This window comes from Micromonospora sp. NPDC005413 (assembly GCF_040606435.1).
Lineage (GTDB): Bacteria > Actinomycetota > Actinomycetes > Mycobacteriales > Micromonosporaceae > Micromonospora.
This window is the reverse complement of sequence record NZ_JBEXEV010000002.1, coordinates 1-110898: the sequence shown is the minus strand read 5'-3', so window position 1 is coordinate 110898 and position 110898 is coordinate 1. Positions and strand designations below refer to the sequence as shown.

Annotated in this window: 113 protein-coding genes, 3 tRNA genes and 3 pseudogenes (1 of these 119 only partly in view); 73 read left to right on the top strand and 46 right to left on the bottom strand. The window is 71.6% G+C overall.

What is annotated here, in order from left to right:
* Positions 1 to 480: the 5' portion of an ABC transporter substrate-binding protein gene (locus ABZS37_RS03300; protein ID WP_355165174.1), read on the bottom strand. It extends 864 nt beyond the left edge of the window; only the first 480 of its 1344 coding nucleotides appear in the window; it begins with the start codon at positions 478 to 480; the stop codon falls past the left edge of the window.
* A 249-nt stretch (positions 481 to 729) separates the two neighbouring features.
* On the opposite strand from ABZS37_RS03300, the gene ABZS37_RS03295 reads away from it, so the two are divergent.
* Positions 730 to 1503 (top strand): peptidoglycan DD-metalloendopeptidase family protein, encoded by a 774-nt coding sequence (locus ABZS37_RS03295; RefSeq protein WP_355165173.1) that lies wholly within the window; start codon positions 730 to 732, stop codon positions 1501 to 1503.
* A 236-nt stretch (positions 1504 to 1739) separates the two neighbouring features.
* On the opposite strand, the gene ABZS37_RS03290 is transcribed toward ABZS37_RS03295, so the two are convergent.
* Genes ABZS37_RS03290 through ABZS37_RS03275 form a run of 4 tightly spaced genes read right to left on the bottom strand, consistent with a single transcriptional unit; the run spans position 1740 to position 3580 of the window.
* A complete protein-coding gene (locus tag ABZS37_RS03290; protein WP_165947907.1) occupies positions 1740 to 1883 on the bottom strand; it encodes a GPGG-motif small membrane protein in 144 nt (47 codons plus the stop codon).
* Positions 1874 to 2650, bottom strand: a complete 777-nt coding sequence (locus ABZS37_RS03285) for a metallophosphoesterase (RefSeq protein WP_355165172.1) — start codon at positions 2648 to 2650, stop codon at positions 1874 to 1876. The genes ABZS37_RS03290 and ABZS37_RS03285 overlap by 10 nt, the downstream gene beginning before the upstream one ends.
* 10 nt (positions 2651 to 2660) lie before the next feature.
* Entirely contained in the window at positions 2661 to 2936 is a 276-nt protein-coding gene (locus ABZS37_RS03280; protein WP_354996199.1) for a hypothetical protein, read from the bottom strand.
* Entirely contained in the window at positions 2933 to 3580 is a 648-nt protein-coding gene (locus ABZS37_RS03275) for a nucleotidyltransferase (protein WP_354996198.1), read from the bottom strand. Before ABZS37_RS03275 ends, ABZS37_RS03280 begins: the two co-directional genes overlap by 4 nt.
* 101 nt (positions 3581 to 3681) lie before the next feature.
* On the opposite strand from ABZS37_RS03275, the gene ABZS37_RS03270 reads away from it, so the two are divergent.
* Complete coding sequence (locus ABZS37_RS03270) at positions 3682 to 4371, top strand: thymidylate kinase (RefSeq protein ID WP_355165171.1); 690 nt, start codon at positions 3682 to 3684, stop codon at positions 4369 to 4371.
* Here the strand turns inward: ABZS37_RS03270 and ABZS37_RS03265 are convergent.
* The gene (locus ABZS37_RS03265; RefSeq protein ID WP_355165170.1) at positions 4356 to 5048 is read right to left on the bottom strand and encodes an SDR family NAD(P)-dependent oxidoreductase; all 693 of its coding nucleotides are present in this window, start codon (positions 5046 to 5048) and stop codon (positions 4356 to 4358) included. The genes ABZS37_RS03270 and ABZS37_RS03265 overlap by 16 nt on opposite strands.
* Positions 5049 to 5162: 114 nt before the next feature.
* On the opposite strand from ABZS37_RS03265, the gene ABZS37_RS03260 reads away from it, so the two are divergent.
* The 4 genes from ABZS37_RS03260 (at position 5163) to ABZS37_RS03245 (ending at position 9490) form a co-directional block, all read left to right on the top strand.
* Entirely contained in the window at positions 5163 to 6179 is a 1017-nt protein-coding gene (locus ABZS37_RS03260; protein WP_355165169.1) for an NAD-dependent epimerase/dehydratase family protein, read from the top strand.
* A gap of 76 nt (positions 6180 to 6255) precedes the next feature.
* On the top strand, positions 6256 to 7170 hold the full coding sequence (locus ABZS37_RS03255; RefSeq protein ID WP_355165168.1) for a MurR/RpiR family transcriptional regulator: 915 nt from the start codon (positions 6256 to 6258) through the stop codon (positions 7168 to 7170).
* A complete protein-coding gene (locus ABZS37_RS03250) occupies positions 7167 to 8123 on the top strand; it encodes an N-acetylmuramic acid 6-phosphate etherase (protein WP_355165167.1) in 957 nt (318 codons plus the stop codon). The genes ABZS37_RS03255 and ABZS37_RS03250 overlap by 4 nt, the downstream gene beginning before the upstream one ends.
* A gap of 377 nt (positions 8124 to 8500) precedes the next feature.
* Entirely contained in the window at positions 8501 to 9490 is a 990-nt protein-coding gene (locus ABZS37_RS03245) for a sigma-70 family RNA polymerase sigma factor (RefSeq protein ID WP_355165865.1), read from the top strand.
* A 72-nt stretch (positions 9491 to 9562) separates the two neighbouring features.
* Here ABZS37_RS03245 and ABZS37_RS03240 read toward each other — a convergent pair whose 3' ends face one another.
* The gene (locus ABZS37_RS03240) at positions 9563 to 10540 is read right to left on the bottom strand and encodes an NlpC/P60 family protein (RefSeq protein WP_355165166.1); all 978 of its coding nucleotides are present in this window, start codon (positions 10538 to 10540) and stop codon (positions 9563 to 9565) included.
* Positions 10541 to 11061: 521 nt separating this feature from the next.
* Between ABZS37_RS03240 and ABZS37_RS03235 the strand changes: the two genes are divergently transcribed.
* Positions 11062 to 11562: a DUF6232 family protein gene (locus ABZS37_RS03235; RefSeq protein WP_354996190.1), complete on the top strand. Its 501-nt coding sequence runs from the start codon at positions 11062 to 11064 to the stop codon at positions 11560 to 11562.
* 48 nt (positions 11563 to 11610) lie between these two features.
* Here ABZS37_RS03235 and ABZS37_RS03230 read toward each other — a convergent pair whose 3' ends face one another.
* Positions 11611 to 11940 (bottom strand): DUF3817 domain-containing protein, encoded by a 330-nt coding sequence (locus tag ABZS37_RS03230; protein ID WP_355165165.1) that lies wholly within the window; start codon positions 11938 to 11940, stop codon positions 11611 to 11613.
* 25 nt (positions 11941 to 11965) lie between these two features.
* A complete protein-coding gene (locus ABZS37_RS03225; RefSeq protein ID WP_355165164.1) occupies positions 11966 to 12394 on the bottom strand; it encodes a hypothetical protein in 429 nt (142 codons plus the stop codon).
* Between the two features lie 130 nt (positions 12395 to 12524).
* Between ABZS37_RS03225 and ABZS37_RS03220 the strand changes: the two genes are divergently transcribed.
* From ABZS37_RS03220 to ABZS37_RS03210, 3 genes are all read left to right on the top strand, one after another.
* The gene (locus ABZS37_RS03220) at positions 12525 to 12866 is read left to right on the top strand and encodes a DUF6158 family protein (RefSeq protein WP_355165163.1); all 342 of its coding nucleotides are present in this window, start codon (positions 12525 to 12527) and stop codon (positions 12864 to 12866) included.
* Positions 12866 to 13204 carry an SRPBCC family protein gene (locus ABZS37_RS03215; RefSeq protein ID WP_355165162.1) on the top strand — a complete coding sequence of 113 codons (339 nt, stop codon included), beginning with the start codon at positions 12866 to 12868 and terminating at the stop codon, positions 13202 to 13204. The genes ABZS37_RS03220 and ABZS37_RS03215 overlap by 1 nt, the downstream gene beginning before the upstream one ends.
* Positions 13205 to 13283: 79 nt before the next feature.
* Positions 13284 to 13823: a DUF1360 domain-containing protein gene (locus ABZS37_RS03210; RefSeq protein ID WP_355165161.1), complete on the top strand. Its 540-nt coding sequence runs from the start codon at positions 13284 to 13286 to the stop codon at positions 13821 to 13823.
* Between the two features lie 65 nt (positions 13824 to 13888).
* Here ABZS37_RS03210 and ABZS37_RS03205 read toward each other — a convergent pair whose 3' ends face one another.
* The 3 genes from ABZS37_RS03205 to ABZS37_RS03195 form a co-directional block, all read right to left on the bottom strand.
* Complete coding sequence (locus ABZS37_RS03205; protein ID WP_355165160.1) at positions 13889 to 14083, bottom strand: hypothetical protein; 195 nt, start codon at positions 14081 to 14083, stop codon at positions 13889 to 13891.
* Positions 14084 to 14106: 23 nt separating this feature from the next.
* Positions 14107 to 14331: a hypothetical protein gene (locus tag ABZS37_RS03200; RefSeq protein WP_355165159.1), complete on the bottom strand. Its 225-nt coding sequence runs from the start codon at positions 14329 to 14331 to the stop codon at positions 14107 to 14109.
* A 401-nt stretch (positions 14332 to 14732) separates the two neighbouring features.
* The gene (locus ABZS37_RS03195) at positions 14733 to 15827 is read right to left on the bottom strand and encodes a 3-deoxy-7-phosphoheptulonate synthase (protein WP_355165158.1); all 1095 of its coding nucleotides are present in this window, start codon (positions 15825 to 15827) and stop codon (positions 14733 to 14735) included.
* 271 nt (positions 15828 to 16098) lie between these two features.
* On the opposite strand from ABZS37_RS03195, the gene ABZS37_RS03190 reads away from it, so the two are divergent.
* Positions 16099 to 16314 (top strand): hypothetical protein, encoded by a 216-nt coding sequence (locus ABZS37_RS03190; RefSeq protein ID WP_355165157.1) that lies wholly within the window; start codon positions 16099 to 16101, stop codon positions 16312 to 16314.
* On the opposite strand, the gene ABZS37_RS03185 is transcribed toward ABZS37_RS03190, so the two are convergent.
* Positions 16281 to 16808: a hypothetical protein gene (locus ABZS37_RS03185; RefSeq protein WP_355165156.1), complete on the bottom strand. Its 528-nt coding sequence runs from the start codon at positions 16806 to 16808 to the stop codon at positions 16281 to 16283. The genes ABZS37_RS03190 and ABZS37_RS03185 overlap by 34 nt on opposite strands.
* Positions 16809 to 16909: 101 nt before the next feature.
* On the opposite strand from ABZS37_RS03185, the gene ABZS37_RS03180 reads away from it, so the two are divergent.
* The 4 genes from ABZS37_RS03180 to ABZS37_RS03165 all read left to right on the top strand — a co-directional run bounded on the left by ABZS37_RS03180 (position 16910) and on the right by ABZS37_RS03165 (position 21507).
* Complete coding sequence (locus ABZS37_RS03180) at positions 16910 to 18199, top strand: pitrilysin family protein (RefSeq protein ID WP_355165155.1); 1290 nt, start codon at positions 16910 to 16912, stop codon at positions 18197 to 18199.
* Positions 18196 to 19539, top strand: a complete 1344-nt coding sequence (locus ABZS37_RS03175; RefSeq protein WP_355165154.1) for a pitrilysin family protein — start codon at positions 18196 to 18198, stop codon at positions 19537 to 19539. The genes ABZS37_RS03180 and ABZS37_RS03175 overlap by 4 nt, the downstream gene beginning before the upstream one ends.
* Positions 19540 to 19828: 289 nt before the next feature.
* On the top strand, positions 19829 to 20854 hold the full coding sequence (locus ABZS37_RS03170) for an aspartate-semialdehyde dehydrogenase (protein ID WP_355165153.1): 1026 nt from the start codon (positions 19829 to 19831) through the stop codon (positions 20852 to 20854).
* A 176-nt stretch (positions 20855 to 21030) separates the two neighbouring features.
* The gene (locus ABZS37_RS03165) at positions 21031 to 21507 is read left to right on the top strand and encodes a PPOX class F420-dependent oxidoreductase (protein ID WP_355165152.1); all 477 of its coding nucleotides are present in this window, start codon (positions 21031 to 21033) and stop codon (positions 21505 to 21507) included.
* A gap of 18 nt (positions 21508 to 21525) precedes the next feature.
* Here ABZS37_RS03165 and ABZS37_RS03160 read toward each other — a convergent pair whose 3' ends face one another.
* Positions 21526 to 22107, bottom strand: coding sequence for a nucleotidyltransferase family protein (locus ABZS37_RS03160; RefSeq protein ID WP_355165151.1), 582 nt, complete (start codon positions 22105 to 22107; stop codon positions 21526 to 21528).
* Between the two features lie 105 nt (positions 22108 to 22212).
* Between ABZS37_RS03160 and ABZS37_RS03155 the strand changes: the two genes are divergently transcribed.
* Positions 22213 to 22629: a CBS domain-containing protein gene (locus ABZS37_RS03155; protein WP_354996174.1), complete on the top strand. Its 417-nt coding sequence runs from the start codon at positions 22213 to 22215 to the stop codon at positions 22627 to 22629.
* A gap of 75 nt (positions 22630 to 22704) precedes the next feature.
* Here the strand turns inward: ABZS37_RS03155 and ABZS37_RS03150 are convergent, their stop codons facing one another.
* Positions 22705 to 23811 (bottom strand): crosslink repair DNA glycosylase YcaQ family protein, encoded by a 1107-nt coding sequence (locus tag ABZS37_RS03150; RefSeq protein WP_355165150.1) that lies wholly within the window; start codon positions 23809 to 23811, stop codon positions 22705 to 22707.
* 199 nt (positions 23812 to 24010) lie between these two features.
* Here ABZS37_RS03150 and ABZS37_RS03145 point away from each other — a divergent pair, with 199 nt between their 5' ends.
* From ABZS37_RS03145 to ABZS37_RS03125, 5 genes are all read left to right on the top strand, one after another.
* Positions 24011 to 24382 (top strand): SCP2 sterol-binding domain-containing protein, encoded by a 372-nt coding sequence (locus ABZS37_RS03145; RefSeq protein ID WP_355165149.1) that lies wholly within the window; start codon positions 24011 to 24013, stop codon positions 24380 to 24382.
* Positions 24382 to 26442 (top strand): glycogen debranching N-terminal domain-containing protein, encoded by a 2061-nt coding sequence (locus ABZS37_RS03140; RefSeq protein WP_355165148.1) that lies wholly within the window; start codon positions 24382 to 24384, stop codon positions 26440 to 26442. Before ABZS37_RS03145 ends, ABZS37_RS03140 begins: the two co-directional genes overlap by 1 nt.
* A gap of 95 nt (positions 26443 to 26537) precedes the next feature.
* Entirely contained in the window at positions 26538 to 27290 is a 753-nt protein-coding gene (locus tag ABZS37_RS03135; RefSeq protein WP_355165147.1) for a lysophospholipid acyltransferase family protein, read from the top strand.
* Positions 27291 to 27371: 81 nt separating this feature from the next.
* Entirely contained in the window at positions 27372 to 27980 is a 609-nt protein-coding gene (locus tag ABZS37_RS03130; protein ID WP_355165146.1) for an isochorismatase family protein, read from the top strand.
* 4 nt (positions 27981 to 27984) lie between these two features.
* Positions 27985 to 28965: a DJ-1/PfpI family protein gene (locus ABZS37_RS03125; protein WP_355165145.1), complete on the top strand. Its 981-nt coding sequence runs from the start codon at positions 27985 to 27987 to the stop codon at positions 28963 to 28965.
* On the opposite strand, the gene ABZS37_RS03120 is transcribed toward ABZS37_RS03125, so the two are convergent.
* The 5 genes from ABZS37_RS03120 to ABZS37_RS03100 form a co-directional block, all read right to left on the bottom strand.
* Complete coding sequence (locus tag ABZS37_RS03120) at positions 28847 to 29569, bottom strand: hypothetical protein (RefSeq protein ID WP_355165144.1); 723 nt, start codon at positions 29567 to 29569, stop codon at positions 28847 to 28849. The genes ABZS37_RS03125 and ABZS37_RS03120 overlap by 119 nt on opposite strands.
* Before the next feature lie 72 nt (positions 29570 to 29641).
* The gene (locus ABZS37_RS03115) at positions 29642 to 30355 is read right to left on the bottom strand and encodes a response regulator transcription factor (RefSeq protein ID WP_355165143.1); all 714 of its coding nucleotides are present in this window, start codon (positions 30353 to 30355) and stop codon (positions 29642 to 29644) included.
* Positions 30328 to 31470 carry a hypothetical protein gene (locus ABZS37_RS03110; RefSeq protein WP_355165863.1) on the bottom strand — a complete coding sequence of 381 codons (1143 nt, stop codon included), beginning with the start codon at positions 31468 to 31470 and terminating at the stop codon, positions 30328 to 30330. Before ABZS37_RS03110 ends, ABZS37_RS03115 begins: the two co-directional genes overlap by 28 nt.
* 61 nt (positions 31471 to 31531) lie before the next feature.
* Complete coding sequence (locus ABZS37_RS03105; protein ID WP_355165861.1) at positions 31532 to 32710, bottom strand: ATP-binding protein; 1179 nt, start codon at positions 32708 to 32710, stop codon at positions 31532 to 31534.
* A 118-nt stretch (positions 32711 to 32828) separates the two neighbouring features.
* On the bottom strand, positions 32829 to 33224 hold the full coding sequence (locus ABZS37_RS03100; RefSeq protein WP_355165142.1) for a VOC family protein: 396 nt from the start codon (positions 33222 to 33224) through the stop codon (positions 32829 to 32831).
* 137 nt (positions 33225 to 33361) lie between these two features.
* Here ABZS37_RS03100 and ABZS37_RS03095 point away from each other — a divergent pair, with 137 nt between their 5' ends.
* The 3 genes from ABZS37_RS03095 (at position 33362) to ABZS37_RS03085 (ending at position 36296) form a co-directional block, all read left to right on the top strand.
* On the top strand, positions 33362 to 34363 hold the full coding sequence (locus tag ABZS37_RS03095) for a hypothetical protein (protein ID WP_355165141.1): 1002 nt from the start codon (positions 33362 to 33364) through the stop codon (positions 34361 to 34363).
* A 50-nt stretch (positions 34364 to 34413) separates the two neighbouring features.
* On the top strand, positions 34414 to 34848 hold the full coding sequence (locus ABZS37_RS03090) for a VOC family protein (RefSeq protein WP_355165140.1): 435 nt from the start codon (positions 34414 to 34416) through the stop codon (positions 34846 to 34848).
* A 1145-nt stretch (positions 34849 to 35993) separates the two neighbouring features.
* Positions 35994 to 36296, top strand: coding sequence for a MerR family transcriptional regulator (locus ABZS37_RS03085; RefSeq protein ID WP_355165139.1), 303 nt, complete (start codon positions 35994 to 35996; stop codon positions 36294 to 36296).
* A 233-nt stretch (positions 36297 to 36529) separates the two neighbouring features.
* Here ABZS37_RS03085 and ABZS37_RS03080 read toward each other — a convergent pair.
* Positions 36530 to 36602 (bottom strand) — tRNA-Arg (locus ABZS37_RS03080).
* A 160-nt stretch (positions 36603 to 36762) separates the two neighbouring features.
* Here ABZS37_RS03080 and ABZS37_RS03075 point away from each other — a divergent pair.
* Positions 36763 to 37467, top strand: a complete 705-nt coding sequence (locus ABZS37_RS03075) for a hypothetical protein (protein WP_355165138.1) — start codon at positions 36763 to 36765, stop codon at positions 37465 to 37467.
* 263 nt (positions 37468 to 37730) lie between these two features.
* On the opposite strand, the pseudogene ABZS37_RS03070 reads toward ABZS37_RS03075, so the two are convergent.
* Together ABZS37_RS03070 and ABZS37_RS03065 are read right to left on the bottom strand one after the other, a co-directional pair.
* Positions 37731 to 38669: pseudogene (locus ABZS37_RS03070) on the bottom strand (alpha/beta hydrolase); the annotation flags it as partial.
* Positions 38670 to 38845: 176 nt separating this feature from the next.
* Entirely contained in the window at positions 38846 to 39286 is a 441-nt protein-coding gene (locus tag ABZS37_RS03065; protein WP_355165137.1) for an HPF/RaiA family ribosome-associated protein, read from the bottom strand.
* Between the two features lie 304 nt (positions 39287 to 39590).
* On the opposite strand from ABZS37_RS03065, the gene ABZS37_RS03060 reads away from it, so the two are divergent.
* From ABZS37_RS03060 to ABZS37_RS03050, 3 genes and pseudogenes are all read left to right on the top strand, one after another.
* Entirely contained in the window at positions 39591 to 40343 is a 753-nt protein-coding gene (locus ABZS37_RS03060) for a single-stranded DNA-binding protein (RefSeq protein WP_355165136.1), read from the top strand.
* Between the two features lie 261 nt (positions 40344 to 40604).
* Positions 40605 to 41570, top strand: a pseudogene (locus tag ABZS37_RS03055) (cobalamin biosynthesis protein); the annotation flags it as partial.
* A gap of 113 nt (positions 41571 to 41683) precedes the next feature.
* Positions 41684 to 43225 (top strand): cobyric acid synthase, encoded by a 1542-nt coding sequence (locus ABZS37_RS03050; protein WP_355165135.1) that lies wholly within the window; start codon positions 41684 to 41686, stop codon positions 43223 to 43225.
* Between the two features lie 88 nt (positions 43226 to 43313).
* On the opposite strand, the gene ABZS37_RS03045 is transcribed toward ABZS37_RS03050, so the two are convergent.
* Both ABZS37_RS03045 and ABZS37_RS03040 read right to left on the bottom strand, forming a co-directional pair.
* Positions 43314 to 43715, bottom strand: a complete 402-nt coding sequence (locus ABZS37_RS03045) for a rhodanese-like domain-containing protein (protein WP_355165859.1) — start codon at positions 43713 to 43715, stop codon at positions 43314 to 43316.
* Positions 43716 to 43899: 184 nt separating this feature from the next.
* The gene (locus ABZS37_RS03040) at positions 43900 to 44673 is read right to left on the bottom strand and encodes an alpha/beta hydrolase (protein ID WP_355165134.1); all 774 of its coding nucleotides are present in this window, start codon (positions 44671 to 44673) and stop codon (positions 43900 to 43902) included.
* A gap of 54 nt (positions 44674 to 44727) precedes the next feature.
* On the opposite strand from ABZS37_RS03040, the gene ABZS37_RS03035 reads away from it, so the two are divergent.
* The 6 genes from ABZS37_RS03035 (at position 44728) to ABZS37_RS03010 (ending at position 50515) form a co-directional block, all read left to right on the top strand.
* Positions 44728 to 45249 carry a PadR family transcriptional regulator gene (locus ABZS37_RS03035; protein WP_355165133.1) on the top strand — a complete coding sequence of 174 codons (522 nt, stop codon included), beginning with the start codon at positions 44728 to 44730 and terminating at the stop codon, positions 45247 to 45249.
* Positions 45246 to 45914 carry a hypothetical protein gene (locus tag ABZS37_RS03030; protein ID WP_355165132.1) on the top strand — a complete coding sequence of 223 codons (669 nt, stop codon included), beginning with the start codon at positions 45246 to 45248 and terminating at the stop codon, positions 45912 to 45914. The genes ABZS37_RS03035 and ABZS37_RS03030 overlap by 4 nt, the downstream gene beginning before the upstream one ends.
* 104 nt (positions 45915 to 46018) lie before the next feature.
* Positions 46019 to 47164, top strand: coding sequence for a M48 family metallopeptidase (locus tag ABZS37_RS03025; protein ID WP_355165131.1), 1146 nt, complete (start codon positions 46019 to 46021; stop codon positions 47162 to 47164).
* A gap of 36 nt (positions 47165 to 47200) precedes the next feature.
* Positions 47201 to 48553, top strand: a complete 1353-nt coding sequence (locus ABZS37_RS03020; protein WP_355165857.1) for a dipeptidase — start codon at positions 47201 to 47203, stop codon at positions 48551 to 48553.
* Positions 48554 to 48630: 77 nt separating this feature from the next.
* Positions 48631 to 48837: a hypothetical protein gene (locus ABZS37_RS03015; RefSeq protein WP_354996148.1), complete on the top strand. Its 207-nt coding sequence runs from the start codon at positions 48631 to 48633 to the stop codon at positions 48835 to 48837.
* A gap of 85 nt (positions 48838 to 48922) precedes the next feature.
* Positions 48923 to 50515 carry an ATP-dependent DNA ligase gene (locus tag ABZS37_RS03010; RefSeq protein ID WP_355165855.1) on the top strand — a complete coding sequence of 531 codons (1593 nt, stop codon included), beginning with the start codon at positions 48923 to 48925 and terminating at the stop codon, positions 50513 to 50515.
* 19 nt (positions 50516 to 50534) lie between these two features.
* Here the strand turns inward: ABZS37_RS03010 and ABZS37_RS03005 are convergent, their stop codons facing one another.
* Entirely contained in the window at positions 50535 to 51263 is a 729-nt protein-coding gene (locus ABZS37_RS03005; RefSeq protein WP_355165130.1) for a hypothetical protein, read from the bottom strand.
* A gap of 103 nt (positions 51264 to 51366) precedes the next feature.
* Positions 51367 to 52188: an SURF1 family protein gene (locus ABZS37_RS03000; protein WP_355165129.1), complete on the bottom strand. Its 822-nt coding sequence runs from the start codon at positions 52186 to 52188 to the stop codon at positions 51367 to 51369.
* Between the two features lie 182 nt (positions 52189 to 52370).
* Between ABZS37_RS03000 and ABZS37_RS02995 the strand changes: the two genes are divergently transcribed.
* Together ABZS37_RS02995 and ABZS37_RS02990 are read left to right on the top strand one after the other, a co-directional pair.
* Positions 52371 to 53774, top strand: a complete 1404-nt coding sequence (locus ABZS37_RS02995) for a cobyrinate a,c-diamide synthase (RefSeq protein ID WP_355165128.1) — start codon at positions 52371 to 52373, stop codon at positions 53772 to 53774.
* On the top strand, positions 53771 to 54340 hold the full coding sequence (locus ABZS37_RS02990; protein ID WP_355165127.1) for a GNAT family protein: 570 nt from the start codon (positions 53771 to 53773) through the stop codon (positions 54338 to 54340). The genes ABZS37_RS02995 and ABZS37_RS02990 overlap by 4 nt, the downstream gene beginning before the upstream one ends.
* 11 nt (positions 54341 to 54351) lie before the next feature.
* Here ABZS37_RS02990 and ABZS37_RS02985 read toward each other — a convergent pair whose 3' ends face one another.
* Positions 54352 to 56481, bottom strand: a complete 2130-nt coding sequence (locus ABZS37_RS02985) for a transglycosylase domain-containing protein (protein ID WP_355165126.1) — start codon at positions 56479 to 56481, stop codon at positions 54352 to 54354.
* 121 nt (positions 56482 to 56602) lie between these two features.
* Here ABZS37_RS02985 and cobC point away from each other — a divergent pair, with 121 nt between their 5' ends.
* Genes cobC through cobA form a run of 3 tightly spaced genes read left to right on the top strand, consistent with a single transcriptional unit; the run spans position 56603 to position 60049 of the window.
* Complete coding sequence (cobC, locus tag ABZS37_RS02980; protein WP_355165125.1) at positions 56603 to 57706, top strand: Rv2231c family pyridoxal phosphate-dependent protein CobC; 1104 nt, start codon at positions 56603 to 56605, stop codon at positions 57704 to 57706.
* Positions 57706 to 58791 carry a nicotinate-nucleotide--dimethylbenzimidazole phosphoribosyltransferase gene (gene cobT, locus ABZS37_RS02975; RefSeq protein WP_355165853.1) on the top strand — a complete coding sequence of 362 codons (1086 nt, stop codon included), beginning with the start codon at positions 57706 to 57708 and terminating at the stop codon, positions 58789 to 58791. The genes cobC and cobT overlap by 1 nt, the downstream gene beginning before the upstream one ends.
* A 40-nt stretch (positions 58792 to 58831) precedes the next feature.
* On the top strand, positions 58832 to 60049 hold the full coding sequence (cobA, locus tag ABZS37_RS02970; protein ID WP_355165124.1) for a uroporphyrinogen-III C-methyltransferase: 1218 nt from the start codon (positions 58832 to 58834) through the stop codon (positions 60047 to 60049).
* A 274-nt stretch (positions 60050 to 60323) separates the two neighbouring features.
* Here the strand turns inward: cobA and otsB are convergent, their stop codons facing one another.
* On the bottom strand, positions 60324 to 62885 hold the full coding sequence (gene otsB, locus ABZS37_RS02965) for a trehalose-phosphatase (protein WP_355165851.1): 2562 nt from the start codon (positions 62883 to 62885) through the stop codon (positions 60324 to 60326).
* A 41-nt stretch (positions 62886 to 62926) separates the two neighbouring features.
* Positions 62927 to 64327 carry a trehalose-6-phosphate synthase gene (locus tag ABZS37_RS02960; protein WP_355165123.1) on the bottom strand — a complete coding sequence of 467 codons (1401 nt, stop codon included), beginning with the start codon at positions 64325 to 64327 and terminating at the stop codon, positions 62927 to 62929.
* Positions 64328 to 64700: 373 nt separating this feature from the next.
* Between ABZS37_RS02960 and ettA the strand changes: the two genes are divergently transcribed.
* The 4 genes from ettA (at position 64701) to ABZS37_RS02940 (ending at position 68289) form a co-directional block, all read left to right on the top strand.
* Complete coding sequence (ettA, locus tag ABZS37_RS02955) at positions 64701 to 66377, top strand: energy-dependent translational throttle protein EttA (protein ID WP_355165849.1); 1677 nt, start codon at positions 64701 to 64703, stop codon at positions 66375 to 66377.
* A 12-nt stretch (positions 66378 to 66389) separates the two neighbouring features.
* The gene (locus ABZS37_RS02950; protein WP_354996138.1) at positions 66390 to 66836 is read left to right on the top strand and encodes a thioesterase family protein; all 447 of its coding nucleotides are present in this window, start codon (positions 66390 to 66392) and stop codon (positions 66834 to 66836) included.
* The gene (locus tag ABZS37_RS02945) at positions 66833 to 67570 is read left to right on the top strand and encodes a hypothetical protein (RefSeq protein WP_355165122.1); all 738 of its coding nucleotides are present in this window, start codon (positions 66833 to 66835) and stop codon (positions 67568 to 67570) included. The genes ABZS37_RS02950 and ABZS37_RS02945 overlap by 4 nt, the downstream gene beginning before the upstream one ends.
* Positions 67571 to 67701: 131 nt before the next feature.
* Entirely contained in the window at positions 67702 to 68289 is a 588-nt protein-coding gene (locus ABZS37_RS02940) for a YbjN domain-containing protein (protein WP_354996136.1), read from the top strand.
* Between the two features lie 22 nt (positions 68290 to 68311).
* Here ABZS37_RS02940 and ABZS37_RS02935 read toward each other — a convergent pair whose 3' ends face one another.
* The 3 genes from ABZS37_RS02935 to ABZS37_RS02925 form a co-directional block, all read right to left on the bottom strand.
* Complete coding sequence (locus ABZS37_RS02935; RefSeq protein ID WP_355165121.1) at positions 68312 to 68692, bottom strand: globin; 381 nt, start codon at positions 68690 to 68692, stop codon at positions 68312 to 68314.
* Positions 68693 to 68840: 148 nt separating this feature from the next.
* Positions 68841 to 70223, bottom strand: coding sequence for an MFS transporter (locus ABZS37_RS02930; protein ID WP_355165120.1), 1383 nt, complete (start codon positions 70221 to 70223; stop codon positions 68841 to 68843).
* A gap of 234 nt (positions 70224 to 70457) precedes the next feature.
* Complete coding sequence (locus ABZS37_RS02925) at positions 70458 to 71516, bottom strand: mechanosensitive ion channel family protein (protein WP_355165119.1); 1059 nt, start codon at positions 71514 to 71516, stop codon at positions 70458 to 70460.
* Between the two features lie 265 nt (positions 71517 to 71781).
* On the opposite strand from ABZS37_RS02925, the gene ABZS37_RS02920 reads away from it, so the two are divergent.
* Positions 71782 to 72318: an HNH endonuclease gene (locus ABZS37_RS02920; protein WP_355165118.1), complete on the top strand. Its 537-nt coding sequence runs from the start codon at positions 71782 to 71784 to the stop codon at positions 72316 to 72318.
* 42 nt (positions 72319 to 72360) lie between these two features.
* Here ABZS37_RS02920 and ABZS37_RS02915 read toward each other — a convergent pair whose 3' ends face one another.
* The gene (locus ABZS37_RS02915) at positions 72361 to 73950 is read right to left on the bottom strand and encodes a DUF6194 family protein (protein ID WP_355165117.1); all 1590 of its coding nucleotides are present in this window, start codon (positions 73948 to 73950) and stop codon (positions 72361 to 72363) included.
* Positions 73951 to 74034: 84 nt separating this feature from the next.
* On the opposite strand from ABZS37_RS02915, the gene ABZS37_RS02910 reads away from it, so the two are divergent.
* Positions 74035 to 74784: a MerR family transcriptional regulator gene (locus tag ABZS37_RS02910; protein ID WP_355165116.1), complete on the top strand. Its 750-nt coding sequence runs from the start codon at positions 74035 to 74037 to the stop codon at positions 74782 to 74784.
* On the opposite strand, the gene ABZS37_RS02905 is transcribed toward ABZS37_RS02910, so the two are convergent.
* The 3 genes from ABZS37_RS02905 to ABZS37_RS02895 form a co-directional block, all read right to left on the bottom strand.
* On the bottom strand, positions 74730 to 75503 hold the full coding sequence (locus ABZS37_RS02905; protein ID WP_355165847.1) for a class F sortase: 774 nt from the start codon (positions 75501 to 75503) through the stop codon (positions 74730 to 74732). The two genes, ABZS37_RS02910 and ABZS37_RS02905, sit on opposite strands and share 55 nt — an antisense overlap.
* A 75-nt stretch (positions 75504 to 75578) precedes the next feature.
* Positions 75579 to 76103, bottom strand: a complete 525-nt coding sequence (locus ABZS37_RS02900) for a hypothetical protein (protein WP_355165115.1) — start codon at positions 76101 to 76103, stop codon at positions 75579 to 75581.
* A 105-nt stretch (positions 76104 to 76208) separates the two neighbouring features.
* Complete coding sequence (locus ABZS37_RS02895) at positions 76209 to 76673, bottom strand: Lrp/AsnC family transcriptional regulator (RefSeq protein ID WP_355165114.1); 465 nt, start codon at positions 76671 to 76673, stop codon at positions 76209 to 76211.
* A 146-nt stretch (positions 76674 to 76819) separates the two neighbouring features.
* On the opposite strand from ABZS37_RS02895, the gene ABZS37_RS02890 reads away from it, so the two are divergent.
* The 14 genes from ABZS37_RS02890 to ABZS37_RS02825 all read left to right on the top strand — a co-directional run bounded on the left by ABZS37_RS02890 (position 76820) and on the right by ABZS37_RS02825 (position 90070).
* On the top strand, positions 76820 to 77722 hold the full coding sequence (locus ABZS37_RS02890) for a tryptophan 2,3-dioxygenase family protein (RefSeq protein ID WP_355165113.1): 903 nt from the start codon (positions 76820 to 76822) through the stop codon (positions 77720 to 77722).
* Positions 77723 to 77796: 74 nt separating this feature from the next.
* Positions 77797 to 79137: a kynureninase gene (kynU, locus tag ABZS37_RS02885; RefSeq protein WP_355165845.1), complete on the top strand. Its 1341-nt coding sequence runs from the start codon at positions 77797 to 77799 to the stop codon at positions 79135 to 79137.
* On the top strand, positions 79134 to 80462 hold the full coding sequence (locus tag ABZS37_RS02880) for an NAD(P)/FAD-dependent oxidoreductase (RefSeq protein ID WP_355165112.1): 1329 nt from the start codon (positions 79134 to 79136) through the stop codon (positions 80460 to 80462). The genes kynU and ABZS37_RS02880 overlap by 4 nt, the downstream gene beginning before the upstream one ends.
* A gap of 23 nt (positions 80463 to 80485) precedes the next feature.
* The gene (locus tag ABZS37_RS02875; protein ID WP_355165843.1) at positions 80486 to 81967 is read left to right on the top strand and encodes a 2-hydroxymuconic semialdehyde dehydrogenase; all 1482 of its coding nucleotides are present in this window, start codon (positions 80486 to 80488) and stop codon (positions 81965 to 81967) included.
* A gap of 23 nt (positions 81968 to 81990) precedes the next feature.
* Positions 81991 to 82785, top strand: a complete 795-nt coding sequence (locus ABZS37_RS02870) for a fumarylacetoacetate hydrolase family protein (RefSeq protein ID WP_355165111.1) — start codon at positions 81991 to 81993, stop codon at positions 82783 to 82785.
* A 46-nt stretch (positions 82786 to 82831) separates the two neighbouring features.
* On the top strand, positions 82832 to 83767 hold the full coding sequence (locus ABZS37_RS02865; protein WP_355165110.1) for an acetaldehyde dehydrogenase (acetylating): 936 nt from the start codon (positions 82832 to 82834) through the stop codon (positions 83765 to 83767).
* Entirely contained in the window at positions 83764 to 84879 is a 1116-nt protein-coding gene (gene dmpG / locus ABZS37_RS02860) for a 4-hydroxy-2-oxovalerate aldolase (protein WP_355165109.1), read from the top strand. The genes ABZS37_RS02865 and dmpG overlap by 4 nt, the downstream gene beginning before the upstream one ends.
* A complete protein-coding gene (locus ABZS37_RS02855; protein ID WP_355165108.1) occupies positions 84876 to 85649 on the top strand; it encodes a fumarylacetoacetate hydrolase family protein in 774 nt (257 codons plus the stop codon). Before dmpG ends, ABZS37_RS02855 begins: the two co-directional genes overlap by 4 nt.
* A 121-nt stretch (positions 85650 to 85770) precedes the next feature.
* A complete protein-coding gene (locus ABZS37_RS02850; protein ID WP_355165107.1) occupies positions 85771 to 86205 on the top strand; it encodes a RidA family protein in 435 nt (144 codons plus the stop codon).
* Entirely contained in the window at positions 86202 to 86726 is a 525-nt protein-coding gene (locus ABZS37_RS02845) for a 3-hydroxyanthranilate 3,4-dioxygenase (RefSeq protein ID WP_355165106.1), read from the top strand. The genes ABZS37_RS02850 and ABZS37_RS02845 overlap by 4 nt, the downstream gene beginning before the upstream one ends.
* On the top strand, positions 86726 to 87727 hold the full coding sequence (locus ABZS37_RS02840) for an amidohydrolase family protein (protein WP_355165105.1): 1002 nt from the start codon (positions 86726 to 86728) through the stop codon (positions 87725 to 87727). The genes ABZS37_RS02845 and ABZS37_RS02840 overlap by 1 nt, the downstream gene beginning before the upstream one ends.
* A gap of 113 nt (positions 87728 to 87840) precedes the next feature.
* Positions 87841 to 89304, top strand: a complete 1464-nt coding sequence (locus ABZS37_RS02835) for an amidase (protein ID WP_355165104.1) — start codon at positions 87841 to 87843, stop codon at positions 89302 to 89304.
* A gap of 75 nt (positions 89305 to 89379) precedes the next feature.
* A complete protein-coding gene (locus tag ABZS37_RS02830) occupies positions 89380 to 89676 on the top strand; it encodes a hypothetical protein (RefSeq protein ID WP_354996233.1) in 297 nt (98 codons plus the stop codon).
* The gene (locus ABZS37_RS02825) at positions 89663 to 90070 is read left to right on the top strand and encodes a DUF5130 family protein (protein WP_354996120.1); all 408 of its coding nucleotides are present in this window, start codon (positions 89663 to 89665) and stop codon (positions 90068 to 90070) included. The genes ABZS37_RS02830 and ABZS37_RS02825 overlap by 14 nt, the downstream gene beginning before the upstream one ends.
* A gap of 68 nt (positions 90071 to 90138) precedes the next feature.
* Here ABZS37_RS02825 and ABZS37_RS02820 read toward each other — a convergent pair whose 3' ends face one another.
* Positions 90139 to 90702, bottom strand: coding sequence for a Uma2 family endonuclease (locus ABZS37_RS02820; protein WP_355165103.1), 564 nt, complete (start codon positions 90700 to 90702; stop codon positions 90139 to 90141).
* Between the two features lie 85 nt (positions 90703 to 90787).
* Positions 90788 to 93337 carry an aminopeptidase N gene (pepN, locus tag ABZS37_RS02815; protein ID WP_355165102.1) on the bottom strand — a complete coding sequence of 850 codons (2550 nt, stop codon included), beginning with the start codon at positions 93335 to 93337 and terminating at the stop codon, positions 90788 to 90790.
* A gap of 221 nt (positions 93338 to 93558) precedes the next feature.
* Between pepN and ABZS37_RS02810 the strand changes: the two genes are divergently transcribed.
* The 4 genes from ABZS37_RS02810 (at position 93559) to ABZS37_RS02795 (ending at position 96850) form a co-directional block, all read left to right on the top strand.
* Positions 93559 to 94185 (top strand): disulfide bond formation protein DsbA, encoded by a 627-nt coding sequence (locus ABZS37_RS02810; RefSeq protein ID WP_355165101.1) that lies wholly within the window; start codon positions 93559 to 93561, stop codon positions 94183 to 94185.
* 193 nt (positions 94186 to 94378) lie between these two features.
* Positions 94379 to 95002 carry a hypothetical protein gene (locus tag ABZS37_RS02805; RefSeq protein ID WP_355165100.1) on the top strand — a complete coding sequence of 208 codons (624 nt, stop codon included), beginning with the start codon at positions 94379 to 94381 and terminating at the stop codon, positions 95000 to 95002.
* A 92-nt stretch (positions 95003 to 95094) separates the two neighbouring features.
* Positions 95095 to 96294: a DUF1015 family protein gene (locus tag ABZS37_RS02800; protein ID WP_355165099.1), complete on the top strand. Its 1200-nt coding sequence runs from the start codon at positions 95095 to 95097 to the stop codon at positions 96292 to 96294.
* Positions 96295 to 96382: 88 nt separating this feature from the next.
* Positions 96383 to 96850: a ribose-5-phosphate isomerase gene (locus tag ABZS37_RS02795; protein ID WP_355165098.1), complete on the top strand. Its 468-nt coding sequence runs from the start codon at positions 96383 to 96385 to the stop codon at positions 96848 to 96850.
* 11 nt (positions 96851 to 96861) lie between these two features.
* On the opposite strand, the gene ABZS37_RS02790 is transcribed toward ABZS37_RS02795, so the two are convergent.
* Positions 96862 to 97203, bottom strand: a complete 342-nt coding sequence (locus ABZS37_RS02790; RefSeq protein ID WP_355165097.1) for a hypothetical protein — start codon at positions 97201 to 97203, stop codon at positions 96862 to 96864.
* A gap of 140 nt (positions 97204 to 97343) precedes the next feature.
* Between ABZS37_RS02790 and ABZS37_RS02785 the strand changes: the two genes are divergently transcribed.
* Positions 97344 to 97889, top strand: coding sequence for a hypothetical protein (locus ABZS37_RS02785; RefSeq protein ID WP_354996113.1), 546 nt, complete (start codon positions 97344 to 97346; stop codon positions 97887 to 97889).
* Positions 97890 to 98143: 254 nt separating this feature from the next.
* Here ABZS37_RS02785 and ABZS37_RS02780 read toward each other — a convergent pair whose 3' ends face one another.
* On the bottom strand, positions 98144 to 100288 hold the full coding sequence (locus tag ABZS37_RS02780; protein WP_355165096.1) for a M14 family zinc carboxypeptidase: 2145 nt from the start codon (positions 100286 to 100288) through the stop codon (positions 98144 to 98146).
* A 228-nt stretch (positions 100289 to 100516) separates the two neighbouring features.
* On the opposite strand from ABZS37_RS02780, the gene ABZS37_RS02775 reads away from it, so the two are divergent.
* Positions 100517 to 101026, top strand: a complete 510-nt coding sequence (locus ABZS37_RS02775; RefSeq protein ID WP_355165095.1) for a SigE family RNA polymerase sigma factor — start codon at positions 100517 to 100519, stop codon at positions 101024 to 101026.
* Positions 101023 to 101865 carry a hypothetical protein gene (locus ABZS37_RS02770; protein WP_355165094.1) on the top strand — a complete coding sequence of 281 codons (843 nt, stop codon included), beginning with the start codon at positions 101023 to 101025 and terminating at the stop codon, positions 101863 to 101865. The genes ABZS37_RS02775 and ABZS37_RS02770 overlap by 4 nt, the downstream gene beginning before the upstream one ends.
* Positions 101866 to 102110: 245 nt before the next feature.
* On the opposite strand, the gene ABZS37_RS02765 is transcribed toward ABZS37_RS02770, so the two are convergent.
* From ABZS37_RS02765 to ABZS37_RS02755, 3 genes and pseudogenes are all read right to left on the bottom strand, one after another.
* The gene (locus tag ABZS37_RS02765; RefSeq protein WP_355165093.1) at positions 102111 to 102434 is read right to left on the bottom strand and encodes a hypothetical protein; all 324 of its coding nucleotides are present in this window, start codon (positions 102432 to 102434) and stop codon (positions 102111 to 102113) included.
* Positions 102406 to 102693 (bottom strand): annotated as a pseudogene (locus ABZS37_RS02760) (putative immunity protein); the annotation flags it as partial. The gene ABZS37_RS02765 and the pseudogene ABZS37_RS02760, both read right to left, overlap by 29 nt.
* Before the next feature lie 19 nt (positions 102694 to 102712).
* A tRNA-Gly gene (locus ABZS37_RS02755) sits at positions 102713 to 102786 on the bottom strand.
* A gap of 327 nt (positions 102787 to 103113) precedes the next feature.
* Between ABZS37_RS02755 and ABZS37_RS02750 the strand changes: the two genes are divergently transcribed.
* The 5 genes from ABZS37_RS02750 to clpX all read left to right on the top strand — a co-directional run bounded on the left by ABZS37_RS02750 (position 103114) and on the right by clpX (position 107734).
* Positions 103114 to 103187 (top strand) — tRNA-Pro (locus ABZS37_RS02750).
* A 138-nt stretch (positions 103188 to 103325) separates the two neighbouring features.
* Complete coding sequence (tig, locus tag ABZS37_RS02745) at positions 103326 to 104666, top strand: trigger factor (protein WP_355165092.1); 1341 nt, start codon at positions 103326 to 103328, stop codon at positions 104664 to 104666.
* Positions 104667 to 104913: 247 nt separating this feature from the next.
* Entirely contained in the window at positions 104914 to 105555 is a 642-nt protein-coding gene (locus ABZS37_RS02740; protein ID WP_354996104.1) for an ATP-dependent Clp protease proteolytic subunit, read from the top strand.
* 10 nt (positions 105556 to 105565) lie between these two features.
* A complete protein-coding gene (locus ABZS37_RS02735) occupies positions 105566 to 106228 on the top strand; it encodes an ATP-dependent Clp protease proteolytic subunit (protein WP_354996103.1) in 663 nt (220 codons plus the stop codon).
* Between the two features lie 210 nt (positions 106229 to 106438).
* Positions 106439 to 107734: an ATP-dependent Clp protease ATP-binding subunit ClpX gene (gene clpX / locus ABZS37_RS02730; protein WP_088949750.1), complete on the top strand. Its 1296-nt coding sequence runs from the start codon at positions 106439 to 106441 to the stop codon at positions 107732 to 107734.
* Between the two features lie 24 nt (positions 107735 to 107758).
* On the opposite strand, the gene ABZS37_RS02725 is transcribed toward clpX, so the two are convergent.
* Positions 107759 to 108385: an XRE family transcriptional regulator gene (locus ABZS37_RS02725; RefSeq protein WP_355165091.1), complete on the bottom strand. Its 627-nt coding sequence runs from the start codon at positions 108383 to 108385 to the stop codon at positions 107759 to 107761.
* 41 nt (positions 108386 to 108426) lie between these two features.
* Between ABZS37_RS02725 and ABZS37_RS02720 the strand changes: the two genes are divergently transcribed.
* Entirely contained in the window at positions 108427 to 109260 is an 834-nt protein-coding gene (locus ABZS37_RS02720) for a DMT family transporter (protein ID WP_355165090.1), read from the top strand.
* Positions 109261 to 109299: 39 nt separating this feature from the next.
* On the top strand, positions 109300 to 110097 hold the full coding sequence (locus tag ABZS37_RS02715) for a carbon-nitrogen hydrolase family protein (protein WP_355165089.1): 798 nt from the start codon (positions 109300 to 109302) through the stop codon (positions 110095 to 110097).
* A gap of 3 nt (positions 110098 to 110100) precedes the next feature.
* Here ABZS37_RS02715 and ABZS37_RS02710 read toward each other — a convergent pair whose 3' ends face one another.
* On the bottom strand, positions 110101 to 110325 hold the full coding sequence (locus ABZS37_RS02710) for a hypothetical protein (protein WP_354996099.1): 225 nt from the start codon (positions 110323 to 110325) through the stop codon (positions 110101 to 110103).
* Positions 110326 to 110898 lie beyond the last annotated feature (573 nt).

Sequence of the window (110898 nt, the reverse complement as noted above, 5' to 3'; positions counted from 1 at the left end):
CGGCACACCGTAGAGGGTGCCGTTGACGGTGCCGTACTTCAGCCAGTCGGCCGGCATGTTCTGCTCGGCCATCGTCTTGGTGTCGGCACCGAGCGACTTCAGCTTGCTGGCGTCGGCGAACCGCTTGACCAGGCCCGGCTGGGGCACGAAGGCCAGGTCGGGCGCGTTGCCGCCGTCGACCCGGACCGGGAGCTGCGCCTCGAACTCGGCGTTGCCCTCGTAGTCGATCTCGATGCCGGTGCAGTCCTCGAACGTCTTCCAGGAGTTCCTGAGCAGGTCGGCCTCGGCGTCACGGATGGACGCGTAGATGGAGACCTTCTTGCCGTCGTGGCCGTCGTACTTGTCGTATGCGGCACACTCCGCGGAGCCCGCGTTGTTGCTCTTCTTGTCATCGCCGGTACCGCAAGCCGTGGCGCTGAGCGCCAGCCCGAGTACACCGGCGATCACGAAGGCCTGGCGTGGTCTGGTAAAGACCGCCATGCCGTCCTCCTTCCTAGCCGGCGCGGTCGTGCTGGAGACCCGTCGCCGGTCCGATTGGGCGTGCACACATGTAAGCGCTTGCATCCGGTCCGGTCCACCCCCAGTCAGACACGAGCGAGTAACAATCCGGAAACCTCCGAGCCGCCTCGTGGGCGCGCTCCCGGCCAGATCCCCGACTCTTTCGAAGATTGGCGATATCTGTCAGGCTGAGTGCATCGCATCGAAGGTTTTCAACATAGGAGGCGCTGTATGCGAAAGCGATGGATCAGCCTGCTGGTGACCGGTCTGCTCGTCGGGGGAGTGCTGACGCCGGCGAGTCCGGCGCTGGCCGCCCCAACCTTCAAGGTGCCGTTCCCGTGCGGCCAGTCCTGGTCCGGGCAGACCCGGTCCGATCACAGCCCGGCGTACGCCGTCGACTTCAACCGCACCGACGACCTCGGCGACCCGGTGGTGGCCAGCGCCCCCGGCACGGTCGACCGGGTGACCGACCTCGGCGGCACCAGCTATGGCAAATACGTCCGGATCAACCACGGTGGCGGTTACAGCACGTACTACGCCCACCTCAACGGCTTCAACGTCTCGGTGGGGCAGACGGTCGGCTACGGCAAGGTGCTCGGCTGGGTGGGCAGCACCGGTGGCTCGACCGGCCCGCACCTGCACTATGAGCAGCGCCTCAACGGCAGCGACGTCCAGGTCCGCTTCAACGGCACTCTCGGCCTGTACTGGGGCAGCAGGACCTACACCAGCGACAACGGGTGCTCCTCGGGCAGCGGCAACGGCACGGTCGACACCAGCGGCACTGCGCTGACCGTCCGCTCCGGCCCCGGCACCGGATACGCCTCGGTGGGCACCGTCGCCGACGGCACCCGGGTGACCATCGCCTGCCAGACCAGCGGCACCACGGTCACCGGCACGTACGGCACCAGCTCGATCTGGGACCGGATCGGCGCCGGCCGCTACATCGCCGACGCGTACGTGTACACCGGGCACGACGGCTACATCCCGAACGTCCCCCGCTGCTGACCGCGAAGCGACGACGGTCTCCGGCGGGCGACGCTCGCCGGGGATCCGTGGGTCAGGAGTTGAGCCGCCAGTCGGACAGGTTCAGCGAGGCGGCGAAGGTGACCCAGGCCACATCACCACGATCCCGGCGCCACGGACATGCAGCGCCGGGGCCGCTGCGGCCGATGCTTCTGTCGGGAGGACGAAGCTCCGGTCGCGGCGACCCCGGCGGGTCCCGGTGTTGCGAGGTACGGACGTCAATTGAAGATGCTGACACCACCCGGGCCGACCAACAGCCCGACGACGATGAGGACGACGCCCCACAGGATCTGCCGGCGGAACAGCGCGAGGATGCCGGCGACCACGAGTACGACTGCGAGAATCCAGAGAATCAGCTCCATGGCTGCTGAATACCCGACCCGCCGATCCGGGAAACCTGGTCCGTGTCGAGTTGATCGCCCAAATGGAAGACGCTGTAGGCCTGCTTGATCACCGGGTGCGCGACGTTGCGGACGCGTACCCCGCCGGGGGTCGTGCCGCGCTCGGTGCCGGCATGCGCGTGCCCGTGCAGGGCCAGCGCTGTGGGTGCCGAGTCGATGGCCTGCCCCAACTGGTACGACCCGAGGAACGGGTAGATCTCCAACGGTTCGCCGGCCAGAGTGTCCGGCACCGGTGCGTAGTGGGTGAGCGCGACCAGCATGTCGCATTCCAGTGAGCGCAGCGCCGTGCCGAGGCGGTCCGCGCTGTCGGTGGTGGTCCGGACGAACGCCTTCATCTCCGGCTCGCCGAAGTCACTCGCGCACCGCCCGGCGAACCCACCGCCGAAGCCCTTGACGCCCGCAATGCCGAGCCGGCCGCCCGCGCAGTCCAGCACCACACCGTTGCCCTCCAGCACGGTGATGCCCGCGTCCTCGAGCACCTTGACCACCTGTGGCACCTGGTCACACTGGTGGTCGTGGTTGCCCAGCACGGTCACCACCGGCACGGCCAACCCACCGAACTCCTCTGCCACACAGCGCGCCTCGGCCTCGGTGCCGTGCCGGGTCAGGTCCCCGGCCAACAGCAGCACGTCCGCGCACTCCGGCAGCTCCTCCAACGCCGGTCGGAACCGGCCGACCACGTCCTCGTCCAGATGCACGTCGCCCACGGCGGCGATCCGGATCACCATGAAACCTCCCTCAGGGCAGTTGCTCGATCTCCGTGGGCGCCTGGACGCGGATCACCCCGATGTCACTGGTGATCGGCACGTCCGGGAAGCGCTCGGACACCCGGCGCAGGATCTCCTCACGCCGGTGCGGGCTCTCCACCTCGCCGTAGAGCACGAGGGCGCGTTCCCTTCGGACCACGGTGATTCCCTGTTCGGCGACGGCGGGGTCCTCGGCCAGCAGCCGGTGGATCTCCGCTTCGACGTACTCGTCCGGTGGCCCGGCGCCGATGTCGCGATGGTGGGTCACGATGTCCCCTCTCCTGGCTGGGTGCCGGCGGCCGGCACCACCTCCAACCGGTCCAACAGCACGAGGAACGCCTCGGCGTACGGCGAGTGCTGCGTCTCCTTGCGTACCCGCTCCCAGTCGATCTGCTCCCTCAGCGACCGGGCCAACGGCAGGCCCCGGGCGAAGTCGCAGTAGTGCTGGGAGAAGCTGAGCAGCTTGTGCACCATCAGCTGGGTGGCGGACAGGACCGGCATGTGAATCGCGTCCACCGGCCGGATGACCGTGTCGGCGAACGTCTCCTCGGTCACCGGCGTCTCGATCGGCCGGTGGATCAGATCCACCATCCGCCCGTCGTCGAAGACCTTCACCAGCCAGTCCTCCGGTGGGCGCTCGGCGACGAAGCCGGCGGCCACCAGGGCCTCGAGGGACCGTTCCACGTCGGCCTCCCGGATCAGGAAGTCGACGTCGTGCTCGCTGGAGTGGCCCCCGTGGGCGTAGACGGCGAAGCTGCCGCCCAGGGCGAACGGGATCTCGGACTGCTTGAGCACGGCGGCGACCTTCTTGAGGGTGTGCACCAGACTCTCGTCCCCGCGCTCAGCCATCTGGTTCTCCCGTCGGTCATGTTGGTGGACAGGCGGTTGGATTCGAACTCCGGTACCCGGCATTCCGGTCGGCCACACCTGCTGGCGTCGCGCTCGGGGTCGAACAGGGATAAAGCACCACAAACCTCGCGGGGTCGGTGCGCGGGTCGGATAACCTGTCGAGGGTGGCCAGATCATCGGGGATGCGACGACGCAAGGCCCGGTTGCGCACCGTCGCCCTGATCGGCATCGACGGTTCGGGTAAGACCACTCAGGCACACCGGCTGGCCGACGCGCTGACCGCCGCCGGCCGCCCCGCCAAATACCGCCGCAACGCCAGCGGGCGTCGTTGGCTCGGCCGCCTCGCTCACCGGCTCGGTCGACCGGATGCGCAGCGGCTCGTCGGGCGCGACGGCGTGCTGGCGGTGGAGTCCGTGCTCCGCTGGCTCGCCATCGCCATAGCCCTGCTCAGCTGCCTGCTCACCGGCCGTACGGCAGTGATGGATCGCTACTCGGCCTGTCAGTACGCGAGCATCCGGGCGCACGGTGGGCACCGCTGGGAGCGGTTGGCCCGGGCCGGCTACCGGCTGTTTCCGACGCCGCAGGTGACCTTCCTGCTCGCCGTCGACCCGGAGGAGGCGTACCGGCGCATCGAGAAGCGCGGCACCGACCACGAGACGATGGGCTGGCTGACCGCGGCGGACACCGCCTACCGGGCCCTGCCCGAGTACCCGAGCTTCGTGCTGGTGGACGCGGGCCGCCCGGCCGAGGAGGTGACCGAGCAGATCCAGGCGCACCTGGAGCCCTGGCTGCCGCCTCCCCCCGCGTCGGGGCGGGGTGACGTCGGCCCGTTGATGACTCAGGCCCGCCCGTAGACCGGGACGGTGGCGCCGCTGGTCGGGGCGGACTCCGCTGACGCGAGGAACCGGATCACCGGCGCGATCTCGTTCGGGGCCACCCAGCGGGAGTGGTCGGCGTCGGGCTGCGCGGCCCGGTTCGCCGGGGTGTCGATGACGCTGGGCAGCACGGTGTTGCAGCGCACGTTGCGGGACCGGTACTCCACCGCGACCGCGTTGGCGAACGCCAGCACCGCCGCCTTGGCCGTCACGTAGCCGGCCGCGCCAGGAAACGGGGCGACCGCGGCGCGGGCCGAGACGCAGACCACCGCGCCGCCGCCGGCCGCCACCAGGTGCGGCAGCGCGGCCTGGGTGACCAGGTAGGTCGGCCGCAGGTTGACGGTGAGCATCCGCTCGAAATCCTCGACCGGCGTCTCGTGCACCAGACCCGCGCTGGCGTACCCGCCGACGAGGTTGACCACTGCCCGCAGCGGCGCCACCGGGTCACCGGCGGCGGCCTCGACCGCCCGCGCCGCCCCCGCCGGATCGCTCAGGTCCGCGACCAGCCGGACCAGCCCGTCCGCCGTCGGCTCCGGACCGGGCCGGGCTTTCCGCTCGGGTACGACCACCCGCCAGCCCGCCTCGACGAACGCGGCGACGACCGCCCCGCCGAGCCCGCCGGCACCTCCGGTCACCAACACGCTGCGCTCCGCCATGTACCTCACGCTATCGTCCGCCCCGGCCGGCACCTCCCGGTGGCCCGCTGCCCGGCGCTCTGCCGAGAGCAGAGCGGGTGGGCGAACCGCCCGCCGGCAGCGCAGGATCAACGGATGCGGATCCTCATTCTCGGTGGCACCCGGTTCCTCGGCCGGGCGCTGGCCCGGCTCGCCGTCGATCAGGGCCACGACGTGACCTGTGCGGCCCGGGGCGTCTCCGGCGTCGCGCCGGCCGGGGTCCGGTTCGCGCCGGTCGACCGGGACGATCCCGACGCGCTGGTGTCGCTCGCCGGCGAGGGCTTCGACGCGGTGCTGGACGTGACCCGCCAGGTCAGTCACGCCCGCCACGCGCTCACCGCACTGGCCGACCACGTCGGCCACTGGTCGTTCGTGTCGACGATCTCGGTGTACGCGGACGACACCACCCCGGGTCAGACCGCGACGGACGCGCCGGTGCTGGCACCGGCCCCGCCGGACGTGGACGGTCCGATCGGCCCGGACCACCGCTGGTACGGCGAGTGCAAGGTGAGCATCGAGCAGTTGGTCCGGGAGCGGATGGGCGTAGCCCGTTCGTTCATCTGCCGGGCGGGGCTGATCGTCGGTGTGGAGGACCCGAGCGACCGCTTCCCGTACTGGGTGCGGCGGCTGGCGGCCGGTGGGGAGGTTCTCGCGCCCGGACGGCCGACCGACCGGGTGCAGTTCGTGGATGTCGTGGACCTGGCGGCTTGGTTGCTGCACGCCGCGGGCACCCGCCTCAGCGGCACGTACGACGGCATCGGCCCGGCGATGTCCCGGGCTGACCTGCTGGCCGGGGTCGCCGCTGGGCTGGGCGTCGCCGATCCCGCCCTCACCTGGGTCGATCAGGAGTTCCTGCTGTCCCGCGACGTACGCGAGTGGTCCGGCGAGCGGGCTCTGCCGCTCTGGGTGCGACTGCCGGAGTCCGGCGGCCTGATGGACCGGGATGCCCGACCGGCTCTGAATGCCGGGCTGGCGCTCCGTCCGCTGCCCGACACCGTTCGGGCGACCGCGTCCTGGATGACAGCACACCCGGCCGCCGTACGGCAGGGTGGACTCGACCCGGCGGATGAGGCGGCGGTGCTGCGGGAGTGGCAGGCTGTGCGGAACAGGTGATCCCGGCCGACGACACTTTTCCCCGCCCCGGACAGTCGTAGTTGACGCTCACGCCTGGTGAAAGTAAGTTTCACCCGTGGCGAAGAGTCCGAAGATTTCTGCGAGTCACGAGCCCGGTGGGCTGATCGTCCACATCAGCGGGCTGTTGCCGTCGCTGTCGCCCGCCGAGCAGCGGGTTGCCCGGCTGGTGGTGTCCGACCCGGCCGCCGCCGCCCGGCGAACAATCACCGACCTCGCCACCGCAGCGGAGACGTCGGAGGCGACCGTCATCCGGTTCTGCCGTTCGGTGGGCATGGACGGTTACCCCCAGCTGCGCATCCGGCTCGCCGCCGAGGCCGCGCGCCGGATCGAGCCGCCGGACGCCCGGGTGGTCGGCGGTGACATCCCGCCCGGCGCCGACCTCGCCCAGATCATCGCCACCATCGCGTTCAACGACGCCCGCGCGGTCGAGGAGACTGCCGAGCAACTCGACCCTGCCGTCTGCGAGCAGGTGGTCGAAGCGATCAATGGTGCCGGTCGGATCGACATCTACGGCGCCGGCGCCAGTGGGTTCGTCGCCTCCGACTTCCAGCAGAAGCTGCACCGCATCGGCCGGATCGCCTTCTACTTCCCGGACGTGCACACCGCGCTGACCTCGGCCGCCCTCCTCGGCCGGGGTGACGTGGCGATCGGCATCTCGCACACCGGCACCACCTCAGATGTGATCGAGGTGCTGGAGCAGGCCCGTACGCGGGGCGCCGTCACCGTGGCGCTGACCAACTTCCCGCGCTCGCCGATCACCGAGGTGGCGGACTTCGTGTTGACCACGGCGGCCCGGGAGACCACCTACCGCTCCGGCGCGACGGCCAGCCGGCTGGCCCAGCTCACCGTGGTCGACTGCCTCTTCGTCGGGGTGGCCGCCCGCAACCGGTCCAAGGCCCGCAAGGCCCTCGAGGCGACCGCCGAGGCGGTCCAGTCGCACCGGGTGGGTGCCAACCGGAGGCGGGCATGACGGCCGGTGCGGTGGAGCCGGACGAGGACATGCCAGCACCGCCCGCCCGCCCGATGGTCCGGGTGGGCGCCCCCACCGAACGGCGCAACCCGCTCAGCGCCGATCTTGACCTGATGTCGACACGGGACGTGCTCACCGTGATCAACGATGCCGACCGGCGAGTGCCGGCGGCGGTCGCCGCGGTGCTCGACGAGATCGCCACCACCGTCGACCTGGCGGTCGCGGCGCTGCGCGGTGGCCACCGGGTGCACTACTTCGGTGCCGGCACCTCCGGTCGGCTCGGTGTGCTCGACGCGGCCGAACTCGCCCCCACCTTCAACTCGCCCCGGCACTGGTTCTGCGCCCACCTCGCCGGCTTCCCGGACGCCATGTGGCGCGCTGTCGAGGACGCCGAGGACGACGACCGGGGCGGCGCGGTCGAGGCGGCCAGTTGTGTGCGTGCCGGTGACGTGGTGGTCGGTCTGGCGGCCAGCGGACGCACCCCGTACGTCCTCGGGGCGCTCGCCGCGGGTGGCGCCAAGGGCGCCTCGACGGTGCTCCTCTGCGCCAATCCGGAGGCGGAGGCCGCCCGGTCGGTCGACGTGTTCATCGGGGTCGACACCGGACCCGAGGTGGTCACCGGGTCGACCCGGATGAAGGCGGGCACGGCGCAGAAGTTGGTGCTCAACACGTTCTCGACAGCCGTCATGGTGCGCCTGGGGCGGGTCTACTCGAACCTCATGATCGATATGGTCGCCACCAACGCGAAGCTCCGCGGACGAATGATCTCAATTCTGGTCGAGGCCACCGGCTGTTCGGAGCAGGTCTCCCAGCGGGCCCTCGCCGAGGCCGACGGTGACCTGAAGACGGCGCTCGTCTCCCTGGTCTCCGGTGCCGAGGTCGACGCCGCCCGGGCAGCGCTGGCCCGCTCCGCCGACCAGGTGCGCGGCGCCCTCGCCCTGCTCGCCTCCTAGCCCCACGAGCCTGGGGAAGCGAACGCGGCTCCGGATTGTTCATCTGGGCGGGGGGTAATAACACCCCCGTGGATGAACCGACCGGTCCACCGGTGCGTATCTGGCAGTGACCAGGATCGCAGCGTGGTGGTGACCCGGGTCGCTGTGCCCCCGCGGCGGGCGGTGTTGCCATGGTGCGGTAACCCGTACGTGGTGCCCAGTGGTGAGCCACCCGGCGGGGTGCTGACAGCAAACATGGACCGTGCTCTCAGCTACTACTCAGGCATTCGTGACACTTTCGACTCACGACATGGAATCCCCGAGACGTCTCATCTGTTGTGTAGGTGTCAGCACCGATGGGCACAGCAGAAGTTACCAGGGGCTGATGGACGTGGGGAATTGCAAGGAACCGGGCAACCGGCGCGAGCGAGGGGACCGTGGGCAACGTGGACAAGAACATCGGCATGCGAACCGACGAGGTTGCCGAGGAGCGCGACCTGGTCGGCGTCTACCTGCACGAGATCTCCCGGACGCCACTGCTGGACGCCGCCAAGGAAGTCGATCTCTCCAAGGCGATCGAGGCCGGCCTCTACGCCGAGCACCTGCTCGGTGAAGACGCCGTCCCCTCCGGTGTCGACCGGGCCGACCTGGAGTGGCTGGTCGTCGAGGGGGAGCGCGCGAAGGACCTCTTCATCCGCGCCAACCTCCGACTGGTCGTGTCGATCGCCCGCCGCTACGTACGTTCGGGCATGCCCATGCTGGACCTGATCCAGGAGGGCAACACCGGCCTGGTCCGGGCGGTCGAGAAGTTCGACTACGAGCGCGGCTACAAGTTCTCCACCTACGCCACCTGGTGGATCCGCCAGGCGATCAGCCGGGCGATCGCTCAGCAGGAGCGCACCGTCCGTCTGCCGGTGCACCTCGTGGAGGACGTCAACCGGATGCGCAACGTGGCCCGGCAGCTGACCCGTGAGCTGGGCAGCGACCCGGAGCCGGAGCAGATCGCCGCCGCCCTCGGCGTCACCGTCGAGCGGGTCAACGAGCTGCGCCGCTGGTCGCAGGACACGGTCTCGCTGGACACCCCGGTGGGCGACGACGGCGACACGAAACTCGGCGACCTGGTCGCCGACAGTGACGCGCCGTCGCCGGAGGACATCGTTCTCAGCGGCCTGGAGCGGCAGCGCATCGAAGGGCTGCTCAACCACCTTGACGACCGGTCCGCCGGCATCATGCGGGCCCGCTACGGGCTGGAGGACGGCCGCGAGCACTCGCTCACCGAGGTCGCGTCCCGGTTCTCGCTGTCCCGCGAGCGGATCCGGCAGCTGGAGATCCAGGCCCTCGGCCGGCTGCGTGAGCTGGCCCGGGCGGAGGGGCTGCAGGCAGCCTGACCTGGTAGTAATGACGGCGAACGGCCGGCGTCCGATAGGGGGACGCCGGCCGTTCGCCGTAGCCGGTCGTAACTAGCGAACCCGGCCGTAGCCCTGAATGGGCATCATGTTCATGCCCCGCTTGAGCACGTTGCGGCCGGCGCTCGGTGCGTCGATCACCTGACCGTCGCCGACGTAGAGAGCGACGTGCCCGAGCCCGTTGTAGAAGATCAGGTCGCCTGGGCGCAGGTCGCCCCGGCCGATGTGGGCGACCGCGCTCCACTGCATGCGGGTGTTGTGCGGCAGCGACTTTCCGGCCGCCCGCCAGGCCGCTGAGGTCAGCCCGGAACAGTCGTAGCCGTTCGGCCCGTCGGCCGCCCAGACGTACGGCTTGCCCAGCGCGCCGAACGCGTAGCGCACCGCTGCGCCGGCATCACCAGCCACCGCGGGCACATTCCTGGCCTCGGCCGCCGCTGCCTTGGGTTCGGGTCGCTCGGTGGCCGCCCCGTACGCCTGCCTGCGTAGCTCGTACAGCTTGGCCAGGTCTTCCTCGATCTGCTTCTTACCCGCCGAGAGCTGACGGGCCTGTGCGGCCTGCCGGGTCAGCGTGGCGTCCAGGCGGGACTTCTCGTCGAGCAGTCGCTGCTGGTCGGCGGTGAAGCCGGAGATGCTCGCCTGCCGCTGGCGGGTCAGCTGGTCGAGTGTGCCGAGTCGATCCAGCAGCGCGGCGGAGCCGCCGGAATGCAGCAGGGCGTCCGCGGTGCGCAGGGCGCCGCTCTTGTACGCGGTGGTGGCCAGCTGGGCCACGTCGGCCCGGCTCTGCTCGGCTTGCTGTTCCAGCGGGCCGATGCCGGCCTGTAATCGGGCCACCGCGGTCTCGTTGGTCTTGATCTCCTCACGGAGCTTGTTGTACGACTCGACGACCCGCTCCAACTCGGCCGAGGACGTCTCGATCCGGCGGGTCAGGTCGGCGGGGGACGGCTCGGCGCGGGCCACCGCCGTCGGGGCGATCAGCGCGGCCGACATGCCGGCGAGCGCCATGGTGCGCAGCAGGTTTCTCAGGGATGACAAGAGCGGAAGGCCCCTCTCCCACGGCCGTCGGGGCTGCTGATGCCCTCGGCGACACCGGCCGGGGCCATCCGGGCGGACGGCACTGGGCCGGACCGGCCTACCCAACCTAACCCGGGACGGATGTCGCTCGCAGTGGAAGCAGGGGCGAATGTTGGTGTTGTGGCCGGTAGTGCCCCTGCGCTGGCTGGCGCCATCGTGGCGGATGACACCTGTGGCGGACGGTGTACCGCCCCTTTTGGTGGCCCAGTGACGGATATACGACTTTCGTCGTTCCGGACATATGCCGCCGGATTCCTGCGGGCCATAACCGATAAAACCTGAAATGGATGCTGTTTCTCGGCGATGTCCCCGGTTGGGTGAGCTGTCGGGAGCCCGCAAATGCCCAGGCCGGCTGGCGGTGTCCCAACACAATGAAGACCGGAGCCGGGATTCCCGTCGACAAGTAGCGATGCCTGTCAACGACGGGCCAACTCGGCCAACCGTCCCCCGCGGGAGGAACCGTGAATCGTGAAGGCGCAAGGATGCGACCGCCGCGAACGGTGCCGGGCGCCCGGTCGACCCTGCTGTACGCGCGGCCCGGCATCATCGTGACCGTCGACCGGTTCACCGTCGGTCGAACCACTTACCGCGTCGCTGACCTGACCCATCTGCGTACCACCCGGGGCCCGCACGACCGGATCGCCGTCCGGGCCGTCGTCATCACCGCCACCATGCTCGCCGGTGTCGGGCTGCTGCTCGGCTTCACCGGAGGTCTGCAACGGCTGACCGCCGGGGCGTACCTCATCCTCGGTGCGGTGTTCCTGCTTCCGGCCGCGCTCGCCCTGGTCGGCGACCGCTGGCGGCCCCCGTCGTACGAGCTGTGGGGGTGGTACCGGGGAGCGGAGGCGCTGCTGTTCAGCGCCGACGACGAGCGGCAGTTCGGCCAGGTCACCCGGGCGCTGTTGCGGGCCCGGGAAGTCAACCGGTACGGCGGCTGGGTCGACCCGCTCGCTTCGGCCGACCCGTGGCGGCCCAGTCGCTGATCCGACGACCGTGCGCCGGCGCCGAACTGGCGTCGGCGCACCGGCCGCTCAGGGGGCGACCGGCTCCGGAGTCCGCTCCTCCTGCGGCGCGGCCACCCAGGCGCTGACCCGGCGCTCGGCGTAGAACGAGACGAACGGCACGGTGCCGGCCAACATCACCAGCAGCATCCGCTTCAGCGGCCAGTCGGCTCGGCGGCTCAGGTCGAACGCGGCCAGCAGGTAGATCATGTAGAGGAAGCCGTGGGCCTGCCCCACCGTCTCCACCACGACCGGGTTGTCGAACCCGTACTTCAGTGGCATGCCGATCACGACCAGCAGGATCAGCGCCACGCCCACGATCCAGGCGATCACGCGGTACCGGGTAAGGGCAGCGCCCACCTTCGTCCGTCCTTCCGAGCCCGGCTCAGCCGGGGTAGTCACCGGGCCGGGCGCCCGGATTGGCGTTCAACCATGACAGGTAGTGGTTGTAGGCGGCCAGGTCCGCGTCCTCGACGGCGTCACCGGTGGCCGGCGCCCGGGACACCCGCACCGGTCGGCGTACCCCCGGTCGGGACCCGGTGGTGACCGCCAGCTCGGCGGCCGGGACATCGGCCGGGTCAGCCGGCGGCGCGTCGGCCTCCGCCGTGTTTCGGCGGGCCAGCTTCACCTCGCGCCACCAGACGTAGACCACGAAGCCGGCGAAGATCGGCCACTCGACCGCGTACCCCCAGCTGATGCTGTTGCCGGCGGTGGCCCGGCTGACCTGCCACCAGCCCAGCCCGAGGAAACCCACGACCAGCACGACCATGGCCACGTGACGCGCGATCCACGCCGGGGTCCAGAGCCACCTCATGGCATCGAGGGTACCGGGAGCGCGGCCGGTCTCCGACACCGTGTCGTAGCTGTCGCGTGGTCGGGATGGTTTGGCGTCACCACGTCTGGGCATTCGTCTAGACGCCAGCCCAAACGAGATCAGGGGGGCGATGATGACCGGATCGGTACGTGAGGACGGCTTTGCGTCCAGCGGCAGCGCGGACATGAGCCCGGAGCAGCGGGTGCCCGAGTGGGGCGGCGATGAGCTCGCTGACCCGACGGGCACCACGGGTCTCGATGGCGACCTGCTCGGCATCGACCCGACGGAGTTGACCGACGAGGATCTGATCCGCGAGGTGCACAGCCTGCACCGGACCCGCCTGGACACGCTGCGGCATGCGGCGGACTCGGCGCTCGCCAACCACCTGCGGCGCACCGCGGAGCTTGAGACCGAGTACCTGGCCCGCCACCCGGGCCGGGAGGTCGACCCGAGCCGCCTGCGGGACGCCTGATGCCGGCGCGTGCCGTGCGGGGCATGTCCGCGCCACCTGAGGTGGTCTTCAACACGGCCACCGACCCCGCCCGCGCCTCGGCCTGGCTGCCGGAGCCGCTGCGCGGCGATGGCAGCCCCGCCGCGGAGATCAGCGGTGAGGAGTTGCGGGCCCGATGGGGTGCTGGCGACACGGATGACTGGTCCGCCGAGATCCGGGTGGAGCCGGCGGATTCTGGCGGTGCCCGGATCCAGCTCGACCTGGCCGACGGGTCGGACGGGCCGGGTCCGGATCAGCTGGCCGACGAGGCGCTGACCAACCTGGTACGCGAGGTCGCCGACAACCTCCAGGCCGGCTGAAGCCCACCGCTAGCCGCGCGGGACGCCACTCCCGCGCCACGACGAGATGTCACCACGAGATGAGATGTGAGGAGACCGGGTGACCGACACTGGCCTGCGACAGAAGGTAACGCGGCTGCGCCGGGCGTACGCGCCGCACGAGCATCGCCCGCTCGGCGGCTACCTGGTCGCGATGGGCACCTATGCCGGGGTGGCCGGGGCGCTTGCTGGCCTGGTCAAGGCGACCGGGCGGCCGGTGCCGGAGCGGCCGGCCCCGGCCGACGTGGTGCTGCTCTCCATCGCCACGCACAAGCTGAGCCGGCTGCTGTCCAAGGACGCGGTGACCAGCCCGCTGCGGGCGCCGTTCACCCGGTACGACCGCCCGATCGGCAGCGGCGAGGTGATGGAGCAGGTCCGCGACTCGGGCAGCTCCACCCGGCACGCCATCGGCGAGTTGCTGAGCTGCCCGTTCTGCCTGGCGGTCTGGGTGGCCACCGGGCTGACCGGGGGCTTGGTGCTCGCGCCCCGACTGACCCGGCTCGTGGCCACCGCCCTGACGGCGGTCGCCGCGTCCGACTTCCTCCAGATGGCGTACGCGGCGGCGCAGCAGGCCGCCGAGGGTGGGCACAAGGACGACTGACGCGAAGACACGAGCAGACACAGCAGCGGGGGCCGGCAGACACCGGCCCCCGCTGCACGTACGCGTCAGCGCTGCATACCGGACCAGCCGTGCGGCGACTCCGGCTCCCGTTCGTCCTCGTCCGCCCCGGTGATGATGTCCCGGTCCACCGCCGTCTTGTCGTGTTCGTTGGCGAAGTCCGGCTCGGGCGTGGTGTCCCTGCCCTTCGGCGGTTGACCCAGCGCCGGCACCCTCTCGTCATGGTCCTCGTGGTGCGTCATGTCGATGTCCCTTCTGCGGTCACTCACGCGATGGAGCCGCCCAGCAGGTCGCTGGCCTCGTCCACCGCGTACTCGCCCTCGGGCAGCGCGTCGATGCGGGCGAGCAGGTCCGGCGGGAGCTCGGCGGCCACCGCGTGGCGGTAGATATCCGCCTGGGTGACCCGTTCCTGCGCCCGGTAGATGTCGTCGAGCAGGTCATCGATGGCCCGGGTGTCCGGCTCGCCGGCCACGGATGCGTCGTCGGTCACCCCGATCAGCTACCCGGGCCGGAATCGGTCAAACGTCACGCCAGCGGCGCGTGCCGGACCGTGGCGTCTCCCTTTGCTCTGCTTCAACCCACGCAACGTTTTCCGGGCCTGACTGTTGCTTCGGTTGAAGCAGAGCAAAGGCGGCGTTGGAGGGGGTGCCGGGCGCGGGGACACAGCGTCCGTCGGGAAAGACAGCGCCGCCCCCGGCCGGTGGGCCGGGGGCGGCGCTGGTGTCGGTGTGCAGGTCGCCTCTCGGCGAGTGGCACTACGCGGCTCCAGCCGAACGGTATTCCGCGAAGGCTAATTAGGTGAGGCCCGGGGACACTGGACACACCGACACCCCAGTCAACGAGCCGACCCCCGCCCGTGTTCCGCGCACTGCGGTGACGGCCGTCACGCGATCAGGCCATCGTCGGCAGGGTGGCTCGGCGGGCCTGCACGGCGGAGGCCAGGTGGTCGAGCACCTCGGCCGTGTCGTCCCAGCCGAGGCAGGCATCGGTGACCGAGCGGCCGTACTCCAGCTCCCGGGTCGGGTCGAGTTCCTGCCGGCCGGGCAGCAGGAACGACTCCAGCATCACGCCGGTGATCCCGCGCTGACCGGCGGCGAGCTGGGCGGCCACGTCCGCGGCGACCAGCGGCTGGTTCCGGTGGTCCTTGCCGCTGTTTGCGTGACTGGCGTCGATCACCAGCCGCTCCGGCAACCCGGCTGCGCGGAGCAGGTCGAGCGCGCCGGCGACCGACTCAGCGTCGTAGTTGGGCCGGCCGCCCCCGCCGCGCAGAACCAGGTGACCGTCGGTGTTACCCCGGGTGTGCATGATCGCCGGGGTACCGGAGAAGTCGATGCCGGGGAAGACGTGCGGCACCCCGGCGGCGCGGATCGCGTCCACGGCGGTGCCGATGCTGCCGTCCGGGCGGTTCTTCATGCCGATCGGCATGGACAGGCCGGAGGCGAGCTGCCGGTGCACCTGGCTCTCGACGGTGCGGGCGCCGATCGCGCCCCAGGCCACGGTGTCCGCGATGTACTGCGGCGTGATCGGGTCGAGGAACTCGCAGCCCACGGGCAGGCCGAGACGCACCACGTCGAGCAGCAGCGCCCGGGCCAGCCGCAGGCCGGTGTTGACGTCGCCGCTGCCGTCCAGGCCAGGGTCGTTGATCAGGCCCTTCCAGCCAACCGTGGAGCGCGGCTTCTCGAAGTAGACCCGCATGACGATCAGCAGATCGTCGGCCAGCCGGTCGGCGGCGGTGCGCAGACGCTGGGCGTAGTCGAGTGCGGCGGCCGGATCGTGCACCGAGCAGGGGCCGACAACGACCAGCAGGCGGTCGTCCTCGCCGTCCAACACCCGACCCACCTCGCGGCGGCCACTCAACACGGCCGAGGCGAGCGGGGCGTCCAGGGGTAACTCGTGGTGCAGCAGGGCGGGCGTGGTCAGCGGCACGACACGGTCGATCCGCTGATCACTGACCCGATTGGTCTCCGGGGTCGTCACGGTGGGCATCCTCTCGCCGACCATGCCCGGGGCCGGTGCCCGGGACGAGCCGGCTGCTCGTACGCAAAAGGGCAGGAACGACAGCTCCTGCCCAGCCGGCTCGGTCCGTGGTGACGTCAGCTCATGGAGAAGTCACCGGCCTGCGAGCCGGCTGCCTAAACCATCGATACGACCACGTCACGAGCCCAGCCTACCCGACGCCGCCGGAACTCAGCGGGTCGTCCCAAGACGCTGGACGATCACCGCGTGGCAGGGCCGGGGCGGGGGTAACAGGGGTGCCATGACAGACGAGCAGAGCGATCAGGACCGGGTGGAATCCCGGGCGCACCTCCTACCCGAGGAGGCGGCGGTGGGCAGCGACGACCCGGAGGCGCAGGCGGAGGCCATCCTCGCCGACTCGGACATCCGTGAGGAGGACCAGAACGTGGCCCCGGACACGGTGCTGGAACGCCGTACCTCGGATCAGACGGTGGTCGCCGTCGAGCCGCCCGACTGAGCGGTCGCCCCGCGTGCCCGGCGTGACCCCCGGTAGGTCTGCTCCCGCAGCCAGGCCAGCGGGCCGGTCGCCCGCAGTTCGGGTGGCAGATTGCGCACCGGGTCGAAAGCCAGCGCGGCGTCCTCCTCGGCGCTGAGCTGGGCGCCGATGCTGACCCGCCCCACCGGCCGCCACGGCCCCACGGCGGACGCGACCGCGAGCACCAGGCGCGGCGTGTCCGTCCGGGTCGCGGCGGCCACCGTGGTCAGGCTGCGGCCGAGGCTGACCGAGAGCCGGACAGTGGCCCGGTACCGGCCGGGGTCGTCGAGCAGAGCGACTCCGGTGGGTGGTCCGGGCGTACCCCAGATCAACACCTCGCCGGCGAACGAGCGACCGGCCGGATGCAGCAGCCGGCCGCGGCGCATCCGGCTGAGCGCGGCCGTGGCGCGTTCGACGGCGGTGGCGACCGGCCCGGCGGTCCGGGACGCGGGCGGGATGGCGGTCGGCGGGGTCATTCCCCTCCGGTACCCCGACCGGCGGCCTCGATGCCCGGGAGTCGGCTCGCCGACCGACCGCACGTCACCTTTCCGCCCGCTAGATCGGATAGCGTCGGGGCATGCCCGACAGTGGTTACCCCTGGCCCATCGAGACGTCCCGACTGGACAACGGCCTGCGCGTGGTGGTGAGTGAGGACCGCACCGCCCCCGCCGTGGCCGTCAATCTCTGGTACGACGTCGGCTCCCGGCACGAGCCGGCCGGGCAGACCGGCTTCGCCCACCTCTTCGAGCATCTGATGTTCGAGGGCTCGGTGAACGTGGCGAAGACCGAGCACATGAAGCTGATCCAGGGCTCCGGCGGCTCGCTCAACGCCACCACCAACCCGGACCGGACCAACTACTTCGAGACGGTCCCGGCCGAGCACCTGGAGTTGGCACTCTGGCTGGAGGCCGACCGGATGGGCGGTCTGGTCCCCGCGCTGACCCAGGAGACGCTGGACAACCAGCGGGACGTGGTCAAGAACGAGCGCCGGCAGCGCTATGAGAACGTCCCGTACGGGGACGCCTGGCTGCGGTTGTTGCCGTTGCTCTACCCGCCGGGGCACCCGTACCATCACGCGACGATCGGCTCGATGGCCGACCTGAACGCCGCCGACCTCGCCACCTTCCAGGCGTTCCACCAGACGTACTACGCGCCCAACAACGCGGTGCTCACCGTGGTTGGCGACGCCACCGCCTCCGACGTGTTCGCGCTCGCCGACAAGTACTTCGGCGCGCTGCCCGCACGCGACGACATCCCGCCGGCCCCGGACGGCCGTAGCGTCCCGGCGACCGGGCAGGCGGCCGTCGAGTCGGTGAGCGCCGACGTGCCAGCGCCACGGGTGTACATCGCCCACCGCACCCACCCGTTCGGCAGTTCGGGATACAACGTGATCACCGTGCTCGCCACCGTTCTCGGCAGCGGTCGGGGCAGCCGGCTCTACCAGCGGCTCGCCGACGGCGAGAGGATCGCCCAGCCGGACCTGGTCGGGGCGTACGGGGTGGACCTCGCGCACGCGCCAGCGCCGCTGATCGCCACCGCCACCGCCCGCCCCGGGGTGAGCGCCGAGCGGCTGGCCGAAGGGCTGGCCGAGGTCGTCGACGAGTTGGCCACCGTGCCGGTCACCGCCGCGGAGCTGGACCGGGCAAAGGCGTTGCTCAGCACCGGGTGGTGGCGTCAGCTGTCCACGGTGGACGGCCGTGCGGACCTGCTCGGGCGGTACGCCACGCAGTTCGGTGACCCGGCCCGCATCGCCGACCAGCTGCCGGGCCTGCTCGCGGTCACCGCCGAGCAGATCGCCGAGGCCGCCGCCGAGGTGCTCGCCACCGACCGGGTGACCCTGACCTACCTGCCCGAGGAGACCTCATGACGCTGATCGCCGACCGTCCCGGCCCGGGCGCCGCCCGCCCGTACCGGTTCCCGCCGGTGGTCCGTCGCGCCGTGGCCGGTGGCCACGTTGTCGCCGCGCACCTGCCCGGGCAGAACCTCGCCGTGGCTCTGCTGCTGCTCGACGTGGGCGCCGGCCAGGAGCCCGTCGGCAAGGAGGGCCTGTCCGGGGTGCTGGCCAAGGCGCTGGAGGAGGGGACCGCGCAGCGGGACGCCGCCGCGTACGCGCTCGCCGTCGAAGGGCTCGGCACGGCGTTGGTGACCGGGCTGGACTGGGACTCGTTCCAGGCCAGCGTGGTGATCCCGGTGGACCGGCTCAGCGCCGCCGTGGAGTTGCTCGCCGAGGCGGTCCGGACGCCCAGGCTGGATCCCGCCGACGTGCGCCGGGTCCGCGACGACGAGGCCACCGCGCTGCGGATGGACTGGGCCAACCCGGGCCCGCGAGCCGACGCCGCGCTGCGCGCGGACCTCTTCGGTGCGGAGAACCGCTGGGGGCGTCCGATGCACGGCGACCCGGAGTCGGTCGCCGGGTTGGACGTGGACGACGTGACGGTCTTCCACTCCGAGTGGTTCCTGCGCCCCGGCACTCTCATCGTCGCCGGTGACCTGGACCGGATCGACCTGGACGCGCTGGCCGCCGCGGCCTTCGCCGGCACCGGTGGCGGCCCGGCCGAACGGGGCGGCCCGATCGAGGTGCCGCTGCACACCGGCCGGCGGATCATCCTGGTGGACCGGCCCGGCTCGGTGCAGTCCACGCTGCGGCTGGGCCACCCGGCGCCACACCGCGCGCACCCCGACCATGTGCCGATGGCGCTCGCCGGCACGGTGCTCGGCGGGGCGTTCACCTCCCGGCTCAACCACCTGCTCCGCGAGGTGCACGGCTACACCTATGGCATCCGGGGTGACTTCGCCTCGTCCCGACGGTTCGGGCGGTTCGCGGTCAGCTCCGGTGTACAGACGGCGGTCACCGCGCCGGCCCTGGTCGAGGCGGTGGGCGAGATCACCCGTACCCAGGTCAGCGGGGTGACCGAGGACGAGCTGGAGGTCGCCCGATCCTGGCGCGCCGGGCAGCTCTCGGTCGAGTTGCAGAGCCCACGGGCGATCGCGTCCGCGCTGACCACGCTGGTGGTGCACGACCTGCCGGACGACTACCACGCTCGGCTGCGAGAGTCGCTGCTCGCCGCCACCGTGGACGAGGTCTCCGCAGCGGCGGCCACCCACCTGCACCCCGAAGCGCTGACCCTGGTCATCGAGGGCGACGCCGCCACCATCCGCGACGACCTAACGGCAGCCGCCCTAGGCGACCTGATCACCAACCCCTAACCACCCGCCTTCCCACCCCTTCCCACCCCTCCCCACCCCACCCGCCTTCCCACCCCTTCCCACCCCACCCGCCTTCCCACCCCTTCCCACCCCACCCCACCCCTCGATCTCCTCGTTGATCAAGAGGTTTGCGTCAAACGGAGCCCGATTTCTGACGCAAATCTCTTGATCAACCCCAGAGTTCAGGGGTGGGGTGGGGTGGTGAGGGCGGGGAGGGCGGGGAGGTGTGACGTGGGAGTGGTGGGAAAGGGCTCCCGGTTGTGGGGGTGGGCTGGGTAGCCTCGCGGGCATGAGGATCGGCATTGTGGGGGCCACCGGCCAGGTCGGTGGCGTGATGCGGCAGGTGCTGGCGGAACGGGAGTTCCCGGCTGAGCAGGTGCGGTTGTTCGCCTCGGCGCGGTCAGCAGGGCGGACGCTGCCCTGGCGGGACGGCGAGGTGACCGTCGAGGACGCCGCGACCGCGGACTACTCCGAGCTGGACATCGTGCTCTTCTCGGCCGGTAAGGGCACCGCCCAGGAGTTGGCCCCCCGGGTGGCCGAGGCCGGCGCCGTGGTGATCGACAACTCCTCGGCGTTCCGGATGGACCCGCTGGTGCCGCTGGTGGTCGCCGAGGTCAACCCGCACGCGTCCCTCGACCGCCCGAAGGGCATCATCGCCAACCCCAACTGCACCACGATGGCCGCGATGCCGGTGCTGCGCCCGCTACACGCCGAGGCCGGCCTGGTCAGCCTGGTCGTCTCGACGTACCAGGCGGTCTCCGGTGCCGGACTGGCCGGCGTCGCCGAGCTGGACGAGCAGGTCCGCAAGGTCGCCGAGCACGCCGCCGGGCTGGCCTTCGACGGCTCGGCCGTGGAATTCCCCGCGCCGCGTTCGTTCGCCGAGCCGATCGCCTTCAACGTCCTCCCGCTGGCCGGCTCGATCGTCGACGACGGCTCGTTCGAGACCGACGAGGAACAGAAGCTGCGCAACGAGAGCCGCAAGATCCTGGAGATCCCCGATCTGTTGGTCTCCGGCACCTGCGTCCGGGTGCCGGTCTTCACCGGCCACTCGCTCCAGATCAACGCCCGGTTCGCCCGGCCGATCACCCCGCAGCGCGCCCACGAACTGCTCGCCAACGCTCCCGGGGTCGCGCTGACCGCCGTACCGACGCCGTTGCAGGCCGCCGGGCAGGACCCGACCTACGTGGGACGGATCCGCGCCGACGAGACCGTCGAGTACGGGCTGGCGCTGTTCTGCTCCAACGACAACCTCCGCAAGGGTGCCGCGCTCAACGCGGTGCAGATCGCCGAGTTGGTCGCCGCCGAGCGTCGCTGACCGTCGCCGTCACTCCGAGGCCCCTGCCGGCAACCCGGCGGGGGCCTCGGCCTGTTCCGGCGAGGCGCACACTGATCGCCGTACGCAGCTTGGGGGGATGCGGGTCGGCGAGTGCGGCAGGGGCGGGGTGCGGGCGCCGGGCAAGCCCTGCGCGGCGGCCGGCCGGTCGTGCTTGGATGGACGAACCGACCCCGTGTCACCTGGAGGAAGCCGTGCCGGACGACCGTACCCAGCAGGCGTTGACCGAACTGATCGCCGGCCGTTCGATGGGCGTGCTCGCGACACTCAAGCGCGACGGTCGGCCCCAGATGTCCACAGTGGTCTACTCGTTCGACCGCGAGGCGGGGCTGATCCGGGTCTCGGTCACCGACGACCGCGCCAAGACCGCCAATCTGCGCCGGGACCCGCGGGCCAGCTTCCACGTCAGCAGTGCGGACGGCTGGGCGTACGCGGTGGTCGAAGGGCGTGCCGAGCTGACCGCGACGGCCATGGAGCCCGGCGACGAGACCGTTGAGGAGCTGGTGGGGCTCTACCGGTCGCTGAGCGGCGAACACCCGGACTGGGACGACTACCGGCAGGCCATGGTCGCCGAGCGGCGACTGGTGCTGCGCCTGCACGTGGAGCGCGTCTACGGCATGCCGCCCCGAGGCTGACGCGCACGACCGTGCCGGTCAGCCAGGCTCGATCACGGTCACACCGGGCCAACGCCGCGCCGGGCGGTGCCGGGCCAGCCGTTGCCGGGACCGGGCGACATCCACCCGGGCGGGGTTGTGCCGCCACACTCCGCCCAGCAGATCCGTCAGGCCGTACGGGGCGCAGACCGCCAGCCGGTCGGCCTGGTCCAGCCGGACCGCCACGGCGGTGGCGTACTCCGGCCAGGTGGCGACCGCCTCGGCAACGCTGCGGTACGGGGCGATCGGGTCGCCGCCGAACTTCGCCGCGTACCACGTGTGCACGGCCGCCTGGTTGCGCGCCTGCCACGGCGGCTCCGGCCAGGCCGCCGTCAGGCGGGCGGTGGCCCGGAGGTCGTCCTCGCGGCTCAGCGCCGTCGGGTCGAAGAAGACCACATCCACGTCCCGGACCGTCGCCGGGTCGAACCCGTCGCCGTACCGCTCGCCCCAGACCAGGTCGCGCAGGGCGCCCGCGCCGATCCAGGCGTCCGGCAGGCCGGAATCGCGCACCACGGTCAGTGCCCGGGTCAGCCAGCCGCTGCCGGCGACCAGCTCCCGCAGCTCGTGTTCACCGTTCATCATCCGCCCACCGTAGGCAGCGGAGCGCCGGCCGTTCGGCCGGCCACCCGCGTTACCCCGCCCCTGGCGGCGGGTAGACGGGCGTGCCGACACCGAGAGGGGAGCACCATGACAACGGTCGGAGAGTTCATGACGACCCGGTTGGTGACGATGGACGGCAACGACACGCTCATCGCAGCGGCGCAGGAGATGCGTGACAGCGCGATTGGCGACGTGGTGGTGACCGACGGCGACAGCGTGGTCGGCATCGTCACGGACCGGGACATCACAGTCCGGGGTGTCGCCGAGAACATGGACCCGGGCTCGACCCGGTTGAGCCAGATCACCACCCGAGATGTGGTGACCGTGAGTCAGTACGACGACGCGGTGGCCGCCGCGGACCTGATGCGCACCTACGCCGTACGCCGGCTGCCGGTGATCGACGACGGGCGCCTGGTCGGTCTGGTCTCGATGGGTGACCTCGCGGTCGAGCGCGAACCGCAGTCGGTGCTGGCGGACATCAGCGCCGACGAACCGAACAACTGACCCGTCCGCCGCGGGCGCGCCGGTTCTCCCCTCGGGGGAGGGCCGGCGCTGCGGCGTCCGGATCCGGCTGAGGGGTCAGGACTGGTCGAACTGGACACGGACGTCGGTGGCGGCGCGAGCGGCGGCCACCGTCGCGGCCTCGGCGTCGACCTCCTGCCGGACCCGGGCCGACAGCACCGACCACGGGCTGACCGTCAGCTCCAGTCGCCCCTTTCCGGCCTGCCGCGCCCGCCAGGTGCCGACCACCTCGCCGTCCACCAGCAGGGCGCCGGGATTGCCGATCACCCGCCACATCTGGCGCTGGTGCTCCCGCTCCGGCACGAGCAGGTCACGGTCACGGCCGGCGAGGAAGGGGTCGCCCGGCGGCAGCAGCCGCACCAGCCGTGGCGCGGGCGCGCCGGTCAACGCGTCGAGCGCGTCGGCCGGCAGCCAGGCGGCCCGCCCGTCGACCCGCACCTCGGCCAGGCCCGCCGGCCAGACCCGACGCAGCTCCGTCGCCGAGGTGCCGAGGAAGCCGGCGGCGTCGGCCGGGGTGGCCGGGCCGAGCAGCCGCAGGTACGTCGTGACCAGCTCACCGGTGTGCGCCGCCGCGATGGGCGGACCTGGCCAGTCGGGCAGCGGCGCGAGCCGGGCGGCCCGGCCGGACACCACCAGACGCACCCCGCCGGCGAGACCGGCCTGTTGGAAGACCGCTCCGGAGATGTGCCGGGCCTCGCACGCCCGGCAGTCGTAGGTCAGCTCGACGGGAACCCGGTCGGAGACGGCCCGGCTGACCACGCCGCGCTCCAACTCCGTGGTGACCACCGACTGGAACGCTTCGGCCGTGGCCCGGAACGCGGCCAGCCCGAGCCGCGATCCCGCGCCGATCTGGCCCGGGATCCGCCGGGTGGCGTCGGTGTCGTTGAGCGGCCAGAGCGCCGCGGCCAGCGCCGGCAGTTCGGCCCGATGGTGCAGGTGTGGGGCGCCGCGCATCGACCAGACCAGCTCCAGACGTGCGTCCGGCCCGGTCGCGCCGCGCGCCGCCAGCGCTTGCCGGGCCGTGCCGTAAGGCGTGTCCTGAACGCCGAGCGTCAGCACCGCCAGATCGCCCGGTCGCCGATCGGCGGAGCGGTCGAGCTGTTGGGCCGCCACCCGGTAGGCGAGCACCTGCCGCCGGTCGACCTCGGGCATCTGCCTGGTCATGTGCCTCCCGTCCTGGTCGTCCCGTCTGGCCCGGCACGCTACCCGGCTCGTCCGACACCACCCGGCCATTCACCCGATCCGGGCGAGGTTGACCGCGGAACCGGCGGGGACCCGTGCGGGGACGTGCAAGCCGGCCGTCCGCCCGACGCGAGCGCGGTGGGTCGGATCCCGGGCCCGGCAACTGGGAGGAGTGGACCCGATGGTGGACGCGACCACGAGGTTCTTCGAGGACCTGGACCGACGGGGGTACGAACCCCTGCTGGCGAAGACCTCCGGGACACTGCGCATCGACCTGCACGAGGGGGCGCAGACCCGGCACTGGCTGCTGAGAATCGACCACGGCCAGCTGAACGTGAGTCAGGAGGACCAGGAGGCCGATTCGGTGATCGGGGCCAGCCCGGCGCTCTTCGACGACATCGCCTCGGGCCGCGAGCACGGCCTGGCCGCCCTGTTTCGCGGGGACATGACGGTGACGGGCGACGCCCGGCTGGTGGTGCAGGTGGAACGGATCTTCCCGGGGTCTCCGGATGCCCGTGGACCTCGTCGCCGCTTCGTGGGTGAGGTGCACTGATGGGCCAGAGCAACACGGTCCGGATCCTCGACGGAAACACGTTCGTCGTCTGCGAGGACACCGGTGACATCGAGGCGACGCCGAGCGAGCCGACCGGGCTCTTCTCCATCGATACCCGATTCCTGTCGACCTGGGTGCTGACCGTCAACGGTGAGCGGCTCAACTCGCTCTCCTTCGACGACCTGCAGTACTTCGAGTCGCGGTTCTTCCTTGTCCCCGGGATGGCCACCCACTACGTCGACGCGAAGCTGTCGATCATCCGGGAGCGCGCGGTGGGTGGCAGCTTTCGGGAGCAGCTCACCATCCTCAACCACGACGAGAAGCCGGTCGACCTGGAAGTCCGGATGGACGCGGCGTCGGACTTCGCCGACCTGTTCCAGGTCAAGGACGAGATCCTGAACAAGAAGGGCGAGATCTACACCGAGGTGGAGTCGGACAGGCTGCGGCTGGGCTACCGCCGGGGCAACTTCCGGCGGGAAACGGTCATCTCGTCGTCGGTGTCGGCCCGGTACGACAGCAAGGGGTTCGCGTACACCGTCCACCTGGAGCCCAACGAGCAGTGGGACGCCTCGATCGACGTCCAGACGCACGCCGTCGGACCCGGCGGCCGGGACCTGCGTCTCGGACTGCGGGTGCACGGCACCGAGCGGCTCGCCCTCCAGCACGATCTGGAGCAGTGGATCGCCGACGCCCCCAAGGTCAACAGTGAGCACGGCCGGGTCTCCAGCACATACCGCCGCAGCCTGATCGACCTGGCGGCGCTGCGCTTCTCACCGCTGTCGCTGGGCGGCGCCACCCTGCCGGCCGCCGGCCTGCCCTGGTTCATGACCATGTTCGGTCGGGACAGCATCCTCACCTGCCTGCAGACGCTGCCGTTCACCCCGCAGTTGTCGAAGACCACGCTGCGCGTCCTGGCCTCCCTGCAGGGCAGCCGGTTCGACGACTTCCGGGACGAGGACCCAGGGCGGATCCTGCACGAGATGCGCTACGGCGAGACCGCCGCCTTCGAGGAGCAGCCGCATTCGCCGTACTACGGCTCGGTGGACGCGACGCCGCTGTTCGTCGTGCTGCTCGACGAGTACGAGCGGTGGACCGGTGACGGCGCGCTGGTCAAGGAGTTGGAGCGGGAGTCCCGGGCGGCGCTGAGGTGGATCGACAACTACGCCGATCTGGTCGGCAACGGCTACATCTGGTACGAGCGGCGCAACACCGAAACCGGCCTGGAGAACCAGTGCTGGAAGGACTCCTGGGACTCGATCTCCTATTCCGACGGCACGCTGCCGCCGTTCCCGCGAGCCACGTGCGAGGTGCAGGGGTACGCGTACGACGCGAAGATGCGCGCGGCCCGGATGGCCCGCGAGTTCTGGGACGACCCGGAGTTCGCCGACCAGTTGGAGCGGGAGGCGATGCAGCTGAAGGAGCGGTTCAACCGGGACTGGTGGGTGGCCGACGGCGAGTACTTCGCCCTGGCCCTGGACCCGGACGGCCGCCAGTGCGACATCCTCAGCTCGAACATCGGCCACCTGCTGTGGAGCGGGATCGTCGATCAGGAGCGAGCCGAGAAGATCGCGCAGCACCTGGTGGGGCCGCGGCTCTTCACCGGCTGGGGCGTGCGCACGCTGGCCGAGGGGGAGGTCCGGTACAACCCGATCGGCTACCACAACGGCACGATCTGGCCGTTCGACAACTCGTTCATCGCCTGGGGTCTGCGCCGGTACGGCTTCGCCGAGGAGGCCGCCACCATCGCCAGCGGCATCCTGGATGCGGCCACCTACTTCGATGGCCGGTTGCCGGAGGCGTTCGGCGGCTACCCGCGGGAGCAGACCAAGTTCCCGGTGGAGTACCCGACGGCGTGCAGCCCACAGGCCTGGTCGACCGGTACGCCGCTGCTGCTGCTGCGCACCATGCTCGGTCTGGAGCCGCACGAGGGTCACCTGGCGGTCGAGCCGCGGCTGCCGGTGGGGATGGGCCGGATCGAGGTGTTGGACATCCCGGGTCGCTGGGGTCGGGTGGACGCGTTCGCCCGGGGCCGACTGGACCTGCACAACCTCGCCGACTGATCGACCCGACGCAGAGCCGGCGGCGGCGCGCAGCCCCGCGTCGCCGCCGCGTCGCCACCCAGCCGATCTCCAGCCGGGCAGGGTAGATTCTGCGGATGCCGGAGCTCGTTTACCCGCCCGTTATCGCTGCCGCCAAGACGATGTTCCGGGTCCTCGACCTGAAGATCACCATCGAGGGCGCCCACCACGTACCCCGCACCGGCGGGGCGGTGCTGGCCAGCAACCACGTCAGCTACCTCGACTTCATCTTCGCCGGCCTGGGCGCCAACGCGTCGGGTCGGCTGGTCCGGTTCATGGCCAAGCAGTCGGTCTTTGCGCACCGGATCAGCGGTCCGTTGATGCGCGGGATGAAGCACATCCCGGTGGACCGTGAGGCCGGAGCGGCCTCGTTCCGCGCCGCCGTGGACGCGCTCAAGCGCGGCGAGGTCGTCGGCGTCTTCCCCGAGGCGACGATCAGCCGGTCGTTCACCGTCAAGGAACTCAAGAGCGGCACGGTCCGGATGGCCCGCTCGGCGAAGGTGCCGGTGTTGCCGGTCGCGCTCTGGGGCACGCAGCGGCTCTGGACCAAGGGTCGGCCGCGCACGCTCACCCGCCGGCACACGCCGATCACCATCCTGATCGGCGAGCCGATCTATCCGGCGGACTTCCCGGACCCGAACGTGCTGGCCGCCGAGTTGACCGCCCGGCTCGGCGCGCTCGTCGACCGGGCCCAGCGGGAGTACCCGGACGCACCGGCCGGCCCGGACGACACCTGGTGGCAGCCCGCGCACCTGGGCGGCAGCGCACCCACGCTGGACGAGGCCGCCGCTCTGGAGGCCGCCGCCGAGCACCGCACCTCCACCGCCTGACGCCGAGGTGGCCGGATCGTTCCGCATCTGGGCATGATGGTGTCTCCCGGTGCGGTCGCGATCCGGTCAGGATCTTCAGTCATGAGCAGAGCAGCACTCGTCGTGATCGACGTCCAGGAATCCTTCCGCCAGCGCCCGATCTGGGCGTACGGCTCGAACCCCGACATGATCCGGCAGGTCGAACGTCTGGTTGTCGCCGCCCGGGAGCGCGGCGACCTGGTGGTCTGGGTCCTGCACTCCGAGCCCGGCACGGGCGGGTTGTTCGACCCCGCACTCGGGCACGTCCGGCTGATCGACGGGCTGGTCCCGGCCGAGGGTGAGCCGACGCTGGTCAAGACCGCGCACAACGCGTTCACCACCACGAATCTCCAGCAGTTGCTCACTGAGGCCGGCATCCACGATCTCACCGTCTGTGGCATCCGCACCGAGCAGTGCGTGGAGACCACCACCCGGGTCGGCTCGGATCTCGGCTACCGGATGACCTTCGTCACCGACGCCACGCTGACCTTCCCCATCCCACACCGGGATCTGCCGGCGACCGCCACGGTCGCGGAGATCCTCGCCGACCCGCGCACCCTGACCAACGAGGAGATCGTCACCCGCACCGAGTACGTGCTGGCTGGCCGCTTCGCGACCATCCGCACCGTGGACGAGGTGACCGGCGCGACCCTCGCCGGCGGCCGGAGCTGACGCGATGACCCGGGTCGTCTTCCTGCTGGTCCCGCAGCTGCATCTGCTGGACCTCGCCGGGCCGGCCCAGGTCTTCTCCAGCGCCGCCGACCTCGGGTACGACTACCAACTGCACTACGTCGCCGAGCGAGAGCAGGTGCCCACCGTGCAGGGCGTACCGCTGATCGCCGACACCCGGTGGCCCGAGCTGACCTCGGACGACCTGGTGATCGTGCCCGGTTGGCGGCCATCGGCGCACGGGCCGCAGGGGCCGGTGTCGCCCGGGGACCTGCGGCGGCTGGCCGACCACCACGCGGCGGGCGGCACCGTGGCCAGCGTCTGCGCCGGGGCGTACGCCCTCGGGCGGGCTGGCCTGCTCGACGGTCGACGCTGCACCACCCACCACGAGGTGCAGGACGACCTGGCCCGCCGACACCCGGCGGCCCTGGTCATCCGCGACGTGCTGTACGTGGTCGACGATCGGGTGGTCACCTCGGCCGGCATCGCCAGTGGCATCGACGTGGCACTGCACCTGGTGGCCACCCGGCACGGCCCGGGGGCCGCTGCGAAGATCGCCCGCACGCTGGTCGTCTACGCCCGGCGCAACGGGCACGAGCCGCAGGCCAGCGCGATGATGCGGCACCGCTCCCACCTGTCCGACTCCGTGCACCGGGTGCAGGACCTGATCGACAGCCGGTACGCGGACCCGCTGCCACTGGCCGAGCTGGCCGCCGCTGGCGGCGTGGCCGAACGGACGCTCACCCGGCTGTTCCGTTCGACCACCGGGCTCACCCCGCTCGGCTACCAGCAGTTGCTGCGGGTGGAACGCGCCGAGCACCTGATCGGGCACGGCAAGACCATGGAAGCCGCCGCGCGGACCGTCGGCTTCACCGATGCCCGGATGCTGCGCCGCCTGCGAGCCCGCCCCACGAGGTCGGCTCCGGACCCGAGCGGTAGTAGTCGTCCCGGGAGTGGAACTCCACCGGCAGAGAACCGGGCAGCGTGACCCGGGTGTCTCCGGCGAGCAGGCCGGGGCCGGCGCGCAGCAGCAGCACGTCGCGCTCCTGAGCCGAGAGGTCGACCAGTTGCGGGCGGGTGAGCCGGAACATGGCCACCGCCCGGCGAACCTGCCGGGCCAGCGCGACGACTTCACTGGGCGGCCCACCGAGGGCCAACGCCGGCTGCTGAATGGTGCGCAACGCGTCGCAGACGATCAGCACCTGCGCCGACGTGTCCCGCTCGGCTGCCCGCAGCTCCAACCGGGACGGCCACTGCCAGCGGATCTGCCCGCTCATCAGGCCATTCAGCCGGCCGGACGGTCGGGACCGGGGCATGTCGTCGACGACCAGCGACAACTGCGAGCCGCTGCCTGCCCAGCAGATCCGCTGGTCGGTGACGGTCACCGAGACCGGCTCGGGCAGCCGCCAACCGCGCCGCGCTTCGCTCGGCCCGAGCAGGTAGCCCGCGACCAGTAGCCGGTGCCGCCCGAGCACCTGCTCGCCGGGCACCGGACGCAGGTCGTAGCGGCGATCAAGGGTCGGCCCCACCTCGTCGTCCGGAGCGTCGAAGCGGTGGGGGCCGATGAAGAAGGGGGACGCGTCGGCGTGCATCGTCACGACCTCCCGGTCAGCTGGTTGTGCTGTAAAGCCTTACGGATCGGGCGACCGCTGTCATGACGCCCGTTAGGGGGTCGGCCGGTCGTGCATCGCCTGTGACCGGTAGATGCCAATCTCCTCCGGGCGGACGAGGCCGTCCTCGATCGCGCGGGCGAGTAGTGCCGCCTTTGTGGCGGCTGGCCGCCCCGCCCGGGTGTACTTGATCCGCGCACGGTCCACGTACTGCTTGACCGTGTGCTCGCTGATCTGCATCCGGCGGGCCACCGACGCCTTGGACATCGACTGGAACCAGAGCAGCAGCGCCTCACGTTCCTTGTCGGACAGCATCGGCCGGTCCGGCCGTGGGTCGCCGACCATCGCACCGGCCAGCGCGGGCGGCACGTACGGGCGGTCACTCGCGGCGGCCAGCACGGTCGCCACGCAGTGCTCCCGTCCCTCGTGCTTGGCCAGGAACGCCACCGCCCCGGCGTCCAGCGTGGCGAGCATGGTCTCCGGGTCGGTGTGCTCCGAATAGACCACGACCCGTCGCCCGGCGGCGCTCAGCTCGGCCAACTTGTCCAGCGCCATCCGCCCGTGCAGCCGTAGGTCGAGCAGAACCACGTCGGCGTTCGGCGCAACTCGCAGCACTTCGTCCGGGTCGTCGCCGGTGGCCAGCACGGTCAGCCGAGGCTCGGTGGCGAGCCAGGCGCGAACCCCCTCGACCACCACCGGGTGGTCGTCGACGATCGCCACCCCGATCGGCCGGTCACCGGTCACCGCCGCCACCGGGTCTGCGCCCATCTGATGTCCCCGTCCCGTTCGTAGAGGTGCTGCACCGGCCCGTCGTCGTACTCCCCGAGTGGCGGGCCGGTCGCCTCCGGCCCCTCCCGGTCGGGCGTGACCAAGCTGACCACCACCTCGTTCGGACCGGAGACGACGGTCAGCCGGGCCCAACCCCGAGCGTCGGCGAGAATGCCGGTGAGCGGGTCGGCCAGCCGGCGCCGGATCTCCACCGGCAGCGGCGGTGGGGTGCCGATGGTGACCAGGTCGATCGGCAGGCCGTTGCGTTCGGCCAGGTCGGCGGCAGCCCGCAGTTCGTGCAGCAGCGGGTCGGGCACGTCGTCGGACTCGGCGATCAGGCGGCGCAGCCGGGCGGCGGCCAGCACGCACCGGCGCTGCACCTCCGGGTCGTCCGGGTCGGCCTGACCGGCCGCCAATTCCCCGAGCACCCGCCCGGCCGCCGAGCTGACCAGCACGAGCCGGTCCCGGCGTTCCCGAAGAGCACGCTCGGCGGCATCCCGCTCCGCGGCCATCGCATGACCGGCGGCCGAGACAGCGGCCCGTTCCCGAGCCATGCCGACGATCGTCGTGCTGCCCACGAACACCGCCACCGGCAGCGAGAACGTGCCGTAGACGTACATCACGTAGCGGGCCACCTCGGCCGGGTCGTGGCCGTGCCCGAGCACGGCGACCAGCGCGATCAACGCGTGGGTGGTCAGCAGGGCGATCAGCCCCACGACCCGCCGACCCCACAGCGCCAGCACGAAGAACCAGCCGAGCGTGCCCCACACCCAGTTGGCGGCGGTGAACAACTGACGTTCACCGACCGCGGCGAAGACCGCCGCGTCAACGGCGAGCAGCAGCCCGGCGAACGCCCACGGCAGCAGCGGCGCGCCGCGCAGAAGCCGCACCCCGGCCACCGCGCCGGCCACCGCGACCAGCACCCAGCCGCCGAGCACCACCGCCGGCGCGGCGAACTCCGCGCGCGCGGCCAGCACCGCCGGCAGCCCGATCGCGACGTGCCAGGCCAGCGCGATGGCGACGGCGGCGATCCGGGCTCCCCGGTCGGATGCGTGCGCCACGGCAGCCGGCGCGGCGAGCCCCGCCGCGGACGTCGGCTCCCGGGGCACCGGCACGCTGACGGATATCCCGCCCGGCACCTCCGGTAAGGCGGTGCGGGGCGCCGGGGCGCCGAGGTCAGCCGACACCGGGCCACTCCAGTCGGATCCGGGTGCCCGCGCCGGCTGCCGAGTGCACGTCGGCCCGCCCACCGACCGCCGCCATCCGGCCGCCGATCGACTCGCGCAACCCGTACCGGTGAGGTGGGACGGTGGCCGGGTCGAAGCCGGGGCCGTCGTCGACGACCTCGACCACGACGGCGATCGCGTGCCGGGTCAGCCGCAGTGTGGCCCGCGCGCCCGGCGCGTGGCGGACCACGTTGGACAGCGCCGCGTAGGCGCTCTCGCTGATCGCGTCGGCCACGCCGGCGGGGACCGCGCACGACGCCAGGTCGAGATTTACCGAGAGCTCGGGCAGCCTCCCCGCCACCACCCGCAACCGCCCGTCCAGCGGCACCGGGCCGTCGCCGGCCACCGGGCCGACCTTGGTGAGCGCGACGAGGGTACGCAGGTCGGCGGCACACCGTTCGCGAAAGGTGGCCGAGGGCCCGGCCACCGCGCCGAGCCCCACCATGGTGAGCGTGCCGAGCACCGTGTCGTGCAGGTCGCGATTCTGTTCGCGTTCGGCGTCGCGGGCGGCCCGCGCGACCACCGCCTCCCGGGTCAGCCGCTGATGTTCGACGAACGCGCGGTCCGCACGGCCGATCCGTCGGCGCATCACCGCCGTCATCATCGCCGTGCAGGCGGTCTGCACCAGCAGGGTGGCCGCGTGCGCCCGAGCCTCGACGGGATTGCCGGCCGCCTGCGCGCCGATGACATACGTTGCGACGACGAGCAGACCGGCCGGGACGGACCAGCGCGCTGGGGCAGTGGCTTGGGCATTGATCACCGTGGTGCTGGCCAGCACCGCGATCCAACTGCCCTCGCCGGGCAGCACCCCGGGTGCCACCAGCACGGGGATGAGGAGACAGGCCACCGCGGTGACCGCGACGTCACCGGCGACCAGGGCCGGGGTGATCCCGCGGCGCAACGCGCGGTAGGCGTACCAGAGTGACCAGCCGGTCAGCGCGACCACACCGGGCAGCAACACGGCCGGCTCGACCGACGGGGCCCGCACCGACAGGGCCACCGCCGCACCGACCAGCCCGCAGGTCAGCCGCAGCAATGCCGGCAGTGTGGTGAAGATGAGGCCGAACGCGCCGCCGGCCGGATTGTCCAGCGTGGGCGGCGGCCCGGTTGGGGTGGCAACGGCCGGCATCGGGAAGTGTCCTTCCGACAACGACCCGGTCCGGGTCCGCGCGGCGTAGATCGACATCGGACAATAGCATGACCGACGGTGAGCGATGCCCCGTTGTGCGCGGAGTGTCGCTAATTCATCACGCTGTGCTGCGGGGTTGGAGCAGGTCCCACCGGTTGCCGTAGAGGTCGGCGAAGACCGCGACCGAGCCGTACGCCTCGTGGCGCGGCTCCTCCAGGAAGCGCACCCCGGCCGCCACCATCCGGGCGTGGTCCCGGGCGAAGTCCTCGGTGTACAGGAACAGCCCGACCCGGCCGCCGGTCTGGTCCCCGACCCGAGCACGCTGCTCGGCGGTGCTCGCCCGGGCCAACAGCAACGCCGTCTCCTGGGCGCCCGCCGGGCGGACCACCACCCAGCGTGAGCCGTCCGGTCGGGCGGTGTCCTCCACCAACTCGAAACCGAGGTCGCCGACGTAGAAGTCGATCGCCTCGTCGTACTCCCTGACCAGCAGCGCGACAAGCCCCAGATGTGCCATGCGGCCATCCTGCCGGCGGGCGCACCGGGCTCACCCGGCGGCGTCCCCACTGGTCGCCCGCGTCACTCCGCCGGTCACCGGCCCTGGGTGGGAACCGGGCGTTGCCGTCGCCCGTCCCACTTCCGGGTGGAGAGGTGGTGAGCCGGATGCGCTCGGGTGGGTCGGTACTGGCGGTGGCGCTACTCGGCGTGGCGTTGGGCGGGTGCGCGGGCATGGAATCCGGGCCGGTGGACGAGCCCGGCCCGGCCCAGGTCATCGAGATGTGGACGTCGTGCGCCGAAGCGGCGCCGCAGGCCGGCAACGGGTTTTCGGTCCCGAGCACCGGGGCGTCGACACCGGCCGGGGTCGACGCGAAGATCGGGCGCATCGACCCCGCGTTCACCTCGGTCGCCGCCGTGCTCTGCGGGCGGGAGATCCGGCCTGGCCCCAACGGAGGTCAGGAGCAGATCGCCACCGAACGACACGCCGACGAGATCGCGCCGCTGCTCGCCGCGCTGCACCTGCCCAACCAGCGTGCCGACGGGGAGATCGCCTGCACCCTCGACCTGGTCATCCCGCCCTGGCTGGCCCTGCTCGACGACCGGGGACGTTGGCTGCGGCCGCACCTACCAACGGACACCTGCGGCAAGCCGCGCGCCGAGGTGAGCGCAGCACTGGCCGGGCTGCCGTGGACCACGGTGGACACCCGTACCGTCGGGCAGGTCGAATCCCCGGCGGCCGAGGCCGCCGGATGCGCGCAACAGTGGGCGGACATGGTGTGGGTGGAAACCACCAACGGACGCCCCGGCCCGCCCGCGCCGGCCACGTCTCCGGCCGCCGGGCCGCTGCGCCTCTGCGTCTACCAGGTGCCCGCGTCGGAACAGGGCGGCGGCAAACCGGCAGGTGATTTCGTGTACGGCGGGCCGCTGTCGCCCGAGCGCCAGGCGGGCCTGCTCCGGGCGCTGGCCGACCGCCGAGCGGTGGCCGACTGTGCCACCCCGGCGTCCCGCTTCGCGGTGCTGCGCCCGTTGGACGGCGCCGGTTCCGACCGGTACGTGGAACTCGACGGCTGTCGCCGTTTCCTGGTCGTGCCACCAGCGGGTGGAGCGCAGCTCGGTCAGGGCGACGACGCGCTGGCCGCCCTGCTGGGGCCTGTCTGAGCCGGCAGGGCTGGCGAGCGAATGTCACAGGTGCGCACTACGGTGCCGGTATGGCAGCCAGGATCACCCTGACACTCGACTCCACCGACGCGCAGGTGCTCGCAACGTTCTGGAAGACGGCCCTGGGCTACATCGACAAGCCGCCGCCCCCGCCCTTCGCGACACGGGCGGAGTGGCTCGCGCAGTTCGACCTGCCGGAGGACGACCTTCCCGAGCACGGCGCATGGCTGTGCGACCCGGAGGGTGTCGGCCCCTACCTCTCGATCCTCAACGTGCCCGAGCCCAAGACGGCGAAGAACCGCCTCCACATCGACATCCGGGTGCCGGGACACGGTGGTCCCGACGAGCGGTGGGCGCGGATCAGGGCGGAGGCCGAGAGGCTGGTGCAGGCCGGCGGGCGTGTCCTGGCGGAGGACGACCAGCATCACATGGTGATGGCCGACCCCGAGGGCAACGAGTTCTGCGTCGCCGCAACCGCGGCCTGACGGGCAGCGGCTCAGGACCAGGCACAGCCCTGCTCCTGGGCGCCCGTTGGTGCTCGTTGACACGGGCCGGCAGGATTCGATCTTCGCCGACGGGTACGCCGTGCGAGACAGGAAGATCCACACCGGCCCGGCGGAAGAGGTTCGCACGCTCACGAACGCCGGCCTCCACGTATCGTCGCTCGCCGCCCGATCCGCAGTCACCTCAGGATCTGCTCGGGTGCGGATCCGCTCGGGTGCGGATCTGCTCGGGTGCCGGCGGAGGGTCCGCCCGCGAGACGCTTTCGAGCTGATGTCGTAAACGGATCAGTGGTCGGCTGGCGCCACTGCGGCCGGGACGCCACCTGATGTCACAAACGACTCAGCTCGAAAGCGTCGTGGGGTCACCAGGCCCGGCCGGGGGAGGGGTTGCGGGTTCAGCGGCCCGAACTCGTCGACGCTGATCGCCCTCCCGTCGGACGTCAGCACCACGATCGCCCTGGCGCAGCTTCGCCGGGTCCCTCCGCGCCGGCCGCGCTCATTCTGAAGATCTCTCCAGACGTGCAGAACGACTCCGTACGTCCTCAGAAAAAATCTATGTGCCAAGCGCTAGACATCCTCGGCGTGACCGGCTAACGTTCCTGAGGTCGAGAACGAAGTAAACAAAGACGCTGAAGTCGCCGCCCCGCACGAGGGCGAAGGAGTGGGGCCAGGGAACCTGGTGGTCCTGCTCGGTTCGGCGGCAGATAGGTGCCGTAGTTAGGTAGTAGTGGTAACCGGGTGTGACAGCGGGTGGGGCCGAGGCTGGTTCAGGGCTTCACCCGAGGCAAGGAAAGTTCGTCGTACGTGTCAGGGCCATGAAGTCGCGTGGGGCTCGGATACCGACGGACAGCACGGAGTACAGCAGAGGAAATCAGAGGCAAGGGAGGGCATTACACCGTTGGATCGCCCGCTGTCAGCCGCATTCGTGGGCTGAACGCGGACACCGCAGTTTCCATCGAACGAGAGGTGGTCTTCGGTCACGCATATGCGATCCTCGCACCTGATGCCGTCGTTGACGGCTGGTGCGGATACGACAAGCCGACGTTCTGTCGGTAGATGGTGTTCCTGACCCACAACCCTTGGGCCCCGGTGCTTTCGAGCACCGGGGCCCTCGTTATGGAGGTTTCATGACCCAATCCGGCGACATGCTCGACGACGAGGACTACCCCGCCTACACGATGGGCCGCGCCGCCGAGATCCTCGGCTGCTCGCAGGACTTCCTGCGCCGGCTCGGCGAGGCGAAACTGATCGCCCCACAGCGCTCCAGCGGCGGACATCGCCGCTACTCCCGCTATCAACTGCGGCTGGCCGCGCGAGCCCGGGAGATGTGCGACCAGGGCACCGACATGGCCTCGGCCTGCCGGATCATCATTCTTGAGGACCAACTCGAAGAGGCCCTTCGGCGCAACGAGCGTCACCAGCAGGGCTGAGCACGCCTTCCGGGGCAGCATGCCCTGAGGATGACGCGAGCGCCGCACGGTCCCTCCCCGTCGGGGCAGGGGCCGTCTGTCGTCCGTAGAGGGTCACGGTCATCCGAGCGAATGGGCGGGCCTGGCAGCAGCGCTCGACGCTGGTCCTGTGCCACTGCATCGGCCCGCTTGTCGATGCCGACCGCAACGGCGCCGCCGGGCTCCGAAGAGCGGAGAAGAGTGCGGTGTGAAGGTGCGCCCGGCAGGATTCGAACCTGCGGCCTTGGGATTAGAAGTCCCCTGCTCTATCCGCTGAGCTACGGGCGCGTGTGGCGTGGATGTCGCGCCCAGAGGGTACCGCCGTCCCGCTGCCCGGCGGCGAAAAGGGTGCCCGCGTCCACGTCGCCGAGCAGGGTCTCACGTCGGCCGCGCGACGGGCATCCGGGTTCCCACGGACCGGCCTGTCCACGGACCGTACCTTTGGCTGGTGTTGCTGGATCCCGACGCCGAGAACGACGTCGCCTACGAGCTGTGCCAGATCGTCGGCCGCGCCATCCTGCCGTACCGGTCGTCGGACGACGGCGACCAGCGCTACGGCACCGCGTTCTTCTTCCAGGGCGGCGACGACCCGGTGGGGGAGTCGCTGCTGACGGCGGCCGACCTGGTCGGCACGCCGGGTGAGCTGGGCCTGCGCGCGAGCGTCACCGAGCCGGCCGGGGTCGCCCCGGCCGTTGTTTCCGAGGTCGAGATCGTGCCCGGCTGGGCCCGCTTCCCGGGCGACGGGGTCGCGGTGCTGCCGACCGCCGGTCTGCACCGGTACGCCGGCGACGGCGGCTGGCGATGGCGGGTCCAGCCGGTGCCCGTGGGGATCGCCGCCGGGCCCGAGGTGGTCGCCCGCCTCGGCGCCGACGCCGGTTCAGCTTTCGTGCTGGCCCATGGGGTACGCGAAGACGGGTCGCGCCCACTGGAGGTGGCGATCGAGCGGGTGGTCCGTGACGGGGACGCCGTGCGGATCACCACGGAGCTGCCGTCCGGGTACGTCGGCGCGCCGGTCTTCGTCGTCCAGTCCGACGCCACCGGGGAGGTGTCGCTGTACTGCCTGGGCCTGGTGCTCCCCGGCAACGGCGGTCACCCGGTGGCGACCTTCGACCGGATCCGAGCCGTCCTCCCGGCGACGCCCGGCGACGTCTGAAGCCGCGTACCGCACCGCCCTGCGGCCTGTCAGTCGCCGGACGCCGCCGCACCTGCCGCGTCGGCCGTGGAACGTCGGCTTTCCGGCGGTCGGGCCTCGCCAGTGGTCGAGTCGGTGTCAGTCGGGGCGTCGACGGCCGGCACGGGGTCGCCTAGTGCAGGGTCGACCGGCGCAAGGTCGACCGGCGCAAGGTCGGCCGGCGCAAGGTCGGCCGGGGCGAGGTCGGCCGGCGCGGGGTCGGCCGGAGCGGTGGGGCCTGCGGCGAGGAACGCCTCAGCCCAGCGGCCGACCTCGTCGAAGACCTTTCGGCGTACGGCGGGGCCGGAGAGCGTCAGGTCGTGCAACCCGCCGTCGAAGCGGGCCAGGGTGACGTGGCGGCCGAGGCGAGGCGCGTACCGGACCATGTGTTCGACGTCCAGCACGGCGTCGGCCAGGGTCGCGTTGTCGTGCCATCTGGTGCCCCGAAACGAGCGGGTCGAGCAGGCCAGCAGCACCGGCACCTGGATGTCCAGCCCGGCGCGCAGTTGGCGTTGACCGGTGCGGATCGCGTTCAGCCAGCCGGCGCGGACGGGGAACCCGGCCAGCGGCTTCCACGCCAGGTCGTAGGTCCACTCGCCGCGGTGGTCGGCGTGCAGGCTCTCGCCGTACACCGTGCCCAGCCCGAACGGCAGGATGCGGTGCGGCGCCCTGCGGCCCAGCCGGGAGGCGGCGGCCGCGAGGGGTCGGCGCACCGCCCAGGGGGCGTTCAGGTCGAAGAACGGGCTGTTGAGCACCAGGCCGTCGATGGTGCCGGTGTCGCGGCGGGCGTCCGCCCAGAGCGAGATGATCAGGCCGCCGGTGGAGTGGCCCATCGTCAGCAGGGTGTCGTGCCCGTCGTCCTTGCGGATGATCTCGGCGGCGGCGTCCAGCTCGGGGAAGTAGTCGCTGATGTCGCGGCAGAAGTTCGGGGTCTGGCCCGGAAGCAGGCTGCGACCGTATTTGCGCAGGTCGAGCGCGTAGAAATCCCAGCCCCGCTCGGCGAAGAAGTCGGCCAGGTGGGTCTGGAAGAAGTAGTCGACGAAGCCGTGCACGTAGAGCACGGCCCGCCCGGTGGGGCGCTCGGCCCGCCGCCGGACCAGGGTCGCGACGACAGGCCCTTCGTCATCGGTGCCCAGGTCGATCGTCTGCCGCTCGTACGGCGGCCCCAACACGTCCGGTTCCACGACCGCGACGCTACGCCGCCAACCTACCCAGCGGTAGCCCTCGCCCGGCCCACCCCGCCCGTCCCCGCTCACCCACCCCGCCCGTCCCGCGATCTTGCACTTGCTGCCGTGACATAAATGCGCAGAAGCCGCGTTCTGGGGACCGAAAGTGCAAGATCGCGGGGACGGGGCGTGGGTCAGGCCGTTTCCGCGTCGACCCGGCTCGGGTCGGCGGCGGGGAGCTGCTCCTGGTCATCGGCTGGGTCCAGGTCGGCCTGGGGCTGCGGGACGTCGCGCAGGTGCTTGTTGTGCCGGGGCTCCTGGCGGGTCTTGGAGTCGTTGAGCCGGCGGCGCAGGTCGTCGCGGACGTCGTTGAGCGCGGCGTGCAGGTCCTCCTCCGCGGAGGTGGTGACGATCTTCTGCCGGCCGGCGATCCAGCACTCCAGGGTGACCTTCTGGCCGCGGGCTTCCCGGTCCTTCACCGACACCTCCAGCTCGGTGGCGTCGGCGTGGAAGCTGGCCAGCCGGGCGTCGAGGGTGGCGAACTGCTCGGCGATCCAGTTGCGGTCGCCCTGCGAGAACCCGGCGCCCACCCGCAGGCACTCAGCAACGGTGGCCGGGTTCGCCACGGCGCTCATCGTCGCGCCTCGGAAGCGTTCGCGGAGCTGATGGTGGTGATCATCATGGCGCTGACCTCTCGTCGACGTGGAGCTGTCGGTGGTGCGTTGATCAAATGCATACCCAGTTCGGTCGGCCCCGGAAACCGCCGACGCCCGGCCGGGCGGGTCGGCCGTACCACATCGGGGCGTGATCAGGGCGTTGTCCACAGGTGGGTTCGTCGTCCACAGGTCGGGGGCGGTCGCTGGCGGCGGTCGCCTCCGGTGCCCAGGCTTGGTGGCGAGTCGACTCGCGCTGGCAGGCCCCGATCCCCTTGGAGGGACGATGTTTGACACTTACGTAACAATCGTCGGCAATGTGCTGACCGCGCCCGAGTGGCGACGTACCACCCAGAGCAACACCCTGGTGGCCAACTTCAAGGTCGCCTCGACCGCCCGCCGGCTCGATCGGGAAAGCGGGCGCTGGGTTGACGGCAACTCGCTCCGCGTCCGCGTCAACTGCTGGCGCAAGCTCGCCGAAGGGGTGGCGGCCTCCGTGATGGTCGGCGACCCGGTCGTGGTCTGTGGCCGGCTCTACACCCGCGACTGGACCGACGACGCCGGCAACCACCGCACCCTCTACGAGCTGGAGGCGGTCGCCGTCGGCCACGACCTGTCCCGGGGTCGGGCCCGCTTCCTGCGCAACCGGCCGAGCATGACGACCAGCACGGTCGAGGACGCCGAGGCCGAGAGTCGGGTGCACGGCGAGCCCACCGAGCCGGTGCCGGCCGGGCAGGCGCCCGTGCTGCCCGACGACCGTCCGCTGGACGACGACTTCGAGCTGCCCGACTACGGCGCGCTGCGAACCAACCCGTTCGTCGACGGCCCGTTGGACGACGACGGGTCCTTGAACGGCGGGCAGGCCAACGTCCCGCAGGGCCTCGACGACGAGCTGGCCCTCCCACCCGAGGAGACCGACGACAACGCCGACGACGACCTGGACGACGAGTTGGGGCCGGCGCCGGACGAGGGCCAGCCGGAGCCCGCGCAGTCCGGTCGGGGGCGGCGCGGCCGAGGCCGGGTCCCGCAGCCGGCGTGAGCGAACGGTTCGGCCCTCGCGGGTCGGGCGGCAACCCAGCTGGCTGAGGTTCTGCGGCGACCGCGCGGGGCTCCGGTGGCACGGCACGACGGGGGCGGGGTGGCGACGCGACCAGCGTCGTCACCCCGCGTGACGGCAGCGGTGGGGTGGTGGAGGGCGGCGGTCGGGGCTGATCACGAGGCGCTCGTCGCTCACGGAGCACCGTGGGTTGGGCTGGTTCACCGGGCGCTCGTCTAGGCTGGCCGGCCGGAGGTGGTGTGGGTGCGACGGACAGCGCCGGTGGCGAACGCGGTGGGGCTGCTGGCTGGGTACGCGCTGGACAGCCTGCTCGGCGACCCACGTCGGTGGCACCCGGTGGCCGGCTTCGGGCAGGCCGCGGGTGCGCTGGAGCGCCGCCTCCACCGGCCGGACCGGACGGCGGGTGCCGCGTTCACCGCGCTGGCAGTCGGTGGGCCGGTGCTGCTCGGGGCGGTCGCCGCGGCGGCTACCCGGCATCGGCCGGTGACCCGTGCGGTGCTCGTGGCCGCCGGCACGTGGACCGTGCTGGGCGGCCGTACGCTGCGGCACGAAGCCACCGTCATGGGTCGGACGCTGCGTGACGGTGACCTGCCCGCTGCCCGGCGGCGCCTCGGTCACCTCTGCGGGCGGGACCCGTCGACGCTGGGCGAGTCGGAGCTGGCCCGCGCCACCGTGGAGTCGGTCGCGGAGAACACCTCCGACGCGGTCGTCGCTCCGCTGGTCTGGGGTGCGGTCGCCGGCCTGCCCGGGCTGCTGGGCTACCGCGCGGCGAACACCCTCGACGCGATGGTCGGGCACCGGTCGGCGCGCTACGCGCGGTTCGGCACCCCGGCCGCACGGTTGGACGACGTGCTCAACCTGGTGCCGTCCCGGCTGACCGGGCTGCTCACCATCGCCGTGGCGCCGGTCGCGAACGGGGATCGGCAGCGGGCCTGGCGGGTGTGGCGGCGTGATCGCAACGATCACCCGAGCCCCAACGCCGGCCAGTGCGAGGCGGCGATGGCCGGTGCGCTCGGCGTCCGCCTCGGTGGTCGCAACATCTACTTCGGGCGCTCCGAGGTGCGGCCCTTCCTCGGCGACGGTCCCCGCCCGGAGGCGCGGCACCTGAAGCGGGCCGCCCGGATCTCCGGCGTGGTCGGGCTGGTCGCCGTCGGGCTGGCCGCCGCATACCCGGTGACCGTCGGCCGCCTGCTCGGTGCGGTCGGTCGGCGTGGTCTAGGTGCGGTCGGTCGGCGTGGCCTTGGCGCCGTCGGTCGGCGTGGCCTTGGTGCGGTCGGTCGGCGTGGGTTGCGAGCTGGCGGGGCAGGGCGGGGGAGCGGACGGTGAGCGGTGGGCTGCTGGTCGCCGGCACGACCTCCGACGCCGGCAAGAGCGTGCTCACCGCCGGCATCTGCCGCTGGCTGCACCGGCAGGGCGTGAAGGTGGCGCCGTTCAAGGCGCAGAACATGTCGAACAACTCGGCGGTGGTCGTCGGGCCGGACGGGCGCGGCGGCGAGATCGGACGAGCCCAGGCGATGCAGGCCGCAGCCTGCGGGCTCGCACCCGACCTGCGGTTCAACCCGGTGCTGCTCAAGCCGGGCAGCGACCTGGCCAGCCAGGTGGTGCTGCTCGGCGAGGCGGTCGACACGATCACCGCGGGCACCTTCCGGCAGCTACGTCTCCGGCTCGCCGAGACCGCGTACGCGGCGCTGGCCGAGCTGCGTGACACGTACGACGTGGTGATCTGCGAGGGCGCAGGCAGCCCAGCGGAGATCAACCTGCGGGCCGGTGACTACGTCAACATGGGGCTGGCCCGGCATGCCAACCTGCCCACCATCGTGGTCGGCGATATCGACCGGGGTGGCGTCTTCGCCTCGATGTTCGGCACCGTCGCCCTGCTCGACCCGGCCGACCAGGCGCTGCTCGCCGGCTTCGTGATCAACAAGTTCCGGGGCGACCTCGGGCTGCTCCAGCCGGGGCTGGACATGCTGCGGCACGTCACCGGCCGTCCCACCTACGGGGTGCTGCCCTGGGCACTGGACCTGTGGCTCGACGCCGAGGACTCACTGGCCTACGGCCGGGTGCTCGGCCGCCCCGCCGCCCCACACGGCACCGAATGGTTGGACGTGGCCGTCGTCCGCCTGCCCCGGATCAGCAACGCCACCGACGTGGAGGCGCTCGCCACCGAGCCGGGTGTCCGCGTACGCCTCACCATTGAACCCGCCGAGCTGGCCGCCGCCGACCTGGTCGTCCTGCCCGGCTCCAAGTCCACCGTCGCGGACCTCGCCTGGCTGCGCGAGACCGGCCTCGCCGACGCCGTGGCCGCACACGTGACGGCCGGCAAGCCGCTGCTCGGCCTCTGCGGCGGTTTCCAGATGCTCGGCCGTGCCATCCACGACACGGTGGAGAGCGGACGGGGCAGCGTGCCGGGGCTCGGCCTGCTGCCCATCGAGATCACCTTCGATCCGCGCAAGACCGTCCGGCAGTCGGTGGGCACCGTCCATGGTGGTCTCCCGGTGCGTGGCTACGAGATCCACCACGGGTACGTCTCGCAGACCGACCCCACCCTGACCCCGTTGCTGACCGGCGACGACGGTGTCGGCGAGGGAGCAGTGCTCGGTGCGGTGCACGGCACGCACTGGCACGGGGCGTTCGAGTCCGACGAGTTCCGCCGCTGGTTCCTCACCGAGGCAGCTCGGCTGGCGGGCCGCACCGGGTTCCGGGTCGCGCCGGCGACCAGCTTCGCCGCCGCCCGGGAACGCTCGCTCGACCTGCTCGGTGACCTGGTCGAGGAACACCTGGACACCGACGCCCTCTGGCACCTCATCGAAACCGGCCCACCCCCCGGCCTTCCGTTCATCCCACCCGGCCCCCCACCGTCCTGACCGGTCGGGGCGTCAAAGGGCGGCCGGAGCGTCGAAGGGCGGCCGGAGCGTCGAAGGGCGGACGGAGCGTCAAAGGGCGGCCGGGGCGTCAGGGGCGGATGTCGGCGGGGCGATCGGTGGTGGGGAGGCCAGCGGCGAGCCAGGCGTCGACGCCGCCGATCATGTCGGTGGCCCGGCGCAGCCCCAGGGTCTGCAGGCTGGCGGCGGCCAGGCTGGAGCTGTAGCCCTGCCGGCACGCCAGCACGATCTCCCGGTCGTAACCGGTGGCCTCCGGGATACGCCAGGCGCTGGCCGGATCGAGCCGCCATTCCAGCACGGTCCGGTCGATGACGACCGCGCCCGGCAGGTCGCCCTGTTCTCGGCGCTGCGTCTCGGTACGGGTGTCGATCAGCAGCGCGCCGCCGCGGACCGCCTCGACGGTCTGCTGCGGAGTCAGTCGGTGCAGCCCGGCGCGGGCCTGTTCGAGCAGGGCGTCGATGCCGGGGCTCATCACGTCTCGGAGCACCACCCGATCATGCCGACCGGTGAGCGTCCCGGGCGGCGAACGGGCCGCGCGTCACCCGTCGCCGCCCCAATTCCCCCGGACGTGACGGGTGGCCGGTCACGGCGGTCAGTCCGACGGGTCAGCCCCGGTACGGCTGCGGCGGGATGGAGTGGCGGCGCCGGCGCAATGGTCAGGCGAAGGCGGGATGGGCGAGAGCGGCGGCAGTGACCTGAGCGAACTGCTCGGGCGCGTCGAGCATGATGTTGTGTCCGGCGTTGGGCACGGTCACCACCCGCACTCCGGCCGAGGTCAGCGACTCCGCTCCAGCGACCGGCCCGCTCCGACCGCCCTGGAGGTAGGTGCGCGGCATCGGTAGGCGCTCCAGCAGGTGCCGCATGGCGGGGCGGGTGCCGGTCATCAGGCCGATCGCGGTGCGGTGCAGGCCGGTCGGGTCGGCGAGTCGCATGGTGGCGGCCCAGGCCGGGCCCACCCGTTCCAGAGTCGCGGAAAAGCCGCTGGTGAGGAACTCCGCCTCGGAGTATCGGGCCAGGCCGCTGCTGCCGGCGGTTGGTGGCGGGTTCGGGTCGAGGTTCGCCTCGATCAGGACCAACCGCCCGACCAGGTCCGGGCGGTGGTGGGCGAGAGCGATGGCCACCGCGCCGCCCATGCTGTGCGCGACGATGTCGGCCGCCCGGACCCTGGCCGCGTCGAGCGTGGCGGCCAGCGCCTCGGCGTGCTCGGTGAGGGTGTAGCCGAATGCGGTCGGTCGGTCGCTCAACCCGAAGCCGAGGAGGTCGACGAAGAGGGATCGGTGGCCCGCCAACTCGGGGAGGGTGGCGGCTGGCAGGAAGTACGGCGCGGACATCGCGCCGAGCCCGTGCACGTACACCCGGGTAGGCGCACGGCCGGAGATTTCCACCCACCGCATCTGGGCCCCGTCCGGGCCCACGGTCGCAGCATTCATGGCGACACAATACCTCCGCGCCGAGGTATATCGTCAAGAGGGCATAATGGGACCGTGCTCGAACTCGCCATCCTCGGTTTCCTGGCCGACCGGCCCCTGCACGGCTACGACCTGAAGCGGCGCATCGCCCAGCTCACCGGGCACGTCCGACCGATCGCCGACGGGACCCTCTATCCCGCGATCAAGCGGCTGGAACGGGCTGGCCTGCTCACCCGGCGGGTAGAGCCCGGTGCCGGCGCGGCCCCCCGCCAGACGCTGGCGCTGACCGGGCCGGGTCGGGCCGAGCTGGACAACCGGCTGCGCGAGCCCGACGAGCTGGAGATCAGCGACGAGAACCGCTGGTTCGTCCTGCTGGCCTTTCTCCGCCACCTCGACGACCCGGCGGCCCGCGACCAGGTGCTCCGCCGACGGTTGGCCTTCCTCCGTACGCCGAGCAGCTTCTTCTACGAGGGCGACCGGCCGGTACGCGCCGAGGAGATCACCGACCCGTACCGCCAGGGGATGCTGATCATCGCCCGAGCCACCAGCCAGGCCGAACTGCGCTGGCTCGGGGAGATGTTGGGCGAGCCGGAGTGACCCTGGAAGGTGGCCGTCCGTCGACGGCCGAGGAGGACGTCGGCGCGCCGGTGGCGGTCGTCGAGGCGTACACCGGACTGGCCCATCGGGTGCTCGCGGGCCCGGCACGGTTGGGGCGGACCCGGCTGGTGGCGGTCGACGGGCCGAGCGGCGCGGGCAAGAGCCGGTTCGCCGCGAACCTCGCGGATGCCCTGGCGACGCTGCCCGGCGGCCGGCCGCCGGTGGTGCACACCGACGACCTGCTCGACGGTTGGGACGACCAGCTCAGCTTCTGGCCACGGCTCGATGAGGAGGTGCTGGCCCCGCTGCGCGAAGGGAGGCCCGGTGCCTACCGGCGCTACAGCTGGGTCCGGCGACGCTTCCTGCCCCGGCCGGTCCCGGTGCCGGTGGCGCCGGTGCTGATTCTGGAGGGGGTCAGCACGGCCCGTGCCGTCGTCCGGCCGGAGCTGACCCTGGCCGTGTTCGTCACCGCGCCCGCGTCGTTGCGACTGGCCCGCGCGGTCGCCCGGGACGGGTCGGAGATCCTGCCTGAGCTGCGTCGGTGGCATGCCCGGGAGCGGGCGCACTTCGCCGCCGACGACACGGCCGCCCGCGCGGACCTGCTGGTGGACGGCGCGCCGACGCTGCCGCACGACGCGGACGGGTACTACGCGCGCATCCGCTGAGCGGGGCATGGACGTCCGCCATCGGCTACGGCACGATGCGAGAAGGCCGCCACCGGCTACGGCACGACCCAGAAGGCTCAGGCGCGGCGATCGGGGGACTCATCATGTCGGCTACGGATACGCCCGCGCGGCGCCGGATCACCCTCACCGGCATCAGCTCCCGAGCGTGGGAGCATCCCGCCGACCGGGGTGCCCTGGTCGCGCTGCGGGAGCTACGTGGTTTCGACGACGTGGTGCGGTCGTTCTTCGGCATGTGGAACGAGCGCGGTTTCCGCCTGTCGGTGCTGGCCTCCGGCATCCGGGTCGACCACCGGCAGTACCCGGCGGTGTGGCAGCGCTACACCGAGGCCGCGGCGGCGCTCGACGTGGCCGAGCTGCCCGAGCTGTACGTGACCCAGTCGCCCTGGTTGGGTGCCGAGGCGGTCGGCCTGGACCGCCCGTTCATCGTGCTCAACTCCGCCTGCGTGCAGCAACTCGACGAGGATGAGCTGCGCTGCCTGCTCGGCCACGAGTTGGGGCACGTCGGCAGCGGGCACGCGGTCTACAAGACGATGCTGATGATCCTCACCCGGTGGGCGGCCAACCTGAGCTGGTTGCCGGTCGGCGCGATCGCGCTGCGGGCCATCATCGCCGCGATGCTGGAGTGGTGGCGCAAGGCGGAACTGTCCGCCGACCGGGCCGGTCTGCTCGCCGGGCAGGACCCGGCCGCCGCGCTGCGGCTGCTGATGAAACTCGCCGGGGGCGGCGACCTGTCCCAGATCGACACCACCGCCTTCCTGGAACAGGCCGCCGAGTACGCCGGGGGCGGCGACCTTCGCGACAGCCTGCACAAGATCCGAATGACCGCGTGGAGCACCCATCCGACGCCGGTGGCGCGGGCCGCCCAGCTGCGGCAGTGGATCGACTCCGGGGCGTACGGGCGGGTGCTGGGCGGGGACTATCCGCGCCGTGACGACGACAGCTCGACCAGCGTCTCGGAGGAGATCAAGGCGGCTGCCGAGTCGTACCGGGAGGAGTTCAGCCGGTCCACCGACCCGCTGGTCGGGTTGCTGCGCCGGCTCGGTGACGGCGCCAACGACGTCGGCGAGTGGGTGGGCGGCACCGCCGGCCGGGCCCGCTCGTGGGTGGACGCCGCCACCGAGGCCGCCGGCCGCGCGCACCGCGCCGGCCGGACCGCGCCCGACGCGACCGCGGGCGCGGGCCCTGCGGGAGGCGGTGACGGTACGGGCTCCGCCGGCACGCCCCGGTAAGGCCGGCATACGATGCCGGTCATGACCACACCGATCATGTCCGAGTCCGAGGTGCGGGCCGCCGTCGAGCGGGAGATGCCTGGCGTCCGGGCCGACCTGGAGCGCCTCGTCCGCATCCCCGGCATCGCCTTCGAGGGCTTCGACCACTCGCACGTGGAACGCTCCGCCGAGGCGGTCGCCGAGCTGCTGCGCGGCTGTGGCCTGGACGTCGACATCGTGCGTTCCGGCGGCCAGCCCGCGGTGATCGGCCGTCGGGCCGCCCCGCCCGGTGCGCCCACCGTGCTGCTCTACGCCCACCACGACGTCCAGCCGGTCGGCGACCGGTCGCTGTGGGAGTCCGACCCGTTCGAGCCGGTGGAACGGGACGGCCGGCTCTACGCCCGGGGCGCTGCCGACGACAAGGCCGGCATCATGGCGCACGTCGCGGCGCTGCGCGCGTACGGCGACGCATTGCCGGTCGGCGTGGTCCTCTTCATCGAGGGCGAGGAGGAGTACGGCTCCGACTCGCTGGAGCAGCTGCTGGTCGAGCACCGCGACGAGATCGCCTCGGACGTCATCGTGATCGCCGACTCGGGCAACTGGGACATCGGCGTACCGGCGCTGACCACCTCGCTGCGCGGCATCGTCAACTGCTTCGTCGAGGTGCGCACGCTGGACCACGCGGTGCACAGCGGCATGTACGGCGGTTCCGTTCCCGACGCGCTGACCGCGCTGGTCCGGCTGCTGGCGACCCTGCACGACGACGCCGGTGACGTGGCCGTGGCCGGGCTGGTGGGCCGCGAGGGCGCCACCGTCGACTACCCGGAGGAGCGGGTCCGGGCCGAGGCGGGGCTGGCCGAGGGCGTGCAGTTCATCGGCACCGGCCGGATCACCGACCGGCTCTGGACCAAGCCCGCGCTGGCGATCCTCGGCATCGACGCGCCGTCCACCGGCGAGGCGCCGAACGCCCTGGTCCCGGCCACGAAGGCGAAGCTCAGCATTCGCCTCGCCCCGGGCGACGACCCCAAGCGGGCGTACGCGGCGGTGCGCGCGCACCTGGAGCAGCACGCGCCGTGGGGCGCCCAGGTGACGGTGAGCTTCGAGCACGACGGCGACCCGTGCGTGATCGACGCGTCCGGGCCGATGTTCGATGCCGCCCGTTCGGCCTTCCGGGCCGCCTGGGACGGCACCGACCCGGTGGACATCGGCGTCGGCGGCTCGATCCCGTTCATCGCCACCTTCCAGGAGATGTTCCCGAAGGCGGCGATTCTGGTGACCGGCGTGGAGGACCCGCACGCCCGGGCACACGGCCCGAACGAGAGTCTGCACCTGGGGGAGTTCGCCCGGGTCTGCCTCGCCGAGGCGTTGCTGCTCGGCAAGGTGGCGGCGGCGGGCACCAACGGGAGTTAGGTGTCAGAACGGCAACTTCGGGCCTGATCTGGGAGTTTGCGGCGTGTCGGACGACCGGTTGTTATAGCCTTTCGAACATGAGTACGAACGAGGTGATGGCCCGGTTGGGGGCCGCTGTCAGCGCGCTGGGGGACGTCGACGTCTCCGCGTGGTCCGAGGACACGCTCAACGAACAGCTCGGTGAGCTCTCCGCCGCACTGGTCGCCCTCGACTCGGTGCTCGCCCGGGTCGCGGGCGAGGTCCGCGCCCGAGGGCTGCGCATCGAGGAGCCCGTCTCCGCCTGATCCGTCGTCCGCGTGAGCGGGCGGCACCCTGCCGACACCGCCCGGGCACGGCAATGCCCGGGCGGTGTCGCAGGTGACTGGCAGGATGAGCTGCGTGCGGTTCCTCGACCTGGCAGCCACCTCCGCCGCCGTCGGCGCCACCAGCGGCCGACGGGCCAAGGTGGATCTGCTCGCTGATGCGCTGCGCCGGCTCGACCCGGGCGAGGTGGAGCCCGGTGCCGGCTATCTCGCCGGTGAGCTGCGCCAACGGCAGACCGGGGTTGGCTATGCGAGCCTGCGTGACCTGCCGCCGCCGGCCGCCGAGCCGACATTGACCGTGGTCGCCGTCGACGCGGCCATCGCGCAGATCGCCGCGGTGCATGGCGCGGGCTCGCAGGCCCGACGTCGGGCGTTGCTCGGCGCCCTCTACGCGGCGGCGACGGCCGACGAGCAGCGTCTCCTCACGGCCCTCTTCAGCGGCGAGCTGCGCCAGGGTGCCCAGGCCGGGCTCCTGGCCGACGCGGTGGCGCGGGCCGCCGACGTGCCCGTGGCGGCGGTCCGACGGGCCCTGCTGCTCGCCGGTGACCTGCGGGCCGTGGCGGTGGCCGCGTTGGCCGGAGGAGCCGCCGAGCTGGCCGGTTTCGGTCTGCAGGTCGGCCGGCCGCTGGCGCCGATGCTCGCGCAGAGCGCCCCCTCGGTCGACGAGGCACTCGCCGCGACCGGCACGCCGGCGGTGGTCGACGTGAAGCTCGACGGCATCCGCATCCAGGTGCACCGCTCCGGCGCCGACATCGCCGTCTTCACCCGCAGCCTCGACGAGATCACCGCCCGGGTGCCCGAGGTGGTCGCCGCGGTCCGTGCCCTGCCCGGCCGGGAGTTGGTGCTCGACGGCGAGGCGATCGGCCTGGACGAGACCGGCCGGCCGCTGCCGTTCCAGCAGACCTCCAGCCGGGCAGCCCGGCGCACCACCCCCAGCACCACCGGGCGCACACCGGTCGCCCCGGCGGTGCTCGCGGCAGCCGCCAGCACCGGCGCGACCGTGCTCACTCCGTACTTCTTCGATTTGCTGCATCTCGACGGCGACGATCTGATCGATCTGCCCGGCCGGGAGCGGTGGGCCGCCCTCGCCGGTGCGGTGGACGCGTCGCTGCTGGTCGGGCGCATGGAGGTCGACGGCCCGGAGCAGGCTGCCGCCGCGTTCGCCGCCGCGCTCGACGCCGGCCAGGAGGGCGTGGTGGTCAAGGCACCGGACGCCCCCTACGACGCCGGCCGACGCGGCGCCGCCTGGGTCAAGGTCAAGCCCCGGCACACCCTCGACCTGGTGGTGCTCGCCGTCGAGTGGGGCAGTGGCCGACGGCAGGGCTGGCTGTCCAACCTGCATCTCGGCGCCCGCGACCCGCACACCGGTGGCTTCGTGATGCTCGGCAAGACGTTCAAGGGGCTCACCGACGAGTTGCTGCGCTGGCAGACCGAGCGGTTCCTCGACCTCGCGGTGGAGCGCGGCGACTGGGTGGTCCGGGTCCGCCCCGAGCAGGTGGTGGAGATCGCCTTCGACGGGGTGCAGACAAGCTCCCGCTATCCCGGGGGGATGGCGCTGCGGTTCGCCCGGGTGGTGCGGTATCGCGACGACAAGTCCGCCGCCGAGGCGGACACCATCGACGCGGTCCGTGCCATCCACGCCGGCCGCCCCACCGGCTGACCGGGCGCGGCGGCCCGGGTCACCTGCTGGACAACGACCGTGCGTAGTTGACCTGGTTGTTGAGGTGCTGGACCTGGCCCTGGTCGCTGACCGGGATCCGGGCCACGTACTGCTGCGCACCGTTGGTGACCGTCACCTGGACGGTGCCGTGGTGCCGGGTCTCCTTGACCAGCAGGAAGAGCAGGCTGAAGAAGGCCAGGCAGAAGAAGCCGACGATGGCACAGACCATCGCCCAGGTGGCGATCTTCTCCTCGCGCTGCCAGTAGTCAGCCACGTGCCAGGTGGCACCTGCCAGCGGCAGCACCCCGGTCGGCGTACGGATCACTGGCGGGCTCACCGTGATCTCGGCGATCTGCACCGCGACCACCTCCGGTCCGGCGGCGAACCCGGCGGCGGCCGGGTGCTGCACCACCGGGGGGTACGGCCCGACGGCCGGCCACGCGCCCGGGGCGTGACCGGGCGGTCCGGAGAACTGAGCCGGAGGCCCGGAGAACGGGGCCGGCGGTCCGGAGAACGGGGCCGGAGGCCCGGAGGGCTGCACGGGTGCCGGCGCGGCGGGAAACTGCGCGGTCGGCGTCATGGGTGCGGCCGTCGGTGTACCGAAGACCGCGGCGGCCGGGTGCGCGGTGGCTGGCGGGGTGGGCGGCAGCGGCGCGGTCGGCGGCTCGGCGGCCCACGGGTCGGTCGGCGGGTACGCCTGGGTCGCCGGACCCGACTCGGGCAGCGGTGCCGTGGGATTCACGGTCATCGGACCCCCCAACGCGTGATGATCACCCGGCGGAGACTACCGGCTGCCGGGGTGTCCCGTGTTCCCCCGAGTGTCCGATTGCGACCCCCGCGCGGTCACCCGGTCAGGCGGACGCGATCGGCGTCGGCTCGGCCGCCCGGTCCAGCGGACCCTTGGTGGTGCCGATGCCTGCGGCGCGGCGGGCCTCCCGGCGGGCCACCCAGCCGTAGCCGAACAGGGACATCACCGCGAAGAGCCACCACTGCACGACGTAACCGAAGTTCTGCCAGTTGTTGGCGTGCCCGACCGGCACCGCCCTGAACGCCGGGTCGGCCGCCGGGGTCTGCTCGTCCAGCAGCAGGTAGGCGCCGTAGACCGGGTAGGGCAGTTCGCCGGCCAGCCGCGACACCCCGATCCGCCGGATCTCCAGCCGCCCGTCGCGCCGCGCCACCGCGCCGGCGCCGCTCTCGGTCTCGTGCACCCGGCCGACCACCGTCACGTCGCCGGTCGGCACGGCGGGCAGCTGCGGCTGGGCGGTCGCCCCACCCGGCGCCGGCGGAATCCAGCCCTGGTCCACCAGCAGCGCCGTGCCGTCGGCGAGCACCAGGGGGGTGAGCACCTCGAAGCCGACCCGGCTGTCCACCGTTCGGCCACGGACCAGCACCGTGTTCGTCGGGTCGTACCGGCCGGTGGCGGTGACCCGCGTCCAGACCTTGTCCTTGGCGGGGGCCGGGCCGACCGTTCCGGGGCCGCCGGCGGGGGCCCGCAGCGCGTTGGCCAATGGCGCCGGGGCCATCCGCTGGCCCGCGTCGATCCGCTCGTTGACCTCGGTACGCCCCCGGTAGCGGTCCAGCTGCCAGTTGCCGAGGAACACCATGACGGCGGCGGCAACCAGGGTCAGCGCGAGAGCGCCCAGCCAACGTGGGCTCAGCAGGAACCGGTACACGGCACCGAGGCTACTCGTATGACCGGCGCCACTGACCTGGACCGGGCCGGATCCGCGCCGGGAGCGGGCCACCGGCCCCGGTTGGCGGTGCTCGCGTCTTCAGCCGGACGGGTATCGTCACGCCGACGGATCGGCCCCGGTCGTCCCGTCGCGTACCCGCCGCCGCTCGCGAGGAGTCGATGATGACCGTCGTGCCGCGCCTGGTGCTCAGCGCGCCGTCCTCCGGGCACGGAAAGAACGCGCTGGCGATCGGGCTGCTCGCCGCACTGGCCGAGCGGGGGGTCGACGTCGCCGGGTTCAAGCTCGGGCCGGACCACGTCGACGCCGCCTACCTCGGCCTCGCCGCCGGTCGACCGGGTCGGGTGATCGATCCCCGGCTGGTCGGCGTCGACCGGCTGGCCCCGCTGGTGGCGCACGGCGCCGCCGGTGCCGGGCTCGCCGTCGTGCAGGGCAGCATGGGGCTGTACGACTCGGTCGGCGGCCGCCCGGAGCAGGAGTCCACGGCCGCCGCGGCCGCCGCGCTGCGCAGCCCGGTGGTGCTCGTGGTCGATGTGGCCGCGATGGGTCAGTCGGTGGCGGCCCTGGTGCACGGTTTCCGCTCGTACGACGAGCAGTTGTGGCTCGGCGGGGTGATCCTCAACCGGGTGGCGTCCTCGCGGCACGAGGGCATGCTGCGCGAGGCGTTGGACGACGTGGGCGTGCCGGTCTACGGCGCGCTGCGTCGCCACGATCTGCCGGCGGTGCTGCCGTCGCGGCGGCATGGTGTGGCGCCGGTGGTCGACGGGTCCGCCGACGCCGTCCGCGCGGTCCGCCGGCTGGGCGAGGCCGTCGCCGCCACGGTCGACCTGGAACGGCTGCTCGGGCTGGCCCGCTCCGCCCCGCCGCTGCCGGCCCCGGCCTGGTCTCCCGAGGAGGCCCTGGGTGCGCTCACCGCCCCGGCGGACCGCCCGCTGGTGGCACTGGCGGGTGGGCCGGGCGGCAGTTTCAGCCACCCGGAGACCGCCGAGCTGCTGCGGGCCGCCGGTGCCGAGGTGGTCACCGTCGACCCGTTGCGCGACGAGGCGTTGCCGGTCGGCACCCGCGCGCTGGTCGTCGGCGGTGCGCTCCCCGAGGCGTACGCCGAGCAGTTGTCGGCCAACCGGCGGCTCTGCATCGCGGTGGCCGAGTTGGCGCGTACCGGGCGTCCCGTGGTCGCCGAGGGCACCGGGCTGCTCTGGTTGGCCCGGGAGTTGGACGGGCTGCCGATGTGCGGTGTCCTGGACGCGGTCGGCGTCAGCCGGGACGGCCTGGTGGTGGGTTACCGGGAGGCGACCGCCCAGACCGACAGCGTGGTCGCCGCCCAGGGCACGGTGCTGGTCGGCCACAAGGCGCACCGTGCGGTGCTCACTCCCCGTGCCGGTCAGCGCCCGGCGTGGAACTGGGATGGTGGCGCGCCGGAGGGCTTTGTCTGGCGCAACGTGCACGCCTCGCAGCTCACCCTGCACTGGGCCGGTCATCCGGCGACGGCGGCCCGGTTGGTCGCCGCGGCGGCGGCCGACCCGACGCACGAGGTGGTGCCCGCGCAACCCGGCGAGGTGTCGGTGTGATCGGTCAGGTGGCGGTGCGCCGATTCCCGGCGTTGACCGTCTCCACCCCGCGCACGGAGGTGCGTCGGCTCACCGCGGCGGACGCGGCGGCGGCCGGGGAGATCTTCGCCGACAAGTTGACCCGGCGCTGGCTGCCGCTGCCCGACGACTCGGGCCCGATCGACGGGCACGCCTGGTGCACTGATCTGGCCCGACAGCGGCGGGACAGCGGTGAGGGTGACCACTACGCGGTGCTCCGGCGCGAGGACGACCAGGTGGTGGGCTCGTTGTGGACGCGGCGCACCGACTGGGGCGCCCGTCTCACCGAGATCTCCTATGCGATGGCGTCGCACGCGCGTGGCTTCGGCCTTGCCGCCGAAGCCGTGGACGCGGTGGCCATCGCGCTGATCCTGGAGCACGGCTTCCAACGGGTCGAGCTGCGGGTGGCGCCCGGCAACCTGGCCTCGCGCCGGGTCGCCGAGAAGGCCGGGTTCAGCTACGAGGGTCTGCTGCGTAACGCCGGGTTCGTCGGCGGCGGCCGGGTGGATCTCGAGCTCTGGTCGTTCGTCGCCGCCGACCTGCGCTGACCCGCGCCGGGTCAGCCGACGATGGCCTCCGATGGCGGGGTGAACTGGCGGGTCGGTGTGCCCTTCAGCCCGTCGCGCAGGGTTTCCGCGACCGCGGCGATCGGGATCTGGGACTGCCCGTCACCGACCGCGTTGAACGGGTTGTCCGGGTCGGAGATGAAGCTCGCCGCGGCCAACTCCGGGGTGTAGCCGACGAACCAGGCGGACCGGGTGCTGTCGGTGGTACCGGTCTTGCCGGCCACTGGGCGCCCGACCGTACCCCGGACGCTGTCGGCGGTGGACCAGCCGCCGCAACTGCCGCGCGCCGGGGTGTCCCCGGTTGGGCAGCGGGCCGCGTCGGTGGCCGCACGAGCGGCGTCCGCGCTGACCACCTGCCGGCAGCGTGGCTTGGCCACCTCACGATGGATGCCGCCCGGGGTGGTGTACGTGGTCGGCGTGCCGTCCCGGTTCATGATCGCCTGCACCGGGATCGCCTCGCAGTAGCGGCCGTCGGCCGCGACGGCGGCGTAGGCGTTCGCCATCTCCAGCGGGGTGGCGTCGGAGACGCCCAGGGTGAATGCGCCCCACTTCGACGCTTTCGTGGGCGAGGCATGGTCCCGGTCCACGTCGGTGCGCCAGCGTAGCCCGAGCTGCTCCGCCAGCCGTACCGCCCGCTCCGCGCCGACCTTCTCCTCCAGCCACACGAAGTACGTGTTGACCGACTTGCCGAAGCCGGACCACATGGTCTGCTGGCCGGTCATCGCGCCGCTGGCGTTGGAGGGCGCCCAACCGTCGTAGACGGCCGACTGGTAGCGGTACGGGGCGTTGAACGTCGTCGAGAGTGTCATCCCCGAGTCGAGCGCGGCCAGCATCGGGAACATCTTGAACGTCGACCCGGCCTGGTAGCCCGCCAGGTCACCGCCGCCGAGCAGCGGCGCCACCGTGTTCGGGTAGTTGGCCTTCACCTTCGGCCCGGCCTCGGGGTTGGAGCTCTGCGGGTTCTCGTTCAGGTCCAGCGAGTACGTCCGGTTCACCGCCATCGCCTTCACCCGCCCGGTGCCCGGCTCGGAGACCACGATCCCGTTGGCGAACGGGCTGCCGGTTGCCTCCTTGGCGCCGACGTTCTTCTCCGCCGCCTCCTGGATTTTCGGATCGATGCTGAGCACGATCCGGTAGCCGCCGCGGCGCAGCTTGTCCATCCTTTCCAGCCGGTTCGCCCCGAACGCGGGTTGCGCACTCCACCAGTTCTTCAGGTAGTCGCAGGCGAAGCCCCAGCTGTTGTACTTCTCCGCCACCGCGGCGCAGTCGTGCGGCGGGGTCGTCAGCTTCAGCCGGATCGGCTCGGACTTGGCGGCGGCGGCCGAGTCGGGGGAGAGGTAGCCGAGCTGGTTCATCCGGTCCAGCACGTAGTTGCGCCGCGCGGTGGCCTCCTTCTGGTCGGAGTCGGCCGGGTCGTACTCGGACGGGGACTTGACCAGCCCGGCGAGGGTGGCGGCCTCGACCGGGGTGAGGTCCTTCGGGGTCTTGGAGAAGAAGATCTCGCTGGCCGCGTAGATGCCGTACGCCCGGTGCCCGAAGTACGCCGAGTTCAGGTAGCGCTCCATGATCTGTTCCTTGCTTATCTCCTTCTCCAGGTCCAGCGCCATCCGCATTTCCTTGACCTTGCGCAGGCTGGTCTGCTGGGTCGCTTCCTGGACCTCCTTGGGCGTGGTCGCGCTGTCCCGCAGGGCCATCCGGACGTACTGCATGGTCAGCGTGGAGGCGCCCTGGGAGCCGCCGGAGCGGGCGTTGGACACGAAGGCGCGGGCCACGCCCTTCGGGTCGACGCCGTGGTGCTGGTAGAAGCGGGAGTCCTCGGCCGCGACGATCGCCTGCTGGATGTTCGGCGACATGTCCGACAGCTTGGTGTACTGCCGGTACTCCTCGTAGAACATGGTCAGCACGGTCTTGCCGTCCGGGGCGTAGAGGTACGAGGTCTCGGCGGGCAGGGCGGTGGTCAGCACCCTGGTCTTCTGCTCCACGGCGTGCGCGGTGGCCTTCGCGCCAAGCCCGGTGAGGGCGACCAGTGGGTACGCGGCGGCGGCGATCACGATTCCGGCGATCAGTCCGGCGCGGAGAAGAGGGACGAGTCGACCAGCGGTAGCAAGGGGTCGTTTGCTCACGTAGCCAAGTTATGACATTTCCGATTCGTACATGAGAACAACTCTTAAACCGACGGGTGGTGACGTGGCTTACGCCGCGATCGACTGTCCCGCCGGTCACCTTCCCGGCAGGATCGCGGACATGTGTGATCAGTCGAGCGGGGTGGCACCGGTGGCCGGGGTCGAGCCGACGGCTGCCCCCGAGCCAGACCTGACGCACCACGGTGACGTGGAGGTCGGCGACGGCCTGATCGACCTCGCCGTCAACGTCCGTCGGGCGCGGCCTCCCGCCTGGTTGGCCGGCCCGATCGCAGAGACCCTCACCGATCTGGCCCACTATCCGGACCCGGCGCCGGCCCGGGCCGCGGTCGCCGCCCGACACCGCCGTCACCCGAACGAGGTGCTGCTCACTGCCGGCGCCGCCGAGGGTTTCGTGCTGATCGCCCAGGCGCTACGGGGCATTCGCCGGCCGGTCGTGGTGCACCCCCAGTTCACCGAGCCGGAGGCGGCTCTGCGGGCCGCCGGACACTCGGTGGAGCGGGTGCTGCTGGACCCCGCCGACGACTTCCGACTCGACCCGTCCCGGGTGCCTGTCGACGCCGACCTGGTGATGATCGGCAACCCGACGAACCCGACCTCGGTGCTGCACCAGGCGCAGACGGTGGCCGCGCTGGCCCGCCCCGGCCGGGTGCTGGTGGTCGACGAGGCGTTCGCCGACACCACCATCGCCCCCGGGCACCCCGGCGAACCGGAGTCGCTGGCCGAGCGGCGCGACCTACCCGGTCTGCTCGTGGTGCGCAGCCTCACCAAGACGTGGGGCCTGGCCGGCCTACGGATCGGCTACCTGCTCGGCCCCCCGGAGCTGCTGTCCCGGCTGGCCGCCGTCCAGCCGCTCTGGGCCGTCTCCACGCCCGCGCTGGCCGCCGCGTCGGCCTGCGCCACCACCGTCGCGGTCCAGGCCGAACGCGCGATCGCCGCCGACCTCGCCGCCGACCGCGACTACCTGGTCGCCCGCCTCGCCGACCTGCCCGGTGTACGCGTCGTCGGCCGCCCCGCCAGCGCATTCGTCCTGCTGCACCTGCCGGGCGCGACCCCGATCCGGGCCGCCCTGCGCGAGCGGGGCTGGGCGGTGCGCCGGGGCGACACGTTTCCCGGCCTCGGCGCGGACTGGCTGCGCGTGGCGGTGCGCGACCGTAACACCACCGACGCGTTCATCGAGGTGCTGCGCGAGACCATGGAGGCATGATGCTGGAGACCACGATCGCGGCGATCCGACCGGCGGACGAAGCGGCCATGGCCGCCGCCCGGGAGTTGCACGGCCGGCTGACCAAGCCGGCGGGCTCGCTGGGCGCGCTGGAGGAGCTTTCGGTACGCCTCGCGGGCCTGGCCGGGGTGTGCCCGCCACCGCTGCCCGAGCCGGCCGCGGTGGCGATCTTCGCCGGTGACCACGGGGTGCACGCCCAGGGGGTGAGCCCGTGGCCGCAGGAGGTCACCGGGCAGATGATCGGCAACTTCCTGGCCGGCGGGGCGGTGGTCAACGCGTTCGCCCGGCAGGCCGGCGCCTCGGTCACCGTGGTCGACGTCGGTGTGGCCAACCCCCTGCCCGCTCAGCCCGCCGCCGAGGCGGTCGTCCTCGACCCGTCCGCGCCCCGACTGGTCGTCGCGTCCGTCCGCCGGGGCACCCGCGACCTCGCGGTGACCGCCGCACTCACCCGGGACGAGGCGCTGGCGGCGGTGCAGACGGGGATCCGGATCGCCGACGAGCTGATCGACGCCGGGGCCGGCATCCTGCTCACCGGTGACATGGGCATCGGCAACACCACCCCGGCCGCGACGCTGATCGCCGCGTTCACCGGTGCCGACCCGCTCGACGCCACCGGCCGGGGCACCGGGGTCGACGACCCGACGTACGCCCGCAAGGTGGGGGTGGTGCGGGCCGCGCTGGCCCGACACGCGCCCGACCCGGTCGACCCGCTGGGTGTCCTGGCCGCCGTCGGTGGCCTGGAGCATGCCGCCCTGGCCGGGCTGATCCTGGGTGCCGCCGCCCGCCGCACGCCCGTGCTGCTGGACGGCGTGATCGCGGTCTCGGCCGCGCTCGCCGCCGCCGCGTTCGCCCCGGACGCGGTTTGCGCCATGGTCGCCGGCCACCGTTCGTCCGAGCCGGGCGCGACGGTGGCACTGCGGCACCTCGGCCTCGACCCGCTGATCGACCTGGGGCTGCGCCTCGGCGAGGGCACCGGTGCCCTGCTGGCGTTGCCCGTGGTCACCGGCGCGGTCCGGGTGCTGCACGAGGTTGCCACCTTCGACTCCGCCGGTGTGGCCGAGAAGTGACCACGCGCAGCGAGCGAGCCGCCCGGCTCGGTGGTGCGGCGTGACCACCAATCCGTACCCCCTCGGTTTGCGGCTCGACGGGCGGCGGGTGGTCGTGGTGGGCGGTGGTGCGGTCGCCACCCGGCGCGTGCCCGCGTTGCTGGACGCCGGTGCGGACGTCCTGCTGGTGGCACCGGAGCTGACCCCGGCGCTGCGCGCCCGCGCCGACGCCGGCCGACTGCGCTGGGTGCCGCGTCGGTTCGCGCCCGAGGATCTGGACGGGGCGTGGCTGGTCCAGGTGGCGATCGACGACCCGGCCGCAGCGGAGTCGGTCAGCGTCGCCGCAGCCGAACGGCGGATCTTCTGCGTCCGGGCCGACGACCGGACGGCCGCCACGGCCTGGACCCCGGCGGTGACCCGCCATGGCCCGGTCACCGTGGCGGTGCTCGGCGGCGGCGACCCCCGCCGTGCGATGAGCGTCCGCGACGCGATCCGCGACCTCCTCGCCGCGCGGGAGGGCCCTCTGCTGGGCGGCCCCGTCGTTGACACCGCTGGTGGGCGGGTGGCGCTGGTCGGGGCGGGGCCGGGTGACCCGGAACTGATCACCGTGAAGGGCTGGCGCCTGCTCACCGAGGCCGACGTGGTCGTCGCCGACCGCCTGGTGCCCGGGCTGCTCCTCGACGAGTTACGTCCCGACGTCGAGCTGGTGGACGCCTCGAAGATCCCCTACGGCCCGTCCCGGGCCCAGGACGAGATCAACCAGATCCTGGTCGACCGTGCCCAGGCTGGCGCTTTCGTGGTCCGGTTGAAGGGCGGCGATCCGTACGTCTTCGGCCGTGGCGGCGAGGAACTGCTGGCCTGCGCGGCTGCCGGTGTGCCGGTGACCGTGGTCCCCGGGGTGACCAGCTCGATCGCCGCCCCCGCAGCGGCCGGTATCCCGGTCACCCACCGGTCGGTGGCGCACGAGTTCACCGTGGTCTCCGGGCATCTGGCACCCGACTCGCCAGCCTCCCTGGTGCGCTGGGAGGCCCTCGCGGGCCTGCGCGGCACCCTGGTGATCCTCATGGGGCTGAAGAACCTCGCCGCCATCACGGCCACCCTCATGGCGCATGGCCGGCCGCCGGAGACGCCAGCCGCCGTCGTCCAGGAGGCCACGACGGGCGCCCAGCGGGTGCTGCGATCGACGCTCGGCGCGGTGGCCGACGACGTACTCACGGCCGACGTGCGGCCGCCCGCCGTCGTCGTGGTGGGAGACGTGGTGGGCGCGCTCGACGGCTGAGGACCCGGCGTGCGGGCCAGCGCGGCCCTGGGTGGCGCCGCCGGCACGAGGATCGGATGGTCCCCCGGCGCGCTTTGCTCTGCTTCACCCCACGCAACACGACGAACATGTTTGTGTTGCGTGGAGTGAAGCAGAGCAAAGCGGAGGGCGAGGGTGGTGGCGGTGGCGCTCGGGTGACCGGTATCAGCCGGTGCGGCCACCGACTGACGGGGCTGGATCGACTGACGGGGCCGGAGCGCAAGCGCTCCGGCCCCGTCGTCGTACGAGCGGTCGACTACTGCTTGAGCATGTTGTCCAGCAGCAGGGCGCAGCGGATCAGACCGAGGTGGCTGTAGGCCTGCGGGTGGTTGCCCAGGCCGCGCTCGGCGAGCGGGTCGTACTGCTCGGGGAGCAGCCCGGTCGGGCCGGCGGTGAGCACCATCTGCGCGAACAGTTCCTCGGCGTCGGTGCGGCGGCCGGTGCGCAGGTACGCCTCGATCAGCCACGCCGTGCAGATGTGGAAACCGCCCTCACGGCCGGGCAGGCCGTCGTCCCAGTGGTACCGGTAGACGACCGGGCCGCTGCGCAGGTCCGCTTCGATGCGAAGGACGGTGGACAGGAAGCGCGGGTCGTCACCCGGGAGCAGGCCGGAGAGCCCGATCCAGAGCGACGAGGCGTCCATGTCCTCGTCGCCGTACGCGACGCTGTACGCCTCGACGTCTTCGTGCCAGCCGTGCTCCAGCACGTTGGCGCCGATCCGGTCGCGCAGGTCCTTCCACTCGGGCCGGTCCTCGCCGCCGTGCTCGCGCATCACGTGCAGCGCCCGGTCGACGGTCATCCAGCACATCACCTTGGAGAAGACGTGGTGCCGAGGTGGCAGCCGGGCCTCCCAGATGCCGTGGTCGGGCTCGTGCCAGCGCCGCCGGACCGCCTCGACCATGTTGTCCAGGACCCGCCACTCGTCGTCGCGGACGGAGCCGCGAGCGTCGGCGACGGCCGCGATCAGGTCGGCGATCGGGCCGAAGACGTCCAACTGCAGCTGGTGGTTGGCGAGGTTGCCGACGCGGACCGGCCGGGAGCCGGCGTACCCGGGCAGCGTGTCGATGACCGCCTCGGCGCCCAGCTCGTAGCCGTCGATCGTGTAGAGCGGGTGCAGTCGCTCCGGGTGGCCGCCGGTGCGCTCGATGCAGCCGTCCACCCAGCGCAGCAGCGCCTCGGCCTCCTCGATGGAGCCGAGGTCGACCAGCGAGCGGGCGGTCAGCGCCGCGTCGCGCAGCCAGCAGTAGCGGTAGTCCCAGTTGCGGACGCCGCCCAGCTCCTCGGGGAGCGAGGTGGTCGCCGCGGCCAGGATCGAGCCGGTGGCCTCGTGACAGAGCCCGCGCAGGGTGAGCGCACTGCGGGCGACCAGGTCACGGGCGGTGGACGGCAGCCGTAGCGAGGCCACCCAGTCCTTCCACGGCTGCTCGGCGGCGGCCTGCCGCTCGTGGATCGGCACCCGGTGGTGCTCCAGGCTGTGCGTGCCGAAGCGCAGCTCCAGCACGACCTGCCCGCCGGCGGCGGAGAGGTCGACGATCGCCTTGGCGGTCTCGTACCCGCCGTCGTTGCCGACCTCCCACTCCAGACCGGGAGAGTAGAGCGCGATCGGCTCGTTGGAGCCGAGCACCAACAGGCCGTCGCCGAGCGGCTGCAACTGCACGGCGACCTGACCGAACTCGGGCCTCGGCGCGAACTCCACCCGGGCCTTGCCGCTGCCGGTGAGCACCCGGATCAGGGTCGAGTCGCCGGTGACGACGGTCGGGCCTTCCGGGGTGGTCTCCCGGGCCGGCTTGTCCAGCCAGTCGGTGACGGTGAGCCCGGACCACCGGGTCTCCACGGTCATCGTGCCGGAGCGGTAGCGCTGGCCCAGCGGGATGCCGCCGCGTTCCGGGGCGACGCTGAAGTGACCGGCGGGGCTGCCACCGACCAGGTCGGCGAAGATCGCCGCCGAGTCCGGCTTGGGGTGGCAGAGCCAGCTCACCTTTGCCTCGGGGGTGAGCAGAGCGACCGTACGACCGTTGGCCAACATGGAGTGCCGCTCGATCGGCACCGCCCGCTCGCCGAACAACCAGTGCCGTCGGGTCTCCAGCAGTAGCGCCAACGCGCGTGCGGCCTCCAGCGGGTCGGCGACCCGGTAGTCGGCCTGGGTGTCCCCGGGGCCGATCTTGATGCCGAGGTCGGGACCGTGCAGGTGGCCGAACGCGTTCTCGTCGGTGATGTCGTCGCCGATGAACAACACCGCGCTGGACGCGAGCTGGGTGCGCAGTTGGTCGACGGCTGTGCCCTTGTGGGTGGCCACGACGGAAAGCTCGATGACCTCCTTGCCCTGGGTCACCGTGACGCCGTCGAAGGTGGCCGGGCCGTTGCGGACCGCCTCGATGGCCGCGGCGGCCACCTGTGGGTCGACCCCGCGGGTGTGCATCGCGACGCTGGCCGGCTTGCGTTCCAGCCGGATGCCCGGGTGCTCGGCGGCGATCTCGCGCAGCGCGTTTCGGACCTGGGTGCGCACCGCGACCAGCTCGGGGGAGAGCCGCTCGACGAAGCCGATGTCGAACTCGGAGCCGTGGCTGCCGACGAGGTGCACCTCGCTGGGCAGCCGGGAGAGTGCGGCCAGGTCGCGCAGCGCCCGGCCCGAGACCACCGCCACGGTGGTCTGCGGCAGCGCGGCGAGCGCGCGGACCGCCGCCACCGACTCGGGCAGCGGAACGGCCGTGCTCGGGTCCTCCACGATCGGCGCCAGCGTGCCGTCATAGTCACAGGCGATCAGGAGCTGGGGGACCCGGGCGATCCGGCCGATGGCGGAGCGCAGCTCGGGGTCCATCACCCCGGTTGCGTTTGCCGCCCCATTGTTGACGGGCGTGTTCACTCGGCCTCCGCCTCCGAAACTCCGAGCTCGGAGAGGAAAGACTTGGCCCAGTGGCCCACGTCGTGGGTACGCAGGTGACGTTGCATTGTCCGCATCCGGCGGCGTGCCTCGGTTTTCTCCACGTGCACTGCCCGGAGGAGGGCGTCCTTGACCGCGTCCGGGTCGTGCGGGTTACACAAAAAGGCCTGGCGAAGCTCGGTGGCGGCGCCGGCGAATTCACTGAGCACGAGCGCGCCACCCTGGTCGGCGCGCGATGCGACGTACTCCTTTGCCACCAGATTCATTCCGTCTCGCAGCGGGGTCACCATCATCACGTCGGCAGCAACGTACATCGCGGCCAGCTCACTGCGACTGTACGACTGATGCAGGTAATGCACGGCCGGCACGCCGACTCTGCCGAATTCGCCATTAATCCGGCCAACCTCGCGCTCTACCTTGACCCGAAGTGCCTGGTAGTGCTCGACGCGCTCCCGGCTCGGTGTGGCCACCTGCACCATAACCGCGTCGGGAACTGTCAACTTTCCGTCAGCCAACAGTTCGCGGAAGGCCTTGAGTCGCAACTCGATGCCCTTGGTGTAATCCAGCCGGTCCACGCCCAGGATTATCGTCTTCGGGTCGCCCAGCTCGGCGCGGATCTGCTTGGCCCGGGCCTGGATCGCCGGGTCGGCGGCCATCCGCTCCATCTCCTGGGTGTCGATCGAGATGGGGAAGGCGCCCGCCTTCACCTGCCGACCGTCAACCTGGATCATCTGCCCCTCGTAGCGCAGCCCGAGCAGGTGCCGGGCCAGCCGCACGAAATTCTGCGCGGCCAGCCGCTGCTGGAAACCGACCAGGTCGGCGCCGAGCAGGCCGCGCAGCAGTTCGGTGCGGAACGGCATCTGCATGAACAGCTCGATCGGCGGGAACGGGATGTGCAGGAAGAACCCGATCCGTAGGTCCGGGCGCAGCTCACGGAGCATCGCCGGCACCAACTGGAGCTGGTAGTCCTGCACCCAGACCGTCGCGCCCTCGGCCGCGACGTCCGCCGCGGCCTCCGCGAACCGCGCGTTGACGAGGCGGTACGCCTCCCGCCAGCGGCGCTTGTAGGCCGGCGTCTCCACCGCGTCGTGGTAGAGCGGCCAGATGGTCGCGTTGGACTGGCCCTCGTAGTAGCGCTCCAGTTCCTCGGCGCTGAGGGGGACCGGGTGCAGCCGGATCCCCTCCAGGTCGAACGGCTCGGGGGCTGCGCCGGTGCCACCGGCCCAGCCGACCCAGGTCCCCTGGTGTTCGGCGAGCACGGGATGCAGCGCGGTGACCAGCCCGCCGGGGCTGCGTCGCCACTGCCGTCCCTCGGGTGTGCTCACCTCGTCGACCGGCAGACGGTTCGCCACTACGACAAAGGAGCTACGGACGGTCACGATCGGCCACCTCCGGGTGCTGACGGGTCCACCGCGATGAGCGTACTGAGCGTAGCTGCGGCCCCTGGTGCCCCGTGCCGGAGTCTCCTACCCGCCACGTACTCGCCAAATCCTGAAGGTGATCTTGTCGACAACCGCTGATCAGAGGTCGGTGCGCCCGGCCGTCCGGCGCGACCATCCGCGAGAAATGAGCCACATGTTCGGCTCGCCCGCGTACTCCTGGGGCGGGGTGATGTGGGCGAAGCGCGCCGTACCTGTCAGGATTGACGATGGCGTGCGCGCGGCCGGCTCCCGGCCGGCGGCGGCGGGCGGTCCTCGCAGCCCGCGCCGCGCCGCCGATCAGCGACAGCAACCGACGGAGGTAGCCCGCACCGTGGCCCAGTACATCTACGTCCTGGAAAAGGCGCGCAAGGCGCACGGCGACAAGGTCGTGCTCGACAACGTCACGTTGAGCTTCCTGCCGGGGGCCAAGATCGGTGTGCTCGGTCCAAACGGCGCGGGTAAGTCCAGCCTCCTCAAGATCATGGCAGGGCTGGACAAGCCGAGCAACGGCGAGGCCCGGCTCATGCCCGGCTACACCGTCGGCATGCTCGCCCAGGAGCCCCCGCTCAACGAGACCAAGACCGTGCTCGGCAACGTCGAGGAGGCGGTTGCCGAGACCAAGGCCAAGCTGGAGCGGTTCAACAAGATCGCCGAGCAGATGGCGACCGACTACTCCGACGAGCTGATGGAGGAGATGGGCAAGCTCCAGGAGGAGCTGGACCACCTCGACGCCTGGGACGTCGACTCCAAGCTCGAACTGGCCATGGACGCGCTGCGCTGCCCGCCGCCAGACGCCGACGTGACCCAGCTCTCCGGTGGTGAGCGTCGCCGGGTCGCGCTCTGCAAGCTGCTGCTGGAAGCGCCCGACCTGCTGCTGCTCGACGAGCCCACCAACCACCTGGACGCGGAGAGCGTCTCCTGGCTGGAGCAGCACCTCGCCAAGTACGCCGGCACCGTCATGGCGATCACCCACGACCGGTACTTCCTCGACAAGGTGGCCGGCTGGATCCTGGAGCTGGACCGCGGCCGCGCCATCGGCTACGAGGGCAACTACTCGACGTACCTGGAGAAGAAGGCCGCCCGGCTCGCCATCGAGGGGCGCCGCGACGCCAAGATGAAGAAGCGGCTCACCGAGGAACTGGAGTGGGTCCGCTCCAACGCCAAGGCCCGCCAGACCAAGTCCAAGGCCCGCCTGGACCGGTACGACGAGATGGCCACCGAGGCGGAGAAGACCCGCAAGCTCGACTTCGAGGAGATCCAGATCCCGCCGGGCCCGCGCCTGGGCAGCACGGTGATCGAGGCGAACAAGCTCAGCAAGGGCTTCGGCGACCGGCTGTTGATCGACAACCTGTCGTTCTCGCTGCCGCGCAACGGCATCGTCGGCATCATCGGCCCCAACGGCGTCGGCAAGACCACGCTTTTCAAGACCATCGTCGGGCTCGAGGAGCCGACCGACGGCGCCGTCCGGGTCGGCCCCACCGTCTCCCTGTCGTACGTCGACCAGAACCGCGAAGGTCTCAACGGCGACAAGACCGTCTGGGAGGTCGTCTCCGACGGGCTGGACTACCTGATGGTGGGCAAGGTCGAGATGCCGTCGCGGGCGTACATCGCCGCGTTCGGCTTCAAGGGGCCGGACCAGCAGAAGCCGACGAAGGTGCTCTCCGGCGGTGAGCGCAACCGGCTCAACCTGGCGCTGACCCTGAAGATCGGCGGCAACGTCATCCTGCTCGACGAGCCGACGAACGACCTGGACGTGGAGACGCTGTCCAGCCTGGAGAACGCGCTGCTGGAGTTCCCCGGCTGCGCCGTGGTCATCTCGCACGACCGGATGTTCCTGGACCGCGTCGCCACGCACATCCTGGCCTGGGAGGGCGACGACCAGGACCCGGCCAAGTGGTTCTGGTTCGAGGGCAACTTCGAGGCGTACGAGAAGAACAAGATCGACCGCCTCGGCGCGGAGGCTGCCCGGCCGCACCGGGTGACCTACCGCAAGCTGACCCGCGACTGAGCGGCCGAGAAGGTGTCTGACCGGTTCGTCTACCACTGCACGCTGCGCTGGTCCGACCTGGACGCGTACGGCCACGTCAACAACTCGCGCTTCCTCACCCTGTACGAGGAGGCGCGGGTGGCGTTGATGTTCGCCGGGGGTCGGGCCTGGGGGGTGGGCTCGTTCGCCGACGGGGTGGTGATCCGCCGGCACGAGGTCGACTACCTGCGTCCGGTCGACTACGCGCTGGGTCGGGCCACCGCCGAGGCCGCGCCCACCGTCCGGATCGAGCTGTGGGTGGAGGAGATCAAGGCCTCGCGGTTCACCGTCGCCTACGAGCTGTACGACGGCGAGGTGCTGGCCAGCCGTGCCCGCTCGGTGCTGGTGCCGTTCGACCTGACCCGCCAGGTGCCCCGGCGGATCACCGCCGAGGAGCGGGAGTTCCTGCTCACGTACGCACCGCAGGGCGGCGTGGCATGACCCGGCCGGGCACGGCGGAGCCTGGCCGTGCCTCGGCGTCGACGCACGGCGTCACCGGGGTGGCGGACGCGGGTGCCTTCCTGGCCCGGCTGGTGCGGCTGGATCCGGTCGCGCCGGTCCGGCTGCGGCCAGCCGGCGGCCCTGGCCGGGTCGCTCTCTGGGCCCGGCTGCCGTGGCAGGTCCTGGTGGTCCGCACGGTGGCCGCCGGGCCGGCCGACGGCGCCGCCGAGGACGTCACGGTGGCCGCCGCGGAGCTGCTGGCCGAGCTGGAGCGTGGCGGTGCGGCCCTGCCGACGCGTCGGGACGCGCAGTGGCGGTGGCCGCTGCCGCCGGTGCGCAGCCGGCAGGTGGAGGCGCTGCCCGCCGCCGAGCTACGACGGATCGCGGACGCGGCGGCGGGCACCCTGCGTACGGCGAGCGAGCACGGCGTGGCCGGCCGCGCGGTGGGTCAGCGAGCGCTGCGCGACGCGCTGCTCGACCACGTGGCGGTGCTGGTCACCCCGGACGGGCCGCCCGCCCCGCCGGTGGAGGTGTCGCAGCGGCTGGTGCAGGGGTTGGTCCGGATGGGCTTCCTCGGTGCCGCTGACGGCCCGGCCGCCGGCCACCATGAGCCCGCCGTTCAGGTGCGGGTGGCCGGTCGTTGGGTCGGCCTGGTGGGACCATACGGAGCGGCATGGTCGCAGAAGGCCACGGATCTTGCCGTGACACCCTTGGGCCCTCGTCCGAACGGATGACCCCTGCTCATTCTTCTGGGCTGGGGCGGTCGTTGGGGGGATGCTTCAACACGGCTGTCCGGGTACCGTCCATCCTCGGATCCAACGCACCGTAGGCGACTGGATCCGCTGGGGAGTGAGGTGCGCGAGCGATGCCGTGGTGGTCATGGCGCCCCGGTCCCGCCGACGGCGGCGGCGATCCGGAAACCCGAAGCGGGATCACAGTGGAGAGCGCGGTCCGGGTCGGACCGCCCAACCCTCGCCAGCCGGGGGACGACTGCCCGTCCAACGAGCGGCCCGTGCTGACCGAGATGCCGGCCACCATCGAGCCGGTGAGCCTGCGCCGGGTCTGCGACGCACTCGATCTGCTCGACGTGCGCTACCTGGCCGATGGCGACGGCAACCTGCTGGCCATGTGGGAGCGGCACGCCGTGCTGGTCACCCTCGAGGGGCCGGAGGACGAGATCCTGGTGATGCGGGCCCGTCCGCACGCCACGGTGCCGCCGGACTGGGCCGACCGGGCCTACCGGGTGGTCAACGAGTGGAACCACACCCGCCGGTTCTGCAAGGCGTACATCGGCGACCCGACCGAGCGCGGCCAGCTACCGATCTACGCCGAGCTCCAGGTGCCGCTCGGTGCCGGCACACACGACGCGCTGTTGGTCGAGATGCTCGACTGCGGCGCGGCGGTCGCCACCAGCTTCGTGGACTGGCTGCACGACGAGGGCGCGCTGCTCTGACACCGGCCGTGGACCGGGCAGGTCAGGCCGGGTCGTCCTCGACGTTGACCATGAAGTGCGCGGCCCGCTCCAGGTAGTCCCAGAGTGTGTCGGCGATCTCCGGCTCCAGGTCGAGTCGGTCCACGGCGCGGCGCATGTTCCGCAGCCAGGCGTCCCGCTCGGCCGCGCCGATCCGGAAGGGCGCATGCCGCATCCGCAGCCGCGGGTGGCCCCGCTGGGCGGAGTACGTGTTGGGGCCGCCCCAGTACTGCATCAGGAACAGGGTCATCCGGTCCGCGGCCGGGCCCAGGTCCTCTTCCGGGTACATCGGGCGCAGCAGGGGATCGCTGGCAACGCCAACGTAGAACTCGTCCACCAGCTTGCGGAAGGTGGGTTCGCCGCCGACCGCTTCGAAGAGGGTCATCGACGCACCGGGACGGTCGGATTCACCTGCGGGGTTCACCGTTCCATCCTGCCAGGTGCGCTCCGTGCCGGCCCGACCCGCACACCGTGCGTCGGATCACGCCGGGTCGACGCGCCCGGCCCGCTCGTGTCGGCGTCGGCGGAACGGGTCAGGTGACCACGTGCCGGCGGTGGCCGTCGCCGGTACGCGGCTCGGGGGGGCCCGCCGTCGTGCCGCCGCTGGCGGGACCGTCCGGGTTGGGAGGCGGCTCGGCGTTGGCCGCCGAGGCCGCCGCGATCGCGGCGTCCACCGTCTGCCGATCGGGCCAGCGCAGCGTGGCCACCGTCATCAGCACCACACCGGCGGCGCTCCACACCCCGACCACCACCGGGATGGGGAACCGCTCGGCGAGCAACCCGGTGACCAGGACCGCGAAACCCTGAATGACCTGAACCCCGGTCGCCATCACGCCAAAGGCGCGGGCGCGGAAGCCGTTGGGCAGCGCCTGGACGAACAGCCCGTTGGCCATCGGCAGCATGCCGGCGACCGCGAACCCGCAGAGTGCGGCCAGTAGTGCCACCACCAGCGGTGGCGGGTCGAGCAGCGCCGGCACCAGCACCAGTGGGGCGAGCACCGCGAGCGGCCGCATCAGCTTCAGCCGGCGGGCTGGCCCGAACAGCCGGCTCACCAGTAACCCGCCGAGGATGAAGCCGACCGGGTTGGCCACCATGATCACCGCTTGGGCCGCGCCCGCGCTCAGGTCACCCTTGGCATCCTCGTTGGCCCAGGCAGCCGCCAGCCCCTCGGGGACGATCGAGAAGAGCATGGCGCTGAACACCAGCACCGCGATCGCCCGCAACACGGGTGTGCGGTACACGATCGCGAACCCCTGGTGCGTCTCCCGCAGCAGGTGGCTGCGGTGCGCCGGGGTCATCGACGCCGGGCGGTCCCGCACGCCGAGGCGGACCAGCAGCGCCGAGAAGCCGAACGTGGCCGCGTTGAACAGCAACGCGGCCACCGGGTCGATCGAGGCGACGGCGGCGCCGAACACGTACCCGACGACCTGGGCGGCCTGCCCGACGCTGCTGTTCAACGACAGCCCGAGCACCAGCCGGTCACCGGTGAGCAACTGTGGCATCAGCGCCGACTTCGCGGCCTGGCTCGGCGGGTTGGCCAGCGTGGCGGCGAAGATGAGCACCAACACCGCCTGGTAGGGCAGGTTCGGGATGGCGATGAGCAGCATCAACGCCATCCGGATGAGGTCACACGCGACCATCACCCGTCGGTACGGGTACCGCTCCGCGAGTGCGGCGAGCACGGGACCGCCGAGCAGCCACGGCAGGAAACTGACCGCGAAGGCCGCCGCGGAGAGCGCGACGGACTTGGTCTGCTGGTAGACGAGCAGGGTGACGGCGGCCTTCGCGACATAGTCGCCGACCCAGGAGAGAGCGCCGGCCACGAACACGGCCCGGAACTCGTGCTGTGCGAACACCTCGCGGAATGTGGCGGGGCCTTCCGCGGAAGGTCGCTCGTCGGGCACCGTCGCCTCCATGGGCCCCCGGACCGGCCGCTCGTGGCAGCCCGGCCGGAAGCACTCGTCAGATCTACGGATCAGCGAGGATGTGATCACGCTCCGGCGGGAACGCGTGCTCCGAATTCTGCCCGATCGTCTGACAACTAGCTAGGGCGAACGGATCGTTCGTCGCTTCCCCGACTGAACGAACGGACGATACCTGAGGGGCCGGGCGGCTCGCGACCCCTGAATTGGAGGACAGTGTCGCTTGGGTCAGGTGGCCCCGCCCTGACCAGTCTCACCGTCGGGCAACGGCCGGGTCGGCAGCCCGGGATAGATGCGTGCGGCGGCGATCTGGGCGGTGATTCCCGAGTTCTCCAGCGCCTCCGCGAGCCGTCGGCGCAGCTCTCGACCCACCGCGAACTGCCCGTCGGCGGTCGTCTTCACCACCGTGCGGATCACCGCCCCGTCCACCGTCATCTGCTCGACGCCCAGCACCTCCGGCGCCTCCACGATCTCCGGCGACAGCTCCGGGTCCATCGCGATCGAGGCGGCAGCGGTCCGCAGGACGGCGGTGGCCTCCTCGGTACTGCTGAAACCGATCGGCAGGTCCACCACCACGAGGGCCCAGCCCTGGCTCTTGTTGCCCACCCGGATGATCTCGCCGTTGCGGATGTACCAGAGCACTCCGCGACCGTCGCGCACGGTGGTTACCCGTAGCCCGACCGACTCGACCACGCCCATCGCCTCGCCCAGGTCGACGTTGTCGCCCACACCGTACTGGTCCTCTATCAGCATGAAGAGGCCGGCGATCAGGTCCTTGACCAGGCTCTGCGCGCCGAAGCCCAGCGCGACGCCGGCGATGCCCGCGCTCGCCAGCAACGGAGCCAGGTCGAAGCTGAACTCGCGCAGGATCATCAGCAGTGCGATGCCGAAGACGAACGCGGTGGTCAGGCTGCGCAGCACGGAACCGATCGCCTCGGCCCGCTGCCGGCGTCGCTCGGGCACGAACTCGGCGGGGTCGACCGCGGCGGTGGGGATCCGTTCGCGCAGCGGCCGCAGCATCGTCGGCACCGCGCTGTCGGTGGTCGTCCGGACCAGCCGGTCGATCGTCCGGTGCATCGCCCAGCGGGCCAGCATCGCCAGCGCCACGATCAGCAGCACCCGCAGTGGCTTGAGCAGGATCCAGTAGCTGCCCTCCGCGAACCAGGCTGAGTTGGTCAGGCGGTACACGAACTCGCAGGAGGAACTGCCCTGACAGTTCACCGATACGGCGTCGGACAGGGCTAGGGGCGTCACGCTGGCGGCACTCACCCTGTCTTCGTACCGCAAGGAGCCCGAGCGCCCGCCGCCGACCCACCGGCCGGGTGACCTGCCGCCGAGGGCATGGCCCGAACGGGGCGAACCGGCCATCGTGACAGGTGCGGGAAAGAGCTTCATGCCCGACCCCGGATTAGTACGTGCAATCCGGGGTCCGATCAGGGACTATTGGCGCAACGGACGTCGGTGATCGGCCGGCGTCGACCGTGTGGGCCGTCGTGTCCGGCCCCGGTCGACGGCGGTCCGCAGCAGCCGCTGAACCGGGAGGGTGATCGCGATGCCTGACATACGACCCACGGTGGGCTCCGGCGCGTTGGTCCTCAACGCCACCTACGAGCCGCTGTGTGTCGTGTCGGTGCGCCGTGCCGCGATCCTCGTTCTCTCCGCCAAGGCGGTCTGCGTCGCCGATGGTGACGGCATTCTGCACAGTGCCCGGGACGCCCTCCCGGTGCCATCCGTGGTGCGGTTGACCCGCTTCGTCCGGGTGCCCTACCGAACGCACGTCGGGCTGTCCCGGCGGGCGATCTTCGCCCGGGACGGGTGGCGGTGCGCCTACTGCCGGGGGCCGGCCGAGACCATCGACCACGTCTTTCCGCGTAGCCGGGGTGGCCGGCACGCCTGGGAGAACGTGGTCGCCGCGTGCGCCCGGTGCAACCACACCAAGGGTGACAAGACCCCGGCCGAGATGGGGTGGCGGTTGCACGCGATGCCGGCCGCGCCGAAGGGTACCGCCTGGCGGGTGCTCGGGCACCGCGCCCCCGACCCGCGTTGGGCCGACTGGCTGGACCTGCGCGAGCCCGAGGCAGCCGCCTGATTCGTACGACGTCGCCAGGCGCCGTCGCTGGGTGCGCCGGGTTCATCCCTGCTGGTCACCTGCCCGACGCGCGGCGCGCTCGTGGCGGTCGACCGCTCGGCCGTGAGCGATCGCGAGTAGCCGGTCGATCTCGGGCAGCATCTGCGGGCCGGGCATGACGATGCTGCCGAAGCCGTACAACGCGTAGCCCGGGTGCGGCACGAGAGTGTCCAGCCGGGCGAAGTCGAACGCGTCCCGGTGGTCCTCGAACGCCTTGGGCGGGAAGCCGAACAGCCTCTCGAACTCGGCTCGACCCAGGTCCAGGTTGAGGCGGAAGACACCGGGTCGGTCAAGCTGTGAGGCCTCGTCGAAGCCGGGCACGTCGTGCTCGACGATGGTGGCGAACGGCTGGCGGCGGTCCGGGCCGAGGTGGAAGAACCGGTCGCCCCAGGCCCCCTCCGGTGCTCCGTTCTCCTCGCTCGCCACCACCTGCTCGACGCCGGGCAGCGCGAGGATCCGGTCGGCGAGCACAGCCGGGTCGACGCCGGTCGGGATGTGCAGCACCGCGTCGGCGTGTTCGATGGTGGCCTGATTCAGCGGGAAGTAGCGGTAGTCGTGCGCTCTCACTTCGGCCGGGCCGATGTCGGACGCTCGGACGTACCCGGGAAGGCTGGTCTTCTGCTGGAGTCTGCCTTCGTAGGTCGACGCGGCGGGTGCCCCGATGCCCAGCGCGGGGCTTGCGCCGAGGCTGCCGGCAACAACCGCGTACCGGTCACCCAGCAGCGACGCGATGATCGCGCCGGCGCCGGCCCACGACAGATCCGTTCCGTCCATCGTCATCGTGCTCGGGTGGCGCTGGAGGTGCGTGTTGTGCGCGAAGACCAGCGTGGGTCCGCGGTGTGCCTCGGCCGCCCGGATCGCGAGCAGGTTTTCCGCCATCAGCGCGTCCCGGACCCCGGCCAGGCGGGCGAAGCGTTCCTGCTGCGCCAGTGGTGCGGCGGCCGCGGCGTGGTAGCGCAGCAACGCGACCGCTGACGTGGCGTGCACGAACGCCGCCCGCCAGCCCTCGGGCCGCCGGTGTGCCTGTAGGTACAACTCGGTCAGCAGGTCGTCGGCGATCACCCGCAGTCGCTGGGCGTCGGTCGAGCGCCCGACTGACCGGCCCGGTTCCCAGATCGCCGCCGTGTCGCTCCACCGGGCCTGGTCCCCGATCAGGTCGTCGATCTCCGCCGACCGGTCGAGGCCGAGGAAGTGACAGACCCGAGTGAGGTAGCGCCGCGGGCTCGGGGCGCTCTCCATCTCCAGTGGGGCGTCGAAGCCGTGGAACGTCAGGCGCTCCTCGACCGGCCGTCCGGCATTCCACTCGCGCATCCGCAGCAGTAGGTCACGGTTGGCCGGGAGCGCGCCGAACCCGTGGCTGAACCCGTCGGCGAGCGCGCGGTCGAGGGTCACGGCAGCGGCGCCTTGCACGAACTCGTCGGCGACCAGTCCCGCCGCCCGGTCACTTTCCAGTGCGATCGACCGGTAGCCGTGCTCCGTCAGCGACATGAAGGCGTCGTTGCGGATCTGAAGAAAGGCGGACTCACCATGCGTTGGTTCGCCGAACGCGAGCACGGCAGGCGATAGCGCGAGCAGGTCGAGAAAAGGCAGCATTCCATAAACCGTATCGTTGAACCAGCGGTTGAAACTTTCGAGCGATGGAGTGCGGTGACAGCCTCGAAACCCTCAAACCCAAGGGTGCACCGACCAGCCGATCTCGCGCGCCGGCACGGCCTCTCCGCGCAGGCCGTCCGCAACTACGAACGCCAGGGCGTCCTGCCGCCGGCCGAGCGCACCTCCAACGGCTACCGCCGGTTCACCGATCTGCACGCCAAGGCGCTGAGCGCCTACCTCGCGCTGATCGTGGGTCACGGCTATGCGGCCAGCGGCGACATCATGCGCGCGGTCAACCGGGGCGAGATCGACACGGCACTGCGCACGATCGACCAGAGCCATGCTCTGCTCCAGCGCGACCGGGAGACCCTGGACACGGTCGAGACGGCGGTCGCGACTCTCACCGGAACGAAGCCCGCACCACAGAGCCGTAAAGCCGTGCCGATCAGCCTGCTGGCACACCGACTCGGTCTGCGACCCGCGACTCTGCGCAAGTGGGAGTTGGCCGGGATTCTCCAGCCGGAACGCGATCCCGCGACCCGGCACCGCGCCTACTCACCAGACGACGTCCGCGACGCCGAACTCGCCCACCTGCTGCGCCGGGGCGGGTACCGGCTCGACCACATCGCCAACGTGGTGAGCCGAGTGCGCGACGCCGGAGGCGCCGAACCGCTCGCCGCGTCGCTGAGCCAGTGGCGCAAGCGGCTCACCGAGCGCGGTCGAGCCATGCTCACCGGGGCCGCCCGGCTCGCCGAGTACATCGAGGCGGACACCGGACGTCAACCACCACGAGCCTTGATTAACGAGGCGAAGACCACGACATTGTCCGCATAGCCGGTCTCGCCGCCGACCCATTGGCCGCCGCAGGTGATCAGCCGGAGGCTCGGGCGGCTGAAGTCGCCGTACACCTCGTTCACCGGCAGCCCCCCCTTGTCGAACTTCTCCACCGAATTCACCTCGAAGACCGCCACGCTCCGGTCGGTGCGGGTGACCTCGACCTGGTCGCCGGGGCGCAGCTCGCGCAGTTGGTGGAAGACCGCCGGCCCGCTGGTGGTGTCGACGTGACCGACGATCACCGCCGGGCCGTACTGGCCGGGGGTTGGCCCCTGGTCGTACCAGCCGGCCTCCTGGGCGCGGGCCGCGTCCGGCACGGCGATCGTGCCGTCCGGGGCGATGCCCACGTCGTGCACGGGCGCCTGCAGGTCGATCTTTTCAATGGCGAGGCTGGTCGGACGGCTGGCTGACAGCACCGGGAACTTCTTCGGTGGCGGTCGCAGGCCAGCGGTGAGCCGGTCCGGCAACAGGCTCATTCCGGTCACCTGCTCGATGCTGAGCATCGCCACGATCAGCACCATCAGCGCGGCGACGGCCAGCACCGGCAATCCCGGCCCCGTACCGATCAGGCGCCGGGCCAACGGCGATCCGGTCGGTCGGCTCGGTGGCAGCGGGCGGGCGGCCGGATCGGTGGTGGCGACGCTGGCCGACACGGCCTGCCCGGCGACCCGGCGCAGCCGGCCGGAGGCGCGGGCCGCCAGCCGGCCGGAGGCACGCAGCGCCGGCCCGGCCCGGAAGCGGGCGCGGCGGTCCGGCCGCGCACGCGCGGATCTGCGGGTCATGGGTCATCCGGCTCAGGAGCCGGCTCCGGTCCGGCGTCGGCCGCCCACCATTCCGAGCGCGATCACGGTGGCCACCAGCGCTACGCCGCCGAGCACCAGCAGTGAGCCGGTACCGCGACCGCCGGCCATTCCGCCGCCCCCGGTCGCCGGTCCCTTGCTGGGTGAGGCCATGTTCAGCACGGTCAGCGTGGTCGAGGCCGTCTGGCCCTTCTCACAGCGCAGGTCGACCGGGTAGTCACCGGCCTGCTTGTCAGCCGGGATGGTGACCTGCGCGGTCAGGAACCCCTTGTCCGGTTTGAGCATCACGTCCCCGAACGCATCGGAGTGCACGTTGGACCGCCGGTTGTTGTTGTCGTTGTCGCAGCTCGCCCGGATGGTGACCCGGCTACCGGCCTGGGCGCTGTTCGGCGTCACCTCGACGAAGGTGTTCTCACCGGCACGCGCTGGCGCGACCGACATCAGGACGAACGCCCCGACCAGCCCCACCAGTGTCAGTGCGGACGAGAGCGCGCGGTTGATCGTGCGGATACCCTGCATGATTTCCCCCCAACCGGCGACGACCGCCGGAACCCTCCCCTGGGCACGTGCGCTGCTTTCCCGCTGGCGCGGGGGCAAACCCGCAGGCGGGCAGGGTGGGGCGGGTCAGCGCTGGCGCGGGGTGACTCCGGAGGAGGGGAGTGGGGTGATCGGCTGCCAGCTCAGCGGGGAGGAGAGAACCATCGTGCTCGACGGCTGGCCGTACGGGGCAAGCCTGTCGATGACCCCCTCGAAGTCGCCGATCGAGCCGGCGGCCACCTTCAGCATGCTGCACGCGTCCCCGGTGATCCGATGGATCTCCAGGATCTCCGGCCAGCCGGCGACCGCCGGATCGTGCAGGATGCATCGCGCGCCGTAACAGGACATCCGGATCAGCGCGACCACGGTACGGCCTGCTCGGCTCAGGTCGACGTGGGCGTGGTAGCCGGTGATGACCCCGGTCTCCTCCAGCCGGCGAACCCGCTCGGCGACCGCAGGTGGCGACAGGTGCACCCGCCGGGACAACTCGCTGAAGGAGAGCCGCGCGTCGGCCTGCAACTCGCGCAGTAACGCCCAGTCCATGTCGTCCACGCTCAGACCTTACTTTCGTGAACCGACTTCGCCTAGTTGCCTTTGGTTTGCCAGGAGAACGCCGCGAGAGCCGTCAATCCGGCATTCCGCAGGCCGACCCGACCGCGAGATCATGACGTTGACCAGTCCGGGGAGGGAGACCAATGGTGGATCAGACGGAGCGGCGGGCGCCGAACCGCCCCGTCACGGTGCGACCGGTGACCCCACGGCAGCGGGCCGCTCGCGCCGCGCGCAACGGCGGCGAGCCGACGCTGGAGTTCGCCGAACTGGTGCCCTACGACGCGTACGTGCAGGCCAGCGCCCTGCACAGGCTGCAACAGCCACTGAGCAGCGACCCGGGCGAGATGTCCTTCCTGATGGTCAGCCAGATCATGGAGCTGTACTTCGGGCTGACCTGCCACGAGTTGCGGGAGACGCAGCGGTTGATCCGCGCCGACCAGGTGTGGGAGGCGCTGGCCCCGCTGCGCCGCGCCTCGTTGCACCTGGAGGGGCTCAACGCCGCCTGGCAGGGCCTGCGCTGGATGACCCCGGCCGACTTCAACCGGTTCCGCAACCTGCTCGGCGAGGGCTCCGGCTTCCAGTCGGCCATGTACCGGCACCTGGAGTTCCTGCTCGGGCTGCGCGATCCGACGCTGATCCGGCCGTTCCGCCGGCAGACCGAGGTGCACGCCGCGCTGAGCGCCGCGTTGGCCACCCCAAGCCTCTGGGACGACGTGGTCGCGCTGCTCGCCCGGCGCGGCTTCGACCTCCCCGCCGACCTGCTCAACCGGGACGTTGCCGTCGAGCACGACCCGCAGCCGTCGGTCGAGGCGGCCTGGGTCCGGATCTACGCCGACAACGGCCCGGACAACCACCTGCGGATGCTCGGCGAGGCGCTGAGCGGAGTCGCCGAGGAGTTCGGCGACTGGCGGTGGAACCACGTCAAGGCGGTGCAGCGCACAATGGGCGCCAAGGTCGGCAGCGGCGGTTCCGCCGGACTGGCGTGGTTGCAGCGCAGCATGGCCCGGGTGGTCTTCCCGGAGCTGTGGTCGGCCCGCACCGCGATGTGACCGGAGAGCGAGACACCCCTGTGCACACCCCTGAAACCGAACCACCGGCATGTGCGGCCGGCGAAGCTGAGCCACTGGGCTTCGCCGCTGGCGAAGCGCAGGCCCACCGCCGCGACGAGGCCGACCCGGGCCATCGGCACCTGTTCCACGTGCCGCCGGCCGACGGCGGCGACCACCCCGAGTCGGCGTACCTCGCTGGCAACTCGCTCGGCCTGCAACCTCGGGCCACCCGCGACGAACTCCTGGCCGACCTGGACGCCTGGGGGCGACTCGGCGTCGAGGGGCACCTCGATGCGGAGCGCGCCTGGCTGCCGTACCACGAGTTGTTGACCGCGCCGGCCGCACGACTCGTCGGCGCCCGCCCCGCGGAGACCGTGGTGATGAACTCGCTCACGGTCAACCTGCACCTGCTGATGGTGAGTTTCTACCGTCCGGCCGGCGCCCGCACCCGCATCGTCATCGAGGACGCCGCGTTCCCCTCGGACAGTTACGCCGTGCGCAGCCAGGCCCGGTTCCACGGCCTGGACCCGGACGACACCGTGGTCCGGCTGCGCCCGCGCTCCGGCGAGGACGCCCTGCGCACCGAGGACGTGACCGACTATCTGGCCGCCGAGGGTGACCAGGTGGCGCTGGTGCTGCTCGGCGGCGTCAACTACCTCACCGGCGAGCTGCTGGACATCCCGGCGATCACGGCTGCCGGCCGGGCGGCCGGCGCGGTGGTCGGTTGGGACCTGGCGCACGCGGTCGGCAACGTGCCGCTGGCCCTGCACGACTGGGACGTCGACTTCGCCGCCTGGTGCTCCTACAAGTACCTGAACTCCGGGCCGGGCGCGCTGGCGGGCGTCTTCGTGCACGAGCGGCACCTCGGCGACCCCGACCTGCCCCGCTTCGAGGGGTGGTGGAGCACCGCGGCGGCCACCCGGTTCGAGATGACGCCGGTGTCCCGGCCGCCGGCCACCGTGGAGGCGTGGCAGATCTCCAACCCGCCGATCTTCGCGATGGGGCCGGTGCGTACCTCGCTGGAGCTGTTCGACGCGGTCGGCATGCCGGCGCTGCGCGCGCGCAGCCAGCGGCTCACCGGTTGGCTGGAGTCGCTGCTCGACGAGGTCGTCGCCGACCGGCCGCTGCGCGTGGTCACCCCGCGCGACCCGGCCCGGCGGGGCTGCCAACTCTCGGTGCGCATCGGCACCGGCAGCGCCGCCGAGCTGACCAAACGCCTGCGGTACGAACACGGCGTCATCGCCGACGCCCGTGAGCCGGACATCGTCCGGTTCGCCCCGGTGCCGCTCTACTCCACGTACCACGACTGTTGGCGGGCCGCCGCCGCGCTCGCGGCGACGGTGTCCTCGGTGAGCGCGAGGAGTGAGCCGGGGCTGCGAGCCCCGCAGTCGGGACCGAAAGGCGGCACAGCATGACCGCGCGACGCGACGAGATCGCGATCATCGGCGCTGGGCTGGCCGGCTGTCTGGCCGCCTGCTTCCTGGCCCGGCGCGGTTACCCGGTGGCCCTCTACGAGCGCCGGCCCGACCCGCGTACCGGCACGGCCGAGCGTGGTCGCTCCATCAACCTGGCGCTCTCCGAGCGCGGGCTGGACGCGTTGCGCCGGATCGGGCTGGCCGAGCAGGTCATGGCCGACGCGCTGCCGATGCGCGGTCGGATAATCCATCCGGTCGAGGGGGAGCAGCAGTTCCAGTCGTACAGCGCGGCCGGTGACCGGGCGATCAACTCGATCAGCCGGGGTGCGCTGAACAACGCCCTGCTGGACGAGGCCGCCGCGCTGCCCGGGGTGCGGATCGTCTTCGACCACCGGCTGGTCGGGCTCGATCCGACCGACGGCGCCCTGAGCTTCGAGACCCCGCAGGGCCCGGTCGCGGCCAAGGCGTCGGTCGTGCTGGGTGCCGACGGCGCCGGTTCCGCGGTGCGCGGGCAGTTGCTGGCGTACGGGTTGCTGCGCGAGAGCGTGGACCTCCTCGACTACGGCTACAAGGAGCTGACGATCCCGCCGTTGGGCGGCGACTTCGCCCTGGACCCGGACGCGCTGCACATCTGGCCGCGCGGCACCTCGATGATGATCGCGCTGCCGAATCCGGACCGCTCCTTCACCTGCACGCTGTTCTGGCCCAACGAGGGTGCCGGCAGCTTCGCCTCGCTGACCAGCCCGACGGAGATCGAACGGCACTTCGCCGAGCACTACCCCGACGTGATTCCGCTGGCCCCGAACCTGGTCGACGACTACCAGCACAACCCGGTGGGCGTCCTCGGCACGGTCCGCTGCACTCCCTGGCAGGTCAACGGGACCGTCGGCCTGCTCGGCGACGCGGCGCACGCGATCGTGCCGTTCTACGGCCAGGGCGCCAACTGCGCCTTCGAGGACGTCGTCGAGCTGGACCGTTGCCTGGACGAGTGCGCCGACGACTGGGCGGCGGCGCTGCCGCTGTTCCAACGACGTCGGCAGGAGAACGCCGAGGCCATCGCGACGATGGCACTGACCAACTTCGTCGAGATGCGGGACAAGGTCGCCTCCCCGGTCTTCCAGCTCGGTCGGCGGGTGGAGCACGCACTGGAACGTGCCCTGCCCGGTCGGTACGTTTCCCAGTACGAGTTGGTGTCCTTCTCCACCACCCCGTACGCGGAGGTTCGCCGCCGGGTGCGCCGGCAACACCGGGTGCTCGGCGCGGTCGTCGGTGGGGCCGCGCTGCTGCTGATCGGCGCGGCGCTGAGGCGAGGGAGGCGTGCATGACCGGCACCTGGGATCCACGACTGATGACCGGCCATGCGCCGGTCGGCCCGCAGCGGTTGCGCAACTTCGTCGCCGGTGAGTTCGTCGACGGCGGGCCGACGTTCACGAAGGTCAGCCCGGTGACCGGGGAGCCGGTCTTCGAGGTGACCGAGGCGTCGACGTCCACCGTGGACGACGCGGTTGCCGCTGCCCGGGCGGCGATGCGCGGGCCGTGGGGCCGGATGGGCGAGCGGGAACGCGCCGAAGTGCTGCACCGGGTTGCCGACGAGCTGGAGCGCCGCTTCGACGATCTGGTCACCGCCGAGGTCGCCGACACCGGCAAGTCCATCGCCCAGGCCCGCACGCTGGACATCCCGCGTGGCGCGGCGAATTTCCGGGCGTTCGCGGAGATCGTGGCGACCGCGCCCACCGAGTCGTTCACGACGGTCACCCCGACCGGCGGCCGGGCGCTCAACTACGCGCTCCGAAAGCCGGTCGGCGTGGTCGCGGTCATCGTGCCGTGGAACCTGCCGCTGCTGCTGCTCACCTGGAAGGTGGCCCCGGCGCTGGCCTGCGGCAACGCCGTCGTGGTCAAGCCCAGCGAGGAGACGCCCGCCTCGGCGACGCTGCTCGCCGAGGTGATGGCCGCCGCCGGCGTACCGGCCGGGGTGTTCAACCTGGTGCACGGGTTCGGGCCGGACTCGGCCGGTGAGTTCCTCACCCGCCACCCGGGGGTCGACGCGATCACCTTCACCGGCGAGTCGGCCACCGGCGGTGCGATCATGCGGGCCGCCGCCGACGGGGTGAAGGCGGTGAGCTTCGAGCTGGGCGGCAAGAACGCCGGCCTGGTCTTCGCCGACGCCGACCTGGACGCCGCGGTGGCCGGCTCGGTGCGTTCCAGCTTCACCAACGGTGGGCAGGTGTGCCTCTGCACCGAACGTCTCTACGTGCAGCGCCCGGTCTTCGAGGAGTTCACCGCCCGGCTCGCGAAGCGGGCCGGCGAGCTGGCGTACGGCTGGCCGACCGACGAGGCCACCGCCACCATGCCGCTGATCTCCCACCAGCACCGGGCGAAGGTGCTCGGCGCGTACGAGTTGGCCCGCGCCGAGGGCGCCGAGGTGCTCACCGGGGGCGGCGCGCCCACTTTCGGTGACACCCGCGACGGCGGGTCGTACGTGCAGCCGACGGTGCTCACCGGGCTCGGCCCCGACGCCCGGACCAACCGTGCAGAGATCTTCGGCCCGGTGGTGCATGTCGCCCCGTTCGACACCGAGGACGAGGCGTACGCCCTGGCGAACGGCACCGAGTACGGCCTGGCGGCGACCGTGTGGACCCGGGACGTGGGCGTCGCGCACCGGGCCGGGGCACGGCTGGACGCCGGCATCGTCTGGGTCAACACGTGGTTCCTGCGCGACCTGCGCACCCCGTTCGGCGGGGTGAAGGCGTCCGGCATCGGCCGCGAGGGTGGCGTGCACTCGCTGAACTTCTACTCCGAACTCACCAACGTCTGCGTGGACCTGTCGTGAGCGCACCGCAGCGAGGAGTGGGCATGAAAGTTGACATCGAGGCCGCCAACCGGGAGTTGGCTGACGCCCGCAGCACTGGCAAGCCGTGTCCACCACTACGCGGCCGGCTGCTGGCGGAGGGGGACGTCGAGTCCGCGTACCGTGTGCAGCAGCTTCAGGCGCGGGCCTGGCAGGGTCGCGGCGAGCGCCGGGTCGGCGCAAAGATCGGGCTGACCTCCCGGGCGGTGCAGGAGACCTTCGGGGTGTTCCAGCCCGATTTCGGCATGCTGACCGACGCCATGGCGGTCGGTGACGGCGTCGAGGTGGCCATCGACCGGCTGCTTCAGCCGCGGGTCGAGGCGGAGATCGCGTTCGTGCTCGCCAAGGACCTGTCGGACCCGCAGATCACCACGGTCGACCTGATCCGCGCGGTCGACCACCTGCTGCCGGCGATCGAGATCGTCGACTCGCGGATCGCCGCCTGGGACATCTCCATCGTCGACACCGTCGCCGACAACGCCTCCAGTGGGCTCTTCGTGCTCGGCACGTCGCCGCGCCGGCTCGCCGACGTCGACCTGCGGCTCTGCGGAATGGTGCTGGAGCACGCCGGCGAGCCGGTCTCGGTGGGCGCGGGCGCGGCCTGCCTGGGCAACCCGCTGCACGCCCTGCAGTGGCTGGCCGGCACCCTCGCTCGCGCCGGTGACCCGTTGCGTGCCGGGGACGTGGTGCTCTCCGGGGCGCTCGGCCCGATGGTGCCGGTCACGCCGGGCGGCGCGTACGAGGCACGGATCTCCGGGCTCGGCTCGGTGCGCACCTGCTTCTCGCGGGAGGGCCAGTGAACGCGGTCCTGCGAGCCCCACAGTCGGGAACGAAAGGTGGAACAGCATGAGCGTCGGTGTGGCGGTGCTCGGTTCCGGCAACATCGGCACCGACCTGATGATCAAGGTGTTGCGGCTCAGTAGTGAGCTGCGGATGGTGGCGATGGCCGGCATCGACCCGGCCTCCGACGGCCTGGCCCGGGCCCGCCGGCTCGGCGTCGCCACCACCGCCGACGGTGTGGACGGGCTCGTCGCGATGCCCGAGTTCGCCGACGTCGAGCTGGTCTTCGACGCCACCTCGGCCGGCGCGCACCGACACCACGACGAGGTGCTGCGCGCGCACGGCCGCACGGTGGTCGACCTGACCCCGGCCGCCATCGGCCCGTACGTGGTGCCACCGGTCAACCTCGACGAGCACCTGCACGAGCCGAACGTCAACATGGTGACCTGCGGCGGGCAGGCGACCGTGCCGATCGTCGCCGCGGTGCGTCGGATCACCCCGGTGGCGTACGGCGAGATCGTCGCGTCGATCGCGTCCCGCTCGGCCGGGCCGGGCACCCGGGCCAACATCGACGAGTTCACCGAGACCACGGCCCGCGCCATCGAGGTGGTCGGCGGCGCCGAACGGGGCAAGGCGATCATCGTGCTGAACCCGGCGGACCCACCGCTGCTGATGCGCGACACCGTCTACTGCCTCTGCCCGGACGCCGACGCCGACACCGCCGCCATCGCCGCCTCGGTCGCGGACATGGTGGCCACGGTCCAGGAGTACGTCCCCGGCTACCGGCTCAAGCAGGACGTGCAGTTCGACCGGGTCCAGGCGTACCTGCCGACGCTCGGGCGGCAGCTCACCGCGCTGCAGGTGTCGGTCTTCCTGGAGGTCTCCGGTGCCGGGCACTACCTGCCGGCGTACGCCGGCAACCTGGACATCATGACCTCCGCCGCGCTGCGTACCGCCGAGCGGCTGGTCGCCCTGCGTTCTTCGGAGGTGGCCGCGCCATGACGGACCTGTACATCCAGGATGTGACGCTGCGCGACGGCATGCACGCCATCGCCCACCGGTACACCGTCGACCAGGTGCGCACGATCGCCGCCGCGCTGGACGCCGCCGGGGTGGCCGCGATCGAGGTGGCCCACGGCGACGGGCTCGCCGGCTCCAGCGTCAACTACGGCCACGGCGCGGCGAGCGACGCCGAGTGGATCTCGGCAGCCGCCGAGGTGCTGACCTCGGCGAAGCTGACCACCCTGCTGCTGCCCGGCATCGGCACCATCGCCGACCTGAAGGCGGCGAAGGCGCTCGGCGTGACCAGCGTCCGGATCGCCACCCACTGCACGGAGGCCGACATCTCCGCCCAGCACATCTCCTGGGCCCGGGAGAACGGCATGGACGTGGCCGGTTTCCTGATGATGTCGCACATGAATGACCCGGCCGGGCTCGCCGGGCAGGCCAAGCTCATGGAGTCGTACGGGGCGCACTGCGTCTACGTCACCGACTCCGGCGGTCGGCTGCTGATGACCGACGTGGCGCAGCGGGTCGACGCGTACCGGCAGGTCCTCGCTCCGGAGACGCAGATCGGCATCCACGCCCACCACAACCTGTCCCTGGGTGTGGCCAACAGCGTGCTCGCCGTCGAGCACGGCCGGATCCTCGGTGACGGCCCGCTCGGTTCCCCGTCCGGCCGGACCGTCCGCGTCGACGCCTCCCTCGCCGGCATGGGCGCGGGCGCTGGCAACGCACCGCTGGAGGTCTTCGTCGCGGTCGCCGAGCTGCACGGCTGGAAGCACGGCTGCGACGTGTTCGCGCTGATGGACGCCGCCGACGACATCGTCCGCCCATTGCAGGACCGGCCGGTCCAGGTGGACCGGGAGACGCTCTCCCTGGGGTACGCGGGGGTCTACTCCAGCTTCCTGCGGCACGCCGAACGGGCCTCCGCGAAGTACGGGGTGGACGTCCGCTCGATCCTGGTCGAGTTGGGCCGCCGCCGGATGGTCGGCGGCCAGGAGGACATGATCGTGGACGTGGCACTCGATCTGGCGGGCAAGGAGCCGGTGAGTGCGAGGAGTGAGCCGGGTCTGCGAGCCCCGCAGTCGCGAACGAAGGATGACGCAGCATGATCGGCGTGGACACCGCGGGTATCGCGGCAAAGCTGGGCGCGGCCGCCGACTCCGCGAGTGCGATTCCGCAGCTCGCCGCCGAGGTGGGGCTGGACGTGCCGACCGCGTACGGGGTGCAGGCGGCGCTGGTGCAGCGTCGACTCGACCGGGGCGAGCGGCTGGTCGGGCTGAAGATGGGGCTGACCAGCAGGGCGAAGATGGCCCAGGTCGGCGTGGACGAGGTGATCTGGGGGCGGCTCACCGACGCGATGCGGGTGCCCGACGGCGGTGCCGTGGACCCGGCCGCGTACATCCATCCCCGGGTCGAGCCGGAGGTGGCGTTCCTGCTGGACCGGCTGCCCGAGCCTGGCGAGCCGGTCGGCGACTTCGCCAGCGCGGTCCGCGCGGTCGCACCGGCCATCGAGCTGATCGACTCGCGGTACGCCGACTTCCGTTTCTCGCTGCCGGACGTGATCGCCGACAACACGTCGGCCGCCGCGTTCGTCATCGGGCCGTGGTCGCCGGTGCCGGCGGGTCTGGACAACCTGGGCGTGCTGCTGGAGGTCGACGGGCGGGTGGCGCAGGTCGGTTCGACCGCGGCGATCCTCGGCGATCCGCGCCGGGCCCTCGACGAGGGCATCCGGCTGGCGGGCCGGCACGGAGTGCGTCTGCAGTCCGGCTGGGTCTTCCTGGCCGGTGCCGCCACCGCAGCAGTCCCGCTACGTCCGGGCGCCCACGTCCGCGCGGTGGTGCAGAAGCTGGGCACGGCCTCCCTAAAGGCAACGTCATGACCCCCCTAACCCTGGTCGATCATGGAGTTGTGGTGGGGGACGAAAGGTGCGAGACGCACTCTCTCGGGCACCACAAGTCCATGATCGACGCAGTCGTGCGGCTTGGCGGGGGAGTGGGGCGGTGAATGGGGGCGGCCGGGCGCGGGTGGTGACGGGGAAGGCCACGCCTCGCGGGGCTTTTCCGCACGTCAAGGTTGCGGGGAGTTTTGTCTTTGTCTCCGGTACGTCTTCTCGGCGGCCGGACAACTCGTTCGCCGGTGTCGTGGTCGACGAGTTCGGAACGACGAACCTCGACATCCGGGTGCAGACGCGGGCGGTCATCGAGAACGTCCGCGACCTGCTGCGCTCGGTCGGCGCTGACCTCGCCGACCTCGTCCAGGTGACGTCGTACCTGGTCAACATGAATGACTTCGGTGGCTACAACGAGGTGTGGGCGGAGTTCTTCGACGCGTCCGGCCCAACCCGCACGACGGTGGCGGTGCACCAGTTGCCGCACCCGCACCTGCTCATCGAGATCCAGGCCGTGGCCCTTCTTCCCTCCGGAGGTCAGTCGTGAGTGAGATCGCAGAGCCGTTCAGCTTTCCGGGATGGATCGCGGACAACCAGCACCTGTTGAAGCCGCCGGTGGGCAACAAGGAGATGATCCCCGGCGGGGACGACTTCATCGTGATGGTGGTGGGCGGGCCCAACCAGCGCACCGACTTCCACGTGGACCCCTACGAGGAGTTCTTCTACCAGGTCAAGGGCAACATGCACATCAACCTGATGACCCCGGAGGGGCCGCGTACGGTGCACGTGCGCGAGGGTCAGATGTGGATGTTGCCGCGCAACACCCCGCACTCGCCGCAGCGGCCGGAGGCCGGCTCGATCGGCATGGTCGTCGAGCGGGTCCGCGAGGAGGGCACGCTGGAGAAGTTCCAGTGGTACTGCCCGGAGTGCGGCGGCAAGGTGCACGAGGTCGAGTTGCAGGTCCGTGACATCGCCGCCGATCTGCCGCCGGTGTTCCAGGCGTTCTACGCCGACGAGGCGGCGCGCACCTGCGCCAACTGCGGCACCCTGCACCCGGGCAAGGGCTGATGCCCTCAGGTGTGGTCGACGTGCACACGCACGTCGTACCGAAGGGATGGCCGGACCTCGGCGCAGCGTGCGGCGGGTCCGGCTGGCCGTGGCTGCGGGTCGACTCCGAGCGCGCCGCCATGATCATGGTGGGGGACACGGAGTTCCGGCCGATCGGTGCCGAGTGCTGGGACGCGTCGCGTCGACTGGCCGACATGGACGACGACGGCGTGGACGTGCAGGTGGTCTCGCCGACGCCGGTCTTCTTCAGCTACGACCGTCCGGCCGACCAGGCGGTGAAGGTCGCCCGGATCTTCAACGACCTGACCCTGGAGGTCACCGCGGCCGGCGGCGACCGGCTGGTGCCGTTCTGCCAGGTGCCCCTGCAGGACCCGGACGCTGCCTGCGCCGAGTTGGACCGCAGCCTGGCCGCCGGGCACGTGGGCGTGGAGATCGGCAACCACGTCGGCGACCGGGACCTGGACGACGCCGGTGTGGTCACCTTCCTCCAGCACTGCGCCGAGGTGGGTGCGCCGGTCTTCGTCCATCCGTGGGACATGCCGGGTAGCCCCCGGCTGGACCGGTGGATGGCCCGTTGGCTCACCGGGATGCCCGCCGAGACGCATCTGTCGGTGCTGGCGATGATCCTGGGCGGCGTCTTCGACCGGGTGCCGGAGACGCTGCGGATCTGTTTCGCGCACGGCGGTGGCAGCTTCCCGTTCTGGCTCGGCCGTGCCGACAACGCCTGGCACCGCCGGGGTGACCTGGTCCGGGGCGCGTCCGCCGGCCCGCCCAGCAGCTATCTTGACCGCTTCAGCGTCGACTCGGTGGTCTTCGCGCCACCGGCGCTGCGGCTGCTGGTCGACACTCTGGGGGAGGACCGGGTGCTGGTCGGCAGTGACTACCCGTACCCGTTGGGCGAACGCCCAGCCGGCACGGTCGTCCGCGACGCCGATTTCCTCACCGACGACCAGCGCGACAAGCTCCTGTCCGCCAACGCCCTGCGCTTCCTGCACGGCTGACCGCGCGCCCGCCGCGCGGGAGGCGCGCGTCGTGCCGGACGCCCGGTTGGTCCGTTTCCGGTCGTCGGCGCGTGTCGAGTGCGCCGAGGGCTGGCGGCCGGCAGGATGACGGGATGGCCGAGCCGCACGACCTGACCGCGTTGGAGCAGGCCGCCGCTGTCGCCGGCGGCGAGCTGTCCAGCGTCGACCTGGTCGAGCACTGTCTGCGCCGGGTGGCCGCCATCGGCGACACCGTGGGCGCGTTCGTCACGGTCACGCCGGAGCTGGCCCGGCAGGCCGCCCGCGCCGCCGACGCCGTACCGGTCGAGCGGCGCGGCCCGCTGCACGGCGTACCGACGGCGATCAAGGACCTCACGCTCACCGCCGGGATTCGCACCACCTTCGGGTCGGCCGCCTTCGCCGACTTCATCCCGCCGGTCGACGCCGACGTGGTCCGGTTCATCAAGGCCGCCGGGCTGGTCAGCCTGGGCAAGACGACCACCTCCGAGCTGGGCTGCTCGCTCTACTCGGAGGGTCGGGTCGCGCCTCCGGCCCGCAATCCGTGGCAGCTGGCGTACACCGCGGGTGGGTCCAGTGGCGGCGCGGCGGCGGCGGTGGCGGCCGGGTTGGTCCCGGTCGCCCAGGGCTCCGACGGCGGCGGCTCGCTGCGCATCCCGGCGTCGCTCTGCGGCCTGGTCGGCTACAAACCCAGCCGCGGTCTGGTCTCCGGAGGGCCCGTCGGCTCCGGCGCGTTCGGCCTGCCCACCAGCGGCCCGATCGGGCGGACCGTCACCGACGTCGCCGCGCTGCTCGACGTCATGGCCGTGCCGGTCCCCGGCGAGCCCTACCTGCCGCCGCCCACGCCGCCCGGCGGCTACCTGGCCGTCGCGCGCCGGGCCGAGCCTGGCCGGCTGCGGATCGGCCGGTTCACCACGCCGATGCTCGCCGACGAGCCGGTGCACCCCGACTGCGTGGCCGCCGTGGATCGGGCCGCCGCGCTGCTCACCGCGGCCGGCCACGAGGTGGTCGAGGTGCCGCCGCCGCTCGGGCCGGCGGCGTGGCCGCTGTTCGAAATCCTCTGGTACGTGCTGGCACTCGCCCCGGTGCCGCCACAGCGGGAGGCGGAGTTGTTGCCACTGACCCGGCTGCTGCGGGCCCGGGGCGCCGAGATCTCCGCCGGGACCCTGGCCGCCACCCTCGGTGAGCTGCAGGCGCAGGTACGCCTCGGTGCCCGCCGCACCGCCGGTTGCGACCTGCTGCTCTGCCCCACCCTGGCCGCCCCGCAGGCACCTGTCGGCTGGTTCACCGCCGACGGTGACCCAGCGGCGGACTTCGACCGGCAACGCCGCTTCTCGCCCTACTGCGCCATCTTCAACGTCACCGGCGATCCCTCCGTCTCCCTGCCGTTGGGCACCACGAGCGACGGCCTGCCCGTCGGGGTGCTGCTCACGGGCCGGTACGGCGACGACGTGCGGCTCATCGCGACCGCTGCGCAACTGGAGAACTCCAGTGACGGATGGGATCGGCACCCCGCAATCTGGCGGGCCACCGACTCCGCTAACGTGAATGGCGACGGCGTCGGGCGGTCGGCATCATGATCGTCCATCCGACCCGGTTGTTCGAGGTCGTCCTTCTTCCGCCTGGGGGCGTTGGGATTGTCTGTTACCGAGACGTTGCTGGTCTTCGTCGGCATCCCGTTGGCCGCGGTGCTGGTCATCGCCGGTCTGTCGTACGTCGGTAGCCGTGGTGGTGGCACCGGTGGTCGCGGTGGCGCCAAGCGCTACCGGCCGGGCCGGCCCTTCGACTTCACTCCGGTCTGGTTCCTGGGCCGCCCGGAGCAGCTGGCCGACTCGGCCGGCACCGCGCTGACGGCGGGGGCGCAGGCGCCCGCGCTGACCAGCCACAAGCTTGAGCAGGCCAGCGTCGAGGCGCCGGCCGGTGGAACCGGAGGCGCAAGTGACCGTTGGTGAGAAGCAGGCCGGGTCGGAGAATCCGCCCGAGGTGCTGGACGGGCCGTTCTCAACCCGCCAGCTGCTGCGCATCGACGAGGCCCTGCGCCTGGCCGACCAGGGCACCGGCCTGGTCTTCTCGGTCTTCGTCGGCGGTCTCGACGAGCCCATCCGTGACCACGCCCAGCGGCTGCACCGCCAGCTCGCCGACCCCGACAAGTCGGTGCTGATCGCCGTGTCGCCCAACCAGCGTCAGCTGGAGATCGTCACCGGGCGGTACGCCCGCAAGCGCATCCCCGACACGTACGCCAAGCTGGCCGCGCTGTCCATGGTTGGCGCGTTCAGCGGCGGCGACCTGGCCAGCGGCATCATCAACGGCCTCGACCAGCTCGCCAGCCACGCTGGCAAGGGCTGAGCCCTTCCTCGTACGACGAAGCCCGGCCCACTGGAAAGCGGGCCGGGCTTCGGTGTGTCCGGGGTGCCTCAGCGCGGCCAGGCGCTCGGGTCCAGCCTCATCGGCCAGGGCTCGTCCACGGTCACCGCGTCGTCCGGACCAACGGTGCCCAACAGCTCGTAATGGTCGCCCTTGCCGAGTTGGTAGCGATAAATGATCGGGCCGAAGTCGCCCCGTTCCACCCGCCAGTAGTGCGCGATACCCGCTTCGGCGTAGAGCGCCGGCTTGGTGAACCGATCGTGGCGGCGGCTTCCCGTCGACTCGACTTCCAGGACGAGTGCGATGTCTACTGGTTCGGCCCACATCCGTCCGCGCGGTGCCCTTGGGCGCAACACGGTCAGATCCGGAATGAGGTTGCCGCCGGGGACGCGCACTCCGATCTCCCGGATCACCCGCCAGTCTGCGGGGGCCGCCTGGCGCAGCGTCATCCGGATCTCGTCCGCTAGCTCGTGATGCTCGGGACCGGCAGGAGGGGTCACGTGCAAGCTCCCGTCGATGATCTCGTACCGGTTGCCGTCGGCGGGCAGGTCGAACAGGTCCTGCTCGCGCCAGCCCCGCTCTGGTGGGTGCCACTGGTAGGTCGGCTGTGCCATCACGTCCACCTCCTTCCGCAACCATAAAGGCCCGGGCCGGCGCGGGCCCACACCCACGCCGACGCCGGGCCGCGTACTCCCCCGATCAGCTCTGCTGGGCGTCCTTCGCGCGGGCCTTGAGCGCCCGCACCACGCCGTCGCGGCCCTCGGCGACCAGCCGGCGCAGCGGACCGAGATGCCCCTCTCCGGCCAGCCACGCGTCGGTGGCCGCCACCGTGTCGTCGTCCACCAGGTAGGTCGGGTACGCGAGTTGGGCGAACTCCTGCGCCGGCTCGCTGTCCCGGGTCGCCCACACCTGGCCCACCGCCGCGAAGTACCGCTCCCGGTACGGAGTGATCAGCTCCACCTGCGCCGGGTGGGCGAAGCCCTGCAGCAAGGCCCGGTGGCGCCAGTTGGGCAGCGCGTCCGGGCCGGTGAGCAGCGCCCAGACGGCGGCCTTGTTCTCGGCCGTCGGCACCAGCGCGTGCGCGTACGCCGCCTCCCGCTCGCCGCTGGTCGTACGGTCGTTGGCCAGCTCCGCCTCGATCTCCGCGGCACCGGCAGCCCCGTTGGCCACCAGCGCCCCGAGGACCGACCAGCGCAGCCCGGTGTCCACGGTCAGCCCGGCCGGCATGCCGGTGCCGTCCAGCCAGCCGCGCAGCGTCGCCAGATCCTCGTCGGAGCGGGCCGCCGAGGCGTACGCGCGGGCCCAGGCCAGCTGGAACCCGCTGCCGGGCTCAGCAGCGGCGAGCGCGTCACCGGCGGTACGGGCCAGCTCGGCCCAGCCGGTCGGGGCCCAGGCCGGGTCGGCGTAGAGGGTGATCGCGGTGGTCGCCTGCCGCAGGGTCGCGGTGACCAGGTTGATGTCGGTCTCCGCGGGCAGCCCGGTCAGCACCAGCGCCACGTAGTCGCGGGCCGACAGCTCGGCGTCGCGGACCATGTCCCAGGCTGCGGTCCAGCACAGTGCCCGTGCCAGCGACGACTCGAAGCCGCCGATGTGCTGCACCACGGTCGCCATCGAGCGGTCGTCGAGGCGCAGCTTGGTGTAGCTGAGGTCGTCGTCGTTCAGCAGCAGCACGTCGGCCGCCCGGACGCCACGCAGCTCGGCGAGGTCCGTCCGCTCGCCGGTCACGTCCACCTCGTACCGTTCGCGGCGGACCAGCCGCCCGTCGGTCAGGTCGTACAGCCCCACGCCGATCCGGTGGGTCCGCAACGTCGGGTACGCGGCCGGCGCCTCCTGCCGCACCACCACCTGCTCGTACGTGCCGTCCGCGCCGATCGTCACCTCCGGCCGCAGCGTGTTGACCTGCGCGGTCTCCAGCCACTGCGCGGCGAACTTGCGCAGCTCCCGGCCGGACGCGGTCTCCAGTTCGGTGAGCAGGTCGTCGAAGGTGGCGTTGCCCCAGGCGTGCTTGCCGAAGTATGCCCGCAGCCCGGCCACGAACGGCTCCTCGCCCACGTACGCGACGAGCTGCTTGAGCACGCTCGCGCCCTTGGCGTAGGTGATGCCGTCGAAGTTGACTTCGACGGCCTCCATGTCGGGCATCTCCGTGTAGACCGGGTGGGTGGAGGAGAGCTGGTCCTGCCGGTAGCCCCAGTTCTTCCGGATGGACAGGAACGTCGTCCACGCCTCGGTGAACCGGCCGGCGTTGGCGTTGCACCAGTGACTGGCCCACTCGGCGAACGACTCGTTGAGCCAGAGGTCGTTCCACCAGCGCATGGTGACCAGGTCGCCGAACCACATGTGGGCCAGCTCGTGCAGGATCGTGTTGGCCCGCTGCTCGTACTCGAAGTCGGTGACCTGCGAGCGGAACAGGTAGTGCGACTCGGCATGCGTCACGCAGCCGAAGTTCTCCATCGCGCCGGCGTTGAAGTCGGGCACCCAGAGCTGGTCGTACTTCGGCAGCGGGTAGCGCACGCCGAACTTCTCATGGAAGAAGTCGAACCCCTGCTTGGTGATCAGGAACAGGTCGTCCGAGTCGAGGTAGGGCGCCATCGAGGCCCGGGAGAACACGCCCAGGTCGATGCCGTCGTGGGTGTGGCGCACCTCGTGGTACGGCCCGGCGCACATCGCCGTGATGTAGGTGCTCATCCGGGGCGACTCGGTGAAATGCAGCGTCTTGAGCCCCTCACCGGCCGGCTCCTCGCGCTGCACCGGCATGTTGGACACCGCCCGCCAGTGCGCAGGCACCGTGGCGTGCCAGGTGTAGACGCTCTTCAGGTCGGGCTGGTCGAAGCAGGCGTACACCCGCTGCGCGTCGGCCGTCTCGAACTGGCTGTAGAGGTACGTCTCGCCGTCCACGGGGTCGACCGTGCGGTGCAGACCCTGACCGCTGTTGGAGTAACCGAAGTCGGCGTCGACGACCAGGGTGTTGTCGCTGTCCAGCTCGGACAGGATCAGGCCCTTCTCGGCCGACCAGTCGGAGAGGTCGACGGGCGCGCCGTTCAGCGTCGCTGAACGCACCGACTCGGCGGCCAGCTCGATGAACGTGCTCGCTCCCGGCTCGGCGCAGCGGAACCGGACCTCGGTCGTCGACCGGAACGTGCGGCCGTCGGCCGCCAGCACGGCGGTCGACAGGTCCAGACTGATGTCGTACCCCGTAACGGTGAGCAGGCGGGCCCGCTCGGTCGCCTCGACCTGCGTCAGGTTGCGCACTCCCGGCACTGTTCGTCTCCATCCCACATTTCGCCGTACGCCCGGCGGCGCCCGTTCGCCAACCGCTCGTGGCGGCTGGCCCGATTCGAGTCTTCCATGTACGGGCAGCCCGCGGTGGCCGAGGTCACGCTCTCATTCGGGTGCCGGCCGATGCGCTGCGGGGTGAGGATTCTCCTGAGACGCCGGACTGCCGGCGCCACCCGTCGCGAAGGGACCTCACCGTGACCGATCGTGTCACCGCCGACATGTGGTTCGACCCGGCCTGCCCGTGGGCGTGGATCACGTCCCGTTGGCTGCTTGAGGTCGAGCAGGTCCGTGACGTGGACATCCGCTTCCACGTGATGAGCCTGGCCGTGCTCAACGACGGCCGGGACAACCTGCCCGAGGAGTACAAGGACTTCCTGAGCACCGCCTGGGGCCCGGTGCGGGTCTGCATCGCCGCCGAGCAGCGGTACGGCACCGACGCCCTGCGCCCGCTCTACACCGCGCTCGGCACCCGGATCCACCTCGGCAAGGAGGAGCGGGGTCAGGAGCTCTACGTCGCCGCGCTGACCGACGCCGGCCTGGACCCGGCGCTGGCTGCGGCCGCGGACAGCACCGACTACGACGAGGCGCTGCGGGCCAGCCACGAGGCCGGCATGCGCCCGGTCGGGCAGGACGTCGGCACCCCCGTCGTCCACGCGCCCGGCCCGGACGGCAGCCCGGTCGCGTTCTTCGGCCCGGTGATCACCCCCGCCCCGAAGGGGGAGGCCGCCGGCCGGCTCTGGGACGGCGTCCTGCTGGTCGCCGGCACCCCGGGCTTCTACGAGCTCAAGCGCACCCGTGAGCAGGACCCGATCTTCGACTGATCCACGACCACCACGCGCCCCCGTCCGGACTCCGTCGGCTGTCCGAGCGGGGGCGTGTTCGTCGGACGCCGGGTGCGGCTGCGGGTTCGGAGGATGGACATGGCGTCACCGGTGGGCGGGCGGCGTCGTTTCCCTCGGTGTCCGCCGGAGCGACCCGCAGGGCCGCACCCCGCAGTTCGTGGAGGCAATCCCGATGGCCAAGCACCGTGCGTCCGGTGACGATCAGCTGACCCGGCCGGGGGTGATCGAGACTCCCGGCGCGGCCTACTGGTCCGTCGACGACTCCCGCTGGCCGGCGGTCCGCCCGGACCTACCCGCCCACCTGGTGGATCTGCTCGCGCCGCCCATCGTGGTGGGCGTGGCCCGGGTCCCGGTGACCTCCCGGCTCACCCCGCCCGTGTCAGCCGACCCACTCGCGTCGGTCGGTCTGCCCGTGTCAGCCGACCTGCCCGCGTCGGCCGACCTGCCCGCATTGCCAGCTCCGCTGGCGTCGGCCGACCCGCTGACGCCGGACGTCGATTCCGTGCCGGCCGATCTCCCGGCGTCCGCTCCGGCGCTGCTCGTGCCGTCGTCGGCGGCGCCAGCCCAGCCCGCGCCGCCTCCGCCGGCGCCCGCCGCCCCGCGTCCGGTGCCGACGCCGCCGCTGAACCCGCGGCCCGTCCCGTCGCCGCCCCCCGAGCGTCCCGTGCCGGGGCCGCCCACGACACCCCGCCGCAGCGTGACCACCGGGCCGGCCGCGTCCGGCCGGCGGGGCAACAACGGTGGGCCGGCAACCGCGGGCCGGCACCGTCGGGGCACATCCGGCCGCGCTGGCTGACCGCTGCGCCCCCGGCCCCGGTGCTTTCATCTGGTGGACGCCCTGCGGGTCCCCGGTCGGCGGCAACACCGCCGCCGGTAGCGTCAGTGGGCATGACGGTCGTGCATCCGATCTCCCGAGCCTGGGTCACCACTGGCGGCACCGGCGCGCAAAACTACGACGAGTTCGCCGACGACGCGGAAATCACCGCGATCATCGAGACGAACCCGCACAGTGCCCTCGGCATCGAAATGCCGCACCGCGCACCGGAGAGCCTGGGCAAGTCTTTCCTCGACGCTCTCCCGGACGCGGTGGCCCGCCTCACCGAGGCCAAGGCCGACGGCAGCTACACCCCCGCCGAGCAGGTGGTGGTGCTCTACCGGATCACCGCGCCGGGGGAGGAGCCGGCGTACGGGCTGTTCGCGATGGTGGACACCGACCAGATCTCCACCCGGGCCGACGAGCCGGGCCTGGTCATCCGCAACGAGGACGTCTTCATCGCCAAGGTGCGCGAGCGGGTTGCGCTGGCCGACGCGCTGGGTCACCTGCTCTCACCCGTACTCCTGTTGCAGACGGGGCGTGGCGACGAGCTGCACGCTGCGCTCGCGGCGGCGACGGACACGGCCGGCGCGCCCGCCGCCACGGACACCGACCAGGCGGGGCGCACGCATGCCATCTGGCTGCTCGGCCCCGGTCCGGAGCAGGACACGCTGACCGCCCTCGCCGGTGGCGGGGAGCTGGTCGTCGCCGACGGCAACCACCGCAGCCTGGCCGCCCAGACCGGCGACCTGCCGCGCTTCCTGGCCGTGATCACCACCCCCGCGTCGGTGGCCATCCAGCCGTACAACCGGCTGGTCAGCGAGCTGACCACCACGCCGGCCGAGCTGCTCGACCGGCTGCGGGCGGCGGGGGCCGAGGTCGATCCGATCGACGGCCCGGTCGAGGTCCCGACCGCCGGCGGCACCGTGCACCTCCGCCTCGACGGCCAGGGGTACGCGGTGCGCCTGCCCGCCTCGGTCGCTGGCAGTCTGGAAAACCTGGACCACGCCCTGGTCGAGCGGCTGCTGCTCCGCGACGCGCTGGGGCTGGACCCGGGCGACAAGCGGATCACCTACGTCGGCGGTGACTACCCGGCGAGCTGGCTCACCGGTGAGGTCGACGCTGGCCGGGCCGAGCTGGCCATCCTGATCGCGCCAGTGACCGTGTCGGACTTCGTCGCGGTGAACCTGGCCCGGGAGAAGATGCCCCGCAAGAGCACCTGGTTCACCCCGAAGGCGCGGGGCGGTCTGGTCGTCGCTGAGCTGCCGCGCTGAGCGGCCGCCCACATGATCGTGTGACGAACCCGGCTCGGGGACGCCGCCCCCGCGACGTCCCCGAGCGCGGCCTGACAGACTGCCCGGTATGCGCGTCTACCTGGGATCCGATCACGCCGGTTTCGAGTTGAAGGTGCACCTGGCCAACCACCTGGCCAAGCAGGGGTACGACGTGGTCGACGTCGGCCCGCGCGCCTACGACCCGGACGACGACTACCCGACGTTCTGCCTGCACACCGGCGACCAGGTGGTGGCCGACGAGACAGGCCTCGGGGTGGTCATCGGTGGGTCCGGTAACGGTGAGCAGATCGCCGCGAACAAGGTCGCCGGGGTCCGCGCCGCGCTGGCCTGGAGCGTGGAGACCGCTCAGCTGGCCCGCCAGCACAACGACGCGAACGTGGTCGCGGTCGGCGCCCGCCAGCACACGCTGGACGAGGCCACCGCCATCGTCGAGGCGTTCCTGAACACGCCGTTCTCCGGCAATGAGCGGCATGCCCGTCGGATCGCCCAGGTGGCCGAGTACGAGCGCACCCGACAGCTGCCCGACCTGCCCTGACTCGTCGACGGTCAGCGTGGAGGGCGGGGTAGGTCCTCGCGGGGCACCCAGTTACGGCGGACGACCACCACTCGGGCCTCGGCCTCGGCCAGGTCTTCGTCGGTCGAGCGGGCCGCGTCCCGGGCCCGCAGCGCGGCGCTCAGCCCCACCTGGGACGAGCCGGAACCGACCAGCCCGCGCAGCCCCCGCTCGCCGTCGCGCTCGTCGCCGCCCGGGTTCCTCCGGCGCGGCGGCGGGTCGTCACCGTCATGCACGCCCGTGGTGCTGGCCGTCGGGCCGTCGGCGCCCCGGCCGGCCGGCTCGGGTTCGGGGTGGTGGCGCAGCCGTCGCCGTCGTCGGTCGGGATCACCCATCAGCCGACCGTACCCTGCCGGGGGTGTGATTCCGCACCGTCGTGCCGGCCCGCGTCTCGGGCGGGTTCGGCCACCGATGTGCCGGCTGGCTACCCTCGGATCCAGGCGGCGGTGATGTCGTCGGTCAGGGGGAGGACGAGATGGCAGACCAGACGCAGCCGTGGGCGGAGCGGACCGTGGAGGTGCCACCGCAGGCCGGCGTCGGGGTGCCGCCGCAGCGCGATGGTTTCCGCCGGGGTGTGGCGCCGGTGGGTCAGCGGCGCAGCCCGCGGACCGAGCCGTTCCCCGTGGTCGAGCAGGAGCCGACCGGCACCGGTTGGCCCGGCGGGCCGGCCCCGCGCCGGTCGTTGAGCTGGCGGATGGCGCAGCTGCGTCGCGGCGGTGAGTGGAGCGCTGTGGCGGGGCTCTTCGCGTTCGTGTGCTGGGGGATCTGGGCGCTCTCCGGCCAGGGTGACCTGAGCGGCCCGCTGCTGGTGCTGGTGCTCAGCCTCCTGGTGGCGGTGGGCCTGTTCGCCCTGTCCCGGCTGGTCGGCCGCGTGGTGCTGGAACGGCAGCTCGGTCGGGTCCGGCGCAGCGCCCGAGGTGCCCACCTGGCGACGGCGGTCTTCCTCGTCGGCCTCGGTGTGGCCTGGCTCCAGCAGACCGAGTGGGTCGTCTCCGCCTGGAACTGGATCTCCTCGAACTGACCGAAGGCGCGCACGGGCGGCCGGCTCAGGGCCGCCCGCCCGTGCACCCGGTCGTCTCCCCACCAGGCAAGGCCGCTGCTTACCCGGCCGGCCACGAATGAACCGTGGCCGGCCCGTCCGACTGGTACCCCGTTCGGGGGCTGCCCGGTCCCCGTCGCTGCGGCGGTCCGTGCCCCTCGGCGAAATGCCGCCCCGCTGGGTCGGCTCGGCCGGCGGTGCCGCGCCCGGCTCGCGGACGCGGCACCGCTGCGAGCTCAGCCGGCGGGCTGGGCCGCCGCGTAGTCGCGGGCCACCCGTACCAGCTCGATCAGCCCGCCCGCGTACTCCTGGGACTCGCCGTGCGCCTCGTCGAACGGCGGCTGGAAGCCGACGCCCTCCCACTCGCCGGTGGCGGGGTTCCACCGGTCGTTACCGACCTCGAAGTCCCACGCGAAGATGCCCAGCTCGTAGTAGAGCTGGTCGGCGGAGTTCCCGGCGGCGGAGTAGAGCACGTCGGCGACCGGGCCGGTCTGCGACGGCCAGGTCACGGTGCCACGCTCCTGCGCGATGGCGCCGACGATCCGTCGGGCGCTGTCCAGGAACATCTTCGACTCGTCGATCGACGGCCGGGGCAGGGTGACCCGCCCGTCCGCCCGGTACGCCCCCGGCGGCCACATGAAGTACCCGCCGTAGGAGTGCACGTTCATCGCGAACTTGATGTTGGGGTGGGTCTGGGCGAGCGCGACCACGTTGCGGCTCTCCGCTTCGGACAGCTCCGCGGTGCCGGCGTAGTTGCCGGAGAGGCAGTTGGCGCTGGCGCCCACGTAGCCGTCGAAGTACGACCCGACGGTGTAGTTGCGGTTGATGTCAACACCCCACGAGGTGCGGTTCTTCGGGTCGCGGGCCGGCCCGGTGCAGTGGTTGACCAGGTTCTTGCGTTGGAAGTTGAAGTCGTTGAACGAGTAGTTCGCGCCGTCCGGGTTGACCGTCGGGATGACGAAGACATCGACCTGCTCCAGCAGCTCACGGGTGGCCGGGTCGGTGCGGGCGTTGGCCAGCATCCGCTCGGCGAACTCCAACGTAACCAGCGGCGTGGCCCACTCCCGGGCGTGTTCCTGGGAGTACGCGAGCACCCCGACCCGGGAGCCGTCCCGGTGCACGCCGAGGCGCAGCGCCTGCACCGTCCACGGCTTCGCCGGCACCTCGGTGCCCTGGAGGCCGTCGTCGAGCCGGGCGGGACCGGCGACTGGCATCGGCAGCCCGGTGGAGCCGTCCTCGACGGTGGCCCGGAACCGGTTCGGTTGGCGGGCGTTGATCGCCGCCGCGACCTCATCGGTGGTGCTCACCGTCTTACCCGCGGTGTCGGTGGCCAGCGAGACCGTGAGGACGCGGTCGCGGTAGCCGACGGTCAACGGGCGGTTTCGGCGGCCCGGGTCGACCGTCCGCACCTGCACGCCGTTCATGCTCTGGTCGCCGAAGCGGACCGACTCGACCACCACGGCGGCCACCGCCGGGTCGCCCAGGTACGCGGCGGCGGTGCGTCGGTACCCCTGGGTCTTGTTCGGCAGGTCGATCACGTCCACCAGGTCCCGGTACTGGCGGGCCAACCGCTTGATCCGCGCCTGGATGTCGACCGGCGTCAGGTACGCGTCGATGAAGTCCTTCTGGTAGCCGGCCGGCAGCGGCGGCGGGGAGGCGTTCGGCCAGAGCGCCGGGGTGACCACCCGGCTGGTCCCGCCGAGGCTGGAGGTGGCGGTCAGTTGGACCGGCCGGTTCGGCACCGGCTGGGGAAGGTTGTAGTGGTACTGGTATTCGCCGGAGTCCTCGAACCGGTACAGCGGGAACGAGCCGGTGGCGCCGTCGGCCGTCCGCCAGCTGACGGTGATCTCCACGTCCGGGTCGTCGGTGGCGGTGGTGGCCACCTGGGCCTGCAGGAACGTCTGCCCACCCGTCGTCCACCAGTACGCCTGCTGCACCTGGAGCGTGTCCACCGCCGCTGCGGTGGTCGTCCGCTGGTCGGCGGCCGGTGCGCGCAGCCCGGCTGCGGTGCGGGCCTCTGCCGCCCGGACGCTCTCGGCGTAGTGCCGGCTGCCGTCCCCGGCGCGCTGCACGATCTGCACGGCCGTGGCGCCCTGCGCGGTCAGCTCGGCGAGCTGCGCGCCGCTGAGCACCAGGTCGGCGAGGATCCGCCCGTCCCGTGCGCGAGGCCGGTTGGCCAGGTCGGCACCGGCGGCGACCAGCCGGTCGAGCTGCGCCTGATCGCGCAGCTGCACCCGGACCACGGCGGTCTCGGTGGTGCTCAGGGTGATCGGTGTGGCCGGGGCGGCGGGTGCCGCGGTGCCCGGACCGGGGTGGGACAGTACCGCGCTGATCAGGATCGCTGTGGTGGCGGCAGCTGTCCACCGTCGTCGGACGATCATGTGCCCTCCTGACGGACGTCGATGTTACTGGTCCTTACACCAGTGCATAGATCGACACCTGTCAAGGCATTCGGCCCTCCGCCGTACCGGCGCCACCAGTGACCTCGGATTCCTCGGCGGCAAGTTCCCAACCCACGGGCGTCCGGCGGCGGAAGATCTCAGTCCGGGGGAGCAACCCCCTGAGTCAGACCCCGCGTGACTATCTCGAAACGGGGATCGGAGGCCTGAATGAGCGATCGCGACGAGGCGTTCGCCGAGTACTTCGCGACGAGGTCCGGTGCGATGCGCGGCACCGCGTACCTGCTGTGCGGCGACTGGCACCGGGCCGAGGACCTGGTCCAGACCGCGTTCGTCAAGCTCTACCGGGTCTGGAACCGGATCTCGCGGCACGAGGTGCTCGACAGCTATGTGCGCCAGATCCTGATCCGGACATTCCTCGATGAGCGGCGTCGCGGCTGGTGGCGGCGTGAGCGGGTGGGGGGCGAGAACACCGACCAGGCGGCCCCGCCCGATTCGCCGGAGAGTCGGTTGGTGCTGCTCCAGGCACTGGCCTCCGTTGCACCACGCCAGCGGGCCGTCCTGGTTCTCCGGTACTGGGAGGACCTGTCGATCGAGGACGTCGCGACGCTGCTGGAGTGTTCTCCAGGGACGGTGAAGAGCCAGGCCGCACGCGGGCTCGACACGCTGCGCGGCCTCCTGGCGCCCACCTACACCGGGATCGAGATGGGGGAGCGATGAACGAGGAAGAGTTGCGCGAGGGGCTGCGCAGCGACATGGCGAGCACCACCCCGCCACCACCATTGAGTACGGGGGCCATGCTCGGCGTGGCGCGGCGGGCGCGCTTTCGCCGCCGTGCGGTGTGGGCGTCCCTCGGATCGGCGGCCGTCGTGTTGGCGGTCACCGGCTTCGCGGCCGTCGCCACCCCGGACGGCCATGTCTACCAACCGGCGGGCCAGTGGCCACAGGCCGCCCCTGACGCGTCGGGGGACACCAAGGAGGCGTGGCCGACCGGGCCCGACGGTCAGCCGCAGGAGGACCGGACGGCGCGGGCCGGTTCCAAGCATGACCAGGGAGTCCGCCTGCTCAACGAGGTCGTCTCGGTCGTGCCCGCCGGCTACAGCGCGCCGGAGGACCCGGCTGGCCAGCCCGCCGACGAGCGGACGCTGCGGACCCACCAGGCGCAATTCGAGGACAAGGTGAACGGCGTCGACGTGTGGAGTTACATGTCCTCGGTCGCCGTGGCCCAGGGGCCGGGCACCGGGCGAGTGATCGTCGAGGTGCACGACGCCGGCAACCAGCTGCCAACCGAGCCGTGCGCGCTGGCCCGAGGGTTCTGGGGGATGCAGGGCGAATGCCAGGTCGAAACCGTCGGAGCGGTGAAGGTCGGGGTGGTGGCCCAACCGGGCAACGACGATCGGCTCGACCAGTGGTCGGCCTACCGGCACCCGGACGGCGTGGTGGTCTTCGTGGCGCAGGGCGCGAAGGCCGACGACAGTCGGTCGGCGTTGACGAAGCTGCCATTCTCGGTGCAGCAGCTGGCGGCCCTCGCCGTCGACGAACGGTTCCACCTGAAGTGACACGCGAGCCTCGTTGAGCCGTTGTTCACACGGCGGCTCGACGGGCTCGCGTGTCGGGGCGATCCGACAGTCGGCACCCTGGACGTACTGGCTTGCCTTCCGGCTCGCGCTGCTCGGTTGCGACCTCACCGTCGATGAGCCAGAGGAACTGGTCGGCCATCACCCGCGCCGTGGCTTCCGGAACCCCGTCGGCAACGCCTGACGTGGAAGCGAGGCACCAAGGAGCGGACGTTCGGTCAACGACCTCAACGGCGCGCTGTGAGGGGCACGAGGACGAGGACGGCAACGCCAAGTGCGGTGGCACCGACAGCCCACCACCAGAAGAATCCCGAAAAGACCGAGGCGATCAGGAGCCCTACGCCGAGGCCGGCCAGCAGGCCGAGTGCGAACAGGACCCGTGGGGGCAGGGCGAGGTGCGGCAGGCGCCGGACCACGAGCACTTCCAGCCAGGTGCCGCCCAACGCCAGCAGTGCTGCGCCGACCGCGTCCACGGCGGACAGTCCGTGACCTTCGCTGAGGGGGACGAGAACTCTGCCCTCGTCACCGGCGGGGACGAAGAGGATGAGCACGGTCGAACACCGACCAGCAGATGTCGTTCCGCAACCGCTGGTCATCGAGCACGAGCTCGCGAATCGCCTCCGGAAGTTGGTCACGCTGCCAGCGGCACTCGAGTCGCCCCGCGGCATCGCGCTCGCCTTCTGGCGCGGCAGCACGTGCGGCCTTGATCGCGTAGGCGGCCGCACCGAGTTCGTGCGCGGCGACGTGTGCGATGGCCGCCGCCTGGCCAGCAGCGTACGCGGCATGCCGTGCTGCCCCACGTAGGTCTCTGACCTGGGCCGGAGGCTGGTGGAGCGGGCGACGGGAATCGAACCCGCGTAATCAGTTTGGAAGACTGGAGCTCTACCATTGAGCTACGCCCGCGTGCACCCGCCGCAGCGGGTCGCGTCGACATCGTACCCAATGCCCGTGCCCGGCGCGTAGGCGCGCCACCGCCCCGCGGCGCCGCGTCGTCCCGGCGCCGTGTCGCAACGCCCCCGAAGATCCACACAGTTTCAGGGATGTAGTGGTCTGCTCGTGCCGTGATGCCACTAGATCCCTGAAGTTGGGCGGATCTTGGCTTCCGGAGGCCAGGGGTGCCCGAGGCGTCCGCGGAGGCGGGCGGAATAGCTGCTTTCGAGGGATGTGTCCGGGTGGGGGATGCCCCGGCACCGCCTGAGGCGCGGCGACGGCATAGACTGCACGTCGCCACGGGGTGTGGCGCAGCTTGGTAGCGCACTCGCTTTGGGAGCGAGGGGCCGTGGGTTCAAATCCCGCCACCCCGACTGTCGTCCGCGGCCGGGCCGCCCCGGGTGCCGCCCAGTGCGGTCCCCGGGCGATGCCGGTGCGTCAGGCCGGCTCACCTACACTCGATGGGCTGAATCACGCCCAGACTCAACTGAGATCCGTCAAGGAGTACGCCTGTGAAGAGCACCGTCGAGACTCTGAGCCCGACGCGCGTGCGGCTCGCCATCGAGGTGCCGTTCGTCGAGCTCGAGCCGAGCCTCAAGAAGGCGTACCGGGAGATCGGTTCGCAGGTCCAGGTTCCGGGCTTCCGCAAGGGCAAGGTGCCGACCGCGGTGATCGACCAGCGGGTGGGCCGGGGCACCGTCCTCAACGAGGCGGTCCAGGAGGCCATCCCGGAGAACATCCTCGCCGCGGTGCGCGAGCACGACCTCAAGACGCTGGGGCGCCCGGAGGTCGAGATCACCGAGTTCAACGACGGTGACTCGCTGAACTTCACCGCCGAGGTCGACGTCCGTCCGGAGATCACCATCCCCGACGCGACCACCATCGAGGTGACCGTCGACGAGCTGCAGATCGACGAGAGCGAGATCGACGAGCAGGTGAAGAACCTGCGCGAGCGTTTCGCGACCCTCAAGACCGTCGAGCGGGCCGCCGCCGAGGGTGACTACGTCCAGATCGACCTGAACGCCACCGTCGACGGCGAGGACGTGCCGGGCGGCCAGGCGAGCAACATCTCCCACGAGGTGGGCAGCAAGCAGCTCCTGCCGGGCCTCGACGAGGCCGTGGTCGGCCTCGCCGCCGGCGACGACACCACCTTCACCACCCAGCTGGTCGGCGGCGACTTCGCCGGCCGGGACGCCGAGGTGGCGGTGACCGTGCGCACGGTCAAGGAGAAGGAGCTGCCCGAGCTGGACGACGAGTTCGCCCAGATGGCGAGCGAGTTCGACACGATCGAGGAGCTGCGCGGCGACCTGCGGGCCCGGGTCACCCAGGGCAAGCAGGTCGAGCAGATCTACGCCGCTCGGGACAAGGCGCTGTCGCAGTTGGTCGAGACCGCCGACGTGCCGGCACCGGAGGGTGTCGTCCGCGAGGAGGTCGAGAGCCGCAAGCAGGCGATGGTCGACCAGCTGGAGCGGATCGGCGCCTCCATGGAGGAATACCTCGCGGCCGAGGAGAAGACCGAGGAGCAGATCGACGCTGAGCTGACCGAGGCGGCGACCGAGGGCGTCAAGGTCCAGCTCCTGCTGGACACTCTGGCCGACGCGGAGGACGTGCAGGTCTCCGACGACGAGTTCGGGCACGAGATCGTGCACCGGGCCCAGCGCGCCGGTATGGCCCCTCAGCAGTACTACGACCAGCTGGTGCGCTCCGGCGCGGCCGCCGCGGTCTTCGGCGATGTGCGGCGGGGCAAGGCGCTCGCGGCCGTCATGGAGCGGATCAAGATCAAGGACTCGGCCGGCAACGAGGTCACCCTCGACGCGCTGCGCGCCGCCAACGAGGCCGAGCACAACCACTGATCGTCGGGTGCGGCCGCCGTCCGCCGCTGTGCGGTGGACGGCGGCCGAATCCATTTCCGGGGTACGCCGGAAGCCAGCGTTGCCGGGTCCGCCCGGGAGCCAGCGTTGCCGGGGTACGCCCGGAAGCCCGCGCCGCGGGTGCGCCCGACACAGCTGCGCTGAGAGCGAACAGTGCCCCGACCGGGACTCTGCCGCCCCGCACAGCGGTTAGTGTCGGGAAAGACGGTACGGAGAGCGAAGGGCTGCCATGACCGACATGCACATCCCAGCGGAACCGCTCCGGGCGATTGATGCCCGAGGTGGCGACACCATTGGCAACCTCGACGACTCGGTCTACAACCGGTTGCTCAAGGAACGCATCATCTTCCTGGGCAGCGAGGTGACCGACCAGGTCGCCAACCGCATCTGCGCGCAGCTGCTGCTGCTCGCCGCGGAGGACCCGGACCGCGACATCAATCTGTGGATCAACTCGCCGGGTGGCTCGGTCTACTCCGGCATGGCGATCTACGACACCATGCAGTTCATCGACAACGACGTGTCGACCGTGGCGATGGGCATGGCGGCCTCGATGGGCCAGCTGCTGCTCTGCGCGGGCACCAAGGGCAAGCGGTACGCCCTGCCCCACGCCCGGATCATGATGCACCAGCCGTCCGGTGGCCTGGGCGGCACGGCGTCCGACATCGCCATCCAGGCGGAGCAGATGCTCTACACGAAGCGGATGTTCCAGGAGCGGGTCGCGCACCACACCGGCCAGAGCCAGTCGCAGATCGAGGCGGACTCGGACCGGGACCGTTGGTTCACCGCCCAGGAGGCCATGGACTACGGCTTCATCGACAAGGTGATCATCGGGGCCGCTCAGGTTCCGGATGGCGCCGGGACCCTGAGCTGAGGAGCTGACGATGACCGATCTGAGCTTGCCGCCCCAGTTCGCGGCCGTGCACAACCGCTACGTGCTGCCGTCGTTCGTCGAGCGCACGTCGTACGGGGTCAAGGAATCCAACCCGTACAACAAGCTCTTCGAGGACCGGATCATCTTCCTCGGCGTCCAGGTGGACGACGCGTCGGCCAACGACGTGATGGCCCAGCTGCTGACGCTTGAGGGCACCGACCCGGACCGCGACATCATCATGTACATCAACTCGCCGGGTGGTTCGTTCACCGCGATGACGGCGATCTACGACACCATGCAGTACGTCCGTCCGGACATCCAGACGGTCTGCCTCGGGCAGGCCGCCAGCGCGGCGGCGGTGCTGCTGGCCGCGGGCACTCCGGGCAAGCGGATGGCTCTTCCGAACTCGCGGATCATCATCCACCAGCCGGCCACCGAGGGCGGCTACGGGCAGGGCTCGGACATCGAGATCCAGGCCCGGGAGATCCTGCGGATGCGGACGCAGTTGGAGGACATGCTGTCCCGCCACTGCAACCGCCCGATGGAGCAGGTTCGCAAGGACATCGACCGTGACAAGATCATGACGGCCGAGGAGTCCAAGGAGTACGGGCTGGTCGACACGATTCTGACCAGCCGCAAGAAGGGTCTGCTGGCCGCCCAGGCCGCCAGCTGAGCAGTACCGGGTCAGAGGTTGGCCGGGGCATCCGTTCCCGGCCGACCTCTGACACACCCGTTTTGGGGGTCGGAGAATGCCCCGGCAGCGGGTAACGTCGGGTCCGTACCGCTTCGCCGGTTCGGCCGGCGGGGGTGAACTAGCCGGACGGCGCGCAGCGTCCGCAGGTCAGGGCCGGGTCTCCGGCCGATGAGTGCAGGGAGAACGTAGGTGGCACGGATCGGTGACGGCGGCGACCTACTGAAATGCTCCTTCTGCGGTAAGTCGCAGAAGCAGGTGAAGAAGCTCATCGCGGGCCCTGGGGTCTACATCTGCGACGAGTGCATCGATCTCTGCAACGAGATCATCGAAGAGGAGCTGGCCGAGTCCGGCGAGGTGAAGTGGGAAGAGCTTCCCAAGCCGATGGAGATCTGCCAGTTCCTCGACAACTACGTCGTCGGACAGGATCAGGCCAAGAAGGCACTCGCCGTCGCGGTCTACAACCACTACAAGCGGATCCAGGCAGAGGCGGCCAACGCGCCGGGCTCCGGCAATGATGCCGTCGAGCTGGCCAAGTCCAACATCCTCCTGCTCGGCCCGACAGGGTGCGGCAAGACCCACCTGGCGCAGACCCTCGCCCGGATGTTGAACGTTCCGTTCGCCATCGCCGACGCCACGGCGCTGACCGAGGCGGGCTACGTCGGCGAGGACGTGGAAAACATCCTCCTCAAGCTGATCCAGGCCGCCGACTACGACATCAAGCGCGCCGAGACCGGCATCATCTACATCGACGAGGTCGACAAGATCGCCCGTAAGTCGGAGAATCCGTCGATCACGCGGGACGTCTCCGGTGAGGGCGTGCAGCAGGCCCTGCTCAAGATGCTCGAAGGCACGGTGGCCAACGTGCCACCGCAGGGCGGTCGCAAGCACCCGCATCAGGAGTTCATCCAGATCGACACCACCAACGTGCTGTTCATCTGCGGTGGCGCGTTCGCCGGGCTGGATCAGATCATCGAGTCCCGCACCGGGCAGGGCGGCACCGGCTTCGGTGCCCGACTCCGGTCCGTGTCCGATCGGTCGACCGATGACATCTTCAGCCAGGTCATGCCGGAAGACATGCTCAAGTTCGGGTTGATCCCCGAGTTCGTCGGCCGGCTACCGGTGATCACCAACGTGCGCAGCCTGGACCGCAGCGCCCTCGTGCGGATCCTCACCGAGCCGCGCAACGCCCTGGTTCGGCAGTACCAGCGCCTCTTCGAGCTGGACGGGGTCGAGCTGGAGTTCGACGAGCCGGCACTGGAGGCCATCGCCGACCAGGCCATGCTGCGGGGCACCGGTGCCCGTGGTTTGCGGGCCATCATCGAGGAGGTCCTGCTCTCCGCGATGTTCGAGGTGCCGAGCAACCCCGACGCCGCCCGGGTGCTGATCACCCGCGAGGTGGTCCTGGAAAACGTCAACCCGACGATCGTTCCGCGCGAGTTCACGGGCCGTCGGGCCCGTCGGGACCGCGAGGAGAAGTCGGCCTGATCCTCCCCGCAGCACGCCGGTCGCTCAGTCCTGACGCGGCCGGCGTGATCGCGTTCGGCGGTCCCATTCGCCCGACGGCGTGATCGTCACCATCATCAGCCGGGCTGGTTCGTCGGTGTCGTTGCGGTAGCCGTGCTCCCGGTCGGCGTGGAACTCGATGGTCTCGCCGGTCCGCACGCGGTGGTCCTGCCCGTCGACCCAGACGACCACCGTGCCGGAGAGGACGTGCAGCACCTCCTTGGTGCCGCGCGGGTGGTCGGGGGAGCGGTGTGCCTCCCCGGGCGCCAGACGCCAGTCCCATAGCTCGACGAGGTCCGGCTCGCCCAGCCCGCTCAGCAGGTGGGCCGTGCCGCCGTGCTCGCCCTGCCAGAGCACGGGCGCCTCGGCGGCTGAGGTGATCTTCACGGCCTGGTCCTCGGCCGGCTCCATCAGGCGGGCGATGTTGACGCCGAAGGCGTCGGCGACCCGGCACAGCGTGCCGATGCTCGGGTTGGTGCGCGCGCCCTCGATCTGCACGAGCATCCCCTTGCTCACCCCGGACCTGCCGGCCAACTCCTCGAAGGACCAGCCTCGGGCGGCCCGTAGCTCGCGCACCTGCCGGGCCACCGCGGCGGTTACCGCGCCCACCCGGTCCGCACCGGTCTTGGTCATCAAACTATCCCTCACGGTCACTATTATGGTACGACAGTCGCATGCTCCCCATTGTCCTGGCAGCGGTGTCCGCAGTCGCGTTCGGCACCGCCGACTTCGCCGGCGGGAAGGCGTCCCGCCGCGCCAACCCGATCGCCGTGACCGTCATCTCCCAACTGCTGAGCGTCCCGCTGCTGGTCGTGCTGGTTCTGGTGGTGCCTGGCACCCCGACTGTCGGGGACATCGGCTGGGGCCTGCTGGCCGGCGTGGCCGGCGCGGGCGGGGTCATGCTGCTCTACCGGGCCCTCGCTGGCGGGATGATGGCCGTGGTGGCGCCGGTCACCGCGATCACCGCCGCAGTGGTGCCGATCATCGCCGGCCTGTTCATGGCGGCCTCCCCGGGCGCCCCGGCGCTCACCGGCGCAGGCCTCGCGGTGCTGGCGATCGCTCTGGTCAGTCTGGGGCAGGGCGGCAGCCGTCGAGCCGTCCCGGTGCGGCTGGTCGGTCTCGCCCTCGCCGCCGGGGCGCTCTTCGGCGTCTTCTTCACGCTCCTCGGTCAGGCCGACGAGAGCGCCGGCATGTGGCCGGTGGCGGCGGTGCGAGCCAGCTCGATCGCGTTCGGCCTCGCGCTGGCCGCCGGCACCGGCGTGCGGTTGCGGATCGGACGACCCGTGCTGGGCTGGGCGGCGGTCGCCGGTCTGCTCGACAGCGCCGCCAACGCGCTCTTCGTGGCCGCCGCCGCGCGGGGTCACCTGAGCATCGTCGCGGCGGTCACCGCGCTCTACCCGGCCAGCACCGTGCTGCTGGCGTTGGCCGTCGACCGGGAGCGGCTGCGCCCGGTTCAGATCGCGGGCCTCGGCTTCGCCGCCGGGGCTCTGGTACTGGCCAGCCTCTGATGCTGTCCGCGCCGGCCCTTCCGGCCGTACCCTGTGCTCATGCGTGTCGCCGTCTGCCAGCTGAACGCGCGGGACGACCGCAAGGCCAATCTGGCCGCCGCGGAGGTCCTGCTGGAACGCGCGGCCGCCGGCGGCGCGGACCTCGCCGTCCTGCCGGAGTACGTGGACTACCTCGGTCCCGCCGCCGGGTTGCCGGAGCCGGAGCCGGTGGACGGGGAGGTCGGCAGCTTCTTCGCCGGGATCGCCCGGAGGCTCGGGATCTGGTTGGTGGCCGGTTCGTTCCACGAGGCCGGCCCGGACCCGGAGCACACCTGGAACACGTCACTGGTCTTCGACCGCTCCGGCAGCCTGGCCGCGAGCTATCGCAAGATCCATCTGTACGACGTGGAGATCCCCGGTCGGGTCTCCTACCGGGAGTCGGCGACTGTCGCGCCGGGGCTTCAACCGGTGGTGGTGGACGTCGAGGGTCTGCGCGTCGGTCTGTCGGTCTGCTATGACCTGCGCTTCCCGGAGCTGTACCGGTTGCTCGCCACCGACGGTGGCGCACAGTTGCTGGTGGTTCCCGCAGCTTTCATGATGCACACCGGCCGGGACCACTGGGAGGTCCTGTTGCGGGCCCGGGCGATCGAGAACCAGTGCTTCGTGGCGGCGGCCGGCCAGACCGGCGACCACGAGCCAGGTCGCACCTGCTTCGGGCGCAGCATGGTGGTGGACCCGTGGGGGACGGTGCTCTCCCAGCTGCCGGACGGCCCAGGGGTTTCCGTCGTCGACCTGGATCTCGACCGGCTCGCCGCGATCCGGGCCGAGCTGCCCAGCCTGGCCAATCGCCGGCTCTGAGCCTCAGCCCTCCAGCAGGACGCCGATCACCGCGAACCCGGCGATGGCCGCGGCGGTGACCAGCAGCGCGGTGGTCATCCGGGACCTGCCCCGTCGAGCCAGCCGTCCTACCGAGAGCACCAGGACGACCAGCACGACCGCACCGATCACCACCTGCCAGAACGGCAGGAGAAGGCCGAGCAGCGCTTCCTCGGCGAACACCCTGGCGCCGTGCCCGGACTCATCCATGTCTGACACTCTGGCACGTCGAGACGGCCCGCGTCGCCGGCTGCACCGGTGACCCGTCGCGTGCCGGTCGGTCAAACCAGTGATGAACCCTGATTTGCCTTCTCCAGGCCGTCCGCGTAACTTTCTCTCTGCACGGGGGAGGCCGGACAAACCGGCCGAGAACGGGCGCCAGGCTCGTGGCGGAAACGCCGAGCGAGACTGAGGATCGGGCGGTGCGGAACACTCCGGACACGGGGTTGCGAACGCGAAGCCGACCGGGTAAGGTTTTGGAGCCGGCAGGAGCCGGGCGGAGAGCCGCGAAGCGGCGATCGGCCGGTCTGCGGCTTTCCACGACAGTAACGACCGCCGTTTACGGCGTGCGTCATCGTGGACCCGGATGAGCCACATTGATCGCCTCGAACATGAGGTTGACAATGAAAACTCGACCAAGTAGGTTTGAGCGGTTGCCCCGAGTTGGGGTTCCACTGAGGTGGGGCTTTGGTCGGTGTGTGGTTGTTCTTTGAGAACTCAACAGGGTGCTTTAAAAGCCAGTGCCAATTATGATTTATACCCCGGACTGGTCAGGCTTTGGTC

Coding starts and splice junctions, on each gene's coding strand:
- cobT (WP_355165853.1), top strand. CDS start 57,706: ATGCTGGAGACCACGATCGCGGCGATCCGACCGGCGGACGAAGCGGCC.
- ABZS37_RS02715 (WP_355165089.1), top strand. CDS start 109,300: ATGCGTGTCGCCGTCTGCCAGCTGAACGCGCGGGACGACCGCAAGGCC.
- ABZS37_RS02805 (WP_355165100.1), top strand. CDS start 94,379: ATGGCCAAGCACCGTGCGTCCGGTGACGATCAGCTGACCCGGCCGGGG.
- ABZS37_RS03150 (WP_355165150.1), bottom strand. CDS start 23,811: ATGACCAGGCAGATGCCCGAGGTCGACCGGCGGCAGGTGCTCGCCTAC.
- ABZS37_RS03060 (WP_355165136.1), top strand. CDS start 39,591: ATGTTTGACACTTACGTAACAATCGTCGGCAATGTGCTGACCGCGCCC.
- ABZS37_RS03205 (WP_355165160.1), bottom strand. CDS start 14,083: ATGACGCACCACGAGGACCATGACGAGAGGGTGCCGGCGCTGGGTCAA.
- ABZS37_RS03145 (WP_355165149.1), top strand. CDS start 24,011: ATGGTGGACGCGACCACGAGGTTCTTCGAGGACCTGGACCGACGGGGG.
- ABZS37_RS02790 (WP_355165097.1), bottom strand. CDS start 97,203: ATGGGTGATCCCGACCGACGACGGCGACGGCTGCGCCACCACCCCGAA.
- ABZS37_RS03250 (WP_355165167.1), top strand. CDS start 7,167: ATGACGGCCGGTGCGGTGGAGCCGGACGAGGACATGCCAGCACCGCCC.
- ABZS37_RS02725 (WP_355165091.1), bottom strand. CDS start 108,385: ATGACCAAGACCGGTGCGGACCGGGTGGGCGCGGTAACCGCCGCGGTG.
- ABZS37_RS03275 (WP_354996198.1), bottom strand. CDS start 3,580: ATGCCGGGTACCGGAGTTCGAATCCAACCGCCTGTCCACCAACATGAC.
- ABZS37_RS03085 (WP_355165139.1), top strand. CDS start 35,994: ATGACCCAATCCGGCGACATGCTCGACGACGAGGACTACCCCGCCTAC.
- ABZS37_RS03105 (WP_355165861.1), bottom strand. CDS start 32,710: ATGCCGGCCGTTGCCACCCCAACCGGGCCGCCGCCCACGCTGGACAAT.
- ABZS37_RS03195 (WP_355165158.1), bottom strand. CDS start 15,827: ATGCCCACCGTGACGACCCCGGAGACCAATCGGGTCAGTGATCAGCGG.
- ABZS37_RS02820 (WP_355165103.1), bottom strand. CDS start 90,702: ATGGCACAGCCGACCTACCAGTGGCACCCACCAGAGCGGGGCTGGCGC.
- ABZS37_RS02870 (WP_355165111.1), top strand. CDS start 81,991: ATGAAAGTTGACATCGAGGCCGCCAACCGGGAGTTGGCTGACGCCCGC.
- ABZS37_RS02855 (WP_355165108.1), top strand. CDS start 84,876: ATGATCGGCGTGGACACCGCGGGTATCGCGGCAAAGCTGGGCGCGGCC.
- ABZS37_RS02940 (WP_354996136.1), top strand. CDS start 67,702: ATGCCGTGGTGGTCATGGCGCCCCGGTCCCGCCGACGGCGGCGGCGAT.
- ABZS37_RS02795 (WP_355165098.1), top strand. CDS start 96,383: ATGCGCGTCTACCTGGGATCCGATCACGCCGGTTTCGAGTTGAAGGTG.
- ABZS37_RS03185 (WP_355165156.1), bottom strand. CDS start 16,808: ATGACCCCGCCGACCGCCATCCCGCCCGCGTCCCGGACCGCCGGGCCG.
- ABZS37_RS02915 (WP_355165117.1), bottom strand. CDS start 73,950: ATGCTGCCTTTTCTCGACCTGCTCGCGCTATCGCCTGCCGTGCTCGCG.
- ABZS37_RS03065 (WP_355165137.1), bottom strand. CDS start 39,286: ATGAGCGCCGTGGCGAACCCGGCCACCGTTGCTGAGTGCCTGCGGGTG.
- ABZS37_RS03225 (WP_355165164.1), bottom strand. CDS start 12,394: ATGAGGTGGCTCTGGACCCCGGCGTGGATCGCGCGTCACGTGGCCATG.
- ABZS37_RS02800 (WP_355165099.1), top strand. CDS start 95,095: ATGACGGTCGTGCATCCGATCTCCCGAGCCTGGGTCACCACTGGCGGC.
- ABZS37_RS02740 (WP_354996104.1), top strand. CDS start 104,914: ATGACCGACATGCACATCCCAGCGGAACCGCTCCGGGCGATTGATGCC.
- ABZS37_RS03295 (WP_355165173.1), top strand. CDS start 730: ATGCGAAAGCGATGGATCAGCCTGCTGGTGACCGGTCTGCTCGTCGGG.
- ABZS37_RS03260 (WP_355165169.1), top strand. CDS start 5,163: ATGCGGATCCTCATTCTCGGTGGCACCCGGTTCCTCGGCCGGGCGCTG.
- ABZS37_RS02775 (WP_355165095.1), top strand. CDS start 100,517: ATGAGCGATCGCGACGAGGCGTTCGCCGAGTACTTCGCGACGAGGTCC.
- ABZS37_RS03020 (WP_355165857.1), top strand. CDS start 47,201: ATGTCCGAGTCCGAGGTGCGGGCCGCCGTCGAGCGGGAGATGCCTGGC.
- ABZS37_RS03040 (WP_355165134.1), bottom strand. CDS start 44,673: ATGAATGCTGCGACCGTGGGCCCGGACGGGGCCCAGATGCGGTGGGTG.
- ABZS37_RS03290 (WP_165947907.1), bottom strand. CDS start 1,883: ATGGAGCTGATTCTCTGGATTCTCGCAGTCGTACTCGTGGTCGCCGGC.
- ABZS37_RS02720 (WP_355165090.1), top strand. CDS start 108,427: ATGCTCCCCATTGTCCTGGCAGCGGTGTCCGCAGTCGCGTTCGGCACC.
- ABZS37_RS02840 (WP_355165105.1), top strand. CDS start 86,726: ATGCCCTCAGGTGTGGTCGACGTGCACACGCACGTCGTACCGAAGGGA.
- ABZS37_RS03125 (WP_355165145.1), top strand. CDS start 27,985: ATGACCCGGGTCGTCTTCCTGCTGGTCCCGCAGCTGCATCTGCTGGAC.
- ABZS37_RS03220 (WP_355165163.1), top strand. CDS start 12,525: ATGATGACCGGATCGGTACGTGAGGACGGCTTTGCGTCCAGCGGCAGC.
- ABZS37_RS03135 (WP_355165147.1), top strand. CDS start 26,538: ATGCCGGAGCTCGTTTACCCGCCCGTTATCGCTGCCGCCAAGACGATG.
- dmpG (WP_355165109.1), top strand. CDS start 83,764: ATGACGGACCTGTACATCCAGGATGTGACGCTGCGCGACGGCATGCAC.
- ABZS37_RS03115 (WP_355165143.1), bottom strand. CDS start 30,355: ATGGGCGCAGACCCGGTGGCGGCGGTGACCGGTGACCGGCCGATCGGG.
- ABZS37_RS03215 (WP_355165162.1), top strand. CDS start 12,866: ATGCCGGCGCGTGCCGTGCGGGGCATGTCCGCGCCACCTGAGGTGGTC.
- ABZS37_RS03190 (WP_355165157.1), top strand. CDS start 16,099: ATGACAGACGAGCAGAGCGATCAGGACCGGGTGGAATCCCGGGCGCAC.
- ABZS37_RS02710 (WP_354996099.1), bottom strand. CDS start 110,325: ATGGATGAGTCCGGGCACGGCGCCAGGGTGTTCGCCGAGGAAGCGCTG.
- ABZS37_RS03010 (WP_355165855.1), top strand. CDS start 48,923: ATGAGCTGCGTGCGGTTCCTCGACCTGGCAGCCACCTCCGCCGCCGTC.
- ABZS37_RS02865 (WP_355165110.1), top strand. CDS start 82,832: ATGAGCGTCGGTGTGGCGGTGCTCGGTTCCGGCAACATCGGCACCGAC.
- ABZS37_RS03265 (WP_355165170.1), bottom strand. CDS start 5,048: ATGGCGGAGCGCAGCGTGTTGGTGACCGGAGGTGCCGGCGGGCTCGGC.
- ABZS37_RS02900 (WP_355165115.1), bottom strand. CDS start 76,103: ATGCAGGGTATCCGCACGATCAACCGCGCGCTCTCGTCCGCACTGACA.
- ABZS37_RS03160 (WP_355165151.1), bottom strand. CDS start 22,107: ATGATGAACGGTGAACACGAGCTGCGGGAGCTGGTCGCCGGCAGCGGC.
- ABZS37_RS03175 (WP_355165154.1), top strand. CDS start 18,196: ATGACGCTGATCGCCGACCGTCCCGGCCCGGGCGCCGCCCGCCCGTAC.
- ABZS37_RS03005 (WP_355165130.1), bottom strand. CDS start 51,263: ATGACCGTGAATCCCACGGCACCGCTGCCCGAGTCGGGTCCGGCGACC.
- ABZS37_RS02735 (WP_354996103.1), top strand. CDS start 105,566: ATGACCGATCTGAGCTTGCCGCCCCAGTTCGCGGCCGTGCACAACCGC.
- ABZS37_RS03045 (WP_355165859.1), bottom strand. CDS start 43,715: ATGAGCCCCGGCATCGACGCCCTGCTCGAACAGGCCCGCGCCGGGCTG.
- ABZS37_RS03025 (WP_355165131.1), top strand. CDS start 46,019: ATGTCGGCTACGGATACGCCCGCGCGGCGCCGGATCACCCTCACCGGC.
- ABZS37_RS03090 (WP_355165140.1), top strand. CDS start 34,414: ATGGCAGCCAGGATCACCCTGACACTCGACTCCACCGACGCGCAGGTG.
- ABZS37_RS03180 (WP_355165155.1), top strand. CDS start 16,910: ATGCCCGACAGTGGTTACCCCTGGCCCATCGAGACGTCCCGACTGGAC.
- ABZS37_RS02780 (WP_355165096.1), bottom strand. CDS start 100,288: ATGATCGTCCGACGACGGTGGACAGCTGCCGCCACCACAGCGATCCTG.
- ABZS37_RS02995 (WP_355165128.1), top strand. CDS start 52,371: ATGACCGTCGTGCCGCGCCTGGTGCTCAGCGCGCCGTCCTCCGGGCAC.
- ABZS37_RS02785 (WP_354996113.1), top strand. CDS start 97,344: ATGGCAGACCAGACGCAGCCGTGGGCGGAGCGGACCGTGGAGGTGCCA.
- ABZS37_RS02875 (WP_355165843.1), top strand. CDS start 80,486: ATGACCGGCCATGCGCCGGTCGGCCCGCAGCGGTTGCGCAACTTCGTC.
- ABZS37_RS03140 (WP_355165148.1), top strand. CDS start 24,382: ATGGGCCAGAGCAACACGGTCCGGATCCTCGACGGAAACACGTTCGTC.
- ABZS37_RS02920 (WP_355165118.1), top strand. CDS start 71,782: ATGCCTGACATACGACCCACGGTGGGCTCCGGCGCGTTGGTCCTCAAC.
- ABZS37_RS02880 (WP_355165112.1), top strand. CDS start 79,134: ATGACCGCGCGACGCGACGAGATCGCGATCATCGGCGCTGGGCTGGCC.
- ABZS37_RS02945 (WP_355165122.1), top strand. CDS start 66,833: ATGACCCGGCCGGGCACGGCGGAGCCTGGCCGTGCCTCGGCGTCGACG.
- ABZS37_RS02770 (WP_355165094.1), top strand. CDS start 101,023: ATGAACGAGGAAGAGTTGCGCGAGGGGCTGCGCAGCGACATGGCGAGC.
- ABZS37_RS03015 (WP_354996148.1), top strand. CDS start 48,631: ATGAGTACGAACGAGGTGATGGCCCGGTTGGGGGCCGCTGTCAGCGCG.
- ABZS37_RS03155 (WP_354996174.1), top strand. CDS start 22,213: ATGACAACGGTCGGAGAGTTCATGACGACCCGGTTGGTGACGATGGAC.
- ABZS37_RS03100 (WP_355165142.1), bottom strand. CDS start 33,224: ATGGCACATCTGGGGCTTGTCGCGCTGCTGGTCAGGGAGTACGACGAG.
- ABZS37_RS03285 (WP_355165172.1), bottom strand. CDS start 2,650: ATGGTGATCCGGATCGCCGCCGTGGGCGACGTGCATCTGGACGAGGAC.
- cobC (WP_355165125.1), top strand. CDS start 56,603: ATGTGTGATCAGTCGAGCGGGGTGGCACCGGTGGCCGGGGTCGAGCCG.
- ABZS37_RS02835 (WP_355165104.1), top strand. CDS start 87,841: ATGGCCGAGCCGCACGACCTGACCGCGTTGGAGCAGGCCGCCGCTGTC.
- ABZS37_RS02935 (WP_355165121.1), bottom strand. CDS start 68,692: ATGACCCTCTTCGAAGCGGTCGGCGGCGAACCCACCTTCCGCAAGCTG.
- ABZS37_RS03165 (WP_355165152.1), top strand. CDS start 21,031: ATGGACGAACCGACCCCGTGTCACCTGGAGGAAGCCGTGCCGGACGAC.
- ABZS37_RS03235 (WP_354996190.1), top strand. CDS start 11,062: ATGCGACCGCCGCGAACGGTGCCGGGCGCCCGGTCGACCCTGCTGTAC.
- ABZS37_RS03130 (WP_355165146.1), top strand. CDS start 27,372: ATGAGCAGAGCAGCACTCGTCGTGATCGACGTCCAGGAATCCTTCCGC.
- ABZS37_RS03120 (WP_355165144.1), bottom strand. CDS start 29,569: ATGCACGCCGACGCGTCCCCCTTCTTCATCGGCCCCCACCGCTTCGAC.
- otsB (WP_355165851.1), bottom strand. CDS start 62,885: ATGGACCCCGAGCTGCGCTCCGCCATCGGCCGGATCGCCCGGGTCCCC.
- ABZS37_RS02930 (WP_355165120.1), bottom strand. CDS start 70,223: ATGGAGGCGACGGTGCCCGACGAGCGACCTTCCGCGGAAGGCCCCGCC.
- ABZS37_RS03170 (WP_355165153.1), top strand. CDS start 19,829: ATGAGGATCGGCATTGTGGGGGCCACCGGCCAGGTCGGTGGCGTGATG.